At 71.0% G+C, this 114,700-nt stretch carries 101 protein-coding genes and 1 pseudogene (1 of these 102 cut by a window edge); 55 read left to right on the top strand and 47 right to left on the bottom strand.

The genetic code is table 11. The annotated features are described in order from the left end of the window. Positions 1 to 669, top strand: the 3' portion of a protein-coding gene (locus AB0C16_RS19350) for an FCD domain-containing protein (RefSeq protein WP_357684640.1). Its footprint begins 90 nt before the window's first position; only the last 669 of its 759 coding nucleotides appear in the window; its start codon lies beyond the left edge, outside the window; the stop codon is at positions 667 to 669. Here the strand turns inward: AB0C16_RS19350 and AB0C16_RS19345 are convergent. After that, entirely contained in the window at positions 629 to 1,915 is a 1,287-nt protein-coding gene (locus tag AB0C16_RS19345; protein WP_357684638.1) for an ATP-binding cassette domain-containing protein, read from the bottom strand. The two genes, AB0C16_RS19350 and AB0C16_RS19345, sit on opposite strands and share 41 nt — an antisense overlap. A gap of 386 nt (positions 1,916 to 2,301) precedes the next feature. Here AB0C16_RS19345 and AB0C16_RS19340 point away from each other — a divergent pair, with 386 nt between their 5' ends. Both AB0C16_RS19340 and AB0C16_RS19335 read left to right on the top strand, forming a co-directional pair. After that, positions 2,302 to 3,327, top strand: a complete 1,026-nt coding sequence (locus tag AB0C16_RS19340) for a LacI family DNA-binding transcriptional regulator (protein ID WP_357684636.1) — start codon at positions 2,302 to 2,304, stop codon at positions 3,325 to 3,327. Continuing rightward, on the top strand, positions 3,324 to 4,199 hold the full coding sequence (locus tag AB0C16_RS19335; protein WP_357684634.1) for an adenosine kinase: 876 nt from the start codon (positions 3,324 to 3,326) through the stop codon (positions 4,197 to 4,199). The genes AB0C16_RS19340 and AB0C16_RS19335 overlap by 4 nt, the downstream gene beginning before the upstream one ends. A 78-nt stretch (positions 4,200 to 4,277) precedes the next feature. Here AB0C16_RS19335 and AB0C16_RS19330 read toward each other — a convergent pair whose 3' ends face one another. Continuing rightward, a complete protein-coding gene (locus AB0C16_RS19330; protein ID WP_357684632.1) occupies positions 4,278 to 4,916 on the bottom strand; it encodes a helix-turn-helix domain-containing protein in 639 nt (212 codons plus the stop codon). Positions 4,917 to 5,006: 90 nt separating this feature from the next. Between AB0C16_RS19330 and AB0C16_RS19325 the strand changes: the two genes are divergently transcribed. Then, complete coding sequence (locus AB0C16_RS19325) at positions 5,007 to 6,200, top strand: cytochrome P450 (protein ID WP_357684630.1); 1,194 nt, start codon at positions 5,007 to 5,009, stop codon at positions 6,198 to 6,200. Here the strand turns inward: AB0C16_RS19325 and AB0C16_RS19320 are convergent. Together AB0C16_RS19320 and AB0C16_RS19315 are read right to left on the bottom strand one after the other, a co-directional pair. Then, the gene (locus tag AB0C16_RS19320) at positions 6,190 to 6,318 is read right to left on the bottom strand and encodes a hypothetical protein (RefSeq protein WP_357684628.1); all 129 of its coding nucleotides are present in this window, start codon (positions 6,316 to 6,318) and stop codon (positions 6,190 to 6,192) included. The genes AB0C16_RS19325 and AB0C16_RS19320 overlap by 11 nt on opposite strands. Continuing rightward, positions 6,315 to 6,986 carry a class I SAM-dependent methyltransferase gene (locus AB0C16_RS19315; protein ID WP_357684626.1) on the bottom strand — a complete coding sequence of 224 codons (672 nt, stop codon included), beginning with the start codon at positions 6,984 to 6,986 and terminating at the stop codon, positions 6,315 to 6,317. Before AB0C16_RS19315 ends, AB0C16_RS19320 begins: the two co-directional genes overlap by 4 nt. A 48-nt stretch (positions 6,987 to 7,034) precedes the next feature. Here AB0C16_RS19315 and AB0C16_RS19310 point away from each other — a divergent pair, with 48 nt between their 5' ends. After that, positions 7,035 to 7,688: a metalloregulator ArsR/SmtB family transcription factor gene (locus AB0C16_RS19310; protein WP_357684624.1), complete on the top strand. Its 654-nt coding sequence runs from the start codon at positions 7,035 to 7,037 to the stop codon at positions 7,686 to 7,688. 8 nt (positions 7,689 to 7,696) lie between these two features. Here the strand turns inward: AB0C16_RS19310 and AB0C16_RS19305 are convergent, their stop codons facing one another. The 8 genes from AB0C16_RS19305 to zwf form a co-directional block, all read right to left on the bottom strand. Further along, the gene (locus AB0C16_RS19305) at positions 7,697 to 8,926 is read right to left on the bottom strand and encodes a sigma-70 family RNA polymerase sigma factor (RefSeq protein ID WP_357684622.1); all 1,230 of its coding nucleotides are present in this window, start codon (positions 8,924 to 8,926) and stop codon (positions 7,697 to 7,699) included. Beyond that, entirely contained in the window at positions 8,923 to 9,261 is a 339-nt protein-coding gene (locus AB0C16_RS19300) for a YciI family protein (RefSeq protein WP_357684620.1), read from the bottom strand. Before AB0C16_RS19300 ends, AB0C16_RS19305 begins: the two co-directional genes overlap by 4 nt. A 61-nt stretch (positions 9,262 to 9,322) precedes the next feature. After that, positions 9,323 to 9,721 (bottom strand): VOC family protein, encoded by a 399-nt coding sequence (locus tag AB0C16_RS19295; RefSeq protein ID WP_357684618.1) that lies wholly within the window; start codon positions 9,719 to 9,721, stop codon positions 9,323 to 9,325. 272 nt (positions 9,722 to 9,993) lie between these two features. Continuing rightward, positions 9,994 to 11,733: a serine/threonine-protein kinase gene (locus AB0C16_RS19290; protein ID WP_357684616.1), complete on the bottom strand. Its 1,740-nt coding sequence runs from the start codon at positions 11,731 to 11,733 to the stop codon at positions 9,994 to 9,996. 233 nt (positions 11,734 to 11,966) lie between these two features. Continuing rightward, positions 11,967 to 12,578, bottom strand: a complete 612-nt coding sequence (eda, locus tag AB0C16_RS19285) for a bifunctional 4-hydroxy-2-oxoglutarate aldolase/2-dehydro-3-deoxy-phosphogluconate aldolase (protein WP_357684615.1) — start codon at positions 12,576 to 12,578, stop codon at positions 11,967 to 11,969. After that, positions 12,575 to 13,561: a glucokinase gene (gene glk, locus AB0C16_RS19280; protein ID WP_357684740.1), complete on the bottom strand. Its 987-nt coding sequence runs from the start codon at positions 13,559 to 13,561 to the stop codon at positions 12,575 to 12,577. The genes eda and glk overlap by 4 nt, the downstream gene beginning before the upstream one ends. A gap of 71 nt (positions 13,562 to 13,632) precedes the next feature. Then, a complete protein-coding gene (gene edd, locus AB0C16_RS19275) occupies positions 13,633 to 15,579 on the bottom strand; it encodes a phosphogluconate dehydratase (protein WP_357684613.1) in 1,947 nt (648 codons plus the stop codon). After that, positions 15,576 to 17,069, bottom strand: a complete 1,494-nt coding sequence (zwf, locus tag AB0C16_RS19270) for a glucose-6-phosphate dehydrogenase (RefSeq protein ID WP_357684611.1) — start codon at positions 17,067 to 17,069, stop codon at positions 15,576 to 15,578. Before zwf ends, edd begins: the two co-directional genes overlap by 4 nt. Before the next feature lie 142 nt (positions 17,070 to 17,211). On the opposite strand from zwf, the gene AB0C16_RS19265 reads away from it, so the two are divergent. Beyond that, a complete protein-coding gene (locus AB0C16_RS19265) occupies positions 17,212 to 18,387 on the top strand; it encodes an ROK family transcriptional regulator (RefSeq protein ID WP_357684609.1) in 1,176 nt (391 codons plus the stop codon). A 31-nt stretch (positions 18,388 to 18,418) separates the two neighbouring features. On the opposite strand, the gene AB0C16_RS19260 is transcribed toward AB0C16_RS19265, so the two are convergent. Both AB0C16_RS19260 and AB0C16_RS19255 read right to left on the bottom strand, forming a co-directional pair. Next, positions 18,419 to 18,964 (bottom strand): hypothetical protein, encoded by a 546-nt coding sequence (locus tag AB0C16_RS19260; RefSeq protein WP_357684608.1) that lies wholly within the window; start codon positions 18,962 to 18,964, stop codon positions 18,419 to 18,421. Between the two features lie 83 nt (positions 18,965 to 19,047). Then, positions 19,048 to 19,239 (bottom strand): hypothetical protein, encoded by a 192-nt coding sequence (locus AB0C16_RS19255; protein ID WP_357684606.1) that lies wholly within the window; start codon positions 19,237 to 19,239, stop codon positions 19,048 to 19,050. A 78-nt stretch (positions 19,240 to 19,317) separates the two neighbouring features. Between AB0C16_RS19255 and rpsD the strand changes: the two genes are divergently transcribed. After that, the gene (gene rpsD, locus AB0C16_RS19250; protein WP_357684738.1) at positions 19,318 to 19,932 is read left to right on the top strand and encodes a 30S ribosomal protein S4; all 615 of its coding nucleotides are present in this window, start codon (positions 19,318 to 19,320) and stop codon (positions 19,930 to 19,932) included. Between the two features lie 100 nt (positions 19,933 to 20,032). Here the strand turns inward: rpsD and AB0C16_RS19245 are convergent, their stop codons facing one another. Continuing rightward, complete coding sequence (locus AB0C16_RS19245) at positions 20,033 to 20,833, bottom strand: ion transporter (RefSeq protein ID WP_357684604.1); 801 nt, start codon at positions 20,831 to 20,833, stop codon at positions 20,033 to 20,035. A 148-nt stretch (positions 20,834 to 20,981) separates the two neighbouring features. On the opposite strand from AB0C16_RS19245, the gene AB0C16_RS19240 reads away from it, so the two are divergent. Next, positions 20,982 to 21,296, top strand: a complete 315-nt coding sequence (locus AB0C16_RS19240; protein WP_357684602.1) for a DUF4190 domain-containing protein — start codon at positions 20,982 to 20,984, stop codon at positions 21,294 to 21,296. A gap of 48 nt (positions 21,297 to 21,344) precedes the next feature. On the opposite strand, the gene AB0C16_RS19235 is transcribed toward AB0C16_RS19240, so the two are convergent. Next, positions 21,345 to 22,703: a S8 family serine peptidase gene (locus AB0C16_RS19235; RefSeq protein ID WP_357684600.1), complete on the bottom strand. Its 1,359-nt coding sequence runs from the start codon at positions 22,701 to 22,703 to the stop codon at positions 21,345 to 21,347. A gap of 183 nt (positions 22,704 to 22,886) precedes the next feature. On the opposite strand from AB0C16_RS19235, the gene AB0C16_RS19230 reads away from it, so the two are divergent. Further along, complete coding sequence (locus tag AB0C16_RS19230) at positions 22,887 to 24,923, top strand: spermidine synthase (RefSeq protein WP_357684598.1); 2,037 nt, start codon at positions 22,887 to 22,889, stop codon at positions 24,921 to 24,923. Between the two features lie 44 nt (positions 24,924 to 24,967). Here AB0C16_RS19230 and AB0C16_RS19225 read toward each other — a convergent pair whose 3' ends face one another. Continuing rightward, complete coding sequence (locus tag AB0C16_RS19225) at positions 24,968 to 26,776, bottom strand: LCP family protein (protein WP_357684596.1); 1,809 nt, start codon at positions 26,774 to 26,776, stop codon at positions 24,968 to 24,970. Positions 26,777 to 26,908: 132 nt separating this feature from the next. Continuing rightward, a complete protein-coding gene (locus AB0C16_RS19220; RefSeq protein ID WP_357684594.1) occupies positions 26,909 to 28,351 on the bottom strand; it encodes a neutral zinc metallopeptidase in 1,443 nt (480 codons plus the stop codon). A 201-nt stretch (positions 28,352 to 28,552) separates the two neighbouring features. Between AB0C16_RS19220 and AB0C16_RS19215 the strand changes: the two genes are divergently transcribed. Both AB0C16_RS19215 and folP read left to right on the top strand, forming a co-directional pair. Further along, positions 28,553 to 29,422: a LysR family transcriptional regulator gene (locus tag AB0C16_RS19215; protein ID WP_357684592.1), complete on the top strand. Its 870-nt coding sequence runs from the start codon at positions 28,553 to 28,555 to the stop codon at positions 29,420 to 29,422. Positions 29,423 to 29,560: 138 nt separating this feature from the next. Continuing rightward, on the top strand, positions 29,561 to 30,391 hold the full coding sequence (folP, locus tag AB0C16_RS19210; protein ID WP_357684590.1) for a dihydropteroate synthase: 831 nt from the start codon (positions 29,561 to 29,563) through the stop codon (positions 30,389 to 30,391). Between the two features lie 13 nt (positions 30,392 to 30,404). On the opposite strand, the gene AB0C16_RS19205 is transcribed toward folP, so the two are convergent. Continuing rightward, entirely contained in the window at positions 30,405 to 31,751 is a 1,347-nt protein-coding gene (locus tag AB0C16_RS19205) for a HAMP domain-containing sensor histidine kinase (protein ID WP_357684588.1), read from the bottom strand. Beyond that, positions 31,744 to 32,418 (bottom strand): response regulator transcription factor, encoded by a 675-nt coding sequence (locus AB0C16_RS19200; RefSeq protein WP_357684586.1) that lies wholly within the window; start codon positions 32,416 to 32,418, stop codon positions 31,744 to 31,746. The genes AB0C16_RS19205 and AB0C16_RS19200 overlap by 8 nt, the downstream gene beginning before the upstream one ends. Before the next feature lie 128 nt (positions 32,419 to 32,546). Here AB0C16_RS19200 and AB0C16_RS19195 point away from each other — a divergent pair, with 128 nt between their 5' ends. From AB0C16_RS19195 to AB0C16_RS19180, 4 genes are all read left to right on the top strand, one after another. Further along, positions 32,547 to 33,686, top strand: coding sequence for a DUF2092 domain-containing protein (locus AB0C16_RS19195; protein ID WP_357684584.1), 1,140 nt, complete (start codon positions 32,547 to 32,549; stop codon positions 33,684 to 33,686). Further along, entirely contained in the window at positions 33,683 to 34,657 is a 975-nt protein-coding gene (locus AB0C16_RS19190) for an ABC transporter ATP-binding protein (protein ID WP_357684582.1), read from the top strand. Before AB0C16_RS19195 ends, AB0C16_RS19190 begins: the two co-directional genes overlap by 4 nt. Positions 34,658 to 34,685: 28 nt before the next feature. After that, the gene (locus tag AB0C16_RS19185) at positions 34,686 to 35,579 is read left to right on the top strand and encodes an ABC transporter permease (RefSeq protein ID WP_357684580.1); all 894 of its coding nucleotides are present in this window, start codon (positions 34,686 to 34,688) and stop codon (positions 35,577 to 35,579) included. An 87-nt stretch (positions 35,580 to 35,666) separates the two neighbouring features. After that, positions 35,667 to 35,861: a CsbD family protein gene (locus AB0C16_RS19180; protein WP_357684578.1), complete on the top strand. Its 195-nt coding sequence runs from the start codon at positions 35,667 to 35,669 to the stop codon at positions 35,859 to 35,861. A gap of 171 nt (positions 35,862 to 36,032) precedes the next feature. Here AB0C16_RS19180 and AB0C16_RS19175 read toward each other — a convergent pair whose 3' ends face one another. Both AB0C16_RS19175 and AB0C16_RS19170 read right to left on the bottom strand, forming a co-directional pair. Beyond that, positions 36,033 to 36,746: a YcnI family protein gene (locus AB0C16_RS19175; protein WP_357684576.1), complete on the bottom strand. Its 714-nt coding sequence runs from the start codon at positions 36,744 to 36,746 to the stop codon at positions 36,033 to 36,035. A 47-nt stretch (positions 36,747 to 36,793) separates the two neighbouring features. Continuing rightward, on the bottom strand, positions 36,794 to 37,333 hold the full coding sequence (locus tag AB0C16_RS19170) for an MFS transporter (protein WP_357684574.1): 540 nt from the start codon (positions 37,331 to 37,333) through the stop codon (positions 36,794 to 36,796). Between the two features lie 128 nt (positions 37,334 to 37,461). Between AB0C16_RS19170 and AB0C16_RS19165 the strand changes: the two genes are divergently transcribed. The 5 genes from AB0C16_RS19165 to AB0C16_RS19145 all read left to right on the top strand — a co-directional run bounded on the left by AB0C16_RS19165 (position 37,462) and on the right by AB0C16_RS19145 (position 42,139). After that, positions 37,462 to 37,935, top strand: a complete 474-nt coding sequence (locus tag AB0C16_RS19165) for a hypothetical protein (protein ID WP_357684572.1) — start codon at positions 37,462 to 37,464, stop codon at positions 37,933 to 37,935. A 350-nt stretch (positions 37,936 to 38,285) separates the two neighbouring features. Further along, complete coding sequence (locus AB0C16_RS19160; protein WP_357684570.1) at positions 38,286 to 39,260, top strand: alpha/beta hydrolase; 975 nt, start codon at positions 38,286 to 38,288, stop codon at positions 39,258 to 39,260. 69 nt (positions 39,261 to 39,329) lie between these two features. Continuing rightward, complete coding sequence (locus AB0C16_RS19155) at positions 39,330 to 40,163, top strand: siderophore-interacting protein (RefSeq protein ID WP_357684568.1); 834 nt, start codon at positions 39,330 to 39,332, stop codon at positions 40,161 to 40,163. Then, positions 40,070 to 40,384 (top strand): cytochrome ubiquinol oxidase subunit I, encoded by a 315-nt coding sequence (locus AB0C16_RS19150; protein ID WP_357684736.1) that lies wholly within the window; start codon positions 40,070 to 40,072, stop codon positions 40,382 to 40,384. The genes AB0C16_RS19155 and AB0C16_RS19150 overlap by 94 nt, the downstream gene beginning before the upstream one ends. A 237-nt stretch (positions 40,385 to 40,621) precedes the next feature. Next, positions 40,622 to 42,139, top strand: coding sequence for a protein kinase (locus tag AB0C16_RS19145; RefSeq protein ID WP_357684566.1), 1,518 nt, complete (start codon positions 40,622 to 40,624; stop codon positions 42,137 to 42,139). A 432-nt stretch (positions 42,140 to 42,571) separates the two neighbouring features. On the opposite strand, the gene aceA is transcribed toward AB0C16_RS19145, so the two are convergent. Continuing rightward, positions 42,572 to 43,858 carry an isocitrate lyase gene (gene aceA / locus AB0C16_RS19140; protein ID WP_357684564.1) on the bottom strand — a complete coding sequence of 429 codons (1,287 nt, stop codon included), beginning with the start codon at positions 43,856 to 43,858 and terminating at the stop codon, positions 42,572 to 42,574. Positions 43,859 to 44,170: 312 nt separating this feature from the next. Between aceA and AB0C16_RS19135 the strand changes: the two genes are divergently transcribed. The 3 genes from AB0C16_RS19135 to AB0C16_RS19125 all read left to right on the top strand — a co-directional run bounded on the left by AB0C16_RS19135 (position 44,171) and on the right by AB0C16_RS19125 (position 47,936). Then, entirely contained in the window at positions 44,171 to 45,610 is a 1,440-nt protein-coding gene (locus AB0C16_RS19135) for a helix-turn-helix domain-containing protein (RefSeq protein ID WP_357684734.1), read from the top strand. 51 nt (positions 45,611 to 45,661) lie between these two features. Beyond that, positions 45,662 to 46,588: a glucosyl-3-phosphoglycerate synthase gene (locus AB0C16_RS19130; protein WP_357684732.1), complete on the top strand. Its 927-nt coding sequence runs from the start codon at positions 45,662 to 45,664 to the stop codon at positions 46,586 to 46,588. 139 nt (positions 46,589 to 46,727) lie between these two features. Then, positions 46,728 to 47,936 carry an acyl-CoA dehydrogenase family protein gene (locus AB0C16_RS19125; protein WP_357684562.1) on the top strand — a complete coding sequence of 403 codons (1,209 nt, stop codon included), beginning with the start codon at positions 46,728 to 46,730 and terminating at the stop codon, positions 47,934 to 47,936. A 1,075-nt stretch (positions 47,937 to 49,011) separates the two neighbouring features. On the opposite strand, the gene AB0C16_RS19120 is transcribed toward AB0C16_RS19125, so the two are convergent. Then, positions 49,012 to 49,773 (bottom strand): FCD domain-containing protein, encoded by a 762-nt coding sequence (locus AB0C16_RS19120; RefSeq protein WP_357684560.1) that lies wholly within the window; start codon positions 49,771 to 49,773, stop codon positions 49,012 to 49,014. Positions 49,774 to 49,946: 173 nt separating this feature from the next. Between AB0C16_RS19120 and AB0C16_RS19115 the strand changes: the two genes are divergently transcribed. From AB0C16_RS19115 to AB0C16_RS19085, 7 genes are read left to right on the top strand one after another with little or no spacing between them, the layout of a single operon-like run. Then, positions 49,947 to 51,191: a sugar ABC transporter substrate-binding protein gene (locus AB0C16_RS19115; RefSeq protein WP_357684558.1), complete on the top strand. Its 1,245-nt coding sequence runs from the start codon at positions 49,947 to 49,949 to the stop codon at positions 51,189 to 51,191. A gap of 58 nt (positions 51,192 to 51,249) precedes the next feature. Next, a complete protein-coding gene (locus AB0C16_RS19110; RefSeq protein ID WP_357684556.1) occupies positions 51,250 to 52,182 on the top strand; it encodes a sugar ABC transporter permease in 933 nt (310 codons plus the stop codon). Then, positions 52,179 to 52,994: a carbohydrate ABC transporter permease gene (locus AB0C16_RS19105; protein WP_357684554.1), complete on the top strand. Its 816-nt coding sequence runs from the start codon at positions 52,179 to 52,181 to the stop codon at positions 52,992 to 52,994. Before AB0C16_RS19110 ends, AB0C16_RS19105 begins: the two co-directional genes overlap by 4 nt. 4 nt (positions 52,995 to 52,998) lie before the next feature. Beyond that, complete coding sequence (gene dgoD, locus AB0C16_RS19100) at positions 52,999 to 54,147, top strand: galactonate dehydratase (protein WP_357684553.1); 1,149 nt, start codon at positions 52,999 to 53,001, stop codon at positions 54,145 to 54,147. A gap of 2 nt (positions 54,148 to 54,149) precedes the next feature. Then, a complete protein-coding gene (locus tag AB0C16_RS19095) occupies positions 54,150 to 54,782 on the top strand; it encodes a bifunctional 4-hydroxy-2-oxoglutarate aldolase/2-dehydro-3-deoxy-phosphogluconate aldolase (protein WP_357684551.1) in 633 nt (210 codons plus the stop codon). 29 nt (positions 54,783 to 54,811) lie between these two features. Beyond that, positions 54,812 to 56,041, top strand: coding sequence for a D-mannonate dehydratase ManD (manD, locus tag AB0C16_RS19090; RefSeq protein WP_357684549.1), 1,230 nt, complete (start codon positions 54,812 to 54,814; stop codon positions 56,039 to 56,041). After that, positions 56,031 to 56,594: a gluconokinase gene (locus AB0C16_RS19085; protein ID WP_357684547.1), complete on the top strand. Its 564-nt coding sequence runs from the start codon at positions 56,031 to 56,033 to the stop codon at positions 56,592 to 56,594. Before manD ends, AB0C16_RS19085 begins: the two co-directional genes overlap by 11 nt. Before the next feature lie 74 nt (positions 56,595 to 56,668). On the opposite strand, the gene AB0C16_RS19080 is transcribed toward AB0C16_RS19085, so the two are convergent. Next, a complete protein-coding gene (locus tag AB0C16_RS19080; protein WP_357684545.1) occupies positions 56,669 to 56,794 on the bottom strand; it encodes a hypothetical protein in 126 nt (41 codons plus the stop codon). A gap of 340 nt (positions 56,795 to 57,134) precedes the next feature. Here AB0C16_RS19080 and AB0C16_RS19075 point away from each other — a divergent pair, with 340 nt between their 5' ends. Then, positions 57,135 to 57,341: a hypothetical protein gene (locus tag AB0C16_RS19075; RefSeq protein ID WP_357684543.1), complete on the top strand. Its 207-nt coding sequence runs from the start codon at positions 57,135 to 57,137 to the stop codon at positions 57,339 to 57,341. Positions 57,342 to 57,552: 211 nt separating this feature from the next. Then, positions 57,553 to 58,497, top strand: coding sequence for an LLM class flavin-dependent oxidoreductase (locus AB0C16_RS19070; protein ID WP_357684541.1), 945 nt, complete (start codon positions 57,553 to 57,555; stop codon positions 58,495 to 58,497). Positions 58,498 to 58,597: 100 nt separating this feature from the next. On the opposite strand, the gene AB0C16_RS19065 is transcribed toward AB0C16_RS19070, so the two are convergent. Further along, positions 58,598 to 59,287, bottom strand: coding sequence for an MBL fold metallo-hydrolase (locus AB0C16_RS19065; protein ID WP_357684540.1), 690 nt, complete (start codon positions 59,285 to 59,287; stop codon positions 58,598 to 58,600). Positions 59,288 to 59,439: 152 nt separating this feature from the next. On the opposite strand from AB0C16_RS19065, the gene AB0C16_RS19060 reads away from it, so the two are divergent. Both AB0C16_RS19060 and AB0C16_RS19055 read left to right on the top strand, forming a co-directional pair. After that, entirely contained in the window at positions 59,440 to 60,408 is a 969-nt protein-coding gene (locus tag AB0C16_RS19060; RefSeq protein WP_357684538.1) for a LysR family transcriptional regulator, read from the top strand. Between the two features lie 171 nt (positions 60,409 to 60,579). Further along, positions 60,580 to 61,062, top strand: a complete 483-nt coding sequence (locus tag AB0C16_RS19055) for a DUF3237 domain-containing protein (protein ID WP_357684536.1) — start codon at positions 60,580 to 60,582, stop codon at positions 61,060 to 61,062. 126 nt (positions 61,063 to 61,188) lie between these two features. Here the strand turns inward: AB0C16_RS19055 and AB0C16_RS19050 are convergent, their stop codons facing one another. Continuing rightward, a complete protein-coding gene (locus tag AB0C16_RS19050; RefSeq protein ID WP_357684534.1) occupies positions 61,189 to 61,509 on the bottom strand; it encodes a metalloregulator ArsR/SmtB family transcription factor in 321 nt (106 codons plus the stop codon). Between the two features lie 159 nt (positions 61,510 to 61,668). On the opposite strand from AB0C16_RS19050, the gene AB0C16_RS19045 reads away from it, so the two are divergent. Together AB0C16_RS19045 and AB0C16_RS19040 are read left to right on the top strand one after the other, a co-directional pair. Further along, positions 61,669 to 62,349 (top strand): NAD(P)-binding domain-containing protein, encoded by a 681-nt coding sequence (locus AB0C16_RS19045; protein ID WP_357684532.1) that lies wholly within the window; start codon positions 61,669 to 61,671, stop codon positions 62,347 to 62,349. An 80-nt stretch (positions 62,350 to 62,429) separates the two neighbouring features. Next, complete coding sequence (locus AB0C16_RS19040) at positions 62,430 to 62,897, top strand: RidA family protein (RefSeq protein ID WP_357684530.1); 468 nt, start codon at positions 62,430 to 62,432, stop codon at positions 62,895 to 62,897. 174 nt (positions 62,898 to 63,071) lie between these two features. Here the strand turns inward: AB0C16_RS19040 and AB0C16_RS19035 are convergent, their stop codons facing one another. Further along, entirely contained in the window at positions 63,072 to 64,109 is a 1,038-nt protein-coding gene (locus tag AB0C16_RS19035; RefSeq protein WP_357684528.1) for a hypothetical protein, read from the bottom strand. Positions 64,110 to 64,456: 347 nt separating this feature from the next. Between AB0C16_RS19035 and AB0C16_RS19030 the strand changes: the two genes are divergently transcribed. From AB0C16_RS19030 to AB0C16_RS19005, 6 genes are all read left to right on the top strand, one after another. Next, complete coding sequence (locus AB0C16_RS19030) at positions 64,457 to 65,749, top strand: extracellular solute-binding protein (protein WP_357684526.1); 1,293 nt, start codon at positions 64,457 to 64,459, stop codon at positions 65,747 to 65,749. A 4-nt stretch (positions 65,750 to 65,753) separates the two neighbouring features. Continuing rightward, entirely contained in the window at positions 65,754 to 66,764 is a 1,011-nt protein-coding gene (locus AB0C16_RS19025) for a sugar ABC transporter permease (RefSeq protein ID WP_357684524.1), read from the top strand. 5 nt (positions 66,765 to 66,769) lie between these two features. Continuing rightward, complete coding sequence (locus AB0C16_RS19020; RefSeq protein ID WP_357684730.1) at positions 66,770 to 67,624, top strand: carbohydrate ABC transporter permease; 855 nt, start codon at positions 66,770 to 66,772, stop codon at positions 67,622 to 67,624. A 25-nt stretch (positions 67,625 to 67,649) separates the two neighbouring features. Beyond that, a complete protein-coding gene (locus AB0C16_RS19015) occupies positions 67,650 to 69,242 on the top strand; it encodes a glycoside hydrolase family 13 protein (RefSeq protein ID WP_357684522.1) in 1,593 nt (530 codons plus the stop codon). Between the two features lie 7 nt (positions 69,243 to 69,249). After that, positions 69,250 to 70,278 (top strand): LacI family DNA-binding transcriptional regulator, encoded by a 1,029-nt coding sequence (locus tag AB0C16_RS19010; RefSeq protein WP_357684520.1) that lies wholly within the window; start codon positions 69,250 to 69,252, stop codon positions 70,276 to 70,278. 77 nt (positions 70,279 to 70,355) lie between these two features. Further along, positions 70,356 to 71,096, top strand: a complete 741-nt coding sequence (locus tag AB0C16_RS19005; RefSeq protein ID WP_357684518.1) for an ABC transporter permease — start codon at positions 70,356 to 70,358, stop codon at positions 71,094 to 71,096. A 58-nt stretch (positions 71,097 to 71,154) separates the two neighbouring features. On the opposite strand, the gene AB0C16_RS19000 is transcribed toward AB0C16_RS19005, so the two are convergent. The 4 genes from AB0C16_RS19000 to AB0C16_RS18985 all read right to left on the bottom strand — a co-directional run bounded on the left by AB0C16_RS19000 (position 71,155) and on the right by AB0C16_RS18985 (position 74,975). Next, positions 71,155 to 72,162, bottom strand: coding sequence for a 1-aminocyclopropane-1-carboxylate deaminase (locus tag AB0C16_RS19000; protein WP_357684516.1), 1,008 nt, complete (start codon positions 72,160 to 72,162; stop codon positions 71,155 to 71,157). A gap of 65 nt (positions 72,163 to 72,227) precedes the next feature. Then, a complete protein-coding gene (locus tag AB0C16_RS18995) occupies positions 72,228 to 72,911 on the bottom strand; it encodes a GntR family transcriptional regulator (RefSeq protein ID WP_357684515.1) in 684 nt (227 codons plus the stop codon). A 73-nt stretch (positions 72,912 to 72,984) separates the two neighbouring features. Then, positions 72,985 to 73,599, bottom strand: a complete 615-nt coding sequence (locus AB0C16_RS18990) for a hypothetical protein (RefSeq protein ID WP_357684728.1) — start codon at positions 73,597 to 73,599, stop codon at positions 72,985 to 72,987. Beyond that, positions 73,587 to 74,975 carry a selenium-binding protein SBP56-related protein gene (locus AB0C16_RS18985; RefSeq protein WP_357684513.1) on the bottom strand — a complete coding sequence of 463 codons (1,389 nt, stop codon included), beginning with the start codon at positions 74,973 to 74,975 and terminating at the stop codon, positions 73,587 to 73,589. The genes AB0C16_RS18990 and AB0C16_RS18985 overlap by 13 nt, the downstream gene beginning before the upstream one ends. A 168-nt stretch (positions 74,976 to 75,143) precedes the next feature. Between AB0C16_RS18985 and AB0C16_RS18980 the strand changes: the two genes are divergently transcribed. The 3 genes from AB0C16_RS18980 to AB0C16_RS18970 all read left to right on the top strand — a co-directional run bounded on the left by AB0C16_RS18980 (position 75,144) and on the right by AB0C16_RS18970 (position 78,339). Continuing rightward, positions 75,144 to 76,043, top strand: coding sequence for a bile acid:sodium symporter family protein (locus tag AB0C16_RS18980; RefSeq protein ID WP_357684511.1), 900 nt, complete (start codon positions 75,144 to 75,146; stop codon positions 76,041 to 76,043). Between the two features lie 81 nt (positions 76,044 to 76,124). Beyond that, positions 76,125 to 76,418 carry an acetamidase/formamidase family protein gene (locus tag AB0C16_RS18975; RefSeq protein ID WP_357684509.1) on the top strand — a complete coding sequence of 98 codons (294 nt, stop codon included), beginning with the start codon at positions 76,125 to 76,127 and terminating at the stop codon, positions 76,416 to 76,418. A gap of 196 nt (positions 76,419 to 76,614) precedes the next feature. After that, positions 76,615 to 78,339 carry a hypothetical protein gene (locus AB0C16_RS18970; RefSeq protein WP_357684507.1) on the top strand — a complete coding sequence of 575 codons (1,725 nt, stop codon included), beginning with the start codon at positions 76,615 to 76,617 and terminating at the stop codon, positions 78,337 to 78,339. A gap of 437 nt (positions 78,340 to 78,776) precedes the next feature. Here the strand turns inward: AB0C16_RS18970 and AB0C16_RS18965 are convergent, their stop codons facing one another. The 7 genes from AB0C16_RS18965 to AB0C16_RS18935 form a co-directional block, all read right to left on the bottom strand. After that, complete coding sequence (locus tag AB0C16_RS18965) at positions 78,777 to 81,014, bottom strand: DEAD/DEAH box helicase (RefSeq protein ID WP_357684505.1); 2,238 nt, start codon at positions 81,012 to 81,014, stop codon at positions 78,777 to 78,779. A gap of 630 nt (positions 81,015 to 81,644) precedes the next feature. After that, entirely contained in the window at positions 81,645 to 85,187 is a 3,543-nt protein-coding gene (locus AB0C16_RS18960; RefSeq protein ID WP_357684503.1) for an AAA domain-containing protein, read from the bottom strand. Then, positions 85,187 to 85,552, bottom strand: a complete 366-nt coding sequence (locus AB0C16_RS18955) for a hypothetical protein (RefSeq protein WP_357684501.1) — start codon at positions 85,550 to 85,552, stop codon at positions 85,187 to 85,189. The genes AB0C16_RS18960 and AB0C16_RS18955 overlap by 1 nt, the downstream gene beginning before the upstream one ends. Before the next feature lie 749 nt (positions 85,553 to 86,301). Next, positions 86,302 to 87,045 carry an SDR family oxidoreductase gene (locus AB0C16_RS18950; RefSeq protein ID WP_357684499.1) on the bottom strand — a complete coding sequence of 248 codons (744 nt, stop codon included), beginning with the start codon at positions 87,043 to 87,045 and terminating at the stop codon, positions 86,302 to 86,304. 70 nt (positions 87,046 to 87,115) lie between these two features. Then, entirely contained in the window at positions 87,116 to 89,242 is a 2,127-nt protein-coding gene (locus AB0C16_RS18945) for a carbon starvation CstA family protein (RefSeq protein WP_357684497.1), read from the bottom strand. Then, positions 89,239 to 89,571 (bottom strand): hypothetical protein, encoded by a 333-nt coding sequence (locus AB0C16_RS18940; protein WP_357684495.1) that lies wholly within the window; start codon positions 89,569 to 89,571, stop codon positions 89,239 to 89,241. The genes AB0C16_RS18945 and AB0C16_RS18940 overlap by 4 nt, the downstream gene beginning before the upstream one ends. 98 nt (positions 89,572 to 89,669) lie before the next feature. After that, the gene (locus tag AB0C16_RS18935; protein ID WP_357684493.1) at positions 89,670 to 90,647 is read right to left on the bottom strand and encodes an aldo/keto reductase; all 978 of its coding nucleotides are present in this window, start codon (positions 90,645 to 90,647) and stop codon (positions 89,670 to 89,672) included. A gap of 138 nt (positions 90,648 to 90,785) precedes the next feature. Between AB0C16_RS18935 and AB0C16_RS18930 the strand changes: the two genes are divergently transcribed. Beyond that, a complete protein-coding gene (locus AB0C16_RS18930; protein ID WP_357684491.1) occupies positions 90,786 to 92,024 on the top strand; it encodes an FAD-dependent oxidoreductase in 1,239 nt (412 codons plus the stop codon). A 72-nt stretch (positions 92,025 to 92,096) separates the two neighbouring features. Then, complete coding sequence (locus tag AB0C16_RS18925) at positions 92,097 to 95,393, top strand: hypothetical protein (protein ID WP_357684489.1); 3,297 nt, start codon at positions 92,097 to 92,099, stop codon at positions 95,391 to 95,393. Positions 95,394 to 95,465: 72 nt separating this feature from the next. Here the strand turns inward: AB0C16_RS18925 and fdhD are convergent, their stop codons facing one another. The 5 genes from fdhD to AB0C16_RS18900 are packed head-to-tail and all read right to left on the bottom strand — an operon-like array spanning position 95,466 to position 101,894. Then, positions 95,466 to 96,329, bottom strand: coding sequence for a formate dehydrogenase accessory sulfurtransferase FdhD (gene fdhD, locus AB0C16_RS18920; RefSeq protein WP_357684487.1), 864 nt, complete (start codon positions 96,327 to 96,329; stop codon positions 95,466 to 95,468). After that, positions 96,322 to 97,161 carry a 2Fe-2S iron-sulfur cluster-binding protein gene (locus AB0C16_RS18915; RefSeq protein ID WP_357684726.1) on the bottom strand — a complete coding sequence of 280 codons (840 nt, stop codon included), beginning with the start codon at positions 97,159 to 97,161 and terminating at the stop codon, positions 96,322 to 96,324. The genes fdhD and AB0C16_RS18915 overlap by 8 nt, the downstream gene beginning before the upstream one ends. After that, positions 97,161 to 98,939: an NAD(P)H-dependent oxidoreductase subunit E gene (locus tag AB0C16_RS18910; protein WP_357684485.1), complete on the bottom strand. Its 1,779-nt coding sequence runs from the start codon at positions 98,937 to 98,939 to the stop codon at positions 97,161 to 97,163. Before AB0C16_RS18910 ends, AB0C16_RS18915 begins: the two co-directional genes overlap by 1 nt. Before the next feature lie 4 nt (positions 98,940 to 98,943). Beyond that, positions 98,944 to 100,878: a molybdopterin-dependent oxidoreductase gene (locus tag AB0C16_RS18905; RefSeq protein ID WP_357684483.1), complete on the bottom strand. Its 1,935-nt coding sequence runs from the start codon at positions 100,876 to 100,878 to the stop codon at positions 98,944 to 98,946. Positions 100,879 to 100,916: 38 nt separating this feature from the next. Then, positions 100,917 to 101,894, bottom strand: a complete 978-nt coding sequence (locus tag AB0C16_RS18900; protein ID WP_357684481.1) for a 2-dehydropantoate 2-reductase — start codon at positions 101,892 to 101,894, stop codon at positions 100,917 to 100,919. Between AB0C16_RS18900 and AB0C16_RS18895 the strand changes: the two genes are divergently transcribed. The 7 genes from AB0C16_RS18895 (at position 101,809) to AB0C16_RS18865 (ending at position 111,878) form a co-directional block, all read left to right on the top strand. After that, positions 101,809 to 103,725 carry a molybdopterin-binding protein gene (locus AB0C16_RS18895; RefSeq protein WP_357684479.1) on the top strand — a complete coding sequence of 639 codons (1,917 nt, stop codon included), beginning with the start codon at positions 101,809 to 101,811 and terminating at the stop codon, positions 103,723 to 103,725. The two genes, AB0C16_RS18900 and AB0C16_RS18895, sit on opposite strands and share 86 nt — an antisense overlap. 58 nt (positions 103,726 to 103,783) lie before the next feature. Continuing rightward, entirely contained in the window at positions 103,784 to 105,454 is a 1,671-nt protein-coding gene (locus AB0C16_RS18890) for a thiamine pyrophosphate-binding protein (RefSeq protein WP_357684477.1), read from the top strand. A gap of 12 nt (positions 105,455 to 105,466) precedes the next feature. Next, the gene (gene frc, locus AB0C16_RS18885) at positions 105,467 to 106,690 is read left to right on the top strand and encodes a formyl-CoA transferase (RefSeq protein WP_357684475.1); all 1,224 of its coding nucleotides are present in this window, start codon (positions 105,467 to 105,469) and stop codon (positions 106,688 to 106,690) included. Position 106,691: 1 nt separating this feature from the next. Then, complete coding sequence (locus tag AB0C16_RS18880) at positions 106,692 to 108,809, top strand: acetate--CoA ligase family protein (protein ID WP_357684473.1); 2,118 nt, start codon at positions 106,692 to 106,694, stop codon at positions 108,807 to 108,809. Between the two features lie 74 nt (positions 108,810 to 108,883). Then, positions 108,884 to 110,371 (top strand): Nramp family divalent metal transporter, encoded by a 1,488-nt coding sequence (locus AB0C16_RS18875; protein WP_357684471.1) that lies wholly within the window; start codon positions 108,884 to 108,886, stop codon positions 110,369 to 110,371. Continuing rightward, positions 110,371 to 110,859 (top strand): hypothetical protein, encoded by a 489-nt coding sequence (locus tag AB0C16_RS18870; RefSeq protein ID WP_357684469.1) that lies wholly within the window; start codon positions 110,371 to 110,373, stop codon positions 110,857 to 110,859. Before AB0C16_RS18875 ends, AB0C16_RS18870 begins: the two co-directional genes overlap by 1 nt. After that, complete coding sequence (locus AB0C16_RS18865; protein WP_357684468.1) at positions 110,856 to 111,878, top strand: TerC family protein; 1,023 nt, start codon at positions 110,856 to 110,858, stop codon at positions 111,876 to 111,878. The genes AB0C16_RS18870 and AB0C16_RS18865 overlap by 4 nt, the downstream gene beginning before the upstream one ends. Before the next feature lie 36 nt (positions 111,879 to 111,914). On the opposite strand, the gene AB0C16_RS18860 is transcribed toward AB0C16_RS18865, so the two are convergent. The 3 genes from AB0C16_RS18860 to AB0C16_RS18850 all read right to left on the bottom strand — a co-directional run bounded on the left by AB0C16_RS18860 (position 111,915) and on the right by AB0C16_RS18850 (position 114,266). After that, on the bottom strand, positions 111,915 to 112,091 hold the full coding sequence (locus AB0C16_RS18860) for a hypothetical protein (RefSeq protein ID WP_357684466.1): 177 nt from the start codon (positions 112,089 to 112,091) through the stop codon (positions 111,915 to 111,917). Positions 112,092 to 112,184: 93 nt separating this feature from the next. Further along, entirely contained in the window at positions 112,185 to 112,916 is a 732-nt protein-coding gene (locus tag AB0C16_RS18855) for a GntR family transcriptional regulator (RefSeq protein ID WP_357684724.1), read from the bottom strand. Between the two features lie 87 nt (positions 112,917 to 113,003). Further along, on the bottom strand, positions 113,004 to 114,266 hold the full coding sequence (locus tag AB0C16_RS18850; protein ID WP_357684746.1) for an MFS transporter: 1,263 nt from the start codon (positions 114,264 to 114,266) through the stop codon (positions 113,004 to 113,006). Between the two features lie 90 nt (positions 114,267 to 114,356). Here AB0C16_RS18850 and AB0C16_RS18845 point away from each other — a divergent pair. Continuing rightward, positions 114,357 to 114,542: pseudogene (locus tag AB0C16_RS18845) on the top strand (ATP-grasp domain-containing protein); the annotation flags it as partial. Positions 114,543 to 114,700 lie beyond the last annotated feature (158 nt).

The raw sequence follows: 114,700 nt of genomic DNA, 5'->3' as shown, positions 1-114,700 counted from the left end.
CCCGTGGAGCCCGAGCTGTCCGCCGCCCACGGCGTCAGCCGCAGCACCGCCAGGGAGGCGCTGCGCCTGCTGGCCAGCCAGGACCTCATCTCCACCGTGCGCGGTGTGGCGGGCGGCAGCTTCGTCGTCACGCCGCGCCCCGAGCAGGTCAGCGAATACTTGCACGCCAGCCTCAACCTGCTGACCGTCGACACCCAGATCACCGTCGACCAGCTGCTGGAGACCCGCGAGCTGCTGGAGGTGCACGCCACCGGGCGGGCGGCGCTGCACCGCACCGAGGAGGACCTGACCGGGCTGCGCGCGACGCTCTTCGACCCCTGGCAGCTGCGGCCGGAGGAGATGTACGAGCCGAACAAGGCCTTCCACACCCGGCTGCTGCACGCCTCGGGCAACCCGCTGCTCGAAGTCGTGGCGCGGCCGGTCTTCCAGGTGCTGGACGAGCGGTTCCTGCGACAGCGCGCGCCGGGACGGTTCTGGCACGAGGTGGACCACGACCATCGGGAGATCGTCGCCCGGGTGGCGGCCCGCGACGAGGCCGGCGCCCGCGAGGCCGCCCGTGCCCACCTCGACCGCCTGCGCACCACCTATCTGGCCATCGACCGGGCCCGCTCGCAGCCGCGGGCCGGCGTCAGCGACGGGGAGGATCGATCCGGGCGCCGTCCGGAGTGAAGATCATCAAACGGTTGACGTCCACGGCCACCTTGGCGGGCTCACCCGCGCGCCAGACCGGTCGGCCACCGAGACGGACGACCAGGTCGGCGCGGCGGTGGAAGCCGCCGCCGACGTTCTGGCCGACCTGCTCCTGATCCTGGTGCGACTCCTCCTCACGGCCGCCGAACATCCGCCGCATCATCCCGCCGAGCCCGCCCGCCCCGCCGGCCTGGCCGTCGCTCCGGCCGCGCTGATCCGGTGGCTCCGGCACGGCGGCCGCGGGCACGCCGCACTCGACGTAGGCGAGCCACTCGTGACCGTGGTATTCGAGGGCCCGCACGCGCCCGAAGAACGACGGCCCGTCGTACGACTCGGGCACGGGCGCCAGGCCGTCCGGGCGCAGGCCCACCAGGACCTGGCCGCCGGTGTGCTGGGAGATGGCGTACGCCCTCGGATCGCTCCAGGAGATCACCAGCCGGTGCGCCCCGAAGTCGAGCAGCACGTACTGGTTCTGCGGCGTGCGCACGGTCGCGGCCAGCAGGTTGAGCTGCTGGGAGTTGAGGAAGGAGGCCACGAACGCCGTCGCCGGGTCGTTGTAGATCTGGGCCGGCGTGCCGACGTCCTGCAGGACGCCGCGGTTGAGGATGGCGATCCGGTCGGCCAGGGTGAGCGCCTCGACCTGGTCGTGCGTCACGTACACGGTGGTGACGCCGAGCGACCGGACCAGGGCGGAGATCTCCATGCGCAGCTCGGTGCGCATGCCCGCGTCGAGGTTGGACAGCGGCTCGTCCATGAGGAACAGCTTCGGCTGGCGGACGATCGCGCGGCCCATCGCGACCCGCTGCCGCTGGCCGCCGGAGAGCGTGCCCGGGCGGCGGTCCAGGGTCTCGTCGATGTGCAGCGCCTTGGACAGCTCGGTGACGCGCTCGCGGGCCATCGCCGGGTCCGACTTGGCGATCTCCAGGGGGAAGGAGATGTTGCCGCGCACCGTCCGGTGCGGGTAGAGGGCGCCGCTCTGGAAGACCATGGCCACGTCGCGGTCACGCGGGGGCAGGTGGTTGGCCAGCTGGCCGCCGAGCCACAGCTCGCCCTCGGTGATCTCCTCCAGGCCCGCGATCATGCGTAACAGCGTGGACTTGCCGCACCCTGACGGCCCCAAGAGCACCAGGAACTCGCCGTCGCTCGCCTTCAGGCTCAGCCGATCGACCGCCAGGTGGTCACCCGGGTAAATCTTGGTCACGTTGTCAAGTACGACCGAGCTCATGGGCCCACCTTGCACGCGTGTCACCTGTGACGGGGCAGATTGGAGGGGTAGTACATCGCGCTTTAACGCCGCATGTCCACCCTTGACATGAAAGATCTCTATACCTGGAGATTTCGGATGTCAGGTTAGGGCGACGCAATGCGAAATAGCAGGACATATGTGACCAAGGAAAGGGCTTGCGCAAAATTGCCGCAAAGGCTTTCATGGGTCGAGACCGTTACAGGGGGGTTGAATCATGACCAGGGACGGCGTGGCGCTGTGACCTACCAGGTGTCCGGCTTCGCCGGCGAGACCGGCGCCCGCGACCGCCCGCCCCGCGCCCCGGATGCGCCCGGCCCGGCGGATGCGCCCGATGCCGGAGCCCGGCGGAAAGTAAAGTGTCCCGCATGAACGGTCACGCGCGCCTCGCCGACATCGCCGCCCAAGCCGGGGTGAGCGAGGCCACCGTCAGCCGGGTGCTCAACGGCAAACCCGGCGTCTCGGCCGGCACCCGCCAGGCCGTGATGACCGCGCTCGACCTCATGGGCTACGAACGCCCGCCGCGCCTGCGCCAGCGCAGCAACGGACTGGTCGGCCTCGTCACGCCCGAGCTGGACAACCCCATCTTCCCCGCGTTCGCGCAGGCCATCGAGAAGGCCCTGACCCAGCACGGCTACACGCCCGTGCTCTGCACCCAGCTGCCCGGCGGCGCGCCCGAGGACGAGTTCACCGAGCTGCTCGTCGACCGCGGGGTGAGCGGCATCGTGTTCGTGTCGGGCCTGCACGCCGACACCACCGCCCGGATGGACCGCTACACCCGGCTCACCGACCGCGGGCTGCCGATCGTGCTGGTCGACGGCTACAGCGAGCACATCGACGCCCCGTTCATCTCGCCCGACGACCGGCTCGCCGCCCGCCTGGCCGTGCAGCACCTGGTCGACCTCGGCCACGAGCGCGTCGGGCTGGCCATCGGGCCGCGCAGGTTCGTGCCGGTGATCCGCAAGATCGAGGGCTACCGGCAGGCCATGGCGCAACTCCTCGGCGCCACCGACGTCGACGACCTGATCGCCAGCTCGCTGTTCTCCGTCGAGGGCGGCCAGGCCGCGGCCACGCAACTGCTGGCCGGCGGCTGCACCGGCATCGTCTGCGCCAGCGACCTGATGGCGCTGGGCGCGATCCGAGCCTGCCGGCAGCAGGGCCTGACCGTGCCCGGCGACGTGTCGGTGGTCGGCTTCGACGACTCGCCGCTGATCGCGTTCACCGACCCGCCGCTGACGACCGTGCGCAAGCCGATCGGCGCCATGGCCACCGCCGCCGTGCAGACGCTGCTCGAAGAGGTCAACGGCGCCCCGGCCAAGCACGTCGAGCTGATCTTCCAGCCCGAGCTGGTCGTGCGCGGCTCCACCGGCTCCGGCCCGCTGGTCAACCGATGATCCACGACGTCCTCGTGCTCGGCGGCGCCGGGGTCGACACCACCGTCTACGTGCCCGAGCTGCCGTTGCCCTACGCCGACACCTACGCGGTGCCACCGGTGATCGACCGCATCGGCAACACCGGCGCCGGAGTGGCGCTCGGCTGCGCCGCGCTCGGGCTGTCCGTCGCGTTCGCCGACCTCGTCGGCGACGACCCGCAGGGCGACCTGGTCCGCCGCGCCCTGGGCGGCGTCGACTTCCGCTGGGCCCCCGCCGAGGCGGGCACCCGGCGCAGCGTGCTGCTCGTCGGCCCCGACGGCCGGCGCACCTCGCTGTTCGACCCGCGCGCCACGCCGGGGGAGCGGCTGCCGCCCGAGCTCTACACCGGAGTGCGGGCGCGCCACGCGCACGTCTCGATCACCGACTTCTGCCGCCACGTCTACGACCACCTCGACGGCGTGCCCACCTCCACCGACCTGCACGACTGGGACGGCGTCGACGACCACCACCGCGACTTCGCCCAACGCTCCGACCTCGTCTTCCTCTCCTCCGCCGCGCTGCCCTCACCCGAGACCACGATGCGCGACATCCTCGCCCGGGGCCGCGCCGAGACGGTCGTCTGCACCCGCGGCGCGGGCGGCTGCCTCGTCCTGACGCGCGGCGGGCGGGTGCGCGCCTTCCCCGCCGCCCCGCTGCCCGCTCCCGTCGCCGACACCAACGGAGCCGGCGACGCCTTCGTCTCCGGCTTCCTGTACGGCAAACTGCGCGGCCTCCCGCTGGAGGAGTGCGTGCGGCTCGGGTCGCTGGCCGGCGCCCACGCCTGCACGGTCACCGGCACCCACGAGTCGCCGATCACCGAACCCGCCCTGCTCGGCGCAGCGGCCGGCCGGTGACACCACATTCGGTCACGATCGCCGCGACCACGGACGGCATGGCGGGTGTTCCCACCGGCAAGAACAAGGGCCGGGGCTTCACGAGGCGGGCCGGGCGGCGGCCATGACGCCGTGCACGGCCTGGGCGATGCGGTCGGCGGCCTGGCCGGGGTCGGGCCGGCCGGCGTCCAGCCAGGCGATGACCGCCTCGATGGTCAAGGCCGGGATCAGGTTCGCCGCCCAGTCCAGCCATGGGCCCGCCGGGATGACCCGGGCCAGGTTGCGGTGCGCGACCTCGCGGGAGGCGGCGGTGATGGTGTCGATCAGTTCGCGGAAGTCAGGCTCGCGGGCGGCGTAGCGGAACAACAGCTTGAACCCGTCGGGGTCAGCGGCCGCCGAGCGCATGAGGGCGGGGATGGCGTCATCGTCGAAGTCGTCGGTGCCGGTGGCCTCGCCCAGCCGGGTGCAGGCCCGATCCAGCACCGCCCGGTACAGATCCGCCTTGGAGTCGAAGTGCCGATACAGCATCGCCCGGGTCAGGTTCGCCTCGGCGGCGACGTCGTCCAGGCCGGTGGCGGCGTAACCGGCTTGGGCGAAGGCGCGGGTGGCGGCGTCCAGGATCTGCTCGCGCCGCTCGGCGCGGCGCAGCCGCCGCACCGGCGCGTGTGTGGCCGCGCCGTCCTCCGGCTTCGCCTGCCTCGCCTCGATCTCGGCGCCGGCCGGGTCGGGGTGGTGCATCCGCCCTCCTCCACTTGTAGAACCTAAAGTCTACAAGTAGCTTTATAGACAGCGAAGTATACAAACGTGCGTCTACTCGTTGGGGGAGTCGTGTCCACACCCGTCCAGCTGCCGTTCCGGCAAGACAGCCCGATGCGGCCCGCGCCGCTGCTGCGCCAGCTGCAGGCGCAAGGCCCTATTCACGCGATCCGCACCGCCGTGGGCCACCCGGCGTGGCTGGTGACCGGCTACGCGCAGGTACGCGCGCTGCTGGACGACGACCGGCTCGGCCGGGCCCACCGTGATCCCGAGCACGCCTCCCGTACCGGGGAGTCGGCGATGTTCGGCGGCCCGCTGGGCGACTTCGACACGGAGCGGGCCGACCACCGCCGCCTGCGCGCGTTGCTGCAGCCGCAGTTCTCACCCAAGCGCATGCGCGCGCTGCGCGGCCGCGTCGAGACCCTGACCGCCGCCCTGCTGGAGGAGTTGGCCGCCGCCGGGCCCCCGGCCGATCTGCACGCCGCGCTGGCGCTGCCGCTGCCGATCGCGGTCATCTGCGAGCTGCTCGGCGTCCCGTACGAGGACCGGGCCCGGTTCCGGGCCTGGACGCAGGCCGCCGGCGACGTCACCGACCGGGCGCGCTCGGAGCAGGGGCTGGCCGAGCTGTTCACCTACGGCCGGCAGCTGGTGGCCCGCAAACGCGCTGAGGGCGCCGTCGATGCCGACGGCGAGGCCGATGTGATCTCCCGGCTGGCCGCCACCGACGGGGTCGGCGACGACGAGGCCGCCGCGATGGGCATGTTCCTGCTGTTCGCCGGACACGAGACCACGGTCACCGCGATCGGCCTGGGCGCGCTGTGGCTGCTGGCCACCCCCGGCCAGTGGCAGGCGCTGAAGGCCGATCCGTCCCGGGTCGACGCCGCGGTGGAGGAGATCCTGCGCGCGCCCGGCCTGGGCGGCGGCGGCATCCCTCGCTACGCCCGCACCGACCTGGAGATCGCCGGCGTGCGCGTGCGGGCCGGGGATCTGGTGCTGCTGGACACCGGCGCGGCCAACCACGACACCGGCGTGTTCGACGACCCCGACCGTTTCGACCTCGACCGGCCGGCCGTGCCGCATCTGACCTTCGGGTACGGCGCGCGCTACTGCATCGGCGCGCCGCTCGCGCGTATCGAGCTGCAGGTGGTCTTCTCCCAGCTCGCCGCCCGCTTGCCCGCCTTGAAGCTGGGGTGCGCGGTGGAGGAGCTGACCTTCACTGCGAACACGCTGACCGGCGGGCTGACCGCGCTGCCGGTCACCTGGTGACCGCCAGGCCCGCGAACACCACGATCACCGCGAGCGAGCATCGGCCGATCTCCGGCCGGGTGTGCCCGCTCATGTGCCGGCCATCGGGCCGGAAGCGCATCGCGCGTGCCCGCGTCACGGCAGCCGCTGGGTGACGCGCCACAGCCGGCGCGGCAGCTCGCCCTCCTCGAAAGCGTGGATCCGCAGGCCCACCCAGCCCTCGGCCAGGGCCTCGACCAGGGCGCGGGTGAAGAAGTGCACGGCGAACCCGCCGTGCTCGTAGATGTCGTCGCCGTGCGAGATCCCGGTGCCGTGGTGGGCGTCGCCGACGTGGCGGACGGTGTAGACGAAGCTGCCGCCCGGTCGCAGCACCCGCCGCACCTCGCCGGCCAGGGCATGGATCTGCTCGGTGGACAGGGCCATGCACAGCAGCATGTGCGCGTAGACGGCATCCACCGACGCGTCGTTCAGGGGCAGGGGCTCGCGGGCGTCGTGCACACTGACGCGCACCCGCTCGCCGAGCCCGGCACGGTCTGCGGCCTGGCGCAGCTGGGCCAGGGCTTCGGCGCAGAAGTCGGTGGCGTGCACGGCCAGGCCGCGCCCGGCGAAGTGCAGGGTGTCGCGGCCGTGCCCGGCGCCCAACTCCAGCACGTCGCTCGCGCCACGCGAGGTGAACAGATCGGCGGCGTAGACGGCCGGCTCGGACGGCCGCCGGCCGTACAAGCCGGGGTGGGCCGTGTAGGTGGCCCGCCACTGCTCACGCTGGGCATCGGCCAGTTCCGCCGCTCGCTCGTCCAGATGCTTCATGCTATTACACTATTCCATGAACTAATGGATTAGAGAGGTGAGGCCGAGGTGGGCGGGCAGCGGCTGTACGAGGCGTTCGCGAGCGTGGCCAAAGCACTGGCCAGCGACCGCAGGCTGGAGCTGATCGAGCTGCTGGCCCAGGCCGAGCGGCCGGTCGAAGACCTCGCCCGCGCCGCGGGCCTGGGCGTGACCAGCGTCTCCAACCACCTCCAGGTGCTCAAGCAGGCCGGGCTGGTGGCCACCCGGCGGCAGGGCACCCGCGTCTTCTACCGGCTGGCGGGCGAGGATGTGGCCGCGCTGTGGGTGCTGCTGCGCCAGGTCGGCTCGGCGCACCTGGCCGAGGCCGAGCGCGCCCGCGCCGCCTACCTCGGCCCCGGCGACACCGACCAGCTCACCCGCGAGCAGCTCCAGCAGCGCCTCGCCGCCGGGCAGGTGACGGTCATCGACGTGCGGCCGGGCGTGGAGTACGCGGCCGGTCACATCCCCGGCGCCCTCAGCCTGCCCCTGGACGAACTCCTCGACCGGCTGGACGAACTACCCGCCGAGGGCCTCATCGTCGCCTACTGCCGCGGCGCCTACTGCGTGCTGGCCCACGAGGCGGTGCGCGTCCTGGCCGGGCGCGGCCATGGGGCGGCCCGCCTGGCCGACGGCATGCTCGAATGGCGCCTGGCCGGCCTGCCGGTCGCCATCGCCGGGGCCTGACCGGGGAGTCAGTCCCAGCTCAGCAGCCGCCGCTCCAGCAGCTCCTGCTGAGCCGGGTTGGCGGTCAGCTCCAGCGCCCGCTCATCAGCCCGGCGCGCCTCCTCGCGGTGGCCCAGATCCCGCAGCAACTCGGCCCGGGTGGCGTGGAAGAGCGGGTAACGCTCCAGCGTGTCGCCGAGGTCCTTCAGTTCGGCCAGCGCCGCCCGCGCGCCCTGCGTGTAGCGCACCGCGATCGCCCGGTGCAGCCGGGCGACGGGCGAGGGCGCCAGGTACAGCAGCATGTCGTACAGGACCAGGATCTGCGCCCAGTCGGTGTCGGCGAAACTCCCGGCCTCGGCGTGACAGGCCACGATCGCCGCCTGCAGCTGATACGGTCCCGGCCGATGGTGGGCGCGGGCGGCCCGCACCAGCAGCGCGCTCGCCTCGGCGATGGCCTGCCGGTCCCACAGGCCGCGGTCCTGGTCGGCCAGCAGCACCAGCCGCCCCTGCTCGTCGAAGCGGGCCGCGCCCCGGGCCCGATGCAGCCGGATCAGCGCCAGCAGCCCGGTCACCTCGGGCTCCTTCGGCATCAGGTTCGCCAGCAGCGCGGCCAGCCACTCCGCATCATCGACCAGGTCGCGCGCCTGGGCCCGCTCGGGCGTGCTGGACAGGTAGCCCTCGTTGAACAGCAGGTAGATGACCGCCAGCACCTCGCCCAGCCGCCGCGGCAGGTCCTCCTCGGCCGGGATGCGGCAGGGGATCCCGGCCTCGCCGATCTTCCGCTTCGCCCGCGTGATCCGCTGCGCCACCGTGCTCTCCGGCACGACGAACGCCGCGGCGATCTGCGCCGCCGACAGCCCGCACACCACCCGCAGCGTGAGCGCGATCTGCGCGCTGCGCGACAGCGCCGGGTGGCAGCAGGTGAAGATCAGCCGTAGCCGGTCGTCGCGCGAGGCGGGTTCCGGCCAGGTGAGCCGGGCGAGCTTGGCCCGGTAGTTGGACTCGCGCCGAAGCACGTCCAGGCCGCGCCGCCGGGCCACGGTGAACAGCCACGCGTCCGGCCGTTCCGGCACGCCGTCGGCCGGCCAGCGCCGCAGCGCGGTCTCGATCGCGTCCTGCACCAGGTCCTCGGCCGCGGAGAAGTCGCCCAGCAGCGACACCAGGGACGCGGCCAGCCGGCCCGCGTGCTCGCGCACCACGCGGGCCAGCGCCTCCTGGCTCGCCTCCTGACTCACGTTCTGGGGCACCCGCTCGTTCATGAGGCGGGGCGGATCTCCACGATCGGGCAGGCCGGCCACGAGCGGGCCAGCTTCAGCGCCTCGTCCAGATCGGCCACCTCCACCTCGGCGAACCCGCTGACCACCTCCTTGCCCTCCACGAACGGCCCGTCGGTGACCACCGGCTCGCCTTGGTCCAGCCGCACCGTGGTCGCGGTGTGCACCGGCGCCAGATGCGTGTGATGGGTGATCTTGCCGGAGTGCTCGGCGAACCAGCGGCCCACCGCCTCATAGGCGGCCTGCCGCTCCAGCTCGCCCATCGCCTCCAGCTCCTGGGCGAACTGTTCGGTCTCGATGAACATCAGCACGTACTTCACGGACGGCCTCCTGGGGTCCTGTCGTCTGCGTGGTCGTTCGGCGGGGTCTGGTGGACGGTGGTCAGCTTGCCGGAAGCGTCGCGTACAGGTCGACGCCGTTACCGTCCGGGTCGGCCACCGTGGCGTACCGCATCCCCCAGAAGGCGTCGAACGGCTCGGCGATCCCGCGGTATCCGGCCTCGACGAGTTCGGCGTACTTGGCGTCCACCCCGGCCGGGGTGTCGAACTCGAAGCACAGCAGGGTGCGCGGCCCGCCGGTCGGCGCGCTCCAGCCAGGCAGGAACGGGGTGCGGAAGCCCTCGGTGTCCAGCATGACGTGCAGCCCGTTCGGCAGGTCGCAGCCGGCGTGCTCGGGCGAGTGCTCATCGAGCTTGAACTCCAGCCCGAGCCGGGCGTAGAAGGCGATCGAGGCGTCCATGTCGGACACCACGATGTCGATGGTGTTCAGGGTGGGATTCATGATCCGCTCCTTGAGATCGGTCGCTGAGATTCTCCAGGCCGTCACGGGTCCGCGCCTGGCGTCGCGTCACGTGGACGCGGGCCTGACGGCGGTCATGCCCGCTGACGGCCCTCATCCCAAAGACGATTGGCCGGGCCCTCGATACGACATGGGCACCAAGAACCTTCGCACGCCCGGCACGCCCACCCGCGCATCCTGGTCCCCGGACCGGCAGATGGTGATCGGCCAGGTCGTCACAGACGGAGATCGTCCGCACCACGCGGCCTGCGGCCCTACTCGAACCTGACCCGCACCCCGGTGCTCAGACCGGAGTCGTGCAACTCCAGCCCCGCGGGCCGGGCGTCCTTCGGCAGCTCGAACACGAGCGCGCCGGTGAAGGACTGGCCCGGTCCGATGCGGGCCGGCGTGACCTCCGTGCCCCCCTGGCCGAGCAGCCTGGTGCCGCCGTGCAGGGTGTCGTCCTCGTCGAACAGCTTCTGCTGGCCCGGATAGAGCACCCTGGCCTCCTGCCCGACGTTGTCCACCCGCAGCGCCACCCGGCACGTGCGCAGCACCGCCGCCTTGGCCGGCTTGGGACACTTGGTGTCCGTCACCGCGAACCTCAGCCGCCCGTCCTGCACGGGAGTGTCCGCGCCGAACGCTTCGGGCGCCCTCGACACCCACGCGATGACCGCGATCAGCAGCACCAGCAGCACGACCGCGATCACCACGGCCGTCAGGCAGCCCGCGAACACGCTCCGCCGCGGCTTCGCCCCCGGGAACATCCCGGTCGGCGGAAGCGGCCCCTGCCCGGTCTGCTGACCCGGCGGCCCCTGCATGGGCGGCGGCCCCTGCCCCGCCTGGTGCCCCCGCCGCGCCGGCCCGGCGGCGTGACCTGTCGGCGCCTGCGTGGCCGGGTGGGCCGGTGGGTGTTGCGCGGAGGGGTGCGCGGGAGGCGCCTGGCCGGCCGGGTGGGGCGGTGGCTGTGGCGCGGGGGGCGCCTGGCCCGAGGAGGGGGGTGGTGCGTGGCCGGCCGGGTGACCCGTACGTGCCTGTGCGGCCGGGTGGGGCGGCGGCGCGGGCCGGGGAAGGCGTGGGGGAGCGGGGTGCACGGGAGGGGGTGACTGGGTGAGCGGTGGGAACTCCGAGGGGTTCCACGAGCTGGAGAGGTGGCGGGTCGCGGCGAGCTGGGCGGCGGGCTCGTCGGCCGCGCCCACCAGCTCCAGCAGCAACTGCTTGGCGGCGGGACGGCGCGCGGGGTCGGGATGGATGGCCGCGGCGACCAGCCGGTCGAGCGGCGCGGGCAGCCCCCGCAGGTCGGGCGGCGCGGTGCGGGCACGGGCCGCCATGACGTAGGCGTCGCCCTCACCGAACGGATGGCCGCCCAGCCCCGCGTAGGCGATGAGCGAGCCCCACGCGAAGACGTCGCCCGCTGGGCTCGTGCGCCCCTCGAACACCTGCTCCGGAGCGATCCAACCGGGTGTGCCCATCACCATGCCGGCGTTGGTGTGGCGGGAGTCGACGTGGGACGAGCGGGCCAGCCCGAAGTCGATCACCCGTGGCCCGGCCAGCGTCAGCATCACGTTGGCGGGCTTGAGGTCGCGGTGGACCAGGCCGGCCGCGTGGATCGCGGTCAGCGCCGCCGCCACGCCCACGGCCGCCGAATGCAGCACGGACGGTGTCAGGGCCCCGTGCTCGATCAGGTGGTCTTCGAGCGAGATGCCGTCGATGTATTCGGTGACGAGGTAGAGGACTCCGTCGTGCTCGCCGTGGTCGAGCACGCGGGCGGTGCAGAACGAGGCCACCTTGCGGGCGTTGGAGACCTCCTCGTGGAAGCGCGCCCGGTAGACGGGGTCGGCGGTGAAGTCGCGGCGGATGGCCTTGAGCGCCACCGACGAGCCGTCGGCGGCCCTGGCGAGGTAGACGGTGCCCATCCCGCCCGAGCCGAGGCGGCTGAGCAGCTCGTAGGGGCCGATCGCCGGTGGGTCCTCGGGCGTCAGCGCGGTGCCCGCGGAGCGACCCTGCTGCCCCAACGTCGATGTCCTCTCGCCGTCGTCATCCCGTCGCCGCAACCGACCGATCCTCTGCCCGGCATGCCCTTTTGACACCCCAGACTCTAACGGAGGAAGGGCCCGCCCGGTGGCGCGGCGACGGCCCGCCGTGGCCGGCGGTTCAGCGGCGGCGCAGGGGTGGCGCGGTCCGGCGCGAGCACAGGGGCCGGGCACAGAGCCGCTCAGCGGCGGCTCAGGGGCGGCTCAGGGGCGGCTCAGCGGAGGGCGGCCGCGTCGGAGGCCAGCTTCTCCACGCGGCCCCAGTCGCCCGCCGCGAGGGCGTCGGCCGGGGTCAGCCAGGTGCCGCCGACGCAGCCGACGTTCGGCAGCGCCAGGTAGTCGGCCGCGCCGGCCGCCCTGATGCCGCCGGTCGGGCAGAACCGCACGTCCGGCAGCGGCCCGGCCAGCGACTTCAGATAGGGGACGCCGCCCGCGGCCTCGGCGGGGAAGAACTTGAGCTCCTTGAGCCCCCGCTCGGCCAGCGCCATCACCTCGGACGCCGTCGCCGCGCCGGGCAGGAACGGCACCCCGCTCGACTCCATCGCCTCGACCAGCGACAGGGTCGTGCCGGGGCTGACCAGGAACTTCGCCCCGGCCATCAGAGATCTCGCGATGTCGTCAGAAGTCCGGATCGTTCCGGCGCCGATCACCGCCTCGGGCACCTCGGCGGCGATGCGGCCGATCGCCCCCAGGGCGGCCTCCGTGCGCAGCGTCACCTCGATCACCGGCAGGCCGCCGGAGACGAGCGCGCGCGCCAGCGGCACGGCGGTCTGGACGTCGTCGATCACCACGACGGGGATCACGGGTGCGAGGTCGAGCAGGCTCATGGATGGTTCTCCTCTGGGGCGACGAAGGGCGCGCCGGTGCCGGAGGCGCGCTGGGCCAGCCAGGCGGCCGCGCCGGTCAGCGCCGGCTGTGGCGTGACGATCAGTGTGGTCGCGACGGCGGACAGGTATCCGGACATGTCCGGGTTCGCCGCGAACCTGGCGCGGAAGTCACCGGCGCGTACGCGTTCCACGATACGGGGCAGCACTCCGCCGCCCAGGTAGACCCCTCCCCGGGCGCCGAGAGTCAGCGCGACGTTCCCGGCGAAGCTGCCCAGCATCCCGCAGAACACCTCGACCGTCTCCGCGCACAGCGGGTCGTCGGGGCGGGCCACGATCTCGGAGGCGGTCAGCTCGTCCGCCGGCACGCCGTTGACCTCGGCCAGCGCCCGGTGCAGCCGCGCGAGGCCGGGGCCCGACAGGACGTGCTCGGCCACCACCGGGCCACGGGCCCGCAGCACGCGGACGAGCTCCAGCTCCCGCTCGTCCAGGACCGGCACGGTGACGTGCCCGCCCTCGCCGGGGACCGGGATCCAGCCGTCGTCCACCGGCACCAGCCCCGCCACGCCCAGTCCGGTGCCGGGCCCGAGGACGGCCTTGACCCCGTGGCCGGGCTCGGGACCGCCCAGCGGCACCAGGTCGTCCCCGCCGAGGTGCGGCAGCGACAGGGCCAGCGCCTCGAAGTCGTTCAGCAGCGCCACGTACGGCACGCCGAGGTCGCGCGCCGATCCGGCCCACGGCGAGTTCGTCAGCTCGTAGCGGTCGCCGTTGACCGGACCGGCCAGGGCCAGGCAGGCCGCCCCCGGCCGCACTCCGCCCGCGTGTTCGGCGAGATAGGCGGCTACGGCTTCGGGGAGGGTCCGGTAGTCGGCCCCCGGCAGGACCACGACGCCGGACGGCGGCGTACCCGGCGAGGTGACCAGCCCGAACCGGGCGTTGGTGCCGCCGATGTCGGCCACCAGCCACGGCGGCTCGAACGTGCTCACCGATCGGCCGCGGCGGCCGGCGCGGCCCGTCGCGCGGCGGAGGGCACGGGGCGCCCCGGAGTCTAAGGCGCTCACCCGGCGACCCCCGTACGGCGCCGGGACGACGCGGAAGAGCCCGACTCCAGGTGGGAGGCGCCCGCCTCGGCGGGGAAGCCGAGGCCCGGCCCGTGGTGCGGCGACTCGGCGCCGCTGACGCCGAAGATCCCCGCCCCCTGCTCGGCGTGACCGGCCATCCGGCGGAAGGCCGCGAACAGCTCGCGGCCGGTGCCGACCCACTGGGCGTCGCTCAGCGGCCGGCCCTCGGGCGCCCGCCGAGCCAGCTCCTCGGCCTCCACCAGCAGTTCCAGCGTCCCGGCCGCCGAGTCGAGCCTGATCACGTCGCCGTCGCGGACGAGCGCGATCGGCCCGCCGTCGGACGCCTCGGGCGACAGGTGGATGGCCGCGGGCACCTTCCCCGACGCGCCGGACATCCGGCCGTCGGTGACGATCGCCACCCGCTGCCCCCGGTCCAGGAGCACAGCCAGCGGCGGGGTGAGCTTGTGCAGCTCGGGCATGCCGTTGGCGCTCGGCCCCTGATAGCGGATGACGGCCACGAAGTCCCGCCCGTCCAGCTCGCCCGCCTCGAACGCGCGCAGCAGGTCGAGCTGGTCGTCGAAGACCCTGGCCGGAGCCTCGATCACCAGGTGCTCGGGCTTGACCGCCGACACCTTGCTGACGGCGCGGCCCAGGTTGCCGTCGACCATGTGGATGCCGCCGTCGGCCGCGAACGGGGCGGACACCGGCCGCAGCACGTCCAGGTCGGCGCTGCCCCCGCCGGCCTCGCTCCAGACCAGCTCGCCGCCCGCAAGCGCGGGGGCCGACCGGTAGTGGCCGAGCCCGCGCCCGGCCACGGTCAGCACGTCGGCGTGCAGCAGGCCCTCGTCGAGCAGGTCACCGATGAGCACCTGCATCCCGCCCGCGTCGCGGAAGTGGTTCACGTCCGCCTGGCCGTTGGGGTAGATCCTGGTCAGCGACGGCACCACCTTCGACAGGCAGGCCAGGTCGTCCCAGGTCAGCACGATGCCCGCGGCGGCGGCCATGGCCACCAGGTGCAGCGTGTGGTTGGTGGAGCCGCCGGTGGCCAGCAGCGCGACGCAGGCGTTCACGATCGCCCGCTCGTCGACCAGCTCGCCGACCGGGGTGTATTCGGCGCCGTGCGCGGTGATCTCCACCGCCCGGCGACCGGCCGCTCCCGTCAGCGCGTGCCGCAGCTCGGTGTGCGGGTTGACGAACGTCGAGCCCGGCAGGTGCAGCCCCATGACCTCCATCAGCGCCTGGTTGGAGTTGGCGGTGCCGTAGAAGGTGCAGGTGCCGGGGGAGTGGTAGGACTCGGCCTCGGCGTCGAGCAGCTCGGCCCGGCCCACCTTGCCCTCGGCGAACAGCTGCCGGGCGCGGGCCTTGACCTTGTTCGGCAGCCCCGACGTCATCGGCCCGGCCGGCACGAAGATCGCCGGCAGGTGCCCGAAGTGCAGCGCCCCGATCAGCAGGCCAGGGACGATCTTGTCGCAGACGCCGAGCAGCAGCGTCGCGTCGAACATGTCGTGCGACAGGGCGATCGCGGTGGCCATGGCGATCACGTCACGGCTGTAGAGCGACAGCTCCATGCCGGCCCGCCCCTGCGTGATGCCGTCGCACATCGCGGGCACGCCGCCCGCCACCTGCGCGACGCCACCTGCCGCGCGCACCGCCGCCTTCAGCTCCGCCGGGTACGTCTCGTACGGCTGGTGGGCCGAGAGCATGTCGTTGTAGCTGGTCACGATCGCCACACCGGGCTTGGCCGTGCCCCGCAGAGCGGGCTTGTCCTCGGCCGGGGCGGCCGCGAAGCCGTGCGCCAGGTTGGCGCACCCGAGATGCGCGCGCGCCGGCCCCCGCCGCCGCGCCGCCTCGCCCTCACGCCGGATCCGCTCCAGATAGACGGTACGGCCGGCCCGGCTGCGCTCGGTGATCCTGTCCGTGATCTCCTGGATGACCGAATTCACGCTTCCTCCTCGTGCCAGGCGCGACCGCTGCGGCCGAGCAGTTCGTGGGCGCCCGCGGGACCGGCCGACCCGGCGGGATAGGGCTCGGGCAGGTCGGCGGACGACTCCCACCGGCCCAGGATGGGGTCGATCCAGCGCCAGGCCGTCTCCACCTCGTCGCGGCGCATGAACAGCGTCGGGTTGGCCGCGAGCACGTCCGTGAGCAGCCGCTCGTACGCCTCGGGGACCCGCGTGGTGAACGTCTCGCCGAAGCTGAGGCTGAGCGGCACCGGCTTGAGCGTCACCTCGCCGGCGCCGGGCTCCTTGGCCATGATGTGCAGCTCGATGCCGTCTTCGGGCTGCAGCCGCAGCACCAGCCGGTTGGCCGTGCCGCCGGGGAAGATGGAGTGCGGCACGTCCTTGAACTGCACCACGATCTCCGACGTCCGGCGCGGCATCCGCTTGCCGGTGCGCAGGTAGAACGGCACCCCGGCCCAGCGCCAGTTCCTGATCTCGGCGCGGATCGCGGTGAACGTCTCCACCCGGCTCGACGCCTCGGTGGGCGGGGTGGAACCGGGCTCGTGCAGGTAGCCGGGCATCCCGCAGGCCTCGGTGTACTGGCCGCGCACGGTGAACCTGTCGACCTCGGTGCCCGTGATGGGCCGCAGCGACTGCAGCACCTTCACCTTCTCGTCGCGGATCGCCTCCCGGTCGTTGCGGGCCGGGGGCTCCATCGCGGTCAGGCACAGTAGCTGCAGCAGGTGGTTCTGCACCATGTCGCGCAGCGCGCCCGCGTGGTCGTAGTAGCCGCGCCTGCCGGGCGTGCCGACGGTCTCGGCGGCGGTGATCTGCACGTGGTCGATCCAGAGGGAGTTCCAGATCGGCTCCAGGAAGGCGTTGGCGAAGCGGAGCACGAGCAGGTTCTGCACGGTCTCCTTGCCCAGGTAGTGGTCGATGCGGAAGATCTGCCGCTCGTCGAAGATGGCGCCGACCTCGTCGTTGATCCGGCGCGCGCTGACCAGGTCGTGCCCGAGCGGCTTCTCCAGCACGACCCGGGAGCGCGGCGTCACCAGGCCGGCCCCGGCCAGCTCGCGGCAGAACGGGCCGAACGCCCTCGGCGGGCTCGCCAGGTAGAAGACCCGGTCGCGCTCCTCGTGCCCGGCCAGCAGCGCGGCCAGCGCGTTCCAGCCGGCCTGGTCCGCGTCGTCTCCGCTCGCCCGGCGGCCCACGTCGACCGACACGTGGTGCAGCCGGCCCAGGAAGCGCTGCCAGCCGTCGGGGTCGCCGACCGGCACCTGGTCGCGTACCTCGGCGTCCACCTTGCCGCGGAAGTCGTCGTCGGTCAGGCCGCCCCTGGACATGGCGATGACGCGGGTCTCGGGGGAGAGCCGGCCGTCCCGGTCGCAGTGGTACAGCGCAGGCAGCAGCTTGCGCATGGACAGGTCGCCGGTGCCGCCGAAGACCACCAGATCGGCGGTGTAGGCGGCGGTGGACGTTGAGAGGGGGGACACGGGGAGATACTCCGATGATCTATCAAGCAGGGACAGAACGGACATTAGTCAGAGTTTGGGTCATGCACAAGCATGGTTTTGCTATCTGAGATAAAAAAGTCAGGACTTTTCATTACCTAACTCCATGTGGTTCACTTGGCCGATGTCTCGACGTACCGCCGCGAGCCTCGCCACGACCGGTGAGGTGCTCCGCCTCATCCGCACAGGTGAAGCCGTGACGCGCGCGGACCTCGGCCGGGTCACCGGCCTGTCCCGCCCCGCGGTGCAGCTGCGCGTCGGCGAGCTGCTCGGACGCGGGCTCGTCGTCGAGCGCGCCGACGCCCCCTCCACCGGCGGGCGGCCCCCGGTCCGGCTGGAGTTCGACGCCGCGGGCGGCGTGGTGCTGGTGGCCGCGCTCGGCGCGAGCCGCACCAGGGTCGCCGTCTGCGACCTGGCCGGGCGCGAGCTGACCGGCCGCGACTTCGCCATCGACGTGGAGCAGGGGCCCGACGTGGTGCTGCCGCTGCTCATGGACACCTGGGACGAGCTGCTCGGCGACAGGCCCCGCTCGATGGTCCGGGGAGTGGGCATGGGCGTGCCCGCCACGGTCGAGTTCGCCGAGGGACGCGCCGAGAGCGCCCGGGTGATGGCCTCGTGGACCGGCGTGGTCATCCCGCCGATCGTCCGCGAGCGGTTCCCGGTGCCCGTGCTGGTCGACAACGACGTCAACGTGCTGGCCATCGGCGAGCACCGCGGCGTCTACCCCCAGCTCGGCGACCTGATGTTCGTCAAGGTGTCCACCCGCATCGGCGCCGGCGTCATCGCGGGCGGCGAGATCCTGCGCGGCGCCATGGGCGCGGCCGGCGAGATCGGGCACATCCCGGTGCGCGACGGCGGCGGCGTGCTCTGCCGCTGCGGCAACGTCGACTGCGTCGACTCCGTGGCCAGCGGCACCGCGCTGCTGCGCGACCTGCGCGCCGCAGGCAAGGACGTCAAGAGCGTCGGCGACGTGACCGCGCTGGTGCGCGCGGGCGACGCCGAGACGATGGCCACGGTCCGCGAGGCGGGCCGCCGGATCGGCGAGGTGCTGGCCGGAGCCGTCAACATCCTCAACCCGTCGGTCCTGGTGCTCGGCGGCGACATGGCCGAGGCGTTCGGCCCGCTGGTGTCGAGCATCCGCGAGGTCGTCTACCGCCGGTCCACCGCGCTGGCGACCCGGCGGCTGCGCATCGAGCCGAGCAGGCTGGGCACGGGGGCGGGCATCAGCGGGTGCGCGGTGATGGTGCTGGACCACGTGCTGTCGCCCGACGCCGTCGACGACAGCCTGGCCAGGCGCTGAGGCCGGAGCCCGCTCGATCGGGGCCCGCTCGTCAGTCCCTCCGGGACGTCTCCGTGTCGTAGGCCGGCGTTCGGCTCTGCGACCAGCTCTGCGACCGGCTCTGTGGCCGGCCCTGAGGGTGGTCCAGCGCGTGGTCCGGCGCTCTGCCGGACGGGGACGGGCTCAGCGAGGGAGCGTCGCTGCCGGCCGGCGGACGTGTCCGCGTCGGCATCGCCGACTGGGGCAGAGCGGGTGTCACGAACGAGCGGCCGGGCCTCGCCGTGGGACTCGTCGTCGGGCTGGCCGTGGGCTTCGGGGTGCGCGACGGGAGCGTGGCCGCCGGGCTGGCGCCGGTCCTGAGCGAGGGCCGCGCGCTGTGGGCCGGGCGTGTGACGGGCACTCTGGACGTGGCGGCCGTGGCCCGGACCGTGGCCGGGCTCGCCGACCGGTCACCGGCCTGGTCGGGCAGGCTGACCGGGGACAGCGAGGTGCCCGCCGGCTCGCCGCCGCCCAGGATCGCGGCGCCGGCCAGCATGAGGACGCCGGCCAGCACGCCGGCGATCATCAGGACACGCCCGCGCCGCTCCGAGTCGCTCACAGCCGCCGATGATAGTGACCCCGCGCGACCGCTCGGGCGGCTCTGGGTGAATCGTGATCAACACGATCACCGTCCGGCGGCCCTCAGCACAGGCACAGCAGACCGCGCAGGGCGGTCTCCAGGCAGAGCCCGGTGCGGGCCGGGCGAACCAGCAGGACCGGGCGGCCGAGGTCGTCGACCCCGCCCTGCGCGGGGGAGGGCGTGCCGTCGACGGACAGCCGGGCGACGCGGGCGGTGGTGGCGAGCGTGCGGATCCGCTCGGGGATCGGCAGCATGGGCGCCTCCTTGAGGGAGCAGAAAGCAATAGGTTAGGCTTGCCTAAGTAAGGGTTGCCTAATCACATTGAGGTGAACGTGCGCTACACCGGTCCCAAGGTGCGACTGTCGCGCCGCGCGGGCGTGCCGCTGACCAGGAAAGCCGTCCGCTACTTCGAGCAGCGCCCCTACCCGCCGGGCGAGCACGGTCGCAAGACCAGCCGCCGCGCCGTCGGCGACTACGGCACGCGCCTGCTCGAGAAGCAGAAGCTGCGCTGGTACTACGACCTGTCGGAGCGGCAGCTGCGGCGCTACTGGGACCTCGCCGTGCGCAGGCCCGGCGCCTCGGGCGCCGAGCTCGTCTCGCTGCTGGAGACGCGGCTCGCCTCCCTGGTGCTGCGCGCCGGGCTGGCGCCGTCGATCTACGCGGCCCGGCAGTACGTGACGCACGGCCACATCGCCGTCGACGGCCGCAAGGTGGACATCCCGAGCTACCTGGTCAAGCCCGGCCAGGTCGTCACGGTGCGCGAGCGGTCGCGCCGGATGCGGCCGTTCGTGGCCGCCGCCGAGGGGGTGCACGCCGACGAGCGGATCGCGTCCTACCTGTCCGTCGACCACGCCGACCTGCGGTTCACGCTGACGGGCAAGCCCGAGCGCGAGCAGATCGCCGTACCGGTGGACGAGCAGCTCGTCGTCGAGTACTACTCCCGTTAGCCGGGCTCCCGCAGCGCCGGGCTCCCGTAGTGCCGGGCTCCCGCAGCGCCGGGCTTCTGCGGCTGGGGTCGCGCCGGCCGGGCTCCCGCGGGCCGGGGGCCTACTCCAGCGCCTTCTCCCGGCGCAGCTCGGCTATCTCATCGCGGAGCGCGGTCAGCTCGGCCAGGATCAGCCGGGTGGAGGCCGCCGAGGTGTCCTCCAGCTCGGCCAGCTCGGCCCGCTCCAGGGCCGACTCCTCCTCCATGGCGCTCACCACGACCGCCATGAAGAGGTTGAGCACGACGAACGTGCAGATCAGGATGAAGATGGTGAAGAAGATCCAGGCCGACGGGTGCTCCCGCATCACGTCCCTGGCGATGTTGCCCCAGTCGTCGCCGGTCATCGTCTGGTAGAGGGTGAACAGCGAGGTCGGCAGGCTGCCGAAACGCTCCGGCACGGCCTCGCCGTACATCTTGGTGGCCATCACGGCGGCCACGTACAGCACCAGGGAGAGCAGCACCACGATCGAGCTCATCCCGGGCATCGCGCGCAGCAGGGCCGAGACCACCCGGCGCAGGCTGGGCACCACCGAGAGCAGGCGCAGCGCCCGCAGGATGCGCAGCGACCTCAGCACCGACAGGCCGCCGGTCGTGGACAGCAGCGCGATGCCGACGATCGCGGTGTCGAAGATGTTCCACGGATCGCGTAAGAAGCGGGACCGTTCGACGTAGATCTTGGCCACCAGTTCGACCACGAAGATGTAGAGGGCCACGTGGTCGATCACCCGGAGCACCTCGCCGTACCGCACGACGACGGAGGGGACCGTCTCGAGGCCGAGGGTGGCCGCGTTGACCAGGATGACGCCGATGATGAACTGCTGGAAACGCCGGCTGGTGATGAAGGCGCGCATGCGCTCACGCACGGGGGTGGGCTCCTCAGGACGGATGCGTTGCCTCACCATGATGGCGTAGATGATCACGCGGCCCTCAAGTGTCCCGCAACCAGCGGTCAAGTGCCGCCCTGTGGTATAAAAACCGCCTAAACACCGATGGACGAGGGGCCGATCGCAGATGTCTTATCCCAGTTATGGCCCCTCCTACTACGGTCCGCCGCCCCAGACGCACCCCAACGGCACCACGATCCTGGTGCTGGGCATCCTGAGCCTGGTCGTCTGCGCGTTCATCGGGCCGTTCGCCTGGTCGATGGGCAACAAGGCGCTGCGCGAGATCGACGGCAGCGGCTACGTCTACGAGAACCGCGGCATGGTGCAGGCGGGGCGCATCTGCGGCATCGTCAGCACCTGCCTGTTCCTGGTCGTGATCGGCTTCTACGTGCTCATGTTCGTGGTCTTCGGCGGCGCCGCCATGCTGGGCGGCATGAACTAGCGGGCCGGCGACGCCGCCGCGACCAGATGTGCGGCAGGGGGAACGAATTCAGGCGGCGCTCTTGGCCCTGCGCCGGAGCGCGGCGATGATCCCGGCCGGGTCCACGATCCCGTAACCGTAGTCGTAGTCGAAGCCCACCTCGCTGCGGTCCTCGGCGGTGCGGCGGAGCAGCGCGCGCAGCTGCGCGGGCGACAGCCGCGAGGAGGGCCATCGGGTGCGGACCGCGGCGACCAGCCCGGCCGCGACCGGCGCCGCCGCCGACGTGCCCGAGTCGGCCTCGGCCTCGCCGAACGCCCTGGACCCCGAGAAGTGCGTGTAGGCGCAGATGTCGGGCTTGCGCGAGGTGAGCCGGCCCGGCCCCTGCGAGGAGTAGCCGACCCGCTCGCCGCCGATGTCCACGCCGCCCACCGACAGCGCCTTGGGGTGCGAGTTGGCGCCGGCGATCGGCCGGTTCGGATAGGCGCACCTGCCGTCCCGGCACTCGCGCCCGCAGTTGCCCGCCGCGAACAGCACGTCCGCGCCCGCCCGGTCGAGCTCGGCCACCATCAGGTTGAACGGGTGCGCCGCGTTGTCGGAGTAGTTGCCCGGATGCCCGACCGGGAAGTCCCATTCGGGGGAGAACGACCCCCACGAGTTGGAGACCACCAGCGCCCTGGACGCCTCGGGCTGCGCGTCGAGCACCGTGCGCAGGTGCGCGAACGCCGCCACGGCGTCGGACAGCAGCCCGTCGAGCGCCGAGCCGCCGGGCCGGGAGGACAGCAGCACGGGGAGGTCGATCACGGACGCCTGGGGCGCGCCGATGAGCGTGTCGAAGGCGCACATCGTGCCGTGGTCGACCTCGAACTCGCCCGGCCTGCCGGTCACGCCCACAGGGCACCAGCTCCGCTCGGCGTCGAGCGTGACGTTCCTGCCGAGGTGGCGGGCGACGTGGGCGACGTTGACGCCGGTGTCGAGCACGGCCACGGCCACCCCGTCGCCGTCGAGCCCCTCGGCGTGCAGGCCGGCGACGTTGAGCAGCCGCTCGACGTCGTGCCAGTCGCCGACCGGCGGATCGCCTCCGCAGGTCGGCGAGGACTCGATGACCGGATCGGCGAAGACGCCGACCACGTCGGGGCGCAGCGCCTGCAGCAGCGCCACCCGGGTGGCCGGCTCGTCGTCGGAGATCGTGCCCCGCACGAGCACCGAGGCGTCCTCGGCGGCCAGCGAGAAGTCGAGCGGCTGGTTGAGCGAGAGCGGGTCGCCGCCCGCCGCCGGGATCGGGCGCGGCACGGCGACCGGGACGAACCCGAGGTCGAGCTCCACCCCGGGCAGGCCGTCGGCGACGTCCGCCGTGGTGGCGACGCGGCCCGGGTCGGTGACGGCCGCGACCAGGTCGGGGGAGGGGCGGAGCTGGATCAGGACCCGCATGAGTCACCACCGGTCGTGTGGAGGGAACGAACCTCCCCACATTCCTCCATCCGCACGGGTGCGTCCAGCGGATCATCAGGGGATATGACCTGCCATGACACCCCGAACCAGACGAAGCGCCCGGCCGACGTTCCCGAGCGTCGGGCTTCCGTGTTCCCGGTCCGTTCACTACGGTGAGTGCCCATGACGCTCCAGGCTCAGCAGGCGGTCACAGTCGGCACCGGAGACCACTGGCTGGCGGTGCGCCCGAGACTCATCCTCGCCAGCGCCTTCATGCTCTTCCTGGAGCTGGCGCTGATCCGGTGGACCGGGTCCAACATCGTGCACTTGAGCTACTTCACCAACTTCGTGCTGCTCGGCTCGTTCCTCGGCATCGGGCTCGGGTTCCTGCGCGTGGGCAGGTCCAAGCGGCAGCCCTACTACTCGCCCGTCGTGCTGTTCGGCCTGGTGATCGTCGTCCTGACCTTCCCCGTCACCGTCGACCGCGACACCGAGGGCGTCCTCTACTGGACGAGCCTGGCGACCACCGGGCCGCCCGCCTGGCTCATCCTGCCGGTGATCTTCTGCGCGGCGGCCCTGGTCCTCATGGGACCGGCCGAGCTGGTCGGCCGCTGCTTCCCCGAGCTGCCGCGGCTGGAGGCCTACCGCTACGACCTGATCGGCAGCCTCACCGGCATCGCCGCGTTCACCGCCCTGTCGTTCCTGAGCGCGCCGCCGCTCTTCTGGGGGCTCATCGCCGCCGTCGCCTACGCGCTGCTGCTCGTGCCCCGGCCGCTCGTCACCTACCTCGGCTTCGTCGTGGTGCCGTCGCTCGCCGTCGTGGGGCTGCTGCTGGCCGAGACCCTCACCGCCGGGGCGCTGTGGTCGCCCTACTACAAGGTGACGTTCCGGCAGTTCGAGCAGCTCGGCGTGCCGGTGACCGACATCTCCGTCAACGGCATCCCGCACCAGCAGGCCGTGCCCGCCGCCGCCCGCCTGGAATGGGAGCGCCAGTACGGCCTGCCGTACGAGCGGGTCACCAGCCCGCCGAAGGACGTGCTCATCGTCGGGGCGGGCAGCGGCACGGACGTCGCGATCGCGCTGTCCAAGGGCGCCGGCCACGTCGACGCCGTCGAGATCGACCCCAAGCTGCGCGAGCTCGGCGGCTCCACCCACCCCGACCACCCCTACGACGACCCCCGCGTGACCACGCACGTGACCGACGGCCGGGCCTTCCTCGAACGCACCTCCAAGCGCTACGACCTGATCCTGTTCGCGCTGCCCGACTCGCTCACGCTCGTGTCGGGGGCCAGCTCGCTGCGGCTGGAGAGCTACCTGTTCACCGAGGAGGCGATGCGGGCGGCCCGTGACCACCTCAAACCCGGCGGCGCGTTCTCCATGTACAACTACTACCGGGAGACCTGGCTGGTCGACCGGCTCGCCTCGACCGTGCAGAGCGCCTTCGGCCACAAGCCGTGCGTGGACGTGGTGAGCACCGCGGGGCAGCAGGCCGTCATCACGGCCGGTTTCACGCCCGACGCGCAGCGCTGCGCCGCGCCCTGGGCCGGGGCCGGCGCCGCCACTCCGCCGCCCGCGCTCGACGACCGGCCCTTCCTCTACCTCAAGGAAGGCGACATCCCGCCGATCTACCTCATCACGCTCGGGCTCATCCTCGCGGTCAGCCTGCTGGCCGTGCGCGTCGTCGCCGGCCCCTACCGGCGGATGCGCCCGTACGCCGACCTGTTCCTGCTCGGCGTGGCCTTCATGCTGCTGGAGACCAAGAGCGTGACCGGGTTCGCGCTGCTGTTCGGCACCACGTGGGTGGTCAACGCGATCGTGTTCGCCGGGGTGCTCGTGGCCGTCCTCGCCGCCGTCGAGGTGACGCGCCGCTTCCGCACCCCGCCCCTGCCGGTCATGTACGGCGTGCTCCTCGGCGGGCTGCTGCTGGCCTGGCTGGTGCCCAACGCCTGGCTGCTGTCGCTGCCGTTGCCGCTGCGGGCGGTCGCCGCGGTCACGGTGGCGTTCCTGCCGATCTTCGCGGCGAACGTGGTGTTCGCCAAGCGCTTCGCCGAGACGGCCGACGCGACGACCTCGTTCGGGGCCAACCTGCTGGGGGCGATGGTGGGCGGGTGCCTGGAGTACCTCGCCCTGGTGATCGGCTACCAGGCGCTGCTCATCGTGGCCGCCGTCCTCTACCTGGGCGCCCTCGCCCTGCTGCCCCGCCGGCCGGCCCTCGCCTGAGTGCCCGGACGCCGGCGGCTACCGGTGTCCGGGCCGGGCGTGGGTCACAGGCCGCAGAGCTCTTCCAGGGATTGGGCCGACTTCTGGCTGTTGCGGGTCGGTGTCTGGCTGGGCACGGCGGCCCGCGTCCGGGTCGCCGTGGGCGCGGCCGAGGGGGCGCCCGGCGAGGCCGTCACGTCGGCCGTCCGGACCCGGCGAGGCTTGAGGGAGTCATCGACGGCTTTCGCCGAGGCGCGGCGGATCTTGGCCCAGTCGGCCGAGCCCGGCCAGAACTCCGGCGGGACGAACTGGATACTGGTGATCTTGGCGTCCTTCACCTTCAGTCCCAGGGCGACCAGCGGCTCCAAGAGCTCCTTCGGGATGTTGGTCCGCGCCAGGCGTTTCGTCGCGCCGGCGATCTTGTTGAAGTTGAGCAGGATCTTGTTGGGAGTGGCCTGCTGCGCGAAGGCGCCGATGACGCACCGCTGGCGGCCCATGCGCGAGAAGTCGTCACTGTTGACCCGGGAGCGGCCATACCACAGGGCCTCCTCGCCCGACAGCTTGCGGTAACCGGCCTTGATCGTGCCCGCGGTGCCGAAGGTGCCGCCCCACTTGACGTCCTGATCGACGCGGATCCTGAGGCCGCCGATGGCGTCCACGAGGTCCGCGAAGCCGTACATGTTCATCAGGAGGTAATAGTCGATCTTGAGGTTGAGCGTGAAGCCGACGGCGTCCATCAGGGCGCGCGGGCCCCTGTTGTGGCCGCCCATGAGCTCGGGGTGGTCGTTGGCGTACTGCCAGACCTCGTTGAGCAGGCCGCCGTTGGGGAGTTCGGCCATGAAGCCGTGGGGAAACTGCTTGTGCAGCGGAGAGGTCTGAGGGAAGCGCACATGCTGCAGGTTGCGCGGCAGGCTGAACAGCACCGTGTTGCCGGTCGGAATGTGCACGCTGGCCACGTTCATGCTGTCGGTCCGCACCCCGGTGCGGTTGCCCGCCGCGTCACCGCCGACCAGCAGGAAGTTCACCCGCTCCTTGCCGTTCCACGGATCCTCCTCCTTGATCGGGGCGACGTCCGGGTCGGTGGTCGCGCTGCGGAAGATCTGGTGGATCGTGCTCCGCGTTTCCATCACCGTGCTGGCGGCGAAGGCGAAGGGCGCCATCACGATCACGCACAGCACGCCGACCACGATGCCCGACACGATCTGGCCCTGCTGGTTGAGCCGGTTGGGGTTGAGCGTCACGTACGAGGTCACCAGCAGGGCGAACCAGCACAGCGCGCTCAGCGCGGCGATCGTGATGACCGTCACCAGCATGTCGTCACCGACGAGGTTGGCGATGTTCTCCTTGTTGCGGGTCAGCCCGAAGGCCAGCGCGCCGAGCAGCAGCACCCCGTACGCGCCGAGCAGCGCCAGCCCGGTGCGGCGGTGCCCGGCGCGCAGGTGCGCGGCCCCGGGCACGAGGGCGGACAGGGCGGTCCAGCCGAGGATGGACGCGACGTTGAGCGGCTTGGCGAAGCGGGGCGCGGCGCCGGGCCTGCCGCCCCTGGAGCCGGGCCGGCGTCCCGCCCGTCGGGGCGGACTCGGCTGGGGACCGGGCTCGGGCTGGGGACCGGGTTGCGGACCGGACGGCTGACCGGGTTGCGGACCGGGTGGCTGGCCGTGCGAATGACCGGGGTGCGGCCCGGACGGCTGCCCGGACGGCTGCCCGTGCGGCTGCCCGGGGGGCGGGCCGGGGGGCGGGCCGGACGGTTGGCCGGGCTGGCCGGCGGGAGGCGCCGGGGGACCGGACTCGACGCCTGACGCCGCACGAGGACGGCGAGAGGAGCGTCGTTTCCGGCCCCCCGGCGCGGTGTCTGCCCCTTCGCGCTTGCTCACACCGGCTCCTTCACGCCTGCCAGGCAAAACTTGGTTCTGCCCCCCGTTTGGGCACAAGATTGCCAGGATTCTAGTCCCCATATAGGGACATCAAAGACATGTGCCCAACCTGAGATGAACCTGGCGTGACCGTCAGGATGTCGTCGGCGACGGCGCCATCCAGGTGTTGCACTGGTAGGTCTGGTTCTTCTCCCAGCCCTGCCTGAACCACCGGTTGTTGTTCGCCCGGGAGCCGTGGTCACGTGGATAACCGGGCTGGTCGCCCACCTGGCCGTAGAACCAGAACAGGCGGCTGCGGTCGGCCGGGCTGATCGGATAGGACGTGGCCACCGAGCGCATCCACATGCCGCCGAAGCAGGTGGCCTGGAGTTCCAGCCTTCTGCTGAGTGCCAGCTTCCCGCTCCTGTTGCCCGACTCCAGCGTCTGCGACCACCACGAGTTCATCAGGCCCGACAGGTTCTGCACGTGGTGCCCGTACTCGTGGGCCATCATGCTGATGATCCCGCCGTTCCACGAGATGATCTGGCCGTAGCCGCGGGCGTTGCCGTTGCCCCTCGCCATGGCCGAGGTGGACGCGTAGATCGTGCTGTTGCGCGGGCAGTAGTAGGGCACCATGCTGCCCGCCGACGGGTAGTCGCCGCAGGCGCCCCTGCCGCGCCCCGACGCGATCGCGTAGCCCGGCGGGCTGAAGTCGATGCCCTGCTCGCGCAGGATCGGGCCCCACGCGCGGTCCATGCACTTGCCGGTCTTCAGGATCAGCGCCTTCAGCTGGGCGTGGCTGAAGATGCTCACGTCGCCCGCCCGGCAGCCGACCCTGGGCAGCGCGCCCGCCCGGTAGAGCGTGTTGTTCTTCAGGGTCGTGTCGAGCCTGACCTGCCTGGGCGGGGTGACCGTGGTGTCCTGCGTCGCCGTCCTGGTGGGAGCCTGTGTCGGCCGCCGGGTCGGCTCCTCGGTCGCGTGGTCCGGCTCGCGCTCGCCCGGCCGCTCGTACGGGGTGTAGGTGGGGACGGCGACCGGCGTGGTGGTCTCGGACCGGGAGGAGTCCTTGAACACCACCGAGCCGATCACGATCAGCACGAATAGCGCCGCCGTCGAACCGAACACGGCCCCGAGGATCCCGGCCACCCCCATGCCGGACTTCCCGCGCCGCGGCGGCGGCCACTGCCCGTACTGCCCCTGCCCCGGCGGCATGGGCGGGGGAGGGGGTGGCGGCTGCTGCTGCCGGGGCGGCCAGCCCTGCGGTTGCGGGTGGGGCATCCCCTGGGGGCCCGGGTTGAAGGGCGGCTGCCCGTGCGGCGGGCCCTGCGGTGGCTGGGGGTAGGGGTGGCCGTGCGGCGGGCCCTGCGGTGGCTGCGGGTAGGGCTGCCCGTACGGCGGGCCCTGCGGTGGCCGCGGATAAGGATGCTGGTACGGCGGGCCCTGCGGTGGTGATGGGTAGGGGTGCTGGTAGGGCGGGTTCTGCGACTGCGGTGGCTGGGGCTGCCTCCGGCCCGGCGGCGGCCACGGGAGCGACGGTGGCCGCTGGGGCTGTCCGGGCCCCTGTGACGGGGGTGGATGCTGCCCGTTGCCTGTCACCCTGTCTCCCCCTCTGGTCGGTTGTCCGTAATGAGCGACTTGTACGGTCGCTCCCCGGACCTTTGCCAAATTTGGGGCAGAAGCATACTGATTTATCACCCGTCACGGATGTGACAGTGCTCGGTTACAGTCCGAAATCATTCGAGGTGATCTCCGCTATGTTCCCCACCGCGCGGCGGGCGTTGTCCTAGCTTCTTTGGCATGAACCTCCAGCAGCTCCGCTACGTGGTCGCGACTGCGGAGCACCGCACCATGACTGACGCGGCCAGGTCGCTCTACATCGCGCAGCCTGCGCTTTCGCGCGCGATCCGGGATCTGGAACGCGAGCTCGGCATGACGCTCTTCGCCCGATCGGGACGCGGTGTCGTGGTCACCGCACAGGGTCGCCGGGTGGTCAAGCTGGCGAGGGAGGCACTCGACGCCGTACGCGAGATCGAGGGCCTGGCCAACCACACCGGATCGGCGGAGGCGGAGCTGCGCATCGCCTCCACCCCCAGCCTCGAGCCCGGCCTCGCGGGGCGGCTGCTGCCCGCCTACGCCGCCGAGCATCCCGGGGTCCGCGTCCACATCGTGCGCTGCGAAGGCCGTGAGGCCGTGGTCAGCGCCATCAGGGAGCAGCGGGCCGATCTCGGGCTGACCGACCTGCCGGTGCCCACCGACCTCGTCACCCATCCGCTCGAACGCCAGGAGATCGTGCTGATCTCCCCTCCCGGCCTCGAACTGCCCAACCCCGTGCCCATGGGCCGGCTCGACGGCATGCGCCTGGCCCTGCCCGCCCGCGGCAGCGTCCGCCGCAGGGAGCTCGACGCGATGTTCGGCAAGTACGCCGTCAACCCCGTGGTCGTGCTCGAGACCGATGAACGCAACGGCTGGCTCAAGGCCGCCCGCAGCGGCCAGGCCTCCCTGCTGTGGTATCGCGGCATGGCCGAGCAGGCCGGCCGGGCCGGCCTCGTGGTGCGCTCGCTCGACCCGGCCGTGCGGCGCGTCATCGCCGTGGTGCACGCCCGCCGCCGCCTGCCGCTGATCGCCCAGGACTTCCTGGCCACCGCCGAGAAGGGCACCGCCGCCTGACGGCCGCGGCCTCGCCGCCCTTCCGATCGACGCTTCGCCGAGCGAAGCCGCGTGACCCCGATCCCAGGACGAAGCCCGCCATCGGCGCGCGCCCGCCCCGCCGCACCCAGTGCGGACGGCGCGGTACGCTCGCCGATGATGAGCACTTTGCGCCTGCGCGGCCGGGAGTTCGGCCCGGGGGAGCACGCCGTGATGGCCGTGGTCAACCGCACGCCCGACTCCTTCTACGACAAGGGCCGTACCTACGGCTTCGACGCCGCGATCGAGGCGGTGGACCGGGCCGTCGAGGGCGGCGCCGACATCGTCGACATCGGCGGCGTCAAGGCCGGTCCCGGCGACGAGGTCGACGCCCGCGAGGAGATCCGCAGGGTCGCCGACCTGGTTGAGGCCGTCCGCGAACGGCATCCCCGGCTGCTCGTCAGCGTCGACACCTGGCGCGCCGAGGTCGGCGAGGTGGTCGCCAGGGCCGGCGCCGACCTGCTCAACGACACCTGGGGCGGCGTCGACCCCGCCCTGGCCGAGGTGGCCGCCCGGCACGGCATCGGGCTGGTGTGCGCGCACGCGGGCCGGGTCCGGCCCCGCACCCGGCCGCACCGCATCGCCTACGCCGACGTGGTGGCCGACGTCATCTCCTACACCACCGCCCTGGCCGCCAAGGCCGTCGCCGCCGGGGTGGCGCGCGAGTCGATCCTCATCGACCCGGCGCACGACTTCGGCAAGAACACCTTCCACTCGCTGGAGGTCAGCCGCAGGCTCGGCGAGATGACCGCCACCGGCTGGCCGGTGCTGGTCGCCGTGTCCAACAAGGACTTCGTCGGCGAGACGCTCGGCGGCCTGCCGGTCGAGCGGCGGCACGCGGGCACGATCGCCACCCTGGCGATCTCGGCCCTGCTCGGGGCACGGGTCTTCCGCGTGCACGACGCCGCCTCGGCCAGGGCCGCGCTCGCCGAGCTGGCCCGCCTCACCTGACGCCTGAGCGGGCTCACCTGGCCACGGGCAGCCGCACCACCGCGCGCAGCCCGGGCCCGGCGTCCTCCAGGTGCACGGAGCCCCCGTGAGCCCGTACGGTCTCCCGCACGATCGCGAGGCCCAGCCCCGCGCCGCCCTCGTCGCGGCTGCGACCCGAGTCGAGCCGGGTGAACCGGTTGAACACCCGTTCCCGGTCGCCCTCCGGGATGCCCGGCCCGTCGTCGGTCACGGTCAGCACCCCGTCGGCGGTCAGCGCCACCTCCACCTTGGAGGAGGTGTGCCGCACGGCGTTGTCCACCAGGTTGGTCAGCACCTTGCTCAGGTCGAGCGCGTCGCCGCGGACCATCACCGGGTCGCACACGGTCAGCCTGGCCTCGCCGTAGCGGTCGGCGACCTGCCGCACCACCTCGTCGAGGTGGACCGGCTCGTTCCGGGCGGGCACGCCGCCGCGCTCGTCCAGGCGGGCCAGCGCGAGCAGGTCCTCGGCCAGCCGGGACAGCCGCATCGCGTCCTCCAGCACGCCCTCAGCGGTCTCCGGCCAGTCCTGCCCCTCCGGATGGCCGAGCGCCACCTCCAGCTGCAGCCGGATGCTCGCCAGCGGGCTGCGCAGCTCGTGCGCGGCGTCGGAGACCAGCGCGCGCTGGCGCTGCTCGGCCTCCTCCAGCCGGGCCAGCATGTCGTTGAGGGTGGTCGCCAGCCAGTGCACCTCGTCGCGCGACTCGGGCACCGGCAGCCTGCGCGACCTGGCCGTGTGGGTGATCTCCGCGGCGCCCCGGCGCAGCGCGGTGATCGGGCGCAACGTCCGGCCGATGATCAGCCAGCTGGCCACGGCCAGCAGCACGATCAGCAACGGCGTGCCGACGAACAACACCCGGGCGGCCGTGCCGAGACTGGTCTGGATCTCGCCCACCGGCCGGGCCGCGATCACGGTCTGCCCCCGGTCGGCGCTCAGCACCACCACCCGCAGCGGCCCCGGGATCGCGTAGGGCCGGCCGTCCACGAACGTCGCGCTGCCCTCGCGCAGCGCCCGCTCCCTGTCGCGGGCGCCGAGCAGGGGCACCAGCCGGTCGGCGCCGTAGGTGACGTGCGTGATGCGGCCCGCGGCGTCGATCACCTGCACGATCGTGCCGTCGTGGGTGGTGATCGGGCTGGTCAGCGTGCCCGAGTCGGCCTCCACCCGGACGGTCTGCGCCTGCTCGCGCGTCGAGTTGTCGACCGTGTCGATCAGGGTCCGGTCGAGCACGCTGAGCAGCACCGTCGCCGACACCGCCAGCGCCAGCGCCAGCACCGCGGCGGCCACCACGGTCAGCCTGAACCGCAGGCCCTGCCGCCGCCACCAGGTGTAGGGGGACTCAGCCACCGTCGCCGGCCAGCCGGTAGCCCGCGCCCCGCACGGTCTGCAGGGAGTTTCTGCCGAACGGGACGTCGATCTTGCGCCGCAGGTAGCCCACGTACACCTCGACCACGTTGGGGTCGGTGTCGAAGGTGTCCCAGACGTGCTCCAGGATCTCCACCTTCGACACGACCTCCTCGCGCCTGCGCAGCAGGTATTCGAGCAGCGCGAACTCGCGCGGCGTCAGCTCGATCGGGCTCTCGCCGCGCTGCACCCTGCGCCGCGCCGGGTCCAGCGACAGGTCGCCCGCCGCCAGCACGGCCGGCCGCCGTCCGGAGTCGCGCCGCAGCAGCGCGCGCAACCTGGCCACCAGCACCACATAGGAGAACGGCTTGGTCAGGTAGTCGTCGGCGCCCAGGTCGAGGCCGTCGGCCATGTCATACTCGCCGTCCTTGGCCGACAGCATGAGGATCGGCACCCAGTTCTCCTCGGCGCGCAGCTGCTTGCACACGTTGTAGCCGGACAGCCGGGGCAGCATGATGTCGAGCACCACCACGTCGTAGTCGCCGTGCCTGGCCTCGTGCAGCCCCTGCTCGCCGTCGTGGGCGAGGTCGACGGCGAAGCCCTCGGCCTGCAGCCCCCGCTGTAGCGCTGCCGCCATCCGCCTCTCGTCCTCGACGACAAGTACTCTCATGTCCCCGATCCTCCCGTTCCCGCCCTGAGACGACGCTGAGAAGGCTGAGAGGGATCTCAGACTGTCTCAGGCTCGCCTAAGGATGCATCACGCAGGCTCTGGTCATCGACATACCGTTAAGGAGTGAGATGCGAAGAGGCACGTTCGTGAGGTGGGGGATCCCGATCGCCGCCGCCGCCGTTATCGGAGCCGCGATCGGCGCGGGTCCCGTCATCGCCGCGGTCAGCGGCGATCCCGTGCTCCCCGAGCGTTCGGCGCAGCAGTTGCTCGCCGACGCAGTGGCCGCCGTCGAGAGGACCGGCGGCCCGCTGCCGATGTCCGGCACCGTCCGCCAGACCGCGTCACTCGGCCTGCCCGCGCTGCCGCAGATGGGCGGCGAGTCCCCGCTCGCCCTGCTGTCCGGCTCGCACGAAGTGAAGGTCTGGTACGGCGCGCATGACCGGCTCAGGGTGGCGATGCCGACCCAGATGAACGAGACCAACCTGATCGTCAACGGCGGCGAGGCCTGGTACTGGGACAGCGACAGCAACACCGCCACCAAGATCAAGGTGAAGGCGGGGGCCGGCCTGGCGCACGAGCCGGCCACGCCCGCGCCGTCCGACCTGACCCCGCAGGCCGCCGCGGCCCAGCTGCTGGCCAAGGCCGACGAGCACACCGCGATCGGCGTCGCCAACACCGCCGAGGTGGCGGGCCGTCCCGCCTACCAGCTGGTGCTGAGGCCGAAGGCCGAGGCCTCGCTGGTGCAGGAGGTGCGCCTGGCGCTCGACGGCGAGACCTACGTCCCGCTGCAGGTGCAGGTGTTCGCCAAGGGCTCGGCCGAGCCGGCCTTCCAGGTGGGCTTCACCCAGGTGACGTTCACCCCGCCCGCCGAGGAGAACTTCACCTTCACCCCGCCCGCCGGAGCCAAGGTCGAGGAGCGGACGCTCGGCGGCGAGGAGATCTCCGGCAAGGCCGAGAAGCACGCCGAGGAGGCCAGGGCGGCCGCCGAGGGGCTGAAGGTCGTCGGCGAGGGCTGGAGCAGCGTGGCGGTCGTCGAGGTGCCGGACGGCGCTCTGACGGGCCGGCCGTCCGGCGGCGAGTCCGCCGACGCCGAGGGCAGGGCGGTCCTGGACAACGTGCTCAAGTCCGCGACCCCGGTGAGCGGCGCGTGGGGCTCGGGCAAGCTGATCAAGACCAAGCTGGTCACCGTCCTGCTGACCGACGACGGCCGCCTGCTGGCTGGCGCGGTAACGCCGGAGGAGATCGTCAAGGTGGCGGGCACCAGGTGACCGTCGTCACGCACGAAGCGGGGGCGCCCTCCGGGGCGGCCCCGCCGCCCGCCGAGGCCGCCATCGTCACGCGCGGCCTGACCAAGCGCTTCCGCGGCGGCCAGGTCGCCGTCGACTCGCTCGACCTGGCCGTGCCCCGCGGCTCGGTCTTCGGCTTCCTCGGGCCCAACGGTTCGGGCAAGACCACGACCATCCGGATGCTGCTCGGCCTCGTCGCGCCCACCGCCGGCGAATACGCGCTGCTCGGCCTGCCCCTGGCCGACGCGCTGCCCAGGGTGGGGGCGCTGGTCGAGGGCCCCGCCTTCTACCCCTACCTGTCGGGCGAGGCCAACCTGCGCCGCTTCGACGCCGCCGACCCCACCGCCGTCGCCGGCACCGTCCGGCGGCGCGTCGGCGAGGCGCTCGACCGGGTCGGGCTCGGCGCCGCGGCGGGCAAACGCTACCGCAACTACTCGCTCGGCATGCGCCAGCGCCTGGCCATCGCCGCGGCCCTGCTCGGGCCGCGCGAGCTGCTCGTCCTCGACGAGCCGACCAACGGGCTCGACCCGCAGGGCACCCGCGAGGTGCGCGCGCTGGTCAAGGAGATCGCCGCCGACGGCACCACCGTCTTCGTCTCCTCACACCTGCTGGCCGAGGTCGAGCAGATGTGCACACATGCCGCGATCATGAGCACCGGCCGGCTGGTCGGGCACGGCACGATCGCCTCGCTCAGCGGCGGCCAGGTCACCCGGGTCAGGATCGTGACGCCCGACACGGCCGACGCCGCGCGGGTGCTCGCCACGCTCGGCCTGGCCGACGTGCGCGCCGCCGACGGCGAGGTCACCGCCGAGCTCGGCGGGCACGCGCCCGAGCGGATCAACGCGACGCTGGTCGGCGACGGCGTCGCCGTGCGGGGCCTCTCGGTCGTGCGGCCGAGCCTGGAGGACGTGTTCGTCGGACTGACGGGAGAGGGATTCGATGTCGACGGCTGAGACGCGGACTCGGAGGACCCCAGGGCTCGTGCCGGTGGCCGAGACCCTGCGCAGCACCGAGCGGCGGTCCCCCGAGCCGCCGCCGCGCGCCCTGCCACCGGAGCGCACACCCAGGGCGTTCTGGCGGCTGCTCGGCTCCGAGCTGAGCCTGACCTTCCGGCGCCCGCGCAACCTGGTGATGCTGGCGGTGCTGGCCTGCGTGCCCGCCATCATGGGGGTGGCGCTGCGCCTGGTCGCGGCCGACCCGGAGATGGGCGGCATCGTGACGTCCGTCGCGGGCAACAGCCTCATGCTGACGTTCGCCTCGCTGTCCTTCCTCGTCGTGTTGCTGATGCCGGTCGCGATCAGCATGGTGGCGGGAGACGCGATCGCGGGCGAGGCGGGCACCGGGACCCTGCGCTACCTGCTGGCCGCCCCCGCCGGGCGCACCCGGCTGCTGGCGGTCAAATACCTCAACGCGGTGCTGTTCTCCTTCGCCGTGACCGCCGTGGTGGCGCTGGCCGCGCTGGTGACGGGGCTGATCCTGTTCCCCGCCGGGCCGGTGACGCTGCTGTCGGGCACCACCGTCTCGATGGCCGAGGGGCTGCTGCGGATCCTCATCAGCGTCGGGTACGTCGGCGTCGGAATGGCCGCGCTGGCCGCCATCGCGCTGGCGCTGTCGACGTTCACCGAGGTGTCCATCGGGGCCGTCGCGGGCACCATGGTCGTCGTCATCGTCTCCCAGGTGCTGCGCGCCATTCCGCAGTTCGACGGACTGGCCGACTACCTCCTGCCGACTCATTGGCCGGGGTTCGACGCGGCGCTGCGCAGCCCCATCGACATCGACTCCATGACGCAGGGGCTGCTCACGTTCGGCGCCTACATCGTGCTGTTCGGCTCCGTGGCCTGGGCGCGCTTCTCCGGCAAGGACATCACCTCCTGACGGGCGCCCGGCCGGGTGCTGGACGTTTCCTCCCGACCTGTCCGGAAAGGGGGATTCCTTGCCACGAAACCGACGAGAGGCACGCACATGGGTACCGAGGACAAGTTCTCGAACAAGGCTGAGGAGCTCAAGGGCCGAGCCAAGGAGAACATCGGAGACATCACCGACGACGAGGAGCTTCAGGCCGAAGGCCGCGCCGAGCGGACCCAGGGCAACGTCAAGCAGGCGGGCGAGAAGGTCAAGGACGCCGGCAAGAAGATCAAGGACGCCTTCAAGAAGTAAGGACGGCACCGCGGACGGCGGCCCCCGCATGGGGTGTCCGCCGTCCGCGTGTCATGCCGGGCGTGTCGGGCCCGATGTGCCAGAGCGGGCAGGTCGGGCGGGATCAGGCCAAGGCCGGGCCCGATGTGCCAGACCGGGCGTGTCAGGCCAGGTCGGGCAGGCCCTGGTGTGTCAGGCCGAGCGGCGGCGCAGCGCCAGGCCGGCCACCACGAGGCCGATCGCGCCCAGCGCGAGGCCCGCGCCGCCCAGCAGACGGGCGATGCCGTCGGAGGAGGCCGAGGCCGTGGCCACCGGCGTCAGCTGGGGCGCCGCCACGTCGCCGGTGGCCGCGACGGCCGACGTGGCGCCCTCCTTGGCGGCGGGCGTGAGCTTGAGCAGCGGGGCGGGGTGGTCGACCTTGGCGCCGTCGGCCTTGGGCGCCTCGGACCAGTCGACGACCTCGCCGCCGGAATAGGTCTGCTTCGTCGGGAAGATCAGCTGGTCGACGCCCTCGGGCAGGCGGCCCATGGAGACCTCGAACTCCTGGAACTCACCCTTGCCGATCTTGCCGCCCTCCCAGACGATCTTGCTGACCGATTCGGTGAGCTCGCCGAACTCGGTCTTGACCGGCGAGGGCAGCTTGCTCTCGGTGACCTTGACGCTCCACCCCGGCACCGGCTTGACCGAGACGAACGCCAGCGGGTGGTCGGTGGGGAAGGTGACCTCGATCTTCACGGTCGAGGCGTCGTCGCGTTCGTTGGGCACCCGGAAGGCGACCTTGGTGAACCCGCCCTGCTCGGCGGCGCCCGGGTTGATGGTGACGTGGGCGAGCGCGGGCAGCGCGAGGCCGACGGTGACGGCGGTGGCGGCGGCGAGCACCGTCGCGGCACGGCGAAGGAAGGACATGGCGAATCTCCACTTGGGTGGTCGAGGGAAGTGACAGGTGTCAGGGATCAGGCGGGAAGTGGAGGACCACGCCTGGCGACGGAGTGCCGCAGTGCCGGATCGGGTGGGACGGCGCGCACGTGCACGATGACCGGCGCGGCCGGGCGTACCGAGGGGAGAGGCGGCGGCCACAGCAGGACGAGTGGGCGGCCCAGGCGGCGCAGCATCGCCCAGAGCGCGGCCTCGCCGCGCGCCAGCCACCAGCCGGTGAGGAGGGTGGCCGTCAGGTGGGCCACCAGCATGCCGACGTCGTTGCCGAAGCCCTGGCCATGGAGGTGGGCCGCGACGTAGCCGGTGCCGTCGCCGTCGCCGAAGAGCTCGTGCAGCCCCAGCTGCGCGCAGATCAGCGCGACGTTGATCACGGCGGGTGAGCGCTCCCGCCCGCCCAGCGTCAGGGCCGACGCGAACACCGTGCCGAGGCCGAGCCCCGCGACCTGCGGAGAGGGTGTGGAGCCGCCGCTCACCGCGTGTGCCAACGCGGCGAGCGTCACGCAGACAGCGGCGAAGACGGCCGTCCGCGCGAGCCTCAGGGGAAGTTCGGCGCGCATGAGTGTGCCACATGCTCTCACGCCGTCGCCTCCGAAGAGGCGGCTACCGTCAAGCTGCCCCAATACCTGGTTGATTTACGGCATTTGTCGCTAGGGTCGAGCCGACACGTCGACATGGGGTGAGAACGTTGCGGCATTTTGCTGGTCTGCTCATCGGGATCGTGGTCACGGCGGCCGTGGTGGGAGGCGGAGGATGGGCCGTCCAGCAGGCGCTGGGCAGCGCCCAGGCCGGCCCCGCGGGCGGTCAGAAGCTGTGGATCGCGCTCGGCGCGATGGCCGCGGTCGGCCTGGTGGTGGGCCTGGTGGTGGCGGGCCGCGTCTCGCCGCTGGCCACCTTCCTGCCCGCGATGGTGCTGCTGGCCTGGACGGTCGTCTACGCGCTCGACATGAACCGCGCCCTGTCCCTCGTCCCCGACCAGCCGTCGGTGAACCAGCTGATCAGGGACGCCGGATTCGGTGCCAAGACCCTGCTCACCACCGGGACGTTCGGACTGCTCGGCGTCGCCCTGTTCATCCCCGTGCTGATGCCCTCGCGCTGGGCGCGGCGGCATGACGACCTCGACGACGACTACGAGGAGAGCGCGCAGGGCGGCTACTACTGATCGCGCCCGCGCGTGTAGAGGGCGGTGACCACGTCTCGGCGTTGACCCGCCGCAGGAACTCCCGGATGCCGGGCCGGATCGGCTCGAAGCCGTCCCGCAGCGGCCGGCTCCGTGGGGGATGGTCTCGCGCCTCCGGAGGGTGATGGCACGGTGACCTGCCGTGCCCGGGCCCGCGCGCGGGCCTGCCGGTGGAGCCCTGGATTATGTGCCGCCCGGCGGGGCTCACGCAACGAGATGAACATCTGAAACCGGTACGCGAAACACGCCTGAAACATCCAGGTAAGCGATGAGATACATACTCATGAGTAGAGCGGCGTTCTTCGGGGAATGCATTCATCGGAGGACCGAGCATGCACATCGACAGGGACGTCACTCCGGACTATCCCCTCAGCTGGCAGGCGCGCGCGCTCACCGGGTTGATGCGCGGCACGCTGAAGCCGGTCTCGAGCCTGTTCATGCGTCACACGCTGGCGCTCGACTGTGCCTCCCGTCTGGGCGATCTCGTGCTGATGGTGCCGCACCACGCGCCCGAGCACGTGGGCATCGTGCCGCACAGCGCCGGCACGTGCGGTGGCGAGTGGGTGCGTGCCGGGCCGGAGCTCGACGAGACGAAGGTGCTGCTCTACTTCCACGGCGGCGGCTACTTCTTCTGTTCGCCGAGGACGCACCGGTCCATCACCTGGCGCCTGTCGGCGGTGGCCGGCCGGCCCGTGCTCGCCCTCGACTACCGGCAGGGCCCGATCCACAAGCTGGCCGACTCGCTGAGCGACGCGCTGGAGGCGTACACGTGCCTGCTGGAGCGCGGGCACGCCGCCCAGGACATCGTCCTGGCGGGCGACTCGGCGGGCGGGCACCTCACGCTGGCCGCGCTCCTGGCGCTGCGCGACCGCGGCGTGCCGCTGCCCTCGGCGGCCATCTGCCTGTCGCCCTGGACCGACCTGACCGACATTCCGCGCAGGGCCAACCGCTGGCAGGACCCCATGCTGCCGGCCAGCCGGGTGCGCTGGCTGGCGCGCCGCTGGACCTCGGGCCTCGACCCGCACGACCCGCTGGTGTCACCGGTGCTGGGCGACTTCACGGGGCTGCCGCCGCTGATGATCGTGACCGGCTCGACGGAGGTGCTGCGCGACGAGGCGCGCCGGGTGGCGCTGCGGGCCCGGCAGGCGGGGGTGCCGGTCAGGTACGAGGAGTGGCCGCGGATGCCGCACGTCTTCCCGATACTGGCGGACGTGCTTCCCGAGGCCCGTCACTCCTTCCGCCACATGTCCGACTTCCTCACCGCCGTCTCCGCCGGCTCGTCCCGCGGGGAGACGGCGGCCGCCTGACCGGGTTCGCGCCACACGGCGAACGCGCGATAGGTTAGGTATACCTAACTAATCGCGAGGAGCTGTGCGATGGCGGACAAGCCGAGAGATCACCATCGAGGTGTGGTGCTGCGCACCGAGCGGCTGACGCCGCACATGATCCGGGTGGTGGTCGGCGGTGACGGCCTGCGCGACTTCGCCACGCGCGGTCTCACCGACCACTACGTGAAGCTGGTGTTCCCGCACGAGGGGGTCGACTATCCGATGCCCTTCAGCGTCCAGAACGTGCGTGAGACCATGCCGCGCGAGGTCTGGCCCCGGCTGCGCACCTACACCGTGCGCGCCTGGGACGCCGAGGCGCTGGAGCTCACGATCGACTTCGTGTACCACGGCGACAAGGGCCTGGCCGGGCCCTGGGCCGCGCGGGCGGTCGCCGGCGACGAGGTGATGATGCTGGGGCCGGGAGGCGACTACGCGCCCGACCAGGGAGCGGCGTGGCACCTGCTGGCGGGCGACGAGAGCGCGCTCCCCGCCATCGCGGCCTCCGTCGAGGCGCTGCCCGAGGGAGCGTCGGCCTACGTGTTCGTGGAGGTGGACGGCCCCCGGGACGAGCTGAAGCTGGACGCCTCCAGCGACGTCCGGGTGGCCTGGCTCTACCGCAACGGCCGGCCGGTCGGCGACGCGCTGGTGGAGGCCGTGACCGGGCTGGCGTTCCCCGACGGTGACGTGCACGCCTTCGTGCACGGGGAGGCGGGCTTCGTGAAGCGGCTGCGGCGCCACCTGAGGGTCGAGCGCGGGGTGCCGATGGAGCGGCTGTCCATCTCCGGCTACTGGCGCGCCGGGGTCGACGACGAGGCCTGGCGCGCGGTCAAGAAGGACTGGAACCGCCAGGTCGAGGCCGAAGAGGCCGCCGCCCTCGGCTGACGGCGCTCGGCTGGCGGCGCTCGGCTGGCGGGCCGTTCCTCAGGCGAGGGAGGATCTTCCTCTACGCGATTCCGCTGCCGTTCATCGCCGTCACCCGCGGCTGGATCTTCCGTGAGGCGGGCCGCCGGCCATGGGCGATCTACGAACAACTCAAGACCGCCGACGCGATCACGCCGGGCGCGGGGGCGTCCGGTTCTCGGCTTTCGGGCCGCTCTTCGTGACGCCGGCAGTGCCCAACGTGATCGTTCTCGTACGGCACGCGAGGGGCGTAACACCACTTCAGACCGCTGCGCCACAGCCCTTACTTACCCTGGAGGAACGAACGCCTTACCTGCGATACCCCTTGTGAAGGTCATGCGGAAACGCCTGTCCGATGGGGCCACAGTGTGCTTTGCCGTGTCCCAGACAGGAGAGGCGAAACTCGGATGGCGCGTGGTTCGAGCGACATGCCTCCAGGGGTGAGGCCGCTGACGGTGGGCGACCCGGTGATCATCGGCCGATATCTTCTGCTCGGCCGGCTGGGCACCGGTGGCATGGGCGTGGTCTATCTGGCGGAGCACCCGCGGGGCGGTCTGGTCGCACTCAAGACGCCGCATGCCGTGCACCTCAAGGATCCCACGTTGCGCGCCCGTTTCGCCGAAGAAGTCGCTTTTTCCCGGCGGATCGTCCCGTTCTGCACCGCGGCGGTCGTCGAGGACGGCACCGACCGAGACCGCCCCTACCTGGTCAGCGAATACGTCCCGGGCCCGGCGCTGTCCCAGGTCGTGGTGGCTCGCGGGCCGCTCACCCCCGACCTGGCCTACGGGGTGGGGCTCGGGGTGGCGGCGGCGCTGGTGGCCGTGCACGACGCCGGGCTGGTGCACCGCGATCTCAAGCCGGGCAACGTGCTGCTGTCCACCGCGGGGCCGCGGGTCATCGACTTCGGCATCGCCCGCGACGTCGACACCACCGCCGCGCACACCCAGGCCGGCCAGGTCATGGGCAGCCCGGGCTGGGTGTCGCCCGAGCGGCTGACCGGAGGGCCGGCGGTGCCCGCGTCCGACGTGTTCGCGTGGGGCTGCCTGGTGGCGTTCGCCGCCACCGGCTGTCATCCGTTCGGCGGGGGTGAGCCCGACGTGCTGGCCCGCCGCATCATGGTCGAGGAGCCACGCGTCGAGGGCGTGCCCGCGCTGCTCCGGCCCGCGGTCGAGGCGGCGCTGGCCAAGGAGCCCGCCGACCGTCCCAGGGCGGCCGAGCTGTTGCGCGCGCTGCTGGCCGCGGGTGGCGTGGGCGATCCGTGGGACCTGCGCGAGGCCGTCGCGGGCGTGCTGGAGGAGATCTGGACCCCGGTGCCCTACCCGCCCGGCGCGGGCCGGGTGCGGCTGGCGCCACCGCCCGACGACCGGCGGCCCACCGCGCCCAAACGCGGGAGCAGGGCCAAGGGCGGGGCCAACCTGTCCCACGCCAGCTTCGCGGCGCTGGCCACGGTGTCGATCGCCGCGGTGACGGTGATCGCCGCGTCCGGCGGTGGCGGCGACGTGCGCATCGGCGGCGGCTCCCAGTTGCCCGACATCCCGGCGGCCGTCCAGTCGCACTCGCCGCGGGCCACGGCCGACTCGACGCTGCGACCACCGGCCACCTCCACCGGCGGCGTCCCGGCCAGCGCCGGCACCGAGACGCCCGCCACGCCCGCCACGCCCACGGTGTGGGTGACCCAGACCCGCACCCGCGGCCCGTCCACGGCCCTCGATCCCACGCCCGAGCGGCAGACCGGCTCACCGCCGCCCGAGACCAGAGACCCCGGCGGCCAGGGCGACGGCGACCCGTGCGCCAGCCCGGCGGCCAGGCGGCGCGCCAACGCGGCCAGGCGCGGCTGCCCGCAGCCCACCACGTCGATCACCACGATCCCGCAGGACGGGCCCGGCGAGTCACCGGGCCCCTCCTCCACCCCCTCGGTGCCGCAGACCCCCTCGGCCACGGCCACGGGCTCTTCCTGAGACTCGCGCGTCCCGGCCGGTGTGCTGGCGGTCCCCTCCCGGCACGTCCGATCTTCGGCCGGCTCAGGCGGGGAGGACGTCAAGGGATCTTCGTCAGGTCGACGACGCGGAGTTCGGCGCCGACGGTGCAGGCGAACAGCCGCTGCCGCTTGTCCGGGTAGCTCATCCGCAGGCCGTCGGGTGTCCAGGTCGTGGGGGTGGACGGCGTTCGCCTGCTCGAAGCCGGACCACGTCGTGACGAGCAGCGGGTGGTCGTCGACGCGCCTGATGTCGCGTACGGCCTTCCCGCCGGGGGGAGGGTGTGAAGGAAGGAGGCGTGAAGGACGCCTGGACAGGAAGAAAGGGCCGCGCCAGGCCGGGGGGAGCCGGCGCGGCCCTCCGTCGCCGGGGGAACCTACCCATGCCCTGGTGGTGGCCGGCGAGTCGGGAGTGTCAGTGAGCTGAGGTGAACTGCTCCTCTTCCGTGGAGCCCTTGAGCGCGGTCGTCGAGGAGTCGGGCGCGACGGCCGTGCTGATCAGGTCGAAGTAGCCGGTGCCGACCTCGCGCTGGTGGCGGGTGGCGGTGTAGCCGCGCGACTCGGCCGCGAACTCCGCCTCCTGCAGCTCGACGTAGGCGGTCATGCCGTCGGCGGCGTAGCCCTGGGCCAGGTCGAACATGGAGTAGTTCAGCGAGTGGAAGCCCGCCAGCGTGATGAACTGGAACTTGTACCCCATGTGCCCCAGTTCCTTCTGGAACTTGGCGATGGTGGAGTCGTCGAGGTGCTTCTTCCAGTTGAAGGACGGCGAGCAGTTGTAGGCGAGCATCTGGTCGGGGTACTCGGCCTTGATCGCCTCGGCGAACTCGCGGGCCACGTCGAGGTCCGGCGTGCCGGTCTCCATCCAGAGCAGCTCGGAGTGCGGCGCGTAGGCGAGGCCGCGCGCGATGCAGGCCTCGACGCCGTTGCGCACCCGGTAGAAGCCCTCGGCGGTGCGGTCGCCGGTGGTGAAGCGCTGGTCGCGGGGGTCCACGTCGCTGGTCAGGAGCGTCGCGGCCTGAGCGTCGGTCCGCGCGATGATCAGTGACGGGACGCCGGCCACGTCGGCGGCGAGCCGGGCGGCGTTGAGCGTCTTGATGTGCTGGCCGGTCGGGATCAGCACCTTGCCGCCCAGGTGGCCGCACTTCTTCTCGGAGGCCAGCTGGTCCTCCCAGTGCACGCCCGCCGCGCCGGCGGCGATCATGCCCTTCATCAGCTCGAAGGCGTTCAGCACACCGCCGAATCCGGCCTCGGCGTCGGCCACGATCGGCGCCAGCCACTGCCGGGACTCGCCCTCGGACCAGCTGATCTGGTCGGCGCGGAGCAACGCGTTGTTGATCCGGCGGACCACGGCGGGGACCGAGTTGGCCGGGTACAGGCTCTGGTCGGGGTAGGTCTGGCCGCCCAGGTTGGCATCGGCGGCGACCTGCCAGCCGGACAGGTAGATGGCCTGGAGGCCGGCCTTCACCTGCTGCACCGCCTGGTTGCCGGTCAGCGCGCCCAGCGCGTGCACGTAGTCCTCGGTGTGCAGGAGTTGCCACAGACGTTCGGCGCCGAGCCTGGCCAGGGTGTGCTCCTCCTGGACGCTGCCCCGCAACCGGACCACGTCTTCGGCGCTGTAGGTGCGCTCGATGCCCTCCCAGCGAGGGTCGTTGTCCCATTCGTTCTGCAGCTGCTCAGCAGCTCCCTTGAGGCGATCGTCCATGTTTCTACTCCTTTGTCGTCCCCTGGGGCTTGTGCCGAGTCTGTGCCCGGAGAGGGGGCGACCAACAGTGGTGAGGGTGTAGAAGAAACGCAAAACTTCTTCTCAGGGCAAGACTCATCGGTATTCAGTGGAGAAGAAAACGAGAGTTTTCCCGATGGACTAGACCATTCATGTGACACGGCCCGCGCGGATGGGCGCCCTCTGTCGTGTCCGTGTCGCCGCCCGGAGGTGGAGGCGGACATCTGGAAAATAGTCAGAATTTCCGACTAAGATGCCCGCATGGCGTCCTTGCTAGGAGAAGAACCGCTGTCTTTGACGCAGGAGCTCGATCTCATCGCGTTTGGGCAGCGCCTTCGCCACCTGCGCAAACAGCGCGGCCTGACCCTTTCCGACCTGGGCACCCGCGTCAGCCGCGCGCCCAGCCAGCTGTCGCTGCTCGAGAACGGCAAGCGCGAGCCGAAGCTGTCGCTGCTCAAGTCGCTGGCCGGCGCCCTGGGCGTGCCCGTCGAGGAGCTGCTGCGCCGTCAGCCGCCCAACCGGCGCGCCCAGCTCGAGATCGCGCTGGAGGAGGCGCAGCGCGATCCCATCTACGCGGCGCTCGGCCTGCCCCGGCTCAAGGTCTCCGCGCGAGTGCCGAACGACGTTCTCGAACACCTCCTCGGCCTGTACGGCGAGCTGCGCGCGAGACAGGCCAGGGGCACCGCCACCCCCGAAGAGGCCAGGGCCGCCAACGCCGAGCTGCGGCGCATGCAGCGCGAAGTGGGCAACTACTTCCCCGAGATCGAGAAGGCCGCGGCCGAGGCGCTCAACTCCGTCGGCTACCGCACCGGCGCCCTGTCTCAGAGCACGATCCAGAGCCTCGTCACCCACTTCGGTTACACCGTGCACACCGCGCAGGATCTGCCACGATCGGTCCGTTCCATCACCGACCTGCGCAACCGCCGCATCTACGTCAAACACGAGCAGCTCGGCATGCACACCCCGCGCACGATCCTGCTGCAGACCCTGGGCCACCTCGCGCTCGGCCACGACAAGCCGCGCGACTTCGCCGACTTCCTGCGCCAGCGGACCGAGGCCAACTACTTCGCCGCCGCCGTGCTCGTCCCCGAGAAGGCCGCGGCGCTCTACCTGCGGGAGGCCAAGGCCGACCGGGCGCTGTCGGTGGAGGACCTGCGCGACGTGTTCGCCGTCTCCTACGAGATGGCCGCCCACCGCTTCACCAACCTGGCCACCCACCACCTCGACCTGGTCTGCCACTTCGTCCGCAACGACGCCGGCGGCATCATCTACAAGGCCTACGAGAACGACGGCATCGTCTTCCCCGCCGACGAGCAGGGCGCGATCGAGGGTCAGCGGATGTGCCTGCAGTGGTCGGGCCGGCAGGTGTTCGCCTCGCCCGACCGCTTCTCCGTCTTCTACCAGTACTCCGACTCGCCCACCGGCACGTACTTCTGCGTCGCGCACGTCGATCCCTCGCGTGAGCGGGACTTCGCGATCACGCTGGGCGTGCCGTTCAAGGAGTCGCGCTGGTTCCGCGGGCGCGAGACCACCCATCGCACCAAGTCCAACTGCCCCAACGGCGACTGCTGCCGCCGTCCGCCCACCGAACTGGCCGAACGCTGGGAGGGCTACGCCTGGCCGTCGGCCCGGGGCAACTCCCACGTGCTGGCCGCGCTGCCGCCCGGCTCGTTCCCCGGCGTGGACGAGGCCGACGTCTACACCTTCCTCGAACGGCACGCGGTGACGAGCTGATCGGGACCACACCCTAAGCTTTGGGACGTGGCGTCGAAGGGGGAGGGGTGCGTGCTGCCCGAAGTGCGTGCCTGGTTGCGTCACCGCACCTCGTCGGCCGCCGACTGGCCGATCGGCGCGCTGGCCGAGGCCAAGGGTGACACCTCGATCAGTGTCGTCCTGCCGGCCCGCGACGAGCGCGAGACCGTGGCCGAGATCGTCGGGGTGATCCGGCGGGAGCTGTCGGGGCTCGTCGACGAGATCGTGGTGATCGACTCGCGCTCCACCGACGACACCGCCGTGGTGGCCGCCCGGGCGGGGGCGCGGGTGCACGCCCAGGACGACATCCTGCCGCACCTCAAGCCGCTCGACGGCAAGGGCGAGGCGCTGTGGAAGTCGCTGGCCGTCACCTCGGGCGACATCCTGGCGTTCGTCGACGCCGACATCCGTGACTTCCGCGCCTCCCTGGTGACCGGGCTGCTCGGGCCGCTGCTGGCCGATCCGGGAGTCGCGTACGTCAAGGGGTGCTATGACCGCCCGCTGGGCGGCGTCCCCAACGGCGGCGGGCGTGTCACGGAGCTGGTCGCCCGGCCGCTGATCAACCTGCACTGGCCCGAGCTGGCCGGGTTCGTCCAGCCGCTGGCGGGCGAGTACGCCGGGCGCCGCTCCGCGCTCGAACGGGTGCCGTTCGTCACCGGCTACGGAGTGGAGATCGGGCTGCTGATCGACCTGCTGGACCTGGTCGGGCTCGACGGGCTGGCCCAGGTCGACCTGGGCTCGCGCGCGCACTCGCCGCAGTCCACGGAGGCTCTGGGCGGGATGGCGGCGCAGATCATGCTCGCGGCGTGGTCCCGGCTGGAGCGGCAGGGGAAGATCCAGGCGTTCCAGGATCCCGCCGTACGGCTCGCGCAGTTCCGCCGGAAGGACGGCGGCCACGACGTGGTGACCAGAGACGTCTCCATCGCCGAACGCCCGCCGATGGCCACCGTGACCTCCTGACACCCCCGCGGCTTCCGGTGGTGGCTACCCATCGGTAAGTTATTGCCCAGGTAACGCTCACCGCGTCGGTGGGTGTGACTTCGGGGTGCGCCCGGGCGATCGCCCACGGGCTGAAACGGATATATCAGGGAGCGCGGGCATGAGCGGCTTTTGTCCGGAACTCAGCGGTGACGTGAGCGAGGTGCGCGACTGGGTGCACGCGTTCGCCCGCGATGTGGTCCGCCCCGCCGGGGCCGAATGGGACGAGCGCGAGGAGACCCCCTGGCCCGTCATCCAGGAGGCCGCCAAGATCGGCCTCTACTCCCTCGACTTCTTCGCCACCCAGTGGTTCGAGGAGAGCGGGCTGGCTCTGCCCGTGGCGTTCGAGGAGATCTTCTGGGGCGACGCCGGCATCGGCCTGTCCATCGTCGGCACCGGCCTGGCCGCCGCCGCGCTCTCGGCCAACGGCACGCCGGAGCAGATGGGCGAATGGCTGCCGCAGATGTTCGGCACGGAGAACGACGTCAAACTGGGCGCCTTCTGCGCCTCCGAGCCGGACGCCGGATCCGACGTCGGCTCCATCCGCACCCGCGCCGTCCCCGACGGCGGCGACTGGATCATCAACGGCGTCAAGACCTGGGCCACCAACGGCGGCATCGCCGACGTCCACCTCGTCGTCGCCTCCGTCGACCCCGCCCTCGGCACCCGGGGCCAGGCGACCTTCGTCATCCCGCCCGGCACCCCCGGGCTGTCGATGGGCCAGAAGTTCAGGAAACACGGCATCCGCGCCTCGCACACCGCCGAGGTCGTCCTGGACAACGTCCGCGTGCCCGGCTCCTGCCTGCTCGGCGGCCAGGACAAACTCGACGCCCGGCTCGCCAAGGCCCGCAACGGCGAACGCGCCGGAGCCCAGGGCGCCCTGCGCACCTTCGAGACCACCCGCCCCGTGGTGGCCGCGATGGCCGTCGGCATCGCCCGCGCCGCCTACGAGTACGCCCGTGACTACGCCTGCGAACGGGAACAGTTCGGCCGCAAGATCGGCGAGAACCAGGCCATCGCCTTCCTGCTGGCCGAGATGGCCACCCGGGTGGACATGGCCCGCCTGCTGACCTGGCGCGCCGCCTGGATGGCCAGGAACGGCCGGCGGTTCGAGCAGGCCGAGGGGTCGATGTCCAAGCTGGTGGCGGGAGAGACGGCGGTCTGGGTGACCGAGCAGGCCATCCAGATCCTGGGCGGCGCCGGCTACACCCGGGACCATCCGGTCGAACGCTTCCACCGCGACGCCAAGATCTACACCATCTTCGAGGGCACGTCGGAGATCCAGCGGCTGATCATCGGCCGCGCCGTCACCGGCCTGCCCGTTCGCTGAACGCGCCCGCGCTCGGCTGCCGGCCCTGAAGGACGTCCAGAGCACTGTTCCGTCAGGGCCCCGCGCCGGTACCGCGCGAAGATCGATCGCGCCTGCCGGCAGCCGGGCTCGTTGACCGCCCGGAAGAGAACGGACGAGGCAGGCCCTCCCGTGAGCCGGTAACGTCGAGTTGGTCCCTTGTGATCACGGGAGTGCTGTGCGGTGCCGCTTGCGACCGAGGACCTGGACAAGCAGTCCATCATGGAGATCGCCGTCGACGCCCGCCGACGGCGGGTACACCCACAACCCGCCGCACCACGGCGTCGTGCTCGCCCTGACAAGGCCAGCGGCGGACGCCCAACGGCGCGCTGGACGAACTACCTGTTTTTGAAGCTAGTAATTCAATTTACGGTAGCTCTGGGCGTCATTGCCAGTGCGGGCCTGAGGCTGGTGACGTCCCACGATCGTCTCGGCTCACCTGGCCGCGTCGCTCCTCGAGGAGGGCTCGCGGTGACCGGGTCTGGATCCAGGTCGCCTTGGGGACGGTGTATTCACCGATGGCGTGCAGGGACTTGTCGCGCGCGGTGCCGGATTGTTTCAGTCCGCCCCACGGCACCAGCCGGTCGCTGCAGCGACCCCGCACCAGATGTCAGGCAGGCCTGGGGGCGTTCCTCGGGTTTCCCTCCGTGCATCCCGTCGGCAGCGGGCTCGTTGATCAGCTGGAGGGAACGGGGGGCGTCTGTGAGCTCGACCTGGTGCGCCACGATCGACGGACGCATCGTCCGAGTGGAGCCCGCGTGCCCGTCCCGTTGACTTAGGGCCTGTAGGGAGTTCGGATCTTGAGTGGCGCGCGGCCATGGCGGGCTCAGATCGATTGCCATAGACAGCGTGAAACGGCACCTGTGATCGAGGTGAGCAGCGTGGCCGGCGGCATGCCGTAGGCACCCGGAGGGCGAGCCAGGCGAGTGCGGCCGGCGACGATGCGACCGGCTCTGTGCGGCGGTGCGGTGCCCGGGTCGGCGGCGCTGAACTTCGCCATCTGGCAGCTCAACTGAGGTCCCCGGCGGGCGGCGGTGTCGAGGAGGCCGACCACCGGTCACGCTCCGCCCGGCTCAGCGGCACGCTCCCACATGGACCTCATCTCGGCGAAGCCCTGCTCCATGATCCCCACCATGGCCTCCCTGGCCCGCTCGCCGTCCCCCCGCTGGAGCGCCTGGGCCACGTCGATGTGGAGCTGCAGCGCCTGCTCGTGCGGGTAGTGGGGCATCAGGTGGTAGTGGTGACGGCCGGCGAGCACCTCGGCGACGATCAGTTGCAGCTTGGCGAACATCTCGTTGCCGGACGCGACCAGCACCCGCCGGTGGAAGTCGATGTCCAGGCTGAGGAAGCGCGCCTCGTCGCCGGCCTTCCCCGCGGCCCACATCTTGGCGGCGAGCCCCACCAGCTCGCTCGCCTCGTCGCCGTCGATCCGCTCGGCGGCCAGCCAGGCGGCGTGTGGTTCGATCGCGGTCCGCAATTCGGTGATCGAGCGCATCTGCGCCATCCGCCCTTTCGAGGCGAGCCGCCAGCGGATCACCTGCGGATCGAAGACGCTCCACGCCCCGGCGGGCTGGATCATGATCCCGACTCGGCGCCGGGTCTCGATGAGACCCATCGACGCGAGCACCCGCAGCACCTCGCGGATCACCGAGCGGGAGACCTGGTAGCGGTCGACCAGGTCCTCGATGCTCAGGACGAAGCCGACGGCCATGTCGCCGTTGCAGATGGCGGTGCCGAGATGGTCGAGGACCTGTGCGTGCAGTCCGGCCTCGGCAAGGGACTGCTGGGTGGGCGCGCCCCCTGGGGAGGACTGATTCACGTCGCAAAGCATATCAGTCCCCATCAGGACTTGAATAAATCATCTTTATTGGCCTAGCATCCCGGCACTAAACAGATGTTTAAGAGTGTGTGGCGCCCTTCCGGGGGGCGGCGGCCATGCCAGAAAGGCGAGATGACGTGCGACGTCGATCGATAATCGGTACATCTCTGGCCGTGGCTGTCGCCATGAGCCTGTCCGCCTGCGGCGGAGGCGACGGTGGCGGCGGCGCGAGCGACAAGGTCCGGGTCACCCTGGCCAACCACGTGTGGACGGAGAACGTCGTGCAGGCGCTGCCCGAGTTCGAGCAGCAGACCGGGCTCAAGGTCGAGATCAACCAGCTCGGCGAGGACCAGCTCTCCGACCAGTACAACGTCAAGCTCAACGCCGGCTCGGCCGACATCGACGTGATGATGTACCGCCCCCTGCAGGAGGGCAAGCTCTTCGCCAGGAACAAGTACCTGGCCGACCTCTCGGAGCAGGTGAAGTCCGAGAGCTGGGACTTCAGCGACTTCCAGGCCGGCCCGGTGCAAACCACCACGTACGAGAGCAAGCCGGTCGGTATCCCGATCATCACCGAGCAGGAGGTCCTCTACTACCGCAAGGACCTGCTCGAGAAGGCCGGCCTGAGCGCCCCGCCCAAGACCCTCGACGAGCTGAAGGCCGCCGCCGCCAAGATCAAGGAGGTCGAGCCGGACGTCGCCGGCTTCGTCGCCCGTACCGGCAAGTCCGCGGCGGTCACCCAGTTCTCCAGCTTCCTCTACAGCTTCGGCGGCGACTTCGTCGACGAGAGCGGCAAGTCCGCGGTCAACAGCGACGCGGCCAAGCAGGCGTACGCCTACTACGGCGGGCTGATCAAGGACTACGGCCCCGCGAACGTCAGCACCGACATGGGCTGGCCCGAGGCGATGGCGATCTTCACCCAGGGCAAGGCCGCCTTCTACACCGAGGCGAACTCGCTCTACAAGAACGCAACCGACGCGGACAAGTCCAAGGTCTCGGACCAGGTCGGCTTCGCGCCGTTCCCGGCCGGCCCGGCCGGCTCCAAGCCGTACAACATCCCGTCGTGGGCGCTGGGCATCAACGCCGCCTCAGAGAACACGGAGAACGCCTGGAAGTTCATCGAGTGGGCCACCAGCAAGGAGCAGACCCTCGCGCAGCAGAAGTCCGGCGTGCCGGGCGCCCGCACCTCCGTCTGGTCCGACCCTGAGGGCATCTCGACCTTCCCGGAAGACCTGGCCAAGGCCATCTCGGCCAGCACCGAGAACGGGGTGGGCCATGACCGGCCGCTGGTGGTGAAGGTCGCCGAGGCCCGCGAGATCGTCGGCCAGCCGATCGTCGACGCGATCACCGGCAAGGACGCCGCGGCCTCCGCCGAGGCGGCCCACACCGCGTTCCAGCAGTTCCTGGACGCCGAGTAAAGCGGCACGCGCGGGTGGCGGGCCGGGCGCCCGCCACCCGCTCATCCCTGGAGACCTCATGGCAACGATCACCACCGAAGCCCCGCGGGGCGCCCCAGGCACCCCAGGCTGGGTGCGCTGGGTCAACGATCACCGCAAATGGCTGTTCGCCGCGCCCGCGATGACCTTCGTCGCCGCGCTGCTCGTGTTCCCCCTGGCCTGGACCGGCTACCTCAGCCTGACCGACGCCGAGGGATCCGTCCGCGCCGAGAGCGAGTTCGTGGGCTTCCAGAACTACCTCGACGTGCTCACGGACACCACCCGGTTCTGGCCCGCCGTCGGGCGGACCGCCACGTTCACCGGCGTCGCGCTGCTGTTCGAGATGGTCCTCGGGATGGCGATCGCGCTGCTGCTCTGGCGGCCGTTCAAGGGGCAGAAGTGGGTACGGGTCGCGATCCTGCTGCCGCTCGTCGCCACCCCGGTCGCGGTCGGCATGATGTGGCGGCTCATCTTCGACCCCAACATCGGCATGGCCAACCAGGTCCTCGGCTGGTTCGGCATCGGGCCGCAGCCGTGGCTCGCCGGTGAGCACACCGCCCTGCCCACCACGATCTTCATCGACGTGTGGCAGTGGACGCCGATGGTGGTGCTGATCCTGCTCGCCGGGCTCACCTCGCTGTCGGAGGAGCCGCAGGAGGCGGCGCGGATCGACGGCGCCAGCACCTGGCAGCGGTTCCGGCACGTCACCCTGCCGCTGCTGATGCCCACGGTGACCGTGGCGATCCTGCTGCGCGGCATCGACGCGCTGAAGACCTTCGACATCCTCTACGCCACCAAGGGCCGCGGCGGCGGTTCGTTCCACGAGGTGGAGACCCTGAACGTGTACGCCTATGGCCTCAGCTTCGACTACAACAAGTACGGCGTCTCGTCCACCGTCCTCATCCTCTTCTTCCTGATCATCATCGGGGCCATGTGGGCCCTGACCGTCCGGCGCAAGGAGGCACGGCGATGAGGCCCAGTCTCGCTTACCGGGTGTTCCGGGTGGTGGCGCTCACCGTCGTGGTGCTCACCTTGATCGCGCCGCTGGTCTGGATGGTCGCCGCGTCGTTGAAGACCAACGTCGACATCTACGACTCGGGCAAGGCCCTGGTCTTCTCGCCCACCCTGGACAACTACGGCAAGGTGCTCCAGCAGGCGAACTACGTCACGTTCATCGTCAACAGCCTCTGGGTGGCGTTCGCGGCCACCGTGGCGTCGCTGATCCTCGGGCTGCCGGCCGCATACTCGATGAGCCGGTTCAACATGCGGAAGTCCGCGCTGGTGGTGCTGATGGCCCGGATCATCCCCGGCGTCTCGCTCCTGGTGCCCTGGTACTACGTCTTCTCCAACCTGCGGATGGTCGGCGGATACGAGGTGCTGATCATCAGCCACATGTTCGTCTCGCTGCCGCTGGTGGTCTACATCATGATGGGCTACTTCGACAGCCTGCCCACGGAGCTGGAGGAGGCGGCGCTGGTCGACGGGCTGACCCACGTCGGCGCGTTCCGCCGCATCACGCTGCCGCTGTCCGTGCCGGGCATCGCCACCGCCGGGATCCTGTCCTTCATCTTCTCCTGGAACAACTTCATGTTCGCGCTCGTGCTGTCCGACGCCGGCACCAAGACGCTGCCCGTGGCGATCTTCGACTTCGTCGGTTACGCCAGCATCGACTGGGGAGGCCTGATGGCCGCGACCACCGTGGTCACTCTGCCGATCATGGTGATCGCCCTGTTCGTGCAGAAGTACGTGGTCTCCGGTCTCACCGCCGGCGCGACGAAGGGCTGACCGGATGACCATCATCGCCCGCGTCGAGACGTTCCTCGTCGCCCCCCGCTGGCTCTTCGTCCGGGTGGAGACCGTCTCCGGGATCGCCGGCTGGGGCGAGGCCACCTGCGAGGGACGCTCCGAGACCGTCCGCGCCGCCGTGGACCAGCTCGCCGAGCTGATGATCGGCCGGGACGCGCTGCGCATCGAGGACCACTGGCAGGTGCTGACCAAGGGATCGTTCTACCGGGGCGGCCCGATCCTGGCGAGCGCCGTGGCGGGCCTCGACCAGGCGCTCTGGGACATCGCCGGCAAGCACTTCGGCGCCCCCGTGCACCAGCTGCTTGGCGGCCCGGTCCGGGACCGGATCCGAGTGTACGGCTGGGTCGGCGGCGACGAGCCCGGCGAGGTGCGCGACCACGTCGCCGCCCAGGTCGAGGCCGGGCTCACCGCGGTGAAGATGAACGCCTCCGGGAGGATGAGCCCGGTCGCGTCGGTCGCCGAGCTGGACGGCGTGGTCGCCCGGGTGGCCGCCGCCCGCGAGGTGCTCGGCGACGGCCGCGACGTCGCCGTCGACCTGCACGGGCGGTTCACCCTCGCCAACGCCCGCCGGGTGGCGCCGCTGCTGGAGCCGTACCGGCCGCTGTTCCTGGAGGAGCCGGTCGTACCGGAGAACTCCCACCTCATCGGCGAGTTCGTCCGCTCGACCACCATCCCGGTGTCGACTGGGGAGCGGCTCTACAGCCGGCAGGAGTTCCTGCCCGTCCTCCAGGCCGGCATCGCGGTCGCCCAGCCGGACCTCTCGCACGCCGGCGGCATCACCGAGGTACGCAAGATCGCGGCGCTCGCCGAGGTGTACGACGTGCAGCTCGCCCCGCACTGCCCGCTCGGCCCGATCGCCCTGGCGGCCTGCCTGCAGGTCGGTTTCGCCACGCCCAACTACCTGATCCAGGAGCAGAGCCTCGGCATCCACTACAACCTCGGCGCCGACGTGCTCGACTACTGCCTGGACAAGACCCCGCTGACCTTCGTGGACGGACACGTCGAGCGGCTCACCGCGCCCGGACTGGGCATCGAGGTGGACGAGCGGGCGGTCCGTTCCGCCGGTGAGAGAGGACACGCCTGGCGCAGCCCCGTCTGGCGGCACCGGGACGGCTCCTACGCGGAATGGTGACCATGACACCCGACTTCATCGGCGTCCTCGCCGCCACCAGGCTCCTGGCGGTCATCCGCGGCGGCGGCGCCGGCGTCGCCGCCGCCGCCGGCGCCGCGCTGCTCGACGAGGGCGTCCGCGTCCTGGAGGTGTCCCTGACCACCCCAGGCGCGCTCGACGCCATCGCCGCGATCCGGGCCGCCGCCCCGGCCGGCTCGCTGGTCGGCGCCGGCACCGTGCTCACCGAGGCCGACGTCGCGGACGTGGCGGCGGCCGGCGCGCAGTTTGTCGTCACCCCCGCCGTCGTCGAGTCCGTCGGCGCGGCGGCCCGGCGGGGGCTCCCGGTCGCCGCCGGCGCGCTCACCCCGACCGAGGCGTACACCGCGGTCCGGATGGGCGCCGCCGCGGTGAAGCTCTTCCCCGCCTCGCTGGGCGGCCCGGCGTACCTGAAGGCGCTGCGGCAGCCGTTCCCGCACCTCCCGTTCGTCGCGGTCGGCGGTGTGGGCCTGGCCGAGCTGCCCGGCTACCTCGCCGCCGGCGCGATCGCCGCCGGCGTCGGGGGGCCGCTGGTCGGCGACGCGGCGTCCGGCGGCGACCTGGACGCCCTGCGGGAGCGGGCCCGCGCCTTCCTGGCCGCCCTGGCCGTGACGTCATAGCCCGCACGCTCCGTCGAGAAAGGCACCACGTGAAGATCACCGCTGCGGACGTCATCGTCACCAGCCCCGACCGCAACTTCGTCACTCTCAAGATCACGACGGATGACGGGATCACCGGGCTGGGTGACGGCACGCTCAACGGGCGGGAGCTGCCGGTCGCGTCGTACCTGGCCGACCACGTCGTCCCGCTGTTGATCGGACGGGACCCGCACCGCATCGAGGACACCTGGCAGTTCCTCTACCGCTCGGCGTACTGGCGGCGGGGGCCCGTCACCATGGCCGCCATCGCGGCCGTCGACGTGGCGCTCTGGGACATCAAGGCCAAGGCCGCGGGGATGCCGCTCTACCAGCTGCTCGGCGGCGCCTCTCGGAACGAGATCATGGCCTACGGGCATGCCTCCGGCCGTGACCTGCCCGAGCTGTTCGACTCGATCCGCCAGCACCTGGAGATGGGATATCGGTCGATCCGGGTGCAGACCTCCGTGCCGGGCGTCAACGCCGTGTACGGCGTCGCCGCCCAGGCCGGCGTCGGCGGCAGGCGGTACGACTACGAGCCGGCCCAGCGCACCCCGCTGCCCGCCGAGGAGGACTGGGACACCCGCGCCTACCTGCGCCACCTGCCCGGCGTCTTCGAGGCGGTGCGCAACGAGTTCGGCCCCGAGCTGCCGCTGCTGCACGACGGGCACCACCGGATGACCCCCATCCAGGCGGCCAAGCTCGGCAAGGAGCTCGAACCGTATGACCTGTTCTGGCTGGAGGACTGCACCCCGGCGGAGAACCAGGAGGCGCTGCGCCTGGTCCGCCGGCACACCACCACCCCGCTGGCCATCGGCGAGGTGTTCAACACCGTGTGGGACTACCAGACCCTGATCAGCGAGCAGCTCATCGACTACGTCCGCTCCGCCGTCACCCACACCGGCGGGATCACGGCCATGCGGAAGCTCCTCGACTACGCCGCCCAGTACCAGATCAAGTCCGGCATCCACGGCCCGACCGACATCTCACCCGTCGGCATGGCCGCCGCCCTCCACCTGGACCTGGCGATCCACAACTTCGGCATCCAGGAATACATGCGGCACGGCCCGGCGACCGACGAGGTGTTCCGGCAGTCGTTCACCTTCACCGACGGCTACCTGCACCCCGGCGAGCTGCCCGGCCTCGGCGTCGAGCTCGACGAGGAGGCCGCGGCGCGCTTCCCCTACCAGCCGGCCTACCTGCCGTTCAGCCGGCTCAAGGACGGCACCGTCCATGACTGGTGACCGGCCGCCCGCCCGGCACATCGTGGTGATGGGCGTGTCGGGCGTGGGCAAGACGACCGTGGCCCACGCGATCAGCGAGCTGAGCGGGCTGCGATTCGCCGAGGCGGACGACTTCCACACGGAGGAGAACGTGGCGCGGATGCGCGCCGGCATCCCGCTGGACGACGCGGACCGCTGGCCGTGGCTGCGCGACCTGGCCTCCTGGATGGCGGCCCGGCACGCCGAGGGCGTCTCCACGGTCCTGGCCTGCTCGGCGCTCAAGCGCTCCTACCGGGACGTCCTGAGACAGGGCCCGCCGGACGTGGAGTTCGTCCACCTCGACGGCGCGTCGGAGCTGATCCGGGACCGGTTGACCCGCCGCACCGGCCACTACATGTCGGCCGGCCTCCTCGACTCGCAGCAGGCCATCCTGGAACCCCTCGGCCCGGACGAGTCCGGGATCGTGCTGTCGGCGGAGCCGCCGCCGGACGAGCTGGCGATGGCGGTGATGACCCGCCTCGGCCTGCCCTCGGCCCCGCCTTCGATCGGCCCGGCGGGCGACGCGCCCGGGTAGACCGCCCGCGGGTTTGTCATGACCGTGCGTCATCGTTCTTGTCGCTCGGCCAGTTCGAGGAGGCGAGAGCGCAGTCATTGGTGACCGGGGTCGCCGTCGGTGCGTTTGGTCCAGACCATGATCTCGGTGATCGGCTGCAGCTGGGGGATCGGGGGAGGGAGCAGTCGCAGGCCGGCGATCTCGCCGATTCTCGGTGTCATTCCAATCCGATGGCGGCAAGCGTGCGGGCTACCTCTACCTGCCGCCGGGCGCTCCAGCCGGTGGACGGTCCGCGGGCGTGGTGCTGTGTGGCGGCTTCGGCAGCACGATGGACCGGCTTTTACCGCATGCGGCGGGCTTGGCCGAGGCCGGCTTCGCGGCGCTGGTGTTCGACTACCGCAACTTCGGAGCCGGCGATGGACACCCCCGCCAGCTCGTGGACCTCGCGGGTCAGCAGGCGGACCTGCGCGCGGATCTTCGGCGCTGTCCTGTTGGACTACCTGCGGGGTGCGCTCGGCCTGCCGGCGTACTACATCCCGCTGGTGGGCCGCACGGCTGCGCATGCCGCTGCTCGTCTGCATCGCCGTCCACGACCAGGAAAGCCCGCAGGAGCTCACCCGGCAGCTGGCCGTGCGCGCGCCGCATGGCCGGCTCAAGCGATACCCCGGCACGCACTTCAGCTTCTACCACGACGAGCAGACCCGGCAGACCGCCCTCGCCGACCAGATCGCCTTCTATCGGACCGTCCTGCACGCCCAGCCCCGGTAGCCCGCAACCGCCCAGGCTGGGCCCCGTTCAGCGACTTCGCCCCGGGCCCGCCTGGAAGGCGAAGCCGCCGGGGCGGGCGTTGCGGTCGGCGATCAGACCGGCCAGGGTGGCAACGGCGATGACACCCAGAGCTACTCAATATGAATTATTAGCTTCAAAAACAGGTAGTTCGTTAACTAGGATCGAGAGCCTCACGATGAGCGGAGGCGAGATGGCGAGACTGGAGATCGGCTACCTGCTGCCGACCCGCGACCAGGCCGTTCAGGGGAAGCACGAGCCGGGCCGGCTCGTCGTCCAGGCGCGGCGCGCAGAGGACCTCGGGTTGGACGCGGTCTGGGCGGGCGACAGTCCTGTGACCAGACCGCGGGCCGATCCGCTGTTGCTGCTGGCCGCCGTCGCGGCGGCCACCGAGCGGGTCGCGCTCGGCACGGCGGTGTTGCTGCCGGCGCTGCGCCATCCGATCCTGCTGGCGCACCAGCTCGCCACCCTCGACCGGTTGTCGCAGGGGCGGCTGATCGCCGGCATGGGCGGCGGGTTCCCGCATCCCAACACCGAGGCCCAGTTCGCCGCGGTCGGCGTCGGCTTCGCCCGCCGGATCAGCCGCATGGAAGAGTCCATCGGCGTCATGCGACGGCTCTGGTCAGGGGAGGCGGTGTCGCACAAGGGCGAGCACTTCGCCTTCGAGAACGTACAGCTGGCGCCTCCTCCGTCGCGTCCGGGAGGGCCGCCGATCTGGCTGGCGGGAGGCGGCGGGCCGGCGTTGCGTCGCGTGGCCCGCCTCGCCGACGGCTGGCTTCCCTATCCACCCACGGCGGAGATGTACGCGAAGGATCGCGGGATCATCGAGCAGGACTCAACTCGTTCGATCACCCCCGCCCTGTACGCGACGCTCTGCCTGGACGAGGACCGGGACAGGGCGCGCCGGCGCCTGCGCGACGGTGTCGAGCGCTACTACAACGCGCCATTGGAGTTCGTCGAGTCGATCCAGGCCATGTTCGCCGGAACGGCCGGCGACGCCGCCGGCTGGTTGGCGGGCTACGCGGCGGCCGGCGCCCGCCACATCGTGATCCGCCTGGCGACCGACGACCACGATGCGGGCCTGGAAGAGTTCGCCGACCAGGTCCTGCCCCTGCTTCGCAAGGAGGAATACCGATGACGATCTTCAGGCCGAGGTGGTCGTCGACGCGATCGAGACCGTGCAGGACGAGCTCATAGTGGTCGGCAACAGTTACGCGGGCCTCCGGACGAGGGCGGGGTCAGGCCGGTATCTCACCTGCCGCCTGTCGAAGCGCGTCGCGGGCGCCCGTGATGGGGTCGCCGTGGCCGACGCAGGCCACCCGGGCGTCGAGTTCCGCGAGCCGCCGGAACGAGTCGAGCGTCTCGTCGCGGTCCATGTTGAACACCCCCGGCATGACCTGCCCGTTCACGTGCGCCACGGTGTCGCCGGTGAAGAGCACTCCGTGCTCAGGCAGGTGGAGGGCGATGCTGCCGGCGGTGTGCCCGGGGGTGGCGATCACACGGGCCCCGCCACCGAAGTCGAGCACGTCGCCGTCCTCCAGCTCGCGGTCGACGCGGCACGGCGGGGCGGGCGGCAGCAGGTGGGCGCCGAGGCTGCGGTGCAGCGCCCGCTCCTCGTCTGTGAAGTTCGGCGGCGGCGCGGGGATGTCTCCCCTGATCACCGGAGCCTCCAGCCGGTGAGCCATCACCGTCACGTCTCCCCACGTCGCGACCGTCGCCGCGCCGCCGCAGTGATCCTCGTGGTAGTGGGTGAGCACGACCTGCCGTACGGCGTCCGCGCGCCCGCCGAGCCGGCTGATCGCGTCGGCGATCTCCTCGCCAGAGGTGGCGATCCCCGTGTCCACCAGCGTGAACGCGCCGTCGTCGTTCCACAGGTACGCCTGCCCGAACGTCAACCGCAGCAGGTGCAGTCTCCGGTCAACCTTCACGATCTCCACTGCTCGACCCCTCTCATCAGCTCTCATCAGCTCTCATCCGCACGATGACGTCAGGCGAACAGGAAACCCGCCCACCGGCGGCGCTGTCCAACAACGATCGTCACCGAATTGACGACCAATGGTTGTCAGGCCAGGCTGCCGGCATGGACGCGGACATTCCCGGTATGCGCGCCTTCGTCGCGACCGCCGAGGAGCTGCACTTCGGCAGAGCCGGCGCACGGCTGTTCATCACCCAGCAGGCGCTGTCGAAGCGCATCCGCAGGCTGGAGGAGGCGTTGGGCACTCCGCTGTTCGAACGGACCACCAGATCCATCGAGCTGACAGCGGCCGGGCGGCGTTTCCTGCCCCTGGTGGTGGAGGCGTTGGCGGCGTTCGACCGGGCCGTCGAGGCGGTCCATGTGACGGACGATCCCCTCCGCGTGGATGTCTACGACGAGCGGTTCACCCCGCTGCGCCTGGTTCGCGCGTCCAGCAAGCGTGATCCGCGGTTGCGGGTGGAGGTGAGCATGCGGCAAGGACTGGCGGTCGCGCTGCCGGCGCTGCGCCGTCAGGAGATCGACGCGGCCTTCGGGCGGGTGCACGACCTGCCCGGGCCATGGCCGGAGGAACTGACCCATCGGCTCGTTCACCTGGAGCCGCTCGCCGCGTTCGTACCGGAGGATCACGCGCTCGCGGGCAGGAACGAGTTGCGGCCCGCCGACCTGCGAGCGGGTGGCATCGCGATGCCCGACCCGGCGGGCGCCTGCGAATGGCGCGGCTACCTGAGGCGCCTCGCCGGCCACTTCGGCGTCCCGTTGCGCTTCACCGAACCCGCGATCGGTCAGGGGCATCTGGTCGAGCAGTTCCGGCGCGAGAAGAGCGCCGTCGGCCTGGGCGAGATGAGCATCGACGCGACCGGGAGCGGGCTGCGGCGGATCCCCATCGTGGAGCCGACACCTCTCATGCCGTGGTCGGTGGTCTGGCACCGCCGCAACCCGCGCCCACTGCTGCGTACGCTGCTCGGCCGGCTGCGACCCGCGAGCCGGCCCGATCCGGCCGACCGGCGGCACTGGCTCCCCGAGGTCGACGCGACTCCCGCGGTGTCCTCCGGCACATGCGGATCTCCGATCTGATGGCGAAAGGCCTCAGCGTCCCGTCGCTTCCCGGTGTCTCTTGTCAAATCCAAGCTCTAAATCCATTGGTCATACTATGGACCTGACTTTTCCAATCAATACGGCCGAAGCTGGACTGTGTCCCGGACAGCGCGTTTCCGGGCCTTTTCCTGAACTGCTCGGGAGCACCTCATGACACTGCTTGACGCCGACCCGGCCGCCACCGCCTTCGCGGTCGAGCATCTGTGCGACTTCGCCATCGAGTTCCAGACGATGCGGACGCTCGCCACGCCGGCCGCCACCCGGATGATCGCGGTCATCGGCCATGGGACCGTCGACGGCCCGCGGTTGCGTGGGGAGTTCCTCGCCGGTGGCGGGGACTGGATCACCATCGGCACGGACGGCGTGGCCCGGCTGGACGTCCGGGCCACGATCCGCACGCACGACGACGAGCTGGTATATGTCACCTCCACCGGCCGCGCCACCCTGCCGGGCGAGGCGGTCAACCGGCTGATGGCCGGCGAGACCATCGCCTGGAACCAGATGCACGCCCGGTCGGCGCCCCTGTTCGAGACCGGCGCCGACAGCTACGCGTGGCTGAACTCCACCGTCACCATGGCCGTCAACGAACTGTCGCTCAACCACGTCGACTACCGGATCTACAGCATCCGCTGATCACGGGCGGGCCGGCCCGCCGACCAGAGGAAGACCGCATCTGTCATGTCCGCCGGCCCCGGCGGACACCGGATCGCCACGGTCGCGTCGGCGGCAGGTCTGCCGCCCGGGCTCTTCGCGAGCCCGTCACAGCGTGTCGGTCAATGTCTCGAGAAAGCGTCGTATCGCCTGCTCGTCACGCTTGTAGAAGTGCCAGTTGCCGATTTTCTGGCGTGTGACGAGTTTGGCCTGGTAGAGGATCTTCAAATGCGTGGACACGGCCGGCTGTGACATTCCCGCGCGGTCCTGGATCACCGAGACGCACACCCCCTCGACGTCGAAGTCACCGATCTCCTGATGACCGAAGTTGCGCGCCGGATCTTTCAGCCAGCGCAGGATGTCGAGCCGCGTGGAGCTGGCAAGAGCACGCAGGACCTCCTCGTCGATTGCCCGCTCAGCCTCGCTCATGGGCACAGGGTAACAGGGAGGGCTGAAAGATAACTATATTGAGATATAGCTATCTATCGATGTTATGCTGTGTGCGACCGGTGACGAGGCTTGCGACTACCTCTCCGGCCGTTCGGGTTCCCCGCACGCCGGACACCTCAATGACAAAGGAGCTCCACGTTGAAGATCGGCATTTTGGGCACTGGACGGATGGGAGTCCGGCTCGCGGCGATGTACGGCTCAGCCGGCCACGACGTCGTCCTCGGCTCTCGCGACACGGAACGCGCTCGCGACATCACCGCAAAGCTGGCTCATCCACGCCTGAACGCCGGCGGCTACCGGGAGGCGCTCGACGCGCCGGTGGTCCTACCGGCCATCTTCATCCGTGACGGGTTGCTCGATCAGCTGGAGGCGATGCGTGAACAACTCGCCGGCAAGATTCTGATCGACATCACCAACCCGTTCAATCACGACTACAGCGACTTCATCACCCCGTGGACGACCAGCGGCGCCGAGCAGATCGCCGAGCGGCTGCCGCAGACCAGGGTCGTCGGCGCGTTCAAGAACGTGTGGTGGGAGGTCTTCGACGCCCCGGACTTCGACGGGACGGCCAGTGACGTCTACGTGGTCTCCGACGACGAGGAGGCCAGGCAGCAGGTCATCCGGCTAGGTGAGGGAACACCGTTTCGCTACCTTGACGCGGGACGGCTCGCCAACGCGCGCACGGTGGAACGGATGACCTTGCTCAGCGGGGAGCTCGGTTCCCGCTACGGCTTCTTCCCTCGCATGAACTACAAGCTACTAGGCGAGCCCTGGTCGCCCGGCCAAGCCGACCATACGATCGGACCGCTGATCGCATGATCTGACCAGCCCATGTCCGCCCGCGCCGGCGACGCGGCGCATACCGGTACGAGCGTCTATCCCCACCCCTCAACACCAGGATGGTGTCTTCGTTGACCGAGCCTCTGCAGCGCCTGCACCAGGCGGGCTTGCAAGTACCCGACGCGCCGCGGCCACTGGGCTCCTATGTTCCCGGCGTCCGCGCGGGCGGTCTGCTGTTCCTCAGCGGCATGCTTCCCCTGCGAGGGGGGAGACCTCTCGTGACCGGACGCCTAGGGGAGGATCTCGAGCCCGCTCAAGGCCGCGCCGCCGCCGCGGAGGCGGCGCTCAACGCTCTTGCGGTGGTGCACACGGAGATCGGCTTGGCCGCGGTAGCCGGTGTGGTCCGGTTGGCGGTGCACATCGCGTGCTCTCCCGACTTCCACGACCACGCCGCAGTCGCGGATGGCGCGTCCGAGGTGTTCGACATCGCCTTCGCGCCCTCACGGCACAGCAGGCTCGCCTTCGGCTCCGCCGCGCTGCCTGCGGGAATGCCCGTCGAGCTCGAGGTCATCGTGGCCCTGGGATGATGCGGGCATCCGCACGAGGCCCGGTGGGGTGGTGCTCGGCGGGATGCTCTTGCGGCCGGATCAGCCGGTGAGAGCAGTCGCGAAGGGCCGTCCGGTGCTTCGCCGTGGACGCCGGCGGCCTGGCCCGCCGTACTGACCGTTCCGCCAGAGCAGGGGGCGCCATTCGGTCGGCCTTCAAGGCGAGTGGTGAATGAAGATCCCGGAGACGCCGTCGAAGCTGCCGGTGGCCAGAAGTCGGCCGGTCCCCGGCACTCCCGTCAGGGTGGAGAACTCCGCGGCGCCCGGAGTCTGGCTGACCGGCGTCTGGGTCCAGACCCCCTCGGCCGATCGGTGTGCCAGGGCCGAGTCATAGCTGTTGACGTCGGTGGAGCCGAGGAACCAGTGTCCGCCACGTCCGTCGGGGACGGGGTCGAACGTCTCTCGCCAGGGGCCGGCGACCTTCTCGACCGGCTCGTCCTGCCACCGGTCTCCGGTACGGCGGAGCAGGACCGGCTTGCTGGTCCGGGTGGTGTCGTCGGAGACGGTGCCAGTGATCCACACGCCGGCGGTGTCGGCGCTCACGCCGTTCAACGAGAAGTGGCTGCCCTTGCCCTCGATCGGGATGATCGACCATCGGGTGCCGTCGTAGTGGGCGACGGCCGGCCGCCCGAGGCCGGAGTCCGAGCCGATGGCCCAGATGTCGTCAGGGGAGCGGACGCCGGCCCGGTGGACGTACATCGGGAGGTCGGCCCTGGCCCAGCCGGACCCGGTGTAGTGCCAGGTCTCCTCACCGAACAGCCAGACGTCCCGCTCGCCCAGCACCTCGATGTCCGCGACGCCCGAGGGCGCGGTGGCCCGCATGGTGATCCAGCGGGTCCCGTCCCGGCGGGACACGACCTGTCCTGTCTCATTGTTGGTCACCAGCCAGACATTGGTGGCCGAGGAGGCGTCCGCGGCCATGACGGAGGTGCCGAATCCTCCTGGAACATCCTCGTCCCGCCACCGCTCGCCGTCCCAGTGGACCGCGGTCGGTCCCAGCGACCACTCCCAGAACCTGCGCGTGCCGAACGCCCACACGTCATCCTGCGCGATGGGGACGACATGGGCGTTGAACTCCAAGGATGACGCTCGCGTGCCCAGTTGCCACTGCGCGTTCCCGGCCGTCCGGCCCGGCATCGCCAGCAGGCCGACGATCGCGACCGCGCCCACTGCGAGTGCCAGCGCTTTCCTCATGCGTCCACGTCCATCCTCGAGATGGCCTCCCTCCTCTCAGACGGGGCCAGGGCGGAGAACTGCTGCAGGGGTCTCGTGTGTCAGGACCTGTGGTGGGAGCCTACGCGGCACGGCCTGCCGAGCGGCATGCTCCGGTGATCTCATCGGCGGGGTCGTACGCCTGCGGGGTAGGCATTGTCACGCTCCGTGGCGTTTGGTGGTGCACGGGCGATATAACGGATTGCAGAAACTTTCAGTAAGAGCTTCCAATTCTGCTCGTGCGGGCGTAACGTCCGGGCTTACTCCAGCCCGGCCGGCCGGTTCTTCCTGCCGTGGACCGGACCCCCTTGAGTTCATGAGGAGAAGAGATGCGGCGAGCCTTCCCGGCTGCGGCAGTCGTTGCGGCCCTCGCCCTGGCGGTCTCCGCCTGCGGTGGCGGCGGCGAGACCGCGGCACCCACCCCCGCCCAGTCCGCCGCCGACCCGTCGCAGATCAGCGGCGAGGTCACCTGGTGGGACACCACCCGCCCGGACAGCGAGGGCCCGACCTTCCAGGCGCTGATCAAGGAGTTCGAGGCGGCGTACCCGAAGATCAAGGTGAAGTACGTCAACGTCCCGTCGGACCAGGCGCAGAACCAGTTCCAGACGGCCGCCCAGGCCGGCACCGGCGCGCCCGACGTGATCCGGTCCGAGGTCGCCTGGACCTCGCAGTTCGCCTCGCTCGGCTACCTGCAGCCCCTGGACGGCACGCGTGCGGTCGACCAGCAGGACGACTTCCTGCCCGGCCCGCTGTCCAGCACGAAGTTCCAGGACAAGACCTACGCGGTGCCGCAGGTCACCGACACCCTCGCGCTGATCTACAACAAGCGGCTGCTGAAGGAGGCCGGCCACGAGGAGGCCCCCAAGACCGTCGCGGAGCTCAAGCAGGTCGCGCTGGACGTCAAGGCCAAGACCGGGGTCAACGGTCTCGCGCTGAACGTGGACTCCTACTTCCTGCTGCCCTTCATCTACGGCGAGGGCGGCGACCTGCTGGACGTCGCCAATAAGAAGATCGTGGTGAACTCGCCCGCCAACGTGAAGGCCATCGAGACCGTCGCCGACCTGATCAGCTCGGGCGCGGCGCCCAAGCCGGCCACCACCGACAGCTACGCCAACGCCATGACCGCCCTCAAGGACGGCAAGGCCGCGATGATCTACAACGGCCCGTGGGCGCTGTCGGAGATCTACCAGGGCAAGGAGTTCGCCGACAAGACCAACCTGGGCATCGCCCCGGTGCCGGCCGGCTCGGTGAAGGCCGGCGCCCCCACCGGCGGCTGGAACCTGGCCATCTACGCGGGCTCGAAGAACCTGGACGCGTCCTACGAGTTCGTCCGGTTCATGTCCACGGTCGAGGCGCAGGGGAAGATTGCCAAGGAGCTGGGGCTGCTGCCCACCCGCACCTCGGCCTACGAGACCCCCGAGGTGAAGAGCAACGCCGACGTCTCCGTCTTCAAGCCGATCATGGACACCGCCGTGGCCCGCCCCTGGATCCCCGAAGGCGGCCAGCTGTTCCAGCCGCTGGTGGAGGGCTACCAGGCCCTGGTCAGCGGCCAGAGCAAGCCCGCCGACCTGCTGAAGAAGGTCGACGAGCAGTACCACGGGATCATGAAGGACTGGAGCTGACCCCATGCCGCTCTCCACTGGACGTGCGACGAGCACGGCCAGCGACCCGGCCGCGGGCGGCGACGCCCGCGGCCGGCGCCGCCGGGACGAGCGGGGCCGGCTGCGCGGGGCGCTGAACAGGCACTGGTACGCCTGGGCGATGGTCGCGCCGGTGCTCGTGGTGATGGCGGTGCTCATCGGCTGGCCGCTGGTCCGCGGCGTCTACCTGTCGCTCACCGACGCCACCGAGGCCAACATCGGCCGCACCATCGGCGTCAACGTCATCCCCTCCAGTTACGAGTTCGTCGGGTTCGACAACTACGTCGCGATCCTCACCAGCGAGGTGTTCTGGGACAAGCTCCTCTGGACCGTGGTGTGGACCGTGGTCTGCGTCGGCTGCCACTACGGCATCGGGCTCGGCCTGGCGATGATGCTCAACCGCAGGCTGCGCCTCCGCTCGCTCTACCGGGTGCTGCTGATCCTGCCGTGGGCGGTGCCGGCCTTCGTCGCCGCGTTCATCTGGCGCTACCTCTACAACAGCGACTACGGCGTGATCAACGGCATGCTCAAGGCGGTGGGCCTGTCCGGAGTCGGCTGGCTGGACGACCCGATCACGGCCAAGCTCGCGGTGATCGCGGTCAACGTGTGGATCGGCGTGCCGTTCATGATGATCGCCGTGCTCGGCGGGCTGCAGTCCATCCCCAAGGAGCTGTACGAGGCGGCCGAGGTCGACGGCGCCACGCCGTGGCAGCGATTCGCCCAGATCACGCTGCCGGGGCTGCGGCAGGTGTCGAGCACCGTGATCCTGCTCGGCACGATCTGGACGTTCAACATGTTCCCCATCATCTTCCTGGTCACCAGGGGCGGGCCCGGCAGCGAGACCGAGATCCTGGTCACCTACGCCTTCCGCGAGGCCTTCACCGGGGTGCGCAACTACTCGGGCTCGGCGGCCTGGGGCATGATCATCCTGGGGCTGCTGGTCGTCCTGGCGCTCGCGTACCGGCGCACGCTGCGCAAGCAAGGAGAGGTCTGGTGACCACCATGACGGCCCGCCGGCGCAGGGGCCGCGAAGACCGCGGACCGCTGGCCTCGATCGCCCTGCACGCCACCCTGCTCCTCGCGGTCGGCGTGGCGCTGTTCCCCGTGGTCTGGCTGATCCTGACCTCGCTCAAACCGCGTGACGGATGGCTGTCGACCGAGTTGCAGCTCTTCAACGACAGCTCGCTGGACAACTACGCCCGGGTGCTCGGTGGGACTCAGTTCCCGCTGTGGCTGCTCAACTCGGCGCTCGTCGCGGCCCTGACCACCGTGCTCGGCGTCTTCCTCGCGGCCACCACGGGGTACGCGGTCAGCCGCTTCCGCTTCCCCGGGCTCCGAAGCGTCATGTGGCTGCTGCTGGTGACCCAGATGTTCCCGGTCGCCGTGCTGATCGTGCCGCTCTACAACCTGATGGCGGCGCTCGGCCTGCTCAACCAGATCCCCGGGCTGGTCATCGCCTACATGACCATCGCGGTGCCGTTCTGCGCGTGGATGATGAAGAGCTACTTCGACACCGTTCCGCGCGAGCTGGACCAGGCGGCGATGGTCGACGGGCTGACGCCGTTCGGCGCGTTCTGGCGGGTCATCCTGCCGCTCGCCCGGCCGGGCATCGCGGTGACCGCGTTCTTCTGCTTCATGACCGCCTGGGGCGAGGTCGGCTACGCCACGATCTTCATGTCGCAGGAGAACAAGCGCACGCTCGGCGTGGGGCTGCAGCAGTTCGTCGGGCAGCACTGGTCGGACTGGGGCCTGATGACCGCCTCCGCGGTGCTGATCGCGATCCCCGCGGGGGCGGTGTTCCTGCTGGTGCAGCGTCACTTGATCACCGGTCTCACCGCCGGCGCCACCAAGTCATGACATTTCATTTGATCGGGGGAGCAATATGACCGAGCTCGCACACGTGGACCGTGCCGCCGCCGGCGACACCGGCTGGTGGCGGGACGCGGTGATCTACGAGGTCTACGTGCGGAGCTTCGCCGACGGCAACGGCGACGGCATCGGCGACCTGCTCGGCGTGCGCAGCCGCCTGCGGTACCTGGCCGACCTCGGCGTCGACGCGATCTGGGTGACGCCCTTCTACACCTCCCCGATGGCCGACTTCGGCTACGACGTGGCCGACTACCGCGACGTGGACCCGATCTTCGGCACGCTGGCCGACGCCAAGGCCCTGATCGACGACGCCCACGGCCTCGGCCTGCGGGTGATCGTGGACGTCGTGCCCAACCACACCTCCGACCGGCACCCCTGGTTCCGGCAGGCGGTGGCCGCCGGGCCGGGCAGCCCGGAGCGCGAGCGCTACGTCTTCCGCGAGGGCAAGGGAGAGCTCCCGCCCAACGACTGGGAGTCGGTCTTCGGCGGCCCGGCCTGGACCAGACTGCCCGACGGGCAGTGGTACCTCCACCTGTTCGCGCCCGAGCAACCGGACCTCAACTGGGAGCACCCCGAGGTGCACGCCGAATTCGCCGACATCCTGCGGTTCTGGCTGGACCTGGGCGTCGACGGCTTCCGCGTCGACGTCGCGCACGGCATGGTGAAGGCCGAAGGGCTGCCCGACATCGGGAAACGCGGCCACGTCGAGATGATCGGCAGCAACGTTCTGCCCTTCTTCGACCAGGACGGCGTCCACGAGATCCACCGGTCCTGGCGGGCGATCCTCGACTCCTACGAAGGCGAGCGGATCGGTGTGGCGGAGGCCTGGGCCCCGACCCCGGAGCGGCTGGCCAGATACGTCCGCCCGGACGAGCTGCACCAGGCGTTCAACTTCCACTTCCTCAACACGCCCTGGGACGCGCACCTCTTCCGCGGCGTGATCGACGAGTCGCTGGCCACGACCGCGCTCGTCGGCGCCCCGGCCACCTGGGTGTTGTCCAACCACGACGTCAAACGGCACGTCACCCGCTACGGCGGCGGCGAGACCGGCCTGCGCCGGGCCCGCGCGGCCGCGCTGCTGATGCTGGCCCTGCCCGGCTCGGTCTACCTCTACCAGGGCGAGGAACTCGGCTTGCCCGAGGTGTCCGGCCTGCCGCAGGAGTACCTCCGGGACCCGCAGCGGCTACGGGCCCCCGACAGCGGGCGCGACGGCTGCCGCGTGCCGATTCCCTGGGCGGACATCACACCGGGCTTCGGCTTCGGATTCCCCGTCTCCGAAGGGAGCTGGCTGCCGATCCCCGACTCGTGGGGCCCGCTCAGCGTCGCCTCGCAACTCCGCACGCCGGACTCGACGCTCAGCCTGTACAGGAAGGCGCTGCGGATCAGGCGCCAGCTCGGCGACCTCGACCTCGGCCCGCTCACCTGGCTCGACTCACCGGACGGCACGCTCGTCTTCACCCGGGGAGGTCTCACCTGCACGGTCAACATGAACCCGCGGCCGATCGAGATCCCCGCCCCGGGCGAGGTCGTGCTGGCCAGCGCGGCACCCTCCCCGGCCGGCGCCCGGGTGACGCTGGAGCCCGACTCCACCGTGTGGTGGCGCTGAGGTGAGCGTGACCGGCAACACGACCCGGCTCACCGACATCGCCGCCCACGCCGGGGTGAGCGAGGCGACGGTCAGCCGGGTCCTGAACGGCAAACCGGGGCCGTCCTCCTCCACCCGGCAGGCCGTGCTGGCCGCCATGGACGTCATGGGCTACGAGCGCCCGAAACGGCTGCGCCAGCGCAGCAACGGGCTGGTCGGCCTGGTGACCCCGGAGCTGGACAACCCGATCTTCCCGGCGTTCGCCCAGGCCATCGAGAAGGCGCTGGCCCAGCACGGCTACACGCCGCTGCTGTGCACCCAACTGCCGGGCGGCGCGATCGAGGACGAGTTCACCGAACTGCTCGTCGAACGCGGCGTCAGCGGCATCATCTTCGTCTCCGGCCTGCACGCCGACACCACCGCGCGCGCCGACCGCTACGACCAGCTGATCCGGCAGGGCGTGCCCATCGTCCTGCTCAACGGGCACGCGGCCGACGTCCCGGCGCCGTTCATCTCGCCCGACGACCGGGCCGCCGTGGGACTGGCCGTCCAGCACCTGGCCGACCTCGGCCACGAGCGCATCGGCCTGGCCGTCGGCCCGGGGCGGTTCGTGCCGGTGATCAGGAAGATCGAGGGCTTTCGCGCCGCGATGACCCAGATGCTGGGCGCCCAGGACGTGGACGAGCTGATCTCCCACTCGCTGTTCTCGGTGGAGGGCGGCCAGGCCGCCGTCGGCCCGCTGCTGGAGCGCGGCTGCACGGCCGTCATCTGCGCCAGCGACCTGATGGCGCTCGGGGCCATCCGGGCGTGCCGCGAGCGCGGGCTGTCCGTTCCCGGGGACGTGTCGGTCGTCGGCTACGACGACTCGCCCCTCATCGCCTACACCGACCCGCCGCTCACGACCGTCAGGCAGCCGGTTCAGGCCATGGTCGCCGCCGCGATCGACACGCTTTTGGAGGCTGTGGCCGGAGCCCCGGCGCGGCACTCCGAGCTCGTCTTCCAGCCCGAGCTCATCGTGCGCGGATCCACCGGCTCAGGGCCCAAGATCCTGCGCTGACCGGGCCCTCGCGATCGGTGCGCACGTCGTGTGTGACGCTCGGTGATCCGTGCTTCGGTAGGGGCAGACTGATCACCGTGCGTTCCTCGTCGCTGATCTCGTTCACGCCGCTGCTGCCGGTGGCCCTGCTCGCGCTGGTCGCGGTGGGCGTGGGGGTGGCGTGGCTCGGCCGTCTGGGGCACGCGCGGGCCGTGGTGACCGCCTGCCTGCGCGCGGCCGTGCAACTGGGCGCGGTGTCCGTGGTGATCGCCGGGGTCGTGGCGCTGCCGGCGGCGGTCGCGGGGTTCGTGCTGCTCATGTACGGCGTGGCCACCTTCACCGCGGGCCGCCGCATCACCGAAGGGCGGGGCTGGTGGTGGGCCGGGGCGCCGATCGCGGCGGGAACCGTGCCGGTGCTGGCCGTGCTGGTGGCGAGCGGGGTGATCTCCACCAAGGGAATCGTGATCATCCCGATCGCCGGGATCCTGCTCGGCGGGTGCCTGACTGCCACGACGCTGGCCGGACGGCGCGCGGTGGACGAGCTGGTTCAGCGCAAGGGAGAGGTGGAGGCGGCGCTGGCGCTGGGGTTCGAGCCCCGGGACGCGGCGCTGGAGATCTGCCGCCCGGCGGCGGCACAGGCGCTCGTGCCCGCGCTCGACCAGACCCGGACCGTGGGTCTGGTCACCCTGCCGGGCGCGTTCGTCGGCATGCTGCTCGGCGGGGCGAGCCCGATCGAGGCCGGGGTCGTCCAGCTCGTGGTGCTGGTGGCCCTGCTGGCCGCCGAAGCCGTGGCGACCGTGGTGACCATCGAACTCGCGGTCCGAGGACACCTGGTCTGAGCCCGATCCCGCTCTGCCGGATCCGTTTCCGGGACGTACGTGAGCCGCGGGCGGCGGGTCAGCGGAAGACGCCGCTGTAGGCGTTGAGGGCGGGCTGCCCGCCGAGGTGGGCGTACAGGACGTTGGAGCCCTCGGGGATGGCGCCACTGCGGACGAGGTCGATGAGCCCGGCCATGGACTTGCCCTCGTAGACGGGGTCGAGGATCACGCCCTCCAGGCTGCCGGTGAGCCGGATGGCGTCGAGGGTGGACTGGACGGGGATCCCGTAGCGGTCGCCGGCCCATCCCTCCAGGACCGTGATCTCGTCGTCGCGCAGGTCGCGGCCGAGGCCGATGAGCTCGGCGGTGTTGCGGGCGATCTTCCCCACCTGCGCGCGCGTCTGCGCCGGTTCGGCCGAGGCGTCGATGCCCAGCACCTTGCGCGGCCGGTCCTGGCCGGCGAAACCGGCGATCATCCCGGCCTGGGTGCTGCCGGTGACGCTGCACACGACGACGGTGTCGAAGAACACGCCCAGTTCGTGCTCCTGCTGCCGCACCTCGTCGGCCCAGTTGGCGAATCCGAGGCCGCCGAGCGGGTGGTCGGAGGCTCCGGCCGGGATGGCGTAGGGGGTGCCGCCCGCGGACCGGACGCCTTCGATGGCCTCGGTCCAGCTGTCCTTGAACCCGATGCCGAACCCGGCGTCGACGAGCCGGACGTCGGCGCCCATGACGCGTGACAGCAGGATGTTGCCCACCTTGTCGTTGACCGCGTCGGGCCAGTCGACCCAGGCCTCCTGCACGAGCACGGCCTTCAGCCCGAGCCTCGCCGCCACGGCGGCCACCTGGCGCGTGTGGTTGGACTGGACGCCTCCGATGCTGACCAGGGTGTCCGCGCCCTGCCGGAGGGCGTCGGGGATCAGGTATTCCAGCTTGCGGGTCTTGTTGCCGCCGTAGGCGAGGCCGCTGTTGCAGTCTTCTCGCTTGGCCCAGATCCGGACCCCGCCGAGGTGGCCGCTGAGCCGGTCCAGCGGGTGGACGGGGCTCGGGCCGAAGGTCAGGGGATAGCGCTCGAAGTCGTCGATGGACACGCGTGGCTCCTTCAGTCTGGCCGGGGTGGGTGTGGCCGGGTGGCTGGGCGGGGGTGGGGTCGTCGTCAGGCGTGGGCGCCGGGTTCGCCGTCGGCCAGGGAGGCCAGCAGCGGGGCCAGGGTCTCCCAGTTGGCTCGGGAGGCCTCGGCGGCTCCTTCGGCGTCGCCGGCCTCGCACAGGGCGATGATGCGATCGTGGTGGGCGAGCGAGCCCCGTCCGCTCAGCGAGGAGAAGTGCAGCCGCTCGATCCGGCGCAGCACCGGGGTGAACTGCTCCAGCACCGCGCGTACGGCCTGGTTGGCGCACGCTTCGACCGGGACGGCGTGGAAGTCGTCGTCGGCGGCGAGCGCCTCGCCCGCGTCGCCACGACGCAGCGCGGCGGCGAAGCGGGTGTTGGCCGCGCGCATCGTGTCCAGCTCGGCGGCCGAGAGGTTGGGGACCGCCTCGCGGACGGCGAGCTCGTGCATGGCGGAGGTCACCGACTGCGCGTCACGCACGGCACGGACGTCGAGCGGGCTGACGATCGTGTAGCGGCCGGGTTTCGTCAGCACCAGGCCCGACCGTTCCAGCCGGCCGAGCGCCTCGCGGACCGGGGTGCGGCTGATGCCGAGCCACGCCCCGAGGTCGGCGTCGTTCAGGCGCTCTCCGGGGGCGAGCGTGCCGTCGACGATCGCGTCCCGGATCGCCCGGTAGGCGTCCTCGCGGAGCAGCGGTCTGGAGACGAGCCCTCGGCTCTGGGGTACCGGCATGCAATATTATGCACTTTGTATATCGCATTTTGTCAAAGTACGTTCCGCTGTGTCGCGTTTAGCCGGGAGTCGGTCAGGCGTTCAGCAGGGTGAGCACGCCCGCGCCCACGAGCGCCGCCGCCCACATCCGGTCCACGTTGAACCAGGCGCGGCGCAGCACGGTCAGCCCGGCCACCTCGTAGACGGTCATCGCCGTCACGCCCGCGACCGTGAACATCGCGAGCGTGTGCAGCGCCGCGACGCCCAGGCCGCCGGAGAGCGCGTGTCCCGCGTGCCCGGCGTGCCCGGCGTGCAGGTCGGTGAAGACCGGGATCAGCATCAGCCCCGCGCCGTGCGCCGAGGACATGAGGAACGACCAGGCGGCCAGCTGCGGCAGGGACAGCCGCATGCCCACCCAGCGGAAGTGCCGTGACGACAGCAGCCGCCACAGCCCGAACCCGACGAGCACCACGCCCCCGGCGATCGACAGCACCGTGCTCGTCGTCAGCGAACCGGTGACCTCGACCACGACGGCGACCAGCGCCACCGACGCCAGGTGCCCGGCCGCGATGGCCGGCAGCGACTTGAGCAGCATGACCCTGCTGCGTTCCTGCAGGCCGCGGGCGACGGCGAAGAGCCAGCCCATGGCGGGGTTGAGGCCGTGGAAGGCGCCCAGCAGGAGCGCCGCCGCGATCGTCACGGGTAGCAGTAGGAGTCGGAGGAGGCGTCGCCTCCCTGGAGTCTCACCTGGTGGGGGCGCAGGCCGCGGAAGTCGTCGCCGTGCGGGAAGAACCGCTCGTCGAACGTGAACGAGTCGGCGTCGATCTTGGCCAGCCAGGCGCCCACGCCCTCAGGATAGAACTGGTCGTCCCACGCCCCGTACAGGGAGTTGCTCACGTAGACGCGCCTGCCGTCCCTGCTCACCTCGACCATCTGGGGGCCGCCGCGCAGCGGGCCGTCCGCCGACGGGTGGGACGCCGTGCGCGCGATCCCGCCGATCCGCAGGGAGCCGAGCTCGACCGGCTTGAACGGGTCGCTCACGTCGTACTGCTTGAGCTCGCCGGTGCCCCAGCAGGAGACGTAGAGGCGCTGGTCGTCCACCGACAGGTCGATGTCCGTGATCAGCGGCGGCACCGCGCCGAAGGGTTTGAGCACGTCGGGCAGGTCGTCCGCGTCGGCGGGCTCGGCGGGGACCTCGATCACCTTGCGCGCCTGCCAGGCGCCGTTCTCGTGGAACCAGGTCCACACCGAGGCCGACAGGTCCTCGACGCTGACGACCACGCCGGCGAAGCCGTAGGTCTTGGTCGGGTCGTGCGCGGGGCGCAGTTCGAGCGTCATCTGGTGCTGGTCGCCGAGGTCGAGCTCCTGGACGTGGCGGCGCTTGCGCAGGTCCCAGAAGTGCAGCTTGTGACCGTACTTCCGGCCGAGCAGCAGCTCGCCCACGACCCCGTTCTCGATCATCGACGGGGTGCCCCACTCCGAGCTGACCAGCACGTCGTGGTTGATGTGCCACCAGAAGTCGTAGGACAGGTACTGCGGGCCCCGATCCATCTCCCACCGGCCGAGCACCTCGAACGACTGGTGGTCGAGGATCGCGATGCCGCCGGGCCCGTCCCTGCCGTCGGCCCCGCCGAGCGCCGAGACGTAGAGTCCCTCCGGCCCGCAGTGCACGGTGTGCGGCCGGGAGTACCCCGCCCGCTTGGCCAGCTCCTCCGGCTCGATCACCTTGACGATCTCCGGGCTGATCCGGTCCTTGGTGTCGAGGATGTAGATGCGTGACGAGCGCAGACCGGGCACGACGAGATAGCGGCGCTCGATGTGGGGATGCGGGGCGTAGGGGCAGAGCGCGCTGCTGCAGGCGTTCCAGCCGAAGTGATGCAGTTCGTCACCGGTGTTGGGCAGGTCGGTCCAGCCGGCCACGCCGCCGTAGCCGGAGGAGGAGGGGTCGGTGTCGAGGACCGCGATCGCGTCTGGTCTTCGCGCCTGGCGGTCGAAGGCGGCGACGTAGGCGAGCCGCTCCACTGGCGCGGCGGCGGCGTCCCTCGGAGACGGGTAGAACGTGGGATCCGGTGTCCAGAGTGCCATCCACCCATACTTCCCGCATTACCTACACGGTCAAGAGGCATTGACTGCGTGTCGCCCAAGGGACGGCTCCGGCGAAGGTCACGAATAGGGCCAATGTCTTGATCGGTGATGGATCGGGCTGTTAGACAAGGTCAGCGGTTGCTTATCTTGAGGAACGGTGGTCCCCCCGTGCAGCAGTCCGTTCTCACCACTGTCATGCTTCCGGCCGCGCTCGCGCTGATCATGTTCGGGCTGGGATTGTCGCTCGGCCTCCGGGACTTCGCCAACGTGGCGACCCGGCCCAAGGCCGTGATCATCGCCCTGACCGCCCAGGTGCTCGTCCTGCCGGCCGTGTGCTTCGGGCTCGTCGTCCTGTTCGGGCTGGAGCCGCTGCTCGCCGTCGGCATGATGCTGCTCGCCGCCTCGCCCGGCGGCACCACCGCCAACCTCTACAGCCACCTGTTCGGCGGCGACGTGGCCCTGAACGTCAGCCTCACGGCGGTGAACTCGGTGCTGGCCGCCTTCACGCTGCCCGTGGTGGTCAACCTGTCGCTCGACCACTTCGTGGGGGAGGGGCAGGACATCGGGCTCCAGGCCGACAAGGTGGTGCAGGTCTTCGCCATCGTGCTCGTGCCGGTCGCGATCGGCATGCTGGTACGCCGGCTCAGCGTGACGTTCGCGGACCGGATGGACAAGCCGGTCAGGATCCTGTCCGCGATCGTGCTGGCCGCGGTGATCATCGGCGCGATCGTGCAGGAGCGCGAGCGGCTCGGCGGCTACATCGCCTCCGTCGGGCTGGTGGCGCTGCTGTTCAGCGCGATCAGCCTCACCATCGGCTACTGGCTGCCCCGGCTGTTCAAGGTCGGGCGCCGGCAGGCCATCGCGTCCGGCATGGAGATCGGCATCCATAACAGCACCCTGGCCATCACGATCGCGCTCAGCCCCTCCCTGCTCGGCAACTCGACGATGGCCGTGCCGCCCGCCGTCTACGGGGTGCTCATGTTCGGCACCACACTGGTCTTCGGCTACCTCGTCCGGCGCCGCCGCGACATCACCGAGCCCGACGAACCCCTGACCGCGGACGCCTGATCCGGGGCCCTCCCGGGGCCTTGGCGGGCGGCGCCGGCAGGCAGAGCGTGACTATCAGCACGCCTCACCGAGGGGCCCGCCATGGCCCTACACGAGATCCGCATCGACCCGAGCCTCGCCCTGCGGGAGCAGCCCGGCACCGGGCACAACCGCTGGCACCCCGACATCCCGCCCGTCGTCCGCTGCGAGCCGGGCGACGAGGTCGTCATCGAGACCCGCGACGCCTTCGACGGCCAGATGGGCTCCAGCGCCACGCTCAAGACCGTGGAGGCGCCCGACCTCGACGTCGTCCCCCCGCTCACCGGCCCCGTCTACGTCGAGGGCGCCCAGCCGGGTGACCTCCTGGAGATCGAGATCGGAGCCGCTCCACCTTGACCATGAGGTGGTCGTCGACGCGGCCCGTGCCCCCTGCATCGCACCCTGCCGTCAAACCTGGCGAAACCGGTTTCCAGCTCCGCACAGCGGACACACCGCTAAGATCATCCGCATCATCACCCAAATCTGGGCCGCCGCCGGCCGATACCGCTTCGGGCGCGCGGCCGCTGTCGCCGTCGCGCTCTACCTGGCCGCCGTGGCCGTCGCCGCCGTGCTCGCCGCCGTGTCCGGCGACCTGGCAGCGCTGTCGGTGGCCGCGACGGCCACGACGTGGGCCCTGTCCGCGCGGGGAGACTGGCTGGGGCCGCTGCTCATCGGGATCTGCGGGCTCAACGCGTGGATGTTGTGGCAGGTGCTGCGCGGTCCCGCGCTGCCACGCGCCGTGGGGTTGCCGCGCAGCGTGGTCTGGCTGCGGCGTCTGCTCTACGCGGGCGTCGCCGGCGACCTGGTGCTGTGGGAGCTCGCCGAAGAGCTGTCCGGCACCGTGGAGTACGTCACGAGCCTGGTCGTGTGGGCTGCCACGATGATCCTGCTGGTGCGGGTCGTCTCCGGGGTCTCGGCCTCGTTCCGGGCGATCGCTCTGGCGCTCGGCCTGATCGGCGCGCTGACCCCGGCGCTGCTGTTCTCCTTCGACGGCTCCGGCCTCCAGGTGATCAGTCTGCTGGGACTGGCGAGCTTCGGCTGGATGGTGATGATCCTTGTCGCGCAGCGTCGCGACGGGCGGTGGAGCGGCGCCACGATCAACATCGGGCGGATCGCTCTCATCGCCCCGCTGGCCTTTCCGGTGCTCAGCCTCGTCTTCCAGAGCGAGTCGCCGCTGTTCGACGGCCCGGGGCTTGTGGTGGGAGCGCTTGGCGTGTTCAGCACGGTGTGGCTGGCGCGCACCGCGCACGAGCTCGCCAGGCCGGCCGGCACGTCCGCCGTCGAATCCGCGACTCGGCCGGCGCCCGTCGCCGGGCGCGGATCGCGGCTGTCCGTGGCCGTCGCGCTCGTGCTGCCGCTCGTCGTGGTGGGCGCCGAGGAAGGCGCCCGGTTCAGCTTCACCGGCACGGACGTGGGCTGCCGCGAGCGGGTCCGGTCCTACGCCGACACCCGGCCGGAGGACCGGCGGTGGTCGTTCCTCTGCCTCGCCAGGAACGACGTTTACACGGGGACGCCGATGTTCCCCGAGGACCTGCCGGACCAGCGAGCCCTGGCGTACGGCGAGGAACTGTGCGCGGTGCCCGCCGTCGAGGAGCGGCAGGTGCTGCTACGGCGGCTGGGCGGGTCGGCGGGCACGGCCGAGCTCGGCGACGCCCTGGAGTTCCTGTGCCCCGGCGTCGTCGCCCGGCAGCGGGCGGACCAGGCGCGCGAACAGGCCGAGCGGGAGCGGGAGCTGGCCGCGTGGAAGGCCGAGATGAACGCCCGATGCGCCGACCCCTGGCCGAAGCTGCGGGCCAGGCGGCAGGGCACGGCCGCGTACCTGCTCTTCGAAGGGGGCGGCTACGCCGTCTTCGACGACCGGGACAGCACTGAGGGGGCGGGCGGCGACATCTTCAAGGCCATCGACGACGGGTTCATCGACGCCGCCGGCAGCAGCGCCGCCATCACGACCTACGGCGAGAACGAGCCGATGTGCCTCACGGTCAAGGCGTTCGGCGCCGCCCCGCCGCTCCGGCTCCAGGGCTGGGACCGGGTGGTCGAGGTGGGCGTCGTCAGCCGCAGCGGCCGCCTGGTCGTGCCGCCGTATCCGGAGGGCGGCGACAGCGGGGCGATCGCGCCGCTGCCCAACCTGGCCGTCAGCGGCCCCGGGCGCTACCGGATGCGGGTCTACGCCCGCGCGTTCGAGTGGGACGAGGACGACCCCGACGCGCCCGTCGAGGAGCACCTGATCGTCGTCTACCCCGGCCGTTCCGCGAAGAAGATCGTCCACCGCCCGTGACGGTGACCCGGTCAGGCACTTTGCGTGCAGACGGTGCGCCAGCGCGAGCACATGCCCGTCGAACGTGGGGCGCACCTGAACTTTCGAATCGGCGGCACCCGCTTAGGAGAGCACGAGCCCTTGGGTCGATTGATGCATCTTGACCTGGGCAAACCCACAATAGGGTTGACAGTCATTCCTTGATCATCCCGTGTATGTCCCGCGCCCCCGAGCGGAGGGCCCAGTCGACGGCCTTGCGCAATTGCGCTGGCGACAGGCGCCTTGAGCGTAGGGGTGATGTAGGTGACCAGTGCCTGGCGCTCTACCTCGGGCGGCAGCGTGGGCAGGTCTTCGTCAGGCAATGGAGCGCACAACGTCTCCCCACCCTAACGAGTCACCTGCCGCTGTCAGCGGGCGGGCTACGGTAACGTTTCCGTCCGGGCTCGCCCTTCGATCTTTCACCCCATGGATTCTGCATGCCCGTCTGAATGTGACGGCTTCCCAAGACGGATGTGCTGTCGCTCCTCTTCGAGGAGCGCATCGAGGTCGACGTCCCGGTTGATGAAGCGGGCCTCGATGTCCTCGGCCAGGTCGCTTGGGCGCGCCACCCGGTTGAAGATGTCGGCCTTGACGTGACCGCGCTGGACCAGCCTTTCCTCCAACGTGTCTAGGGCGATGAGCCGATAGACCGTGACGGGGCGTGTTTGGCCGATCCTGTGGGCGCGCCCGGCCGCCTGCCATTCAGTGCTGGGCTTGTCCTGCGGTTCGAGGATGATGACCACAGAGGCGTTGTGCAGGTTCAGGCCCTGACCGCCTACGGTGATTTGCGCCACGAGAGCGGCGAAGCCAGGCGCACGGTCGAAGGCGTCGATCTGCCTGGTCCTCTCGGAAGGGCGTACGTCGCCATGCAGAACAGAGCAATCGGATCCCAAGACCGAGTTGGCCATGGTGAGTGCCTCACGGAAGAAGCTGAAGACGAGGAGCTTCTGCTCGTTGGCGCGGCATTCCTGGGCGATCTCATGCAACCGCTGCATTTTCCCTGAGCTGGCGTCGCCGAGGGTGGTCAGCTTTCTGCGGACGGTCATGACGCGCTCGGTGAGCGCGATCTGCTCATACCTGAGCCGCTCGGACCTTTTCAACGGAATGAGCTCGTCATTCAGTGTGAGCGGTGGCAGTTCCCGCATCACCTCCTCCTTGTTGCGCCGCAGGTAGACGTCAGCGATGGCGCGCCGGAACCGGTCAGGCTCGCGGTGAGCGCGCTCCCCGCGCCCGAACACCCGACGCAGCTCACGGCCTTTGTCCGGGTTTACCAGCTCGATCACATTGAGGAATTCTCTGGCGTCATTCTCCATCGGAGTGCCGCCCATGAGCAGACACCGTCGCGCCGGGGCAACAAGTGCGGCGGTCACCTGCGTGCGCTGACTGCCGGGGTTCTTGACCAGGTGGGCCTCGTCGACGACGGCGAATCCCAGGTGCGGCGGAGGGCGGTCGACCAGTGTTTTGGCCATGTCGTAGGAGACCACCATGAGGCCGCGGCTGGCCATCCAGCGCCGCCGGTCGGCATCGGCTTGCTGGCCGCGGTAGGTGAAGGCCGGCACGTCCGGCAGTGTCTCGGCGATCTCCTGGAGCCAAGTGTCGATCTGCGAGGCCGGGCAGATGATGAGGTGGTGGTGTTGTCGTTCATACGCGATGGCATGCCCGATTGCAGCCAACGCCTGCACGCTCTTGCCCAGCCCCATCTCATCACCCAGGATGGCCCGTCTCACGACGAGTGCGAAGGACGCGCCCAGTTCCTGATAGATGCGAAGCTCCTTACGCAGCAGCGATCGGTCGAGGTGGACGGCGGCGATCTGGCTGGCCAGGTCAGCCGGGATCCAACGGCGACCCGCGCCCGTCAGGACGACTTCCTGTTCGCGCCGATCACCCTCGTGCACGGTGATCTGTTCCAACAGGGCCATCAAGCTGGCGTTGTTTCTCCGCCATGTGGCTTTGACCTCGCCGTCGGCCAACGGCGTCCGGATGAGTTCCTCTACTTGATCACGCTGATGCCTTACATCGGCCAGGAGCACGCCGATAGACGGAGCATGCGCGCGTTCCCACAGCGTCTGATGCTCGATGAGCAGCCGCCGCTGGCGGTCATCTGCAGCCACGAACCACGACCGTCTTCGTGTCGCGCCGGCCAACTCACGCAGGTCTTCCATCAAGGGCTCGAGAACCTGCCATGCCGGGGCCTGGGACAGGTTCTTGGCGGCATGCAGCGTGTACAGGGCCCTGGCCAGGTCCACCTCGCACGCCTGCCAACCGCGCTCGTCGAGCGCGGGCCGCAGGTCGTCCGGCATAGGCCAGAGGGCGTGGACGAGACCTTGGTGAAGTTTGTCTGCGTATTTCGGCCCGATGCCGACGAAGCGGGTCAGACGGTTCCGGTGGCGACTGACATCGGCTGCAGTGTGAAGTCCTGCGGCGTGCAGCGTCGCGGCGGGGACTTTGTGCCCGTCATAGTCCAGGCGCTCGACCGGGAGCCGGGCGAGCCGAACCTTGACCTTAAACTCGCGCATGGCCCGCCGGGTGCGGTGCACCTCGGCGGCGGCGTGCTCCAAGAACTGGTGGCCTGTCTGCTGATCGTCTTCCAGGCAGTCCAACAGATCTCGTGCCCAGTGATGGATCTCCTTACGTTCGCGTCGTCTGGAAAACAGCACGTCGTCCCCTCGCCGTCAGGGCATGGCCGGTTGCCATCGTGAGGATCGTTGGCAATCACGCCATGGGCTATCGGGCTGGGTGCTTGATTCTTCTGCCGATAGGTAAAGAGAAATGTCACGTTCGGGTGTTAGTGCCGCGGCCGCCGGGGTGCTCGCTGCTGATGACGCCCATCGTCGATGTCCGGGAACGGGCTGATGGGATGTCGACAGGGGGCGGGCTGAGCCAGCGCAGGCGTCTCATCGCGCCGCTGCCGCGCAGGGCGGCCTCTCGTTGCCGCTGGCATGGTGGGCATGTCGGCGGCGGGCCGTTGCCGATGCGACGCTGATCGACCGGATCATCGCCGTGTGGCCGTCGTTCGCCTTGATCGGCGCCTACGAAATGCTGATGGGCCAGATCCGACTGCATCATTCCAACCGGGAGACGGCTACCCGTCGCTCGCCGAACGGGAGCGGTGGGATGCGCGGTGACCTTCAAGATCTTCGCCGGACTGCCTGGCGGTGGGCGCTGGCTAATCTCAGCTCGGAGGGAAGCCTTCCCCCAGGACCAGCTATCGCTACCCAGTTCTCGCGAAGTGCTCGATGGGGCCGTTGGATAGAGCGTGCCGGGGCAGCGGGCGAGCTTGGCCACTCCTAGAAATCCAGCTTCTCGGCATCGAGATCGAAGAGTTGCCATGCGGGCAGTCGTATGCTCCGTCGGCCAACGGTAGGGTCCGCCAGCAATCGGGTCCGGGTTTGCTGCACACGAAGGTGCTTTGCGAGGTCGGTGTCCTCCGCTCCAGGGTCGATGAGTATGGCTACCTGGCCGTCGCGGCACACAGCGTCGGCCAGGTAGCCGTCGATTCGCGCGGCCAGCTCGACTCGTGTGGGCTCGCGGGCGGTGAGATATTGGTAGAGCCTGTTCGTCATCGGGCCGGAAGGCACGTCATCCGTGTTGTGCGAGCGCATGATCAGTTCGGCTGCCACGCCGCCTTGGTCGCTCCAGAACGATAGGTCGCCGATGATCACGAGGTGTGCGCGGGCTCTGGTGATGGCTACGTTCCAGAGGTTGAGCTCGCGGTTCAACCACACCACCGCCTGCTTGCTCATGCTCTTGCTGGCGACCAGGGAGAGCACGATGACGTCGCGTTCCCCGCCCTGGAATGTGTGCGCTGTTCCGATCCGGATGCGATCATTGTTGGCCAGTAGCCGTTCCAGGTGTTCTCGTTGGGCGCTGAAGGGAGTGACCACCCCGATACTGACGTCGGCGGGATCTCGTGAGATCGCCTTGGCCAGGGCCGTTGCTCTCTCGGCCTCCTCCCGGTTCAACCACGACTTGTTGCGGCCACGCTGCGCCTGCCCCTGCACGTTGATCCACGTAATGGCGGGCTTGCCCAGATTCTTTTGACGATGCACATCGACCAGCACAGTGAGCTGTCCGCCGTAGAAAAGTCGGTTGGACACCTCGGCAATGTCGGGATGGCAGCGGTAGTGCTCGTCGAGCAGTATCCGATGCCCCACCGCGGCCGACGTTGTGTGGAAGGCGGAGTGTCGGCGGTAGGAGAGGCGGTGTTCCTCCAGCCAGGCTGGATGCAACCCAGCCATCCGGATGTTGTGTGCCTCCCGTGCCGGGTCGAGTGTGGAGATGTGCGGTAGCTGCATGGGATCGCCGATGATGAGCGCCCGGTCAGCACGGAACAGTAGCGGCAGGATCCCGGCGATGGAGCACTGGCTGGCCTCATCGATGATCACCAGATCGAACAGCTTCGGGGCCATGGGCAGGCGTCTGGCTGATTGGTTGGTGACCGCCCAGCCCCGCACGTACTCCAAAGCCTGTCTTAGTTCGCGCCAGTCGCCGCGGGACTGCCCAGAGGCTTGCACGAGCTGAATGATCTGCTGGCGTCCCCTTCGACTCATCGAGTCGATCTCCCACCTCAGCCGGGCGTGCGAGGCGGTTGTCACGCGGGACCAAGCCGTGTCATGTGCTGCGACCAGAGACTCGGCGTCAGCGGCTGTGTCGAGTTGGCCTTTCAGGGCGTGCCAGCGACTCTGTGCTGCTGCATAGCGAGCAAGTGCCACGCAGGCAGCTTTGCTCGCTGGCACAGAAAGTCGGGCCCGGCGGAACAGCCGCGCCCGTCGCCAGTTCCCGAAGAATCTGGCACTTGCGGTCTTGGTCGCGCGCCGCTCCCATGATTCCCACGGCCCACTGAGGCCGCTTGGTGCACAGCCAAGCTCTGTCTCGGCCTCCTCTCGAAGCCGGCCGGCCTGGAGCAAATCGCGCTCTAACGCCGCGACGTCCGCGAGTGCTGCACGCGCTCGACGAAGTTCATCCAGGGCGATCCCTTGCTCGCCTTCGATCGTGGCCCTGGTCGACGAGGGAGGCGGGGCGGAGAGTAAGTGCCTCAGACTCTTGCCTTCTTCTTCCTGCATCTCGCGACTACCACTACGGATGAGCGCGCCGGGGACCAGGCGTTCACATCGTTCCCAAACCTCCTGAACCGCCTGGTTGTTGTTCGAGGCGACCAGGACTTTCTGCCCTGCGCAGATCGCAGTGGCTACTGTCGTCACGACCAGTTGACTCTTGCCGGTGCCCGGAGGGCCGGTCGCGATCGTGAGCCGTTCGCGCATTGCCGACTCCACGACGTTCTGCTGACTTTCGTTGAGTCGAAGCGGAGCAACGAGCCTGCACTCCGCTTGGAACGCGGAGGTTGGCGGATCGAGCAGACCTGCCAAGGCGGTCTGCGGGATCTTGGCAGCGTCCGTGCGGAGGTCGTCGAGATCTTTGAGCAGCCGCCGAATGGCAGCCTCGTTCTGTTCGACCAAGAACAACACGGCGCTGTTGCGCGCGCCACTGATGGGCGTGTCCATATCAATGTCAGGCGTCAGGTATTCCGGTCGGAGTTCCTCCACGCAATCTATGCCGAGCTCGCCCAGGTGATACCGGAGGTCTCTGACCATGTCGGAGTAATGGCTGCTGAGCCAGTGCGGTCGATAAGTTGCCAGGAACTGCTCGGCTTCCTCCTGCCCGAGGCAGCTGGCGAGCAGCTGAGGATTCGGTAGGGCCGGACCGAAGGCGACCAGTTTGCGATCGACCACCTCGACCTGTCGCATGATCAGCGGAGCGATTCTCGGAGCTCGGAGTGTCTTGCCGTTCTGATCTCGGAACTGCACCACTGTGGGGTAGCCGTACCACAGCTCATCGCCTGACTGCTGGTCCAGCAGTCGCCTTGCTTCAGGTGGAGACTCCGTCTGGGAGTCTCCACAGAGAAGACGTTCTATCCCAGGGACACTCACGACATCCTGCCGAGTCAGCGGCCGCATTGTTCTGGCCTCGGCGACCAGACAAGACCGGTAATAGGCGATAAGCGCGGGCCAACTACCCTGCTGGCCTGAGGGGGTGCCCAAAGGGGCTTCGTGGGATAAGGCTTTGAGCGACTGGAGTTCCAGCGATCTGCCGATGGCCGATCTGGCGAGGTGGATCTGTCCCGTCACTCCATGGGCTGACTTGACAGGCGTCTGCGGTGTATCCAGAGTGCGCTGACTCAGTCGAGTGCTGACATGGTGGAATAGATCTTCCACCGACACCTTCCCATCGCCATCGTGATCTGCTTGACCAGTAACGAGGCCGTTGATGATCTCCTCCGTGAAGACGGAAGGTCGATCGCCTTCGCCCGCGAAGGAAACCTGGCCGGCGCCGGAGGATGACAGGACGTAGACACCGCGGCTGGCCAGAGGAAGCGACGAATCGGTCGACTTGGGATCTCTTGTCGCGAATCCATGGACAAAGCCGCCACTCTGACAGCAGTCAAGGATCACTACCTTCTGCGCAGCTGGGCAGGCCTCCAACTGCTCATTGACGAAGGAAGCGCCCACTGCGCTCTCTTCGATTCGCCCATAGTCGGTGTCGATCGCCGCAAAGAAGAACTCTCCTGTGCTCCGGGTCAGTCGCAGTCCGTGACCGGTCACGTAGAGAAGAACGAGGTCGTTCTGGTCGGCCTGGCCGAGGAACTCGGCGATTTCGTATCGCAACTGCGTGGCAGACGCGTCTATCGCGACGTGGATCTTGTCGAAACTGCCGATGGCAGGATGTCCGAGAACCTGCTGGAGTTGCCTGACGTCGGTTACGCACGAGGGAAGTGTGGCGAAGGTGCTGTCGGAGTACGCGGAGGTGCCGATGAGAAAGGCTCTTCTGGCCACTACGCTTCGTCTCTCCCGAGAAAGTGTTCTAACGCCTGCGCGGTAGTGGCATCGAGTTTGCCGTCGATTTCCAGCTTTTTGTCGCCGTCCGTCAGGCGCACCCTTCTGCTGCGCTGTATGGCAGCCCATTCCCGGATAGCGATAGCGGCCAACTTGACGGCGCTCCCGGAGATGCCAAGCCAGAGGGCGGCGTCTGCCAGCGCAGGAGCGTTCTTGCCATCAACTGTCTGGTTTGTCGCAGAATCAACCCATTCTATGGTTGCCCCGTCAACCTCATCAAGCGCTTTTCGGAGGGAGCGAAGCTCGCTTTCCTGTCGGAGGATATTTCCATCGTTCGGGATTTCCAGCCGAACCCTTCGAGTCATGGGCATCCTTTCGCAAGAGGGGAAATTGTGATTGTAAGGCACAGCATCTTATGTGCCGATAGTTCCGAAGGGTCCACTATGACTCTGACGCCAGTCGGCCGCCTGGCGCCTTCCGTTTATATGTTCGAATGTGAGGCTTAAAAGGAATCGAGCCTCCATCAGGCCCGGCGCGGTTGAGTCCCGGATGCGCCAGTCGAGCGACCATCACCGCTCTGGAGGTCAGAGTGGATAGTTGCCTGATCCTTACCTCACGCTTCAATGGTTCGTCGTGTGCACACCAAAGCGCGCAGCCCCAGATCGCGGCTGAGGCGATACCATGCCTGCGACGAAATGCGTTATGCCGCCCATGATGGGCCTCCTGATGGTGCGATCCCGCTTCTCAGCAGTCCGAATGCGTCCGAGCCGTGCCTGGACGTTGAGGTCTTCGATCCTGTCTCGGATCGATGGTGGTGGTGCTGAACCGATCGCTTTCAGTCCCCTACCCTGGCTTTGGTATAGCCATGTTGAGCGGGAAGCCCCAAGTGTGGGCTGTGCTGCTCCGGCTCCCAAATCGCCCAGCATCCGCAACTCACGGCTGTCGGCCACAAGAGCGGAGGTCACCCGGTAGCCGTGAGCACCGCTGTAGGAGAGTGGTGGCTGTACGGCTGGCTGCTGTGCCCTGACCTGCGTAGATGCTTCGTACCCTCCAAACCAGCTGGAAGATCATCCCGCGTTGACCGCCTCGTCATGGGCCGCTCGCACCCGACCGGCTAGCGGAGGTAGGAGGCGCCGTTGAGGTCGAGGACGGCGCCGCTGGCCCACTCTGCGGCCGGTGAGGCGAGATACACGACGGCCGCCGCGATCTCCTCCGGCGCGGCCACCCGGCCGAACGGGCTCTGCGCGCGGATCTCGTCGCCCCGGGGCGGCTTGAGGTGTTCGTTGGTCATGTCGGTGGCCACGAAACCGGGCGCCACGGTGGCCACCGCGATGCCGCGCGGCGCGAGGGCGATGGCCAGCGACTGGCCGAACGCGTTGAGGCCCGCCTTGCTGGCCCCGTAGGCGGGGCTGTCGGGCTCGCCGCGGAAGGCCCCTCGGGAGGAGACGTTGACGATCCGGCCTCCGGCGGGCATGTGCCGGAGCGCGCACCAGGTGACGTTGGCCGCGCCCACGAGGTTGACGTCGAGCGTCTGCCGCCAGGCCGCCTGCCACTCCTCGTAGGACAGCTCCGTGATGGGGTGGTGCAGGAAGACCCCGGCATTGTTGACCAGCACGTCGATGCCGCCGAGCGCCTCGGCCGCCGCGTCGGCCATGCTCCGCACCTCGTCGGGGTCGGCCAGGTCGGCCTGGACCACGGCGTGCCCCTGACCGGGCAGCTCGCCGAGCAGCCGCCGCGCCTGCTCGGCGGAGTCACGGTGGTGGATCGCGACCCGGTCGCCCTCGGCGGCGAACGCCGCCGCGACCGCCCGGCCGATGCCTCGTGACGCCCCGGTGACGAGAACTCCACGTCCGCTCATTCGCCGCACCCTAGCAGGCGCACAAGTACGGCCCCCGCCCGGGGCGGGAGCCGTACGGAGGCCGGTGTTGTCAGGTGTCGCGGGACGACGCCTCGGCCATCATCCGGCGCTCCTCGCGGGTGGCGATGAGCCCGGCCGGTTCGACGATCCTGGATTCCTCGAACGGCGCCTCGGTGCTGGGCAGCGGCTCCCTCATCCTGATCGCCTTCGCCCACACCCGCATCGCGTCGACGAGCACGATGATGATGAGGACCGCGAACAGCGCGGCCAGGATGCCGTCGATGGTGGAGTTGAACACGATCTGGCGCATCGCGTCGGGCGTCTTGGCTGGGGCCAGCAGCTGTCCCTGGTCGAGCGCGGTCTGATAGCGGTTGCGCTGGGCGAAGAAGCCGAGGGTCGGATCACTGGAGAAGACCTTCTGGTAGCTCGCCGTGAGCGTGACCGCGACGTCCCAGGCGAGCGGCACCGCCGTCACCCAGGCCCATTTCAGCCGCCCGCTCTTGATCAGCAGTGTCGTGGCCACGGTGAGCGCCACGGCGGCGAGCAACTGGTTGGCGATGCCGAAGAGCGGGAAGAGCTGGTTGATGCCGCCGAGCGGATCGTTGACGCCCTGGTAGAGGAAGTATCCCCAGGCCGCGACGACCACCGCGCTGGACGCCATCAGCCCGGGCCACCAGCTCACGCGGCCGATCGGCTTCCACAGGTTGCCCAGGGTGTCCTGGAGCATGAACCGGCCGACCCGGGTGCCGGCGTCGACGGTCGTGAGGATGAACAGCGCCTCGAACATGATCGCGAAGTGGTACCAGAACGCCTGCAGGCCCGGCCCTCCGATGAAGTCGGAGAAGATCTGGGACAGGCCGACGGCCAGCGTGGGCGCGCCTCCGGTGCGGGCGATCAGGGTCTGTTCCTGCACGGCCTGCGCCGCCGCCTGCAGTTGTTCGGGGGTGATGACGAAGCCCAGGTTGGTGACCGCCTCGGAGGCCGTCTGGACGGTGGCGCCGACCACTCCGGCCGGGGAGTTCATCGCGAAGTAGAGGCCGGGGCTCAGGATCGAGGCCGCGGTGATGGCCATGACGGCGACGAACGACTCCATCAGCATGGAGCCGTAGCCGATCATCCGGACCTGCGACTCCTTGCGGATCATCTTGGGCGTGGTGCCGGACGAGATCAGCGAGTGGAACCCGGACAGCGCGCCGCAGGCGATGATGATGAACACGAACGGGAACAACGACCCGGCGAAGACCGGGCCCTTGCCGTTGAAGGCGAACTCGGTGAACGCCGTGGTCTGCAGCGCGGGCATGGTGACCACGACCCCGATCGCCAGCAGCGCGATCGTGCCGATCTTCATGAAGGTGGAGAGGTAGTCGCGCGGGGCCAGCAGCATCCAGACGGGCAGGACCGCGGCGATGAAGCCGTACCCGATGAGCCAGAGGGACAGTGCCGAAGGGCTCAGCGTGAAGGTGGCCGCCCAGCTCGACTCCTGGACCCAGCCGCCGGCGACGATCGCCAGTATGAGCAGCGTGACGCCGATCACGGTGGTCTCCATGACGCGGCCGGGCCGGATCGTGCGCAGGTAGAACCCCATGAACAGGGCGATCGGGATGGTCATCGCGATGGAGAAGGTGCCCCACGGCGACTTGGCCAGCGCGCCGACCACGACCAGGGCCAGCACCGCGAGCAGAATGATCATGATGGCGAAGACCGCGATCAGCGCCGCCGCCCCGCCGAACGGGCCGATCTCCTCGCGGGCCATCTGGCCCAGGCTCTTGCCGTTGCGCCGCATGGAGAAGAACAGGATGACCATGTCCTGCACGGCGCCGGCGAAGATCACGCCGGCGATGATCCAGATCGTGCCCGGCAGGTAGCCCATCTGGGCGGCCAGCACCGGCCCGACCAGCGGGCCGGCGCCGGCGATGGCGGCGAAGTGGTGGCCGAACAGGATCCGGCGGTCGGTCGGGTGGTAGTCGATGCCGTTGTCGAGTCGTTCGGCGGGGGTGGCCCTGCGGTCGTCGGCGCCCAGCACGCGGCGCAGGATGAACCGGGCGTAGAAGCGGTAGGCGATGGCATAGGAACCGAGCGCCGCCGCGATCAGCCAGATCGCGTTGACGTTTTCACCCCGGGACAGAGCCAGTACCGCCCAGCCGGTGGCGCCGACGAGGGCGACCGCCGTCCAGACGATGATGGAGCGCACGTTCACCGAATACCTCCAGATAAAGGTCGGCCAAGGCAGCAGCGCAGTCCGGCGTCCGGGGGAAGGTCGGTCGTGAATCGCCGCCAGCGGCCCAGCGCGCGGCAGTCGACGGTGACCGGGAGCCCGGCGAGATGGACCCAGGCGGTCGGGTGGGCGAACACGGGCGCGGATCCGACCTGGCGGGCGCGTCGCGGCAGGCGACGCCGGCGCAACGGACGGACGGAGAACTCTCCCGCGTCGGCACAGCAGAGGCCGACGACGTGCCAGTCGAAGTAGATCACCTCATCCTCGCGCAGCGCGTCGTGAGCTGCGGAGGTCAACATCATCGAAGTCATCTGTCACTCCTGGGTGATGATGCTTCAGAAGTTAGTCCTCGATCATCACCGAGTAAAGACGCCTGTTATGAGATCGCGGAGCCGGCCGGCGCTCCGCACTACCAGCGGTCGTGGACCTGCGGGCGGATCAGCTCGTCGTAGACGGCCCGGACGGCCGCCAGGGTGGCCTCGGGCAGGGGCGGCAGCGCTGCGGCGGCCGCGTTGGCCGCGGCCTGGCCGGGGTTGCGGGCGCCGGGGATGACGACGGAGACGCCGGGCTGGTCGAGGATCCAGCGCAGCGCGAACTGCGCCATGGTCGCCCCCTCGGGCACCAGCGGAGCCAGCCGGCTAACCGCCTCCAGGCCGGTGGCGTAGTCGACGCCGGAGAACGTCTCGCCCACGTCGAACGCCTCGCCGTGCCGGTTGAAGCTGCGGTGGTCGTCGGGCGCGAAGACCGTCCGTTCGTCGTAGCGGCCGGACAGCAGGCCGCTGGCCAGCGGCACGCGCGCGATGACGCCCACCCCGGCGGCGCGGGCGGCGGGCAGCACCTCCTCCAGCGGCTTGAGCCGGAACGCGTTGAGGATGATCTGCACGGTCGCGACGCCCGGCCGGGCGATCGCCGTCAGCGCCTCCTCGCACCTCTCCACGCTCACCCCGTACGCGGCCAGCTTCTCCTCGGCGACCAGGGTGTCGAGCGCGTCGAAGACGGCGCCTGCGGAGTAGACCGGGGTGGGCGGGCAGTGCAGCTGCACCAGGTCGATGGTGTCGACGCCGAGGTTTCGGCGGGAGCGCTCGTTCCAGGCGCGGAAGTTGGCCATCACGTAGTTGGCGGGCACCTGCTCCATCCGGCGGCCCATCTTGGTGGCCACGGTGAGCTCCGGACGCCCCTTGGCGAACCGGCCGACGATCTGCTCGCTGCGCCCGTCGCCGTAGACGTCGGCGGTGTCGACGAAGGTCACTCCCTCGTCGGCGGCGGCCTCCAGGGTGGCGAACGCGTCCGCCTCGCTCACGTCGCCCCAGTCGGCCCCGAGCTGCCAGGCGCCGAGCCCGACCACACCCACCTGCCGTCCGGTCCGCCCCAGCATCCGCTGTTCCATAGCGGATCACCCTATCCGTACGTCCGCGCTTGGCGGGGGTAGGTGCCCCTTGAGTCGCTCCGGCGCGCGGGGTTGACCCATGGAGGTCACGGTCGCATGATGGAGTTATTCAACAGACGATGAAATATGGGAGTGTCGATGAGCGGTCAGGGGAGCTGCGTCATCATCGGAGGAGGTCCGGCCGGCATGGTGGCGGGCCTGTTGCTGGCCCGTGCCGGCGTCGAGGTGACCGTCCTGGAGAAGCACGGCGACTTCCTGCGCGACTTCCGCGGCGACACGGTGCATCCGTCGACCCTGCAGCTGCTCGACGAGCTGGGCCTGGGGGAGAGGTTCGCCAAACTCCCGCAGAACCGGATCCAGGAGATCGCCTTCCCTCTCGGCGACGACCGCCGCGTCGTCTTCGGCGACCTGCGCCGGCTGAAGGTCCGCCACCCCTACATCGCGATGGTGCCGCAGTGGGACCTGCTCACGCTGCTCGCCGAGGCGGCGGCCGAGGAGCCCGGCTTCACCCTGCGGATGCGCACCGAGGCGACCGACCTGATCCGCGAGCACGACCGGGTCGCCGGGGTGCGCTACCGCACCGAGGACGGCCGGACCGGCGAGATCCGCGCCGACCTGACCCTCGCCTGCGACGGCCGCTGGTCGATGGCCCGCCGCCGGGCCGGGCTGCGCGCCAAGGAGTTCCCGGTCTCGTTCGACGTCTGGTGGTTCCGGCTGCCACGCGCGCCCGAGGACGAGCCGGGCGCGCTCACCCCGATGTTGCGCGGCAACCGCATCCTGGTCATGATCCCGCGCGAGACCCATCTCCAGATCGGCTACCTCGCCAGGAAGGGCTTCGATCCCGAGCTGCGCGCCGCGGGCATCGACCACTTCCGGCGCGAGATCGCGCGGATCATGCCCGCGCTGGGCGACCGGGCGGCCGCCCTGGAGTCGATGGACGACGTCAAGCACCTGGACGTGCGCATGGACCGGCTGCGGCGCTGGCACCGCGACGGCCTGGTGTGCATCGGCGACGCGGCGCACGCCATGTCGCCGCTCGGCGGGGTCGGCATCAACCTGGCCGTGCAGGACGCGGTGGCCGCCGCGACGCTGCTCGCCGCGCCGCTGCGGCGCGGGACGGTCACCCCCGCGGTGCTCGCCCGGGTCCGCGCCCGCAGGCTGCTGCCGACCTTCCTCGTGCAGAGCCTGCAGCGGCTGCTGCACCGGGCCCTCACCGTGCCGGTCATCGAGGGCCGGCGCAAGGGCCCGCCGCGGGCCCTGCTGACCTTGCTGCGCGTGTTCCCCCAGCTGTCGTACGTGCCCGCCTACCTCATCGGCGTCGGCCTGCGCCCCGAGCACGCCCCGCCCTTCGCCAGACGCCCCGCCCGCACCCCGTGACCGGAGCGTACGGAAACGGGCTGGAGAAAAAACCGGGGCAATTGCGGGGATGTCTCGCCATAATCGGGCGTCATGCACGAGTTACCAGGGTCCGCGGACGAACTGCTCGACGAGATGGAGGTCCTGCCCTTCCGGGAGCGGTGCCGCCGGCTGAACCTCTACGGGAGGGAACTGGCGGGGCGGCCCGGGCTTCGAGGGATCCTGGACGGGCTCGCGCAGCGCGGCCCGTACGAGCGGCTCACCGGAGTGACCCTGGCGGCGGGGGCGGGGGAGACCGCCGACGTCGTCCGGGCGACGCGTGACCCGGATCCGGACGTCTCCGGCCACGCCATCGGCCTGGCCGTGCGCCTCGGCCTTCCCGCCGAGGTGATCGAGCGGATCGTCCACGAGGGATCGATGGCGGCCCGGACGGCCGTCTACGGGGCGATCCGGCGCGGCGGCCGGAGCGATCTGGCGGAGCGGCTGCTCGGCCGGGTCCGCGAGCGATGGGGTGAGCGGGAGGCCGCCGCACTCCTCGTCGCCTGCCGGCCGGAGGTGGTCGCGGCGGAGCTGGACGGCCTCGCGCACGCGGTGCGCAACTGGGCCGGCCTGGGCAGGCGGCACCCGCTCGCGGTCCTCGACCACGGCGAGAGCGTCCTGCCTGAGCTGCCGCACTACCTGCGGAGGGCGTGGTGGAGCGGGCACGCCGCGGGCATCGAGGCCGCCGCGCAGGCGGAGCCGGAACGCGTGATCGCGCTGCTGGAGCTGGACTGGACGGCCGCGCTGTCGGCGCGGTGCGTGGCACGGCTACTGGAGGCGGATCCCCGCCGCACGCTCGCCCTGTTCCTCGTCTCCGGGCGCGCGGCGTGGCTGCGCTCGCTGCTCCGGTCGAGAGCCGTCCGCAACCGCCTGCGCGCGCTGACCGACGCCGAGCTGGGCGTGATGGGGGGCGTGGTCCGGGAGGACGATCAGGGGCTGGCCGACCTGCTGCGCGCGCTGCCGCCGAGTCGCAGGGAGGCCGTGTTCGACGCGGCCATGACCGGCGTGGACCTCGGCCGGGCCGAGCTGTCCGGCGGGCTGCTGGAGGTTCTGCCGCTGGGCAGGCGCTCCGCCGAGGCGCGCCGGATGGCAGGGCTGAGGCACGTCGCGCAGAGCCCGTCCCGCCTGCTGGAGACGACCGCGTTCCTGCCGTACGGAGAGGCGGAGCCGGCGCTGCGGGCGGAGACCCGGCGCTCGAACGGGAGCGATCGCGCCCTCGGCTACCGGCACCTGATCGCGTGCGCGGGACGGAGCCGGGACCCGGAGGTGATCACCGGCCTGCTGGAATCACTGGAACGGCTCCGCAACGAGCAGGACCCGGTGCGGCTGGCCGCGGTCGAGGCGCTGGCCGCGATCCCGGCCGGCCTCTTCGAGCCCGCGCACCTGCCGGCGCTGGAGCGCGTGGTCGGCGACGCGCTCGCCGCCCGTGACTGCTCCTACGGGACCCACTACGCGCTCACCGGCCTGGCCGGCCGGGTGTTCGAGGGCGGCGCCGCACGGGATGACGCGGACATGCTGGAGTTCGCCATGCGGACCCTCGGCCTGGTCACCGCGCACACGGGGCGGATCTACCTGAGCCGCCTGTCCGGGGCGCTGCGTCCCGGTCAGGCGGCCAGGCTGGTGGACCGGCTGGCCCCGTACCTGGCCGCCGAGGCCGGGCACGACCGGCACGAGCTCGTGTTCCTGCTGGCCAGTGCCCTGGGCCGGCGCGGCCACGTGATCCCGGAGTTGCAGAGCGCGCTGGCCCGCGCGCTGACGTCGGCGAACGGGGAGAACGCCAGGAGGGCGATCGAGCACTGGATGGAGCCGCCGCGGACCAGAGGCGACCGGGTACCCGGTCTGCTGGCGATGGACCCGTCCACGGTCACGCTCCCCGATGTGTTCCAGGCGATCGCCTGGCACCGTACGGACCTGCTGGACGCCGTGCTGGGCGAGCGGGCGCCGCGGGGCCGGTTCGCCGAGCAGGGCATGCGGCGCCTACGGCACGTCACCCGCGCCGCCGCGCGCCGGTGGACGGCGCGGCAGCGGGAGGCCTGCCTGTGGCTGCTCCACCGGATTGCGGAGGACGCTGAGCTGCCCGGCCACGAGCGGGCCCTGGCGGTCCGGTCCATCGGTGAGATCCCGGCCGCCCCGGCCGGCGAGCTGGACCGCTACCTGAGCTCGCCCGACGACCTGACGCGCCGGGCGGCGCTGACCGCGCTGCCGTGGACCGGACACCCCCGGGACGCGCTCGCCGCCTTGCTGGACCGCGCGTACGGTGACGACGCCCACGTGGCGGTGTCGGCGGCGAGACGGGCCGCCCGGTTCGTGCCGCCTGGCGAGCTGGTGACGGCGCTGACCCCGATCCTCGCCGGAGGCAAGGTGACGGCCCGCAAGGAGGCCGTCCGCCTGCTCGCCGGGCACCGGGCGCCGGACGCGGCGAGCCGGCTGCGGGAGCTGTGGGACGAGGGGCGGCCCGGCCTCCGCACGGCGATCGCCTCGGCCTCCCTGGGGCTGCTCGACGATCCGGCGGCCTGGTCGCTGCTCGCGGACGCGGTGGCGGGAGGAGGCGACCCGGCCGCACCGGTGCTCGGCGCGCATCCCCTGGACCTGCCCGGACGCTTCCGCGGGCCGTACGCGGAGCTGGTCGTCGCCGCCGCCGGGTCGGACGACCCCGACACACGCCGGACGGCGGTCGGCGCGCTGGGCCGGTGGGCGCGGTACGCGCCCCCTGCCGTCGACCGGCTGGCCGGGATCGCGGGCGACCTCACCCGGACCGCCGACTGGGAGGTCGCGGCGCGGGCGCTGGTGATGTGCGCCCGCTCCGGGACGGGGGTCGAGGAGCTGCGGGCCACTGTGCGGGCTCTCGCCGCGGCCCCCGGCGAGCCCGACGCCGGCGCCGACCGCGACCGCCCGGCCGCCCAGCGGCTGGCCACGATCGTGGGCGCCCTGTACGAGCGGCACCGGATCGGCCGGGAAGCGGTCGAGCCGGTCGTCCGCCAGGTCGCGGGCGACTTCCCCGCGCATCTCGAGGCCGAGCTCGTCGCCGCCTCGGTGGACTGGGAGGATCCCCGCGAACAGCTCGCCACGCTGGTGGACCGGGCCGGCGGCGGCGTGCTGGTGGCCGTCGACGCGGGGCGCGTCCTCGCCGGGTCGGCGTCCGGCGTCGACCCGGGGCGGATCCTCCCCCACGCGGCCTGGCTGGCCGGGCGGAACGAGACGGGCGCCCTGCTGGCCACGGCGCTCGCCGCCCGGTGCGGTCCGCTGAGCGGCTGGGCGGAGCCATGGCGCGACCTGGTCCGGCAGGTGCGCAACGGCCCCTGGGCCGAGGCAGCCCACCTGGCGAGAAGCATCCACACCGCGGACGAGTGAGCTCACCGGAGCGGGATGTTGGGATGCCGAGCCGGCGGCTGGGGGCCAGGCGCGCCGGTCGGCATCCCGCCATCACCCCGTGGGTACCACCGCACCGGATGAGCCGTTTCCGGTGCCCGGAGTGACGTTCAGCCTCTTCTCGCCGGCGTAGACGTTCATCGACTCCCCGCGCAGGAAGCCGATCAGGGTCAGCCCCTCCTCGGCGGCCAGCTCCGCCGCGAGCGAGGAGGGGGCGGAGACGGCGGCCAGGGCGGGGACGCCGCCCATGACCGCCTTCTGCACCAGCTCGAAGGAGGCACGGCCGGACACCATGAGCACGGTGGAGCGCAGCGGCAGCCGGCCGTCGCGCAGTGCCCAGCCGAGCAGCTTGTCCACGGCGTTGTGCCGGCCGACGTCCTCGCGCACGCACAGCGGCTCGCCGTCGGCCGTGAACAGGCCCGCCGCGTGCAGCCCGCCGGTCCGGTCGAAGACCCGCTGGGCCGAGCGGAGCCGGTCGGGCAGGGCGGCGACCGTCGCCGGCGACAGCTCCAGCGGGTCGTCGCGGACGTTCCACCGGGCCACCGAGCGGACCGCCTCCAGCGACGCCTTGCCGCAGACGCCGCACGAGGAGGTGGTGTAGAAGTTGCGCGGCTCCGGCGGCGGGACGCCGGGGGCGAGCCGCACGTCCAGCACGTTGTACGTGTTGAGGCCCTCCCGGGTGGCGCCCGCGCAGTAGCGGATCGCGGCGATGTCGCCGGCCGAGCCGACGGCCCCCTCGCTGACGAGGAAACCGGCGGCCAGGTCGAAGTCGTCGCCCGGGGTCCGCATGGTGATCGTCAGCGGAACCCCGCCGACCCGGATCTCCAGCGGCTCCTCGGCGGCCAGGGAGTCGATCCGGTGCGTGTGAGCGGCCTCCCTGATGCGCATGATCGGCCGGCGCACGGTGACCCTAGACATATCCGTACCCGAAGCGGCCCTTGACGCAGAGGTTGCCGTGGGTGACCGGGTTGTCGTGCGGCGAGGTCACCTTGACGATCCGGTTCTCCTGCACGTGCAGGGTCAGGTTGCAGCCGACCCCGCAGTAGCTGCAGATCGTCGTCGTCTGGGTCTGACGCGACTCGTCCCAGGTGCCCTCGGCGCGCATGTCGAACTCCGACTTGAACGACAGCGCCCCGGTCGGGCACACCTCGACGCAGTTGCCGCAGTAGACGCAGGCCGAGTCGGTCAGCGGGGCGTCGAACTCGGTGGAGATCGTGGTTTCGAAGCCGCGGCCGGCGACGGCGATGGCGAAGGTGTTCTGCCACTGTTCGCCGCAGGCGTCGACGCACTTGTAGCACATGATGCACTTGCCGTAGTCGCGCACGTAGAGGTCGTTGTCCACCTTGACGGGCTGCTCGACCGTGGCCGCGTCCTCGCCGAACCTGTCCGGCTCGGCGCCGTACTCCTCGATCCACTCGGCGGCGCGCGGCGTCGTCGACAGGTCCACCGACGAGCCGAGCAGTTCGAGCACCACCTTGCGGCTGTGCCTGGCCCGCTCGGTGTCGGTGCCGACGGACATGCCCGGCTCGACCTTCCTGGAGCAGGCGGGGGCCAGCGTCCGCGCCCCCTCGACCTCGACGACGCACACCCGGCAGGCGTTCTTCGGGGTGAGCGTGTCGCCGTAGCAGAGGGTCGGCACGTCCTTCCCGGCCGCCGCGCAGGCGTCGAGGATCGTCGAGCCTTCGGGCACCCGTACGGCCTCGCCGTCGATCTCGACGTCGACGAGCCGGCGGGGCGGCTGCAGTGGGATCACTTGTATACCCCCAAGCGGTCGATGGCTGATTCCACCGCGTTCCAGGCGGTCTGTCCCAGGCCGCAGATCGAGGCGTCGCGCATGGTCTGGCCGACCTCGCGCAGCAGCACCAGGTCGCGCTGGTCGACCCGGCCGGACAGCCGGTGCAGGGCCTCCTCCTGGCGCACGGTGCCCACCCGGCACGGCACGCACTGGCCACACGACTCGTCGCGGAAGAACTCCGCGATCCGCAGCAGCATGCCCTTCAGGTCCACGGTGTCGTTGACGACGAGCACCACGCCCGACCCGAGCGTCGCGCCCGCCTGCCGGGTGCCCTCGAACGTCAACGGGATGTCCAGATCCGTGACGAACGCGCCGGCCGCGCCGCCGAGGAGCACCGCCCGGAGCGTGCCCTCCGGATGGGCGAGGTCCAGCAGGTCTCTCAGCGTCGCGCCGAAGGGCAGCTCGTAGACGCCCGGCTTCTCCACGGTGCCGGACACGCAGAACAGCTTGGTGCCCGTGGAGTCCTTCGTGCCGATCGCCGCGTAGGCCTGGGCGCCGTGCTCCAGGATCGGCAGCACGTTGACCAGCGTCTCCACGTTGTTGACGACCGTGGGCTTGCCGAACAGGCCCTTCTCCACCGGGAACGGCGGCTTGCTGCGCGGCTCGCCCCGGAAGCCCTCGATCGAGTTGAAGATGGCCGTCTCCTCGCCGCAGATGTAGGCGCCGGCGCCCCTCCTGAGCTCGATGTCGAAGGAGAAGCCCTGGCCGAGGATGTCCGCGCCGAGCAGGCCGCGGGTGCGGGCCGTGGCCATCGCGTGTTCCAGCCGCCGCGTCGCCCGGGGATATTCGCCCCTGATGTAGAGGTATCCCTTGGCGCAGCCGGTGGCGTAGGCGGCGATCGTCATCGCCTCGATGAGCGCGTACGGGTCGCCCTCCATGATCACGCGATCCTTGAAGGTGCCCGGTTCGCTCTCGTCGGCGTTGCACACCAGGTAGTGCGGGTGGTCGGGCTGGCGGGCGGTGGCGTCCCACTTCCGGCCCGTCGGGAAGGCCGCGCCACCTCTCCCCACCAGGCCCGACTCCAGCACCTCGCGGATCACGCCCGCCGGGCCGAGCTGGAAGGCCCTTCTCAGCGCCGCGTATCCGCCGCTCGCCCGGTAGTCGTCGAGGCTCGCCGGGTCCACTACCCCGATTCGCCCGAGCAGCACCAGTCCGGGCTGCCCGGCCTGCGGCACCGCCGCCTCGGCCGGAGGCTCAACCTGCTCGGCGGCGGCGAGGGCGTCCGGGTCGGCGGGGCCGTACACCGTCGCGGCGGGGGACTCGCCGGCCGTGAGGGCGAGCGCGGCCGGGGCCCGCTCGCACAGGCCGAGGCACGGGCTGGGCTGCCAGGAGTCTCCCGGCGCGCCGAGCCGTTCCTCGACGCGCCGCCGTACGTCCGCCGCGCCCTTCGCCTGGCAGGCGAGGTCGGTGCAGACGTGCAGCACGCGCGCCGGACGGGGTTGCAGCGAAAGCAGTGAGTAGAACGACGCGACGCCGTACGCCTCGGCGGGCGGGACGGTGAGGCGCCGGCAGATGTAGTCGAGCGCGCCCTCGCTGATCCAGCCGACGCGGTCGTTGACGGCGTGCAGCGCGGGCAGCAGCAGGTCGCGGGCGGGCTCGGAGCGGGCGGCGAAGCGCAGGCCGGTCGCGGTCCGGACGCCGCCGTCCCAGGCGGTGGCGGGCGGACCGAGCAGCGCGTCGACCGCCGCTCGCTCGTCGTCGGTGGGCTCGGCGTCGCGGAAGCGCAGGTCCACGGCGTCACCCGGCCTGGGCGGGCTGCAGGGGAGCGGCGTCCGCGGCGCGGGCGAGCTTCTCGACGCGCACGGCGGCCGCCTTGAACTCGGCCGTGCCCGCGATCGGGCAGGTGGCCTCGATGGTCAGCGCGTTGGTGTCCACCTCGTCCGGGAAGTGGAAGGTCATGAACACCAGCCCCGGCCGCAGGGCGGGGTCGATGTAGACGGGCGCGATCACCGAGCCGCGGCGGGAGGTGATCCGCACCTCCTCGCCCGCGACGAGCCCGAGCCGCTCGGCGTCCTCGGGGCACAGCTCGATGGTCTCGCCGCGGCGCAGGGGCGAGGCGAAGCCGGAGGACTGCACCCCGGTGTTGTACGAGTCGAGCCGGCGGCCGGTGGTGAGCCGCAGCGGATACTCCTCGTCCAGGAGGTCCACCGGCGGAGAGTGCGGGATGACCGCGAACGGGGCCGGCAGGCCGCGCCGGACCGGGTCGTCGTCCCAGAGCCGTCCGTGCAGGTAGGGCGGTTCGAGTGAGTCCTCCGACGGGCAGGGCCACTGGATGCCCTGCAACTCCGTCAGCCGCCGGTAGCTCATCCCGGTGTGCGCGGGGGACAGGGCGCGCAGCTCGTTCCAGACCTCTTCGGCGCCGTCGTAGCGCCAGTCGTGGCCCAGCCTGCGGGCCAGCTCGCACATGATCTCGATGTCGTCCCGGGCCTCTCCCGGCGGGTCGAGGGCCCTGCGCACCCGCTGGACCCGGCGCTCGCTGTTGGTGAAGGTGCCCTCGGCCTCGCACCAGGCGGCGCTGGCGGGCAGCACCACGTCGGCCAGCTGGGCGGTCTTGGTGAGGAAGATGTCCTGGACGACGAGGTGGTCGAGCATCGACAGGCGCTTGACGCAGGCGAGGGAGTCGGCCTCGGACTGGACGGGGTTCTCGCCGATCAGGTAGCAGGTGGTGATCTCGCCCTCGGCCATGCCCTCCAGCATCTGGGTCAGGTTGCGGCCGTAGCGGGGCTGGATCGGCGCCCGCCAGGCCCGCTCGAACCGCTCGCGGATGCCGGGGTCGAGGATGTCCTGGAAGCCGGGCAGCCGGTTGGGGATGGCGCCCATGTCGCCGCCGCCCTGCACGTTGTTCTGGCCGCGTAACGGTGACAGGCCGGAGCCGTAGCGGCCGACGTGGCCGGTGAGCAGGGCCAGGTTGATCAGGGCCCGGACGTTGTCGGTGGCGTTGTGGTGCTCGGTGATGCCGAGCGTCCAGCACAGCTGCGCGCGGTCGGCGCGGGCGTAGGCGTGGGCCAGCTCGCGGATGGCCTCGGCCGGCACCCCGGTCACCTGCTCGGCCGCGCTCAGGGTCCACGGCTCGACCGAGGCCCGGAACTCCTCGAAACCGATGGTGGCCCGCTCGATGAACGCCTGGTTGTGCAGCCCGGCGTGGATGATCTCCCGGGCGACCGCGTGGGCGAGCGGGATGTCGGTGCCCACGTTCAGGCCGAGCCAGCGGTCGGCCCACTGGGCGGTGCCGGTGCGGCGGGGGTCGACCGCGAACATCCGGGCGCCGTTGCGGATGCCCTTCAGCACGTGGTGAAAGAAGATCGGATGGGCGTTGCGCGCCGCCGAGCCCCACATCAGGATCACATCGGTGTCCTCCACCTCCTGGTAGGAGGAGGTGCCACCGCCACTGCCGAACACCGCCGACAGCCCGGCCACGCTCGGCGCGTGACACGTGCGGTTGCAGGAGTCAACGTTGTTGGTGCCGATCACCACGCGGGTGAACTTCTGGCCGATGTAGTTCATCTCGTTGGTGGAGCGGGCGCACGACAGCATCGCGAAGCAGTCGGGGCCGTGCTCGGCGACATTGCGGCGGAAACCCTCGGCGGCGCGCTCCAGCGCCTCCTCCCAGGTGGCCCTTCGCAACTCGCCGTTCTCGCGCACCAGTGGATGGGTCAGGCGGTCATAGCTCATGAGCCCTCCATTCTGTATACAGGCTACGGTATGTGTATCTATCCGGTACGGACAAGGTTCTCGTTGAGCAGGTCGCTCACCGCGTGGATCGCACGCAGCGTCGGCACCTCGGCGCCCGTGAGGTCCGCCAGCTCGACCACCGCCGCGAGCAGCACGTCCAGCTCCATCGGCTTGCCCTTCTCCAGGTCCTGGAGCGTGGAGGTGCGGTGCTCGCCCGCCTTCTCGGCGCCGCGCAGGCGGCGTTCGATCGAGATGCCGGGATCGCAGCCGACGTTCCCGGCCACCTCGACGGTCTCGCGCATCATCGCCCTGACCAGCTCCCTGGCGCCGTCGTGACGGCAGATCCCGGCCATCGTGGCCCTGGCCAGCGCGCTGATCGGATTGAACGCGATGTTGCCCATGAGCTTGATCCAGATGTCCCGGCGCAGGTCGGACTCGACCGGGCACTTGAGGCCGCCCGCCACGGCGGCGTTGCTGAAGTCGGCGCACCGGCCGCTCAGCGTGCCGGTCGGCTCGCCGATAGAGAAGCGGGTGCCCTCCAGGTGCCGGATCACGCCCGGCTCCTCGATCTCGGTGGCGGCGTAGACGACGCAGCCGATCGCGCGGTCCAGCGGGAGCGCGGCGGTGACGGCGCCTCCCGGGTCCACGCTCTCGATGCGGTAGCCCTGGTAGGGGCCCTTGAGCCCGTGGAAGTACCACCACGGGATGCCGTTCTGCGCGGCGATGATGCTCGTGGCCTCGTGCAGCAGGGGCTCGATCATGGGGCCCGCGGAGGCGTAGCTGTTCGCCTTGAGGCCCAGGAAGACGTGGTCCACCGGCCCGACCTCGCGAGGGTCGTCGGTGGCATGGGGGTGGGCGGTGAAGTCACCCCTGGGGCTGAGGACCCGCACTCCGGATCCGCGGATCGCCTCCAGGTGCGGGCCTCTCGCGATGAGGAACACCTCGACTCCCGCCCTGTGCAGGGCGGCTCCCACGTACGCGCCGATGGCGCCGGCGCCAAGAACAGCGACCTTCACCGATACCTCCGTTCTCGCGTCGTATTGTGCATTCGGTATACAGTATGGAAAAATGCCGGTCAAGGAGCCGCCCATGACTGTCGCCGGACACGAACCCGACCTGAAGCCCGGAACGCACGCCTGCGGAGGCGCCACCGGCCCCGCCGACCTCGACGGCTCCGGCGGGATTGACAACGCGGGCGGCGCGGACGGCCCGGTCGAGCAGGTAGGGCCGGTCGAGCTGGTTGAGCAAGCCGGGCCGGTTGGGCCGGTCGGGCCGGTCGGCTGGGAGGTGGCGCGGCGGATCGCGGCCGGCGCCGCGAGGCCGCGGGCGGTGGTCGAGGCGCCGCTGCCCGAGGCGCAGGGGTGCCGGCTGGCCGTGCCGCTGCGCGCGCTGGTCGCCGTGCCGGGCGCCGACGTGGCGGCCATGGACGGGTACGCGGTGGCCGGACCGCCGCCGTGGCGGGTCGCCGGTCAGGTCCTCGCCGGGGGCAGGCCCTACGGCGATCCACTCCGCGCCGGTGAGGCGGTGGAGATCGCCACCGGCGCCCCGGTCCCCATGGGGACCACCGCCGTCCTCCCGTACGAGGACGCCGTCCTCCTGCCGGCCCCGGACGCCGCGGCGCCGGCGTGCGAGGACGCCGGTTCCCCGCCGGGGGCCGGCCGCACGGTGCCGTGCGAGGGTGCTGGCCGAGTGCCCGGGGTGGGCCGGATGATGCCGTCTCGCGAGGACGCCGGTTCCCCGCCGGGGGCCGGCCGCACGGTGCCGTACGAAGGTGTTGGCCGGGTGGTGAGGGCGCGAGGGGAGATCGCGGCGGGACGGCACGTCCGGCGCCGGGGCGAGGACATCGCCGAGGGCGCGGTGGTGCTGGAGCCGGGAGCGGTGGTGACGCCGGTGGTGCTCGGGTTGGCCGCGGGGCTCGGGCACGACGTGCTCCGGGTGCGGCCCCGGCCGGCGGTGACGGTGCTCGTCACCGGCGACGAGGTGGTGGACGCGGGTCTGCCGGAGCCGGGCCGGGTGCGCGACGCCATCGGGCCGTTCCTGCCCGGCCTGGTCGAGTGGGCCGGTGGCCGCGTCACCGGCGGGATCCGGCTCCCCGACGGCGCCGACCCGTTGCGCGCCGCCCTCGCCGCGTCGGCTGGCCCCCGCGCCGCCGCAGCGCCCCGCGCCGCCGCAGGGCCTCTTGGCGCTACGGCGCCCCGCGCCGCACCGGATGGTGCCGCCTCTTCGGGTGGCGTTGCCTTGTCGGACGGCGCTGAGGCAGATGACGCCGGATCGGCGGGGGACGGGATGGGCGGCGTCGTCGACGTGGTCGTGGTGTGCGGGGCGTCGTCGCGGGGGCCGGCCGATCACCTGCGGGCGGTGCTCGCGGAGCTCGGGGCGGAGGTGCTGGTCGACGGGGTGGCCGTGCGCCCCGGGCATCCGCAGCTGCTCGCCCGGCTGAGGGCCGGGCCGCTGGTGGTGGGGCTGCCCGGCAACCCCTATGCGGCGCTCGGCGCGGCGCTCACGCTGCTGGTGCCCGTCCTGGGCCGGCTGACCGGTACGGAGCGCGGGCGCGAGACCGGTGCCCTGGCCGGACCGGTCGGGGCGCACCCGCATGACATCCGGCCGGTCGCGGTGCTGCGAACGGGCGCGGCCGGATCGGTCAGGGCGCACCCGCACGACACCCGGCTGGTCGCGGTGCGGCGAACGGGCGGGGGCGTGGTCCCGGTCGGGCACGACCGGCCGGGATCGCTCTGGGGCGCCGCGCTGGCGGACGCCCTGGCCGTGGTGCCGCCGGGCTGGAACGGGGAGCGGGTGGAGCTCCTCGAGTTGCCCGGAGGTCTAGACAGGCCGTTCACAACAGGGTAACCATTGCCTTCATACGGTATGCAGTATGCGGAAGACACTCGCCCGAAAGGTTGGCACGATGTCGGAAACGATCTCTGGTGGTCATCTTGTAGCCAAGGCACTCAAGGCGGAGGGCGTGGACGTGATCTACACGCTCTGCGGCGGCCACATCATCGATATCTACGACGGCTGTGTCGATGAGGGCATCGAGGTCATCGACGTACGCCATGAGCAGGTCGCCGCGCACGCCGCCGACGGCTACGCGCGGATCACCGGCAAGCCCGGTTGCGCGGTGGTCACGGCCGGGCCGGGCACGACCGACGCGGTCACCGGCGTGGCCAACGCGTTCCGCGCGGAGAGCCCGATGCTGCTCATCGGCGGCCAGGGAGCCCTCAGCCAGCACAAGATGGGCTCGCTGCAGGACCTTCCGCACGTCGACATGATGACCCCGATCACCAAGTTCGCCGCGACGGTGCCCGGCACCGAGCGCGTGGCGGACCTCGTCTCGATGGCCTTCCGCGAGTGCTATCACGGCGCGCCCGGGCCGTCCTTCCTGGAGATCCCGCGCGACGTGCTGGACGCGAAGATCCCGCTGGAGCGGGCGCGGCTCCCCAAGCAGGGCCACTACCGCGCCTCGACCCGCCAGCAGGGCGACCCCGAGGCGATCGAGCGGCTGGCCGACCTGCTGGCGCACGCCGAGAAGCCGTGCGTGCTGCTCGGCAACCAGGTCTGGACCTGCCGCGCGACCGACGCGGCGATCGACTTCGTGCGCGCCCTCAACGTCCCGGCCTACATGAACGGCTCGGGACGCGGCACCCTGCCGCCGGGCGACCCGCACCACTTCCAGCTCTCCAGGCGGCACGCCTTCACCGAGGCCGACCTGATCATCATCGTCGGCACCCCGTTCGACTTCCGGATGGGCTACGGCAAGCGGCTGTCGCCCACCGCGACCGTGGTCCAGATCGACCTCGACTACCGCACTGTCGGGAAAAATCGGGACATTGACCTGGGGATCGTCGGCGACGCCGGCCTCATCCTGGCGGCGGCGGCCCAGGCCGCGAGCGGCCGGATCGACAACGCGGCGGCCCGGCGCAAGGAGTGGCTCGACGAGCTGCGCGCGGTCGAGGCCAAGGCCTACGAGAAGCGCCTGCCCCGCCAGCTGTCCGGCGCCCAGCCCATCGACCCCTACCGCCTGGTCCACGAGATCAACGAGTTTCTCACCGAGGACACGATCTACATCGGCGACGGCGGCGACATCGTCACCTTCTCCGGCCAGGTCGTGCAGCCCAAGTCGCCCGGCCACTGGATGGACCCCGGACCGCTCGGCACCCTGGGCGTCGGCATGGCCTTCGCGATGGCCGCCAAGCAGGCCCGGCCGGACAAGGAGGTGCTGTGCCTGTTCGGCGACGGCGCCTTCAGCCTCACCGGCTGGGACTTCGAGACCATGGTCCGCTTCAACCTCCCGTTCATCGGCGTCATCGGCAACAACTCCTCGATGAACCAGATCAGGTACGGCCAGGCCGCCAAGTACGGCCAGGAGCGCGCCCGCGTCGGCAACACCCTGGGCGACATCCGCTACGGCGACTTCGCCAAGCTCCTCGGCGGCCACGGCGAGGAGGTCCGCGACCCGGCCGAGATCGCCCCGGCGCTCCGGCGGGCCCGGGAGTCGGGCAAGCCCTCGCTCATCAACGTGTGGGTCGATCCCGAGGTCTACGCCCCGGGGACCATGAACCAGACCATGTACAAGTAGGGAGAGGCGGCTGTGAAGGCTCTCGAAGGTGTCCGCGTCCTCGACATGACCCATGTCCAGTCGGGCCCGTCCTGCACCCAGCTGCTCGCCTGGCTCGGCGCCGACGTGGTCAAGCTGGAGGCCCCGGCGGGCGACATCACCCGCCAGCAACTGCGTGACGTCCCCGACGTCGACAGCCTCTACTTCACGATGCTCAACTGCAACAAGCGCAGCATCACCCTGAACATGAAGAGCGAGCGGGGCAAGGAGATCTTCACCGAGCTGGTGAAGGGCTCCGACGTCCTGGTGGAGAACTTCGGCCCCGGCGCGGTCGACCGCATGGGCTTCCCATGGGAGCGGCTCCAGGAGCTCAACCCCCGCCTGGTCTACGCCTCGATCAAGGGCTTCGGCACCGGCCGCTACGCCAGGTTCAAGGCGTACGAGGTGATCGCCCAGGCGATGGGCGGCTCGATGTCGACCACCGGCTTCGAGGACGGCCCGCCGCTGGCCACCGGCGCGCAGATCGGCGACTCGGGCACCGGCATCCACGCGGTCGCCGGCATCCTGGCCGCGCTCTACCAGCGCGAGCAGAGCGGGCGGGGGCAGCGGGTGCAGGTCGCGATGCAGCACGCGGTGCTCAACCTGTGCCGGGTCAAGCTGCGCGACCAGCAGCGGCTCGCGCACGGCCCGCTGCGCGAGTACCCGAACAGGACGTTCAGCGACGAGGTGCCGCGCTCGGGCAACGCCAGCGGCGGCGGCCAGCCCGGCTGGGCGGTGCGCTGCGCGCCCGGCGGACCCAACGACTACATCTACGTGATCGTCCAGCCCGTCGGCTGGAAGCCGCTGTCGGCCATCATCGGCCGCCCCGAGCTGGCCGACGACCTCGAGTGGGCCACCCCGGAGGCGCGGCTGACCAAGCTGGACAAGATGTTCCAGCTCATCGAGGAGTGGACCATCCGCCACGACAAGTGGACCGTCCTCGACCGGCTCAACGCCGAGAACGTCCCGTGCGGCCCGATCCTGTCGACCAGGGAGCTGGTCGAGGACGAGAGCCTGCGCGAGGAGGGCATCGTGGTCGCCGTCGAGCACCCCGAGCGCGGCGAGTTCGTCACCGTCGGCAGCCCGCTGCAGCTGTCGGACTCGCCGGTCGAGGTGACCACGCCGCCGTTGCTCGGCCAGCACAACCAGGAGATCTACGGAGCCCTCGGCGTGAGCGCCGCGGAGCTGTCCGAGCTCAAGACGAACGGAGTCATCTGACATGGACGCGGTCCGCGAGGTCCTGGAGAAGGCGAGGGCCGAGGGCCGTACGGCCCTGACCGCCCCCGAGGGGCGGACGATCTGCCAGGCGTACGGCATCGCGACCCCCGGCGAGGGGCTGGCCACGTCGCCCGAGGAGGCGGCCCGGATCGCCGCCGAGATCGGCTTCCCGGTCGTGCTGAAGATCGTGTCCCCGGACATCCTGCACAAGACCGACGCCGGCGGCGTGCTGGTCGGCCTGAAGACGGCCGAGGAGGTCGCCGCCGGCCACGAGACGATCATCGCCAACGCCCGCGCCCACGACCCCGACGCCCGGATCGAGGGCGTCCAGGTGCAGCAGCTCGTCGGCGGCGGGCACGAGGTCATCGTCGGCGCGGTCACCGATCCCACCTTCGGCAAGGTCGTCGCGTTCGGACTCGGCGGGGTGCTGGTCGAGGTGCTCAAGGACGTGACGTTCCGGCTCGCCCCGCTCACGGGCGAGGAGGCGCTCGGCATGCTGGACGACATCAGGGCCGCGGAGGTGCTGCGCGGCGTGCGCGGCGCCGCGCCCGCGAACCGGGACGCGCTCGCCGGGCTGATCGGGAACGTCGGCCGGCTGGTGGCCGACTTCCCCGAGATCGCCGAGGTCGACCTCAACCCGGTCTTCGCGAGCGCCGACGGAGCCGTCGCCGCCGACGTGCGCGTCATCATCGGCGAGCCCACACCGGAGCGCGAGCGCCCCTCGCGCGAGGAGATCCTGGCCAAGATGAACCGGATCTTCAAGCCGCGCTCCGTCGCCGTGATCGGCGCCTCCGCCGAGGAGGGCAAGATCGGCAACTCGGTCATGCGCAACCTCATCAACGGCGGCTACCAAGGGCAGATCTTCCCGATCAACCCCAAGGCGCCCGAGATCATGGGGCTGCCGGCCTACCGGAGCGTCTCCGACGTGCCCTACGACGTGGACGTGGCGGTCTTCGCCATCCCCGCCAAGTTCGTCGCCGCGGCGCTCGAGGAGGTGGGGCGGAAGGGCGTGGCCGGCGCGATCATGATCCCGTCGGGCTTCGCCGAGACCGGCAACGTCGAGGGCCAGCAGGAGATCGTCGAGATCGCCCGGCGCCACGGCGTGCGGATGCTCGGCCCCAACATCTACGGCTACTACTACACGCCGGAGAACCTCTGCGCGACCTTCTGCACGCCGTACGACGTCAAGGGCGGCGTGGCGCTGACCTCGCAGAGCGGCGGCATCGGGATGGCCATCCTGGGCTTCAGCCGCACCACCAAGATGGGCGTCTCGGCGATCGTCGGCGTCGGCAACAAGGCCGACGTGGACGAGGACGACCTGCTGACCTTCTTCGAGCAGGACGACAACACCCGCGCGGTGGCCATGCACCTGGAGGACCTCAAGGACGGCCGCGGCTTCGTCGAGGCGGCTCGGCGGGTGGTGAAGGAGAAGCCGGTCATCGTGCTGAAGGCGGGGCGCACCGCGATGGGCGCGCGGGCCGCCGGCTCCCACACCGGCGCCCTGGCCGGTGACGACAAGGTCTACGACGACATCCTCAAGCAGGCCGGCGTGGTGCGGGCGCCCGGCCTGAACGACATGCTGGAGTACGCCCGGGCCCTGCCGCTGCTGCCCGCCCCCAAGGGCGAGAACGTGGTCATCATCACCGGGGCCGGCGGCTCGGGCGTGCTGCTCTCCGACGCCTGCGTCGACGCCGGGCTGACGCTCATGGACATCCCGCCCGACCTGGACGAGGCGTTCCGCGCCTACATCCCGCCCTTCGGCGCGGCCGGCAACCCGATCGACATCACCGGCGGCGAACCGCCGTCGACCTACGAGAACACGGTCCGCCTGGGCCTGGCCGACGAGCGGATCCACGCGCTCGTCCTCGGCTACTGGCACACGATCGTGACCCCGCCCATGGTCTTCGCGGAGCTCATCTCCCGCGTGGTGGCCGAGGAGCGGGCCAAGGGCAACACCAAGCCGGTCGTGGCCTCGCTGGCTGGGGACACCGAGGTGGAGGAGGCCTGCGAGTACCTGTTCGAGCATGGTGTGGTCGCTTATCCGTACACGACGGAGAAGCCCGTAGCGGTCCTCGGTGCGAAGTACCGCTGGGCCAGAGCCGCCGGACTGTTGCCCTAGAGCCAAGGGCACGGTTCAGGCGAGGGGGCGCATCGGGGCGCAGAAGAACCAACAACCCCCCAGGAGGTCCTTCAGTGGACACATCGAAGACACCGGCGACGGCGGCGCCGCCGGTCGAGGACGAACGAGTATGGAAAGCGGGCCGGCTCGAGCCGATGCCCATCAGGAAGCTCCCCGACGCGCCTCCCTCGGTGCACATCCTCGGGCCGACCGTCTTCCTCGTGGCTCTGGGCGTCGGCATGGGCGAGTCGTACATGTGGCCCCGGCTGGTGCTGCTGTTCGGGCCGGAGATCCGGTGGCTCTTCCTGATCGGCGTGACGCTGCAGGCCGTGGTCATGCTGGAGATGGCCCGCTACGCCATGGCGACGGGGGAGAGCATCTTCTCCGGGGCGGCCCGGGTGTTCAAGCCGCTGATGTGGTTCTTCTTCATCGTCGCGATCGCCGTCTACATCTGGCCGGGGCACTTATCGGCCGGCGCGGCGGCGTTCGAGGAGATAACCGGCATTCCCTGGATGGTGACCGCGATCGTCGGACTGGTCCTGGTCGGCGTGGTCTTCAGCCTCGCCAAGGTGATCTACAGCGTGCTGGAGAGCGTCCTGTCGCTGCTCATCGGCACGCTGGTGATCGGCACCGCGGTGGTCGCCTCGCTGGTCGGCTCCTGGAGCGACGTGGTCTCCACGATCACCGGCATGTTCTCCTTCGGCTACCTGCCGGCCGAGGCGATGTCGGCGGCGTGGTTCCCGGTCATCGTCGGGGCGTGCGCCTTCGCCGGGCCGTCGGGCATGCAGCAGATGTGGTACACGCTGCACCTGCGTGACTCCGGGGCCGGCATGGGTGTGCACATCCCGCGCATCCGCGGCCTGCGCCACGCGGGCGAGGAGGAGGCCATGCCGTCGCGTGGCTTCATGTTCGACACCGAGGACCCGGCCGAGATGGCCAAGTGGAAGGGCTGGCGGCGCTGGGTCACGTTCGACGCGCTGCTGCTGTTCTGGGGCATCACGATGCTGGTCACGATCTCCTTCACGGTGATCGCCCAGGCCGCGGTGCGGCAGAACCCCGCCGTCCGCACGGCCATCCAGGGAGACGACCGCGAGGTGGCGCTCAGCGCCATGTCGGACGCCGTCTCCTCGGCGGGCAGCTCGGTGCTCGGCGTGGTCTTCCTCGGGTTCATCGCGCTGATCGGCCTGAACGCGACGCTGGGGCTGTTCGACTCCTTCTCGCGCGGCCAGGCCGACATGACGTACAACTTCGTCAAGGGCGCCAAGAAGCTGCGCATGTCGCACCTGTACGCGGGCTTCCTGTGGGGAGTGATCATCTTCGGCATCCTGATCCTGCTGTTCGGCCCGGCCGACGGGCCCAGCGGGATCCTGGACACGCTGGCGTTCCTGTCGACCTTCGCGATGGGCGCCTACTGCGTGACGCTGCTGCTGGTCAACAACCGCATGCTGCCCAAACCGATCAGGCCGAGGTGGTGGACGAACGTGATCATCGGATTTGGCGCGTTCTTCTACCTCGGCATGCTGTTCTACAGCCTGTTCGCCTTCGGCGTGGTCGTGGGCTGATGATCGGACGGCACAGCCTCGAACTCGCCCTGCCAGGGGCGTCGATCGGAGCCGTCGCCGGTGCCGTGGCCGGCGGGCTGACCCTCCTCGCGGGGCAGCCTGCCGGCATGGCCGCGCTCTCGGCACTGGCGCTCGCCGTACCCGTCGCCCTGTTCGGGGGACTGTACGGCGTGCTGCTGGGCGAGGGCGTGTTCCGGCCGGGGACCTTCGGGCCGGCGGGCCTCTACTGGATGGCGGCCTACCCGTTGTCCCGGTTGTTCCAGGAAACCGTGGCCGGAGTTGGCATGGCCGACGGCGTGCTGCCTTTCCTGGCGTTCCAGGCCATGGTCAGCTTGGGTTTCGCGATCGGCTTCATCTGGCTGCACGAGCGGCTCATGCCGCACTGGCTGCTCCGCCGCGCCGCGGGTAATCCGCGCGCCGAGGAGCTGCTCGACCACTACATCCGGCACGCCCAGGCCCTGAGCCGGAGGAAGGAGGCACGGCGGTGAACCTGCCCGCCTGGGTATGGCTGGCCACGATCGGCGGCTTCTGCGTGGTGCTGGCGTTCGACTTCTACCTCGTCGCCCGCAACCCGCGCGAGCCGTCGTTCAGGGAGTGCGTCGGCTGGGTGTCGTTCTACGTCGGCCTGGCCGCGCTGTTCGGCGTCGGGCTGCTCGTGTTCTCGGGCCCGGCGCACGGCGGGGAGTTCTTCGCCGGCTGGATCACCGAATACTCCCTCAGCGTCGACAACCTCTTCGTCTTCCTGCTGATCATGAGCAGGTTCCGGGTGCCGCGCCCGTACCGCCAGAAGGTGCTGCTCATCGGCATCGTCCTGGCGCTGGCCATGCGGGGCGGGTTCATCGCGGCGGGCGCCGAGGCGGTGGCACGGTTCGACTGGCTGTTCTACGTGTTCGGCGCCTTCCTCATCTACACCGCGTGGAAGCTGATCGGCCATGAGGAGGAGGCGGAGTTCTCGGAGAACGTCGCGCTGCGCGCCGTCCGGCGGGTGCTGCCGACCACCGACACCTACCACGGCGCCCGCCTGACGGTGCACCACGGCCGGCGGCTGGTCACTCCCATGCTCATCGTGATGGTCGCCATCGGCACCACCGACCTGTTGTTCGCGCTGGACTCGATCCCGGCCATCTTCGGGCTGACCAAGGAGCCCTACCTGGTCTTCACCGCCAACGCCTTCGCCCTGATGGGGCTGCGGCAGTTGTTCTTCCTCGTGGGCGGCCTGCTCGACCGGCTGGTCTACCTGAGCAAGGGACTGTCGGTGGTGCTGGCCTTCATCGGCGTCAAACTGGTGCTGGAGGCGCTGCACCACGACGGCGTCTCGTGGGCGCCGGAGATCCCGATCATGCTGTCGCTCGGGGTCATCCTCGGCACCCTCGCCGTGACCACGGTGCTGAGCCTGATGAAGTCGGCCCGCGACGCCAGGAACGTCGAGGCGGCCGGGAAGGCGGCGGAGAAGACGGCCGGGAAGGCGGCGGGGAAGGCGGAGGTGTCGGAGCCGGTGGAGGGCTGACCGTCGTGGGCGGGGGCGCCGGCTCCTGCCCACGGCTCAGCTCCGCGGCGCCTTGCGGACGTCCTGCTCCGCGGCCCATCTGCGCAGGTGGTGCTCCGCGTCGTCGGCGGAGTGGTGCTTGCGCAGCGCGGCGCTCAGGCCGAGGCCGATCGCCCGGCCGTCGGCCGGGTGGCCCAGTGGATCACCAAGAAGAAAGCGGACAAACGCCTTCATCGACCATTCACCTCCCATCGTTCACCTCCCAACGTGAAAGCTCATCCTCTACCCAGGGTGTCAACCGGCGGCCGGCCGCGTGTGAACGTCTTGTCAATTCGCTGACGACGTGCGGGTACGCCGCCGGCGTACGGGCTTGGGGGCCGGCTCGACCGGCTCGACCGCGCGCTGCTCCCGGTAGGAGGCACGGGTGCTCTCGGTGTGCTCGCGCATGATCTGCGCGGCCCGCTGCTCGTCACCCGCCTCGATGGCGTCGATCAGCGCCGCGTGCTCACGCCACGACGTCATGCCGCGCTGGCGGGCCACGGGCGTGTGGTACCAGCGCACCCGGCGGGCCACCTGGGCGGCCAGCTCGGCCAGCACCTTGTTGCCGGACAGCGCGGTGACCAGGGCGTGCAGATCGGAGTTGGTCGCCACGGCGGCGTCGGTGTCGTCCGACTCGACCGCCTGGATGCCGCGCGAGCACAGCTCGCGCAGCCGCTGGACGCCCTCCTCGCTCGCGTTGTGCGCGGCGAGCCGGGCCGACTCGGTCTCCAGCAGCGCGCGGACGGCGAGCAGCTGGTCGGCCTCCTCCACGGTGGGGACGTGCACGAACGCGCCCTGACCGGGGTGCAGGTCGACCCAGCCCTCGCCGCTGAGCTGCTGCAGCGCCTCGCGGACCGGCTGCCGGGACACCCCGAGCAGCTGGGCCAGCTCGCTCTCGACCAGGTGCTGGCCGGGCTTGAGCTGGCTGGAGACGATGAGCTCCTGGATGGCCTCGATCACGCTCTCCCGGAGCGTGGCGGGGCGGGGGATCTTGGCGCCCGCCTGGTCCGACAGCAGCATCATCTCTGGCTCCCAGAATGTTCTTCCGTTTTTCGTCGACTGCCTACAGCATACTGTCCGCCGGGGTGATCTCGCTGGTGAGCCTGGTCACACGGGGATCGTCGCGGGCAGCCCGGGCGCTCGCAGCCGCAGGCCGACCGGCGCGGTCAGCCCCGCCACGACCGCGGCCACCAGCAGCGCCTCGCCCGGCATGGTGAGGGCGAGCGCGGCCAGGCCGACGCCTCCGATCCCCGCCACGGCCTTCGCACTATAGACGACCGCGTGGATCTGCCCCGTACGCCCCGCCCCGAAGTAGTCGCGCACCAGGCTCGCGACGAGCGGGTAGAAGGCGCCGCCGGCCGAGCCCGCGGCGACGGCGCCCAGCCACAGGGGCGCGGTGACGGCCGATCCCGGCGAGGCGGGCCATCCGGCGGCGAGGAGGGCCTGGCCGAGCGCGAGCAGGGTGAGGACGCCCGCGAGCACCCGCCTGCGCCCGAACGCCTCCGAGCACCGCATGGCCAGCGCCCGCCCGGCGCCGTTCAGCGCCACGAGGACGGCGAGCGGGCCCCAGGCGCCGGTGCCCGCCACGACCACCACATCGAAGATCGACACCGCTCCCGCGCAGACCAGGATCGCGGCCAGGACGGGCAGCGCTCCCGTCCGGAGCGCCTGGGCCGGCGAGAACTCCCGCACCGGTCCCGGAGTCCGGCGCAGGATCGCCGCGTCCAGCGCGTGCGACCTGGGGTCGACGGTGTCCGGCCACCACAGGTCCGGCGGCAGCCGCAGGAACCGGGCCGCCGCCGCGATGGCCGCCCAGGCCAGGACCGAGGCGACGAGGAACGCCGCCGGCAGGGCGTCCGGGACCAGGCCCACCCACACCACCAGGGGCAGCGCTCCGTAGCCGAACGCGCCGGTCAGCAGGCCGACCCGGGTGGCGGGCCGTTCCGGGTGCCAGGAGGAGACGACCTCGCCGCACACGCCGTAGACCAGCCCGGCCCCCAGCCCGCCGAGCACGGCGTACCCGAGGAGGACGGCCGGCAGCGGGCCGGAGCCCGCCGTGAGGGCGAGGGTGAGCAGGCCGAGCCCGCTCAGCGCGGCGCCCGCGCCCAGGGCGGGCCGCACGCCGAGCCGGCGGCGCCGGACCAGGCGCAGGGCCGGCAGCGCGCCCGCGGCCTGGCAGACGATCCACACCGCCAGGGGGATCAGGGCGGTGCCGTCGCGGGTGAGGAGGGCCGCGTAACCGTACTGGAGGGGGCCGATCGCCACCATGGCGGCCCAGGCGAGCCAGAACATCCGGGGCCGGTCGGAGGGGACCGGTCCGACGAGGTAGGAGCGCCCGCGCCAGTCCCTGACCACTGCAGTGTTTTCCATACTGTATGGAATATCCCGCACCAGAGAGTCCTGTCGAGGGTCTGGACGAGGGATATTCCATACGGTATACCGTCTACAAAGGAGGCTCGAATGGACCTGTACGAACACCAGGCGAAGGAGCTCTTCCGGCGTCACGGCATCGAGGTACCGGCCGGCGGGGTCGCCACCACACCGGCCGAGGCACGCGAGATCGCCGCCGGCCTGGGCGCGCCCGTCGTGGTCAAAGCCCAGGTGAGGATCGGCGGCCGGGGCAAGGCGGGCGGCATCAGGGCCGCGCCGGACCCGGCCGCGGCCGGTGAGGTGGGCGGCCTTGCGCAGCGAGTCACGGGTGTGCTGGAACACGCCGGGCATCGAGGCGATCGGCGCGGGCTCGTCGATGCCCTCCTTGACGAACATCGGCAGGATCAGATCTGCGGGATGCAGCCTGGTGCCGG

It is taken from the genome of Nonomuraea sp. NPDC048916 (assembly GCF_040649575.1).
GTDB lineage: Bacteria > Actinomycetota > Actinomycetes > Streptosporangiales > Streptosporangiaceae > Nonomuraea.
The sequence above is the reverse complement of the archived record's forward strand: the minus strand, read 5'-3'. Positions and strand labels throughout refer to the sequence as shown.

Bases quoted from the DNA above. Each gene is read 5' to 3' on its own strand.
- AB0C16_RS19125 (WP_357684562.1), top strand. From the start codon at position 46,728: ATGAGCGGCTTTTGTCCGGAACTCAGCGGTGACGTGAGCGAGGTGCGC.
- AB0C16_RS18905 (WP_357684483.1), bottom strand. From the start codon at position 100,878: ATGAGCTATGACCGCCTGACCCATCCACTGGTGCGCGAGAACGGCGAG.
- AB0C16_RS18985 (WP_357684513.1), bottom strand. From the start codon at position 74,975: ATGGCACTCTGGACACCGGATCCCACGTTCTACCCGTCTCCGAGGGAC.
- AB0C16_RS19335 (WP_357684634.1), top strand. From the start codon at position 3,324: ATGATCCACGACGTCCTCGTGCTCGGCGGCGCCGGGGTCGACACCACC.
- AB0C16_RS19070 (WP_357684541.1), top strand. From the start codon at position 57,553: ATGGCGAGACTGGAGATCGGCTACCTGCTGCCGACCCGCGACCAGGCC.
- AB0C16_RS19215 (WP_357684592.1), top strand. From the start codon at position 28,553: ATGAACCTCCAGCAGCTCCGCTACGTGGTCGCGACTGCGGAGCACCGC.
- AB0C16_RS19110 (WP_357684556.1), top strand. From the start codon at position 51,250: ATGGCAACGATCACCACCGAAGCCCCGCGGGGCGCCCCAGGCACCCCA.
- fdhD (WP_357684487.1), bottom strand. From the start codon at position 96,329: ATGTCTAGGGTCACCGTGCGCCGGCCGATCATGCGCATCAGGGAGGCC.
- eda (WP_357684615.1), bottom strand. From the start codon at position 12,578: ATGAGCCTGCTCGACCTCGCACCCGTGATCCCCGTCGTGGTGATCGAC.
- AB0C16_RS19060 (WP_357684538.1), top strand. From the start codon at position 59,440: ATGGACGCGGACATTCCCGGTATGCGCGCCTTCGTCGCGACCGCCGAG.
- AB0C16_RS18890 (WP_357684477.1), top strand. From the start codon at position 103,784: ATGTCGGAAACGATCTCTGGTGGTCATCTTGTAGCCAAGGCACTCAAG.
- AB0C16_RS19160 (WP_357684570.1), top strand. From the start codon at position 38,286: ATGCACATCGACAGGGACGTCACTCCGGACTATCCCCTCAGCTGGCAG.
- AB0C16_RS19315 (WP_357684626.1), bottom strand. From the start codon at position 6,986: ATGAAGCATCTGGACGAGCGAGCGGCGGAACTGGCCGATGCCCAGCGT.
- AB0C16_RS19055 (WP_357684536.1), top strand. From the start codon at position 60,580: ATGACACTGCTTGACGCCGACCCGGCCGCCACCGCCTTCGCGGTCGAG.
- AB0C16_RS19075 (WP_357684543.1), top strand. From the start codon at position 57,135: ATGCCGCTGCTCGTCTGCATCGCCGTCCACGACCAGGAAAGCCCGCAG.
- folP (WP_357684590.1), top strand. From the start codon at position 29,561: ATGAGCACTTTGCGCCTGCGCGGCCGGGAGTTCGGCCCGGGGGAGCAC.
- AB0C16_RS18940 (WP_357684495.1), bottom strand. From the start codon at position 89,571: ATGACTTCGATGATGTTGACCTCCGCAGCTCACGACGCGCTGCGCGAG.
- AB0C16_RS18870 (WP_357684469.1), top strand. From the start codon at position 110,371: ATGATCGGACGGCACAGCCTCGAACTCGCCCTGCCAGGGGCGTCGATC.
- AB0C16_RS19305 (WP_357684622.1), bottom strand. From the start codon at position 8,926: ATGAACGAGCGGGTGCCCCAGAACGTGAGTCAGGAGGCGAGCCAGGAG.
- AB0C16_RS19340 (WP_357684636.1), top strand. From the start codon at position 2,302: ATGAACGGTCACGCGCGCCTCGCCGACATCGCCGCCCAAGCCGGGGTG.
- AB0C16_RS19295 (WP_357684618.1), bottom strand. From the start codon at position 9,721: ATGAATCCCACCCTGAACACCATCGACATCGTGGTGTCCGACATGGAC.
- AB0C16_RS18935 (WP_357684493.1), bottom strand. From the start codon at position 90,647: ATGGAACAGCGGATGCTGGGGCGGACCGGACGGCAGGTGGGTGTGGTC.
- dgoD (WP_357684553.1), top strand. From the start codon at position 52,999: ATGACCATCATCGCCCGCGTCGAGACGTTCCTCGTCGCCCCCCGCTGG.
- AB0C16_RS18850 (WP_357684746.1), bottom strand. From the start codon at position 114,266: ATGGAAAACACTGCAGTGGTCAGGGACTGGCGCGGGCGCTCCTACCTC.
- AB0C16_RS19255 (WP_357684606.1), bottom strand. From the start codon at position 19,239: ATGCTGCCGATCCCCGAGCGGATCCGCACGCTCGCCACCACCGCCCGC.
- AB0C16_RS19025 (WP_357684524.1), top strand. From the start codon at position 65,754: ATGCCGCTCTCCACTGGACGTGCGACGAGCACGGCCAGCGACCCGGCC.
- AB0C16_RS19240 (WP_357684602.1), top strand. From the start codon at position 20,982: ATGTCTTATCCCAGTTATGGCCCCTCCTACTACGGTCCGCCGCCCCAG.
- AB0C16_RS19040 (WP_357684530.1), top strand. From the start codon at position 62,430: ATGGTGTCTTCGTTGACCGAGCCTCTGCAGCGCCTGCACCAGGCGGGC.
- AB0C16_RS18955 (WP_357684501.1), bottom strand. From the start codon at position 85,552: ATGACTCGAAGGGTTCGGCTGGAAATCCCGAACGATGGAAATATCCTC.
- AB0C16_RS19265 (WP_357684609.1), top strand. From the start codon at position 17,212: ATGTCTCGACGTACCGCCGCGAGCCTCGCCACGACCGGTGAGGTGCTC.
- AB0C16_RS19330 (WP_357684632.1), bottom strand. From the start codon at position 4,916: ATGCACCACCCCGACCCGGCCGGCGCCGAGATCGAGGCGAGGCAGGCG.
- AB0C16_RS18895 (WP_357684479.1), top strand. From the start codon at position 101,809: ATGAGGAACACCTCGACTCCCGCCCTGTGCAGGGCGGCTCCCACGTAC.
- AB0C16_RS18855 (WP_357684724.1), bottom strand. From the start codon at position 112,916: ATGCTGCTGTCGGACCAGGCGGGCGCCAAGATCCCCCGCCCCGCCACG.
- AB0C16_RS19085 (WP_357684547.1), top strand. From the start codon at position 56,031: ATGACTGGTGACCGGCCGCCCGCCCGGCACATCGTGGTGATGGGCGTG.
- aceA (WP_357684564.1), bottom strand. From the start codon at position 43,858: ATGGACGATCGCCTCAAGGGAGCTGCTGAGCAGCTGCAGAACGAATGG.
- AB0C16_RS19200 (WP_357684586.1), bottom strand. From the start codon at position 32,418: ATGAGAGTACTTGTCGTCGAGGACGAGAGGCGGATGGCGGCAGCGCTA.
- AB0C16_RS19170 (WP_357684574.1), bottom strand. From the start codon at position 37,333: ATGCGCGCCGAACTTCCCCTGAGGCTCGCGCGGACGGCCGTCTTCGCC.
- AB0C16_RS19030 (WP_357684526.1), top strand. From the start codon at position 64,457: ATGCGGCGAGCCTTCCCGGCTGCGGCAGTCGTTGCGGCCCTCGCCCTG.
- AB0C16_RS19015 (WP_357684522.1), top strand. From the start codon at position 67,650: ATGACCGAGCTCGCACACGTGGACCGTGCCGCCGCCGGCGACACCGGC.
- AB0C16_RS19080 (WP_357684545.1), bottom strand. From the start codon at position 56,794: ATGACACCGAGAATCGGCGAGATCGCCGGCCTGCGACTGCTCCCTCCC.
- AB0C16_RS18860 (WP_357684466.1), bottom strand. From the start codon at position 112,091: ATGAAGGCGTTTGTCCGCTTTCTTCTTGGTGATCCACTGGGCCACCCG.
- AB0C16_RS19230 (WP_357684598.1), top strand. From the start codon at position 22,887: ATGACGCTCCAGGCTCAGCAGGCGGTCACAGTCGGCACCGGAGACCAC.
- AB0C16_RS19105 (WP_357684554.1), top strand. From the start codon at position 52,179: ATGAGGCCCAGTCTCGCTTACCGGGTGTTCCGGGTGGTGGCGCTCACC.
- AB0C16_RS18995 (WP_357684515.1), bottom strand. From the start codon at position 72,911: ATGCCGGTACCCCAGAGCCGAGGGCTCGTCTCCAGACCGCTGCTCCGC.
- AB0C16_RS19050 (WP_357684534.1), bottom strand. From the start codon at position 61,509: ATGAGCGAGGCTGAGCGGGCAATCGACGAGGAGGTCCTGCGTGCTCTT.
- AB0C16_RS19020 (WP_357684730.1), top strand. From the start codon at position 66,770: ATGACGGCCCGCCGGCGCAGGGGCCGCGAAGACCGCGGACCGCTGGCC.
- AB0C16_RS18925 (WP_357684489.1), top strand. From the start codon at position 92,097: ATGCACGAGTTACCAGGGTCCGCGGACGAACTGCTCGACGAGATGGAG.
- AB0C16_RS18975 (WP_357684509.1), top strand. From the start codon at position 76,125: ATGGCCCTACACGAGATCCGCATCGACCCGAGCCTCGCCCTGCGGGAG.
- AB0C16_RS18950 (WP_357684499.1), bottom strand. From the start codon at position 87,045: ATGAGCGGACGTGGAGTTCTCGTCACCGGGGCGTCACGAGGCATCGGC.
- AB0C16_RS18930 (WP_357684491.1), top strand. From the start codon at position 90,786: ATGAGCGGTCAGGGGAGCTGCGTCATCATCGGAGGAGGTCCGGCCGGC.
- AB0C16_RS19235 (WP_357684600.1), bottom strand. From the start codon at position 22,703: ATGCGGGTCCTGATCCAGCTCCGCCCCTCCCCCGACCTGGTCGCGGCC.
- AB0C16_RS19095 (WP_357684551.1), top strand. From the start codon at position 54,150: ATGACACCCGACTTCATCGGCGTCCTCGCCGCCACCAGGCTCCTGGCG.
- AB0C16_RS18880 (WP_357684473.1), top strand. From the start codon at position 106,692: ATGGACGCGGTCCGCGAGGTCCTGGAGAAGGCGAGGGCCGAGGGCCGT.
- AB0C16_RS19195 (WP_357684584.1), top strand. From the start codon at position 32,547: ATGCGAAGAGGCACGTTCGTGAGGTGGGGGATCCCGATCGCCGCCGCC.
- AB0C16_RS19345 (WP_357684638.1), bottom strand. From the start codon at position 1,915: ATGAGCTCGGTCGTACTTGACAACGTGACCAAGATTTACCCGGGTGAC.
- AB0C16_RS19175 (WP_357684576.1), bottom strand. From the start codon at position 36,746: ATGTCCTTCCTTCGCCGTGCCGCGACGGTGCTCGCCGCCGCCACCGCC.
- AB0C16_RS19180 (WP_357684578.1), top strand. From the start codon at position 35,667: ATGGGTACCGAGGACAAGTTCTCGAACAAGGCTGAGGAGCTCAAGGGC.
- AB0C16_RS19155 (WP_357684568.1), top strand. From the start codon at position 39,330: ATGGCGGACAAGCCGAGAGATCACCATCGAGGTGTGGTGCTGCGCACC.
- AB0C16_RS19035 (WP_357684528.1), bottom strand. From the start codon at position 64,109: ATGAGGAAAGCGCTGGCACTCGCAGTGGGCGCGGTCGCGATCGTCGGC.